The 115,343-nt window shown below is 45.5% G+C and carries 106 protein-coding genes and 1 tRNA gene (2 of these 107 cut by a window edge); 29 read left to right on the top strand and 78 right to left on the bottom strand.

Features of this window, described 5'->3' with window-relative positions; genetic code table 11:
• The 31 genes from LSG34_RS09290 to LSG34_RS09140 all read right to left on the bottom strand — a co-directional run.
• Nucleotides 1-174 carry the 5' end (the start) of an NAD-dependent epimerase/dehydratase family protein gene (locus tag LSG34_RS09290; protein WP_233008747.1) on the bottom strand. It extends 717 nt beyond the left edge of the window, so the window shows 174 of its 891 coding nt (coding positions 1-174); the start codon lies at nt 172-174; its stop codon lies beyond the left edge, outside the window.
• On the bottom strand, nt 171-1,394 hold the full coding sequence (locus LSG34_RS09285; protein ID WP_233008746.1) for a class I SAM-dependent methyltransferase: 1,224 nt from the start codon (nt 1,392-1,394) through the stop codon (nt 171-173). The genes LSG34_RS09290 and LSG34_RS09285 overlap by 4 nt, the downstream gene beginning before the upstream one ends.
• Nucleotides 1,391-1,954, bottom strand: coding sequence for a dTDP-4-dehydrorhamnose 3,5-epimerase family protein (locus tag LSG34_RS09280; protein ID WP_233008743.1), 564 nt, complete (start codon nt 1,952-1,954; stop codon nt 1,391-1,393). Before LSG34_RS09280 ends, LSG34_RS09285 begins: the two co-directional genes overlap by 4 nt.
• A complete protein-coding gene (gene rfbG, locus LSG34_RS09275; RefSeq protein WP_233008741.1) occupies nt 1,933-3,015 on the bottom strand; it encodes a CDP-glucose 4,6-dehydratase in 1,083 nt (360 codons plus the stop codon). The genes LSG34_RS09280 and rfbG overlap by 22 nt, the downstream gene beginning before the upstream one ends.
• Entirely contained in the window at nt 3,012-3,785 is a 774-nt protein-coding gene (gene rfbF, locus LSG34_RS09270) for a glucose-1-phosphate cytidylyltransferase (RefSeq protein ID WP_233008740.1), read from the bottom strand. Before rfbF ends, rfbG begins: the two co-directional genes overlap by 4 nt.
• A gap of 111 nt (nt 3,786-3,896) precedes the next feature.
• Nucleotides 3,897-5,750 (bottom strand): hypothetical protein, encoded by a 1,854-nt coding sequence (locus tag LSG34_RS09265; RefSeq protein WP_233008738.1) that lies wholly within the window; start codon nt 5,748-5,750, stop codon nt 3,897-3,899.
• Nucleotides 5,734-7,053 (bottom strand): glycosyltransferase family 2 protein, encoded by a 1,320-nt coding sequence (locus LSG34_RS09260; protein WP_233008736.1) that lies wholly within the window; start codon nt 7,051-7,053, stop codon nt 5,734-5,736. The genes LSG34_RS09265 and LSG34_RS09260 overlap by 17 nt, the downstream gene beginning before the upstream one ends.
• Before the next feature lie 68 nt (nt 7,054-7,121).
• Nucleotides 7,122-9,935 (bottom strand): motility associated factor glycosyltransferase family protein, encoded by a 2,814-nt coding sequence (locus tag LSG34_RS09255; RefSeq protein ID WP_233008734.1) that lies wholly within the window; start codon nt 9,933-9,935, stop codon nt 7,122-7,124.
• 17 nt (nt 9,936-9,952) lie between these two features.
• Nucleotides 9,953-10,252, bottom strand: coding sequence for a hypothetical protein (locus tag LSG34_RS09250; protein ID WP_233008733.1), 300 nt, complete (start codon nt 10,250-10,252; stop codon nt 9,953-9,955).
• A complete protein-coding gene (gene fliS, locus LSG34_RS09245) occupies nt 10,252-10,692 on the bottom strand; it encodes a flagellar export chaperone FliS (RefSeq protein WP_233008731.1) in 441 nt (146 codons plus the stop codon). The genes LSG34_RS09250 and fliS overlap by 1 nt, the downstream gene beginning before the upstream one ends.
• A gap of 12 nt (nt 10,693-10,704) precedes the next feature.
• On the bottom strand, nt 10,705-12,165 hold the full coding sequence (fliD, locus tag LSG34_RS09240; RefSeq protein ID WP_233008722.1) for a flagellar filament capping protein FliD: 1,461 nt from the start codon (nt 12,163-12,165) through the stop codon (nt 10,705-10,707).
• Nucleotides 12,166-12,179: 14 nt separating this feature from the next.
• Nucleotides 12,180-12,584: a flagellar protein FlaG gene (locus LSG34_RS09235; RefSeq protein ID WP_233008720.1), complete on the bottom strand. Its 405-nt coding sequence runs from the start codon at nt 12,582-12,584 to the stop codon at nt 12,180-12,182.
• Between the two features lie 86 nt (nt 12,585-12,670).
• A complete protein-coding gene (locus LSG34_RS09230; protein ID WP_233008719.1) occupies nt 12,671-13,498 on the bottom strand; it encodes a flagellin N-terminal helical domain-containing protein in 828 nt (275 codons plus the stop codon).
• 329 nt (nt 13,499-13,827) lie between these two features.
• Nucleotides 13,828-14,655 carry a flagellin N-terminal helical domain-containing protein gene (locus LSG34_RS09225; RefSeq protein ID WP_233008717.1) on the bottom strand — a complete coding sequence of 276 codons (828 nt, stop codon included), beginning with the start codon at nt 14,653-14,655 and terminating at the stop codon, nt 13,828-13,830.
• Nucleotides 14,656-14,893: 238 nt separating this feature from the next.
• Nucleotides 14,894-15,724 (bottom strand): flagellin N-terminal helical domain-containing protein, encoded by an 831-nt coding sequence (locus tag LSG34_RS09220; RefSeq protein WP_233008715.1) that lies wholly within the window; start codon nt 15,722-15,724, stop codon nt 14,894-14,896.
• A gap of 249 nt (nt 15,725-15,973) precedes the next feature.
• Entirely contained in the window at nt 15,974-16,804 is an 831-nt protein-coding gene (locus tag LSG34_RS09215) for a flagellin N-terminal helical domain-containing protein (protein WP_233008713.1), read from the bottom strand.
• 317 nt (nt 16,805-17,121) lie between these two features.
• Nucleotides 17,122-18,669, bottom strand: a complete 1,548-nt coding sequence (locus LSG34_RS09210; RefSeq protein WP_233008712.1) for a glycosyltransferase family protein — start codon at nt 18,667-18,669, stop codon at nt 17,122-17,124.
• Between the two features lie 30 nt (nt 18,670-18,699).
• Nucleotides 18,700-19,929, bottom strand: a complete 1,230-nt coding sequence (gene flgL / locus LSG34_RS09205; RefSeq protein WP_233008710.1) for a flagellar hook-associated protein FlgL — start codon at nt 19,927-19,929, stop codon at nt 18,700-18,702.
• The gene (flgK, locus tag LSG34_RS09200) at nt 19,929-21,956 is read right to left on the bottom strand and encodes a flagellar hook-associated protein FlgK (RefSeq protein ID WP_233008700.1); all 2,028 of its coding nucleotides are present in this window, start codon (nt 21,954-21,956) and stop codon (nt 19,929-19,931) included. The genes flgL and flgK overlap by 1 nt, the downstream gene beginning before the upstream one ends.
• Nucleotides 21,957-22,025: 69 nt before the next feature.
• Nucleotides 22,026-23,033, bottom strand: coding sequence for a flagellar assembly peptidoglycan hydrolase FlgJ (flgJ, locus tag LSG34_RS09195; RefSeq protein ID WP_233008699.1), 1,008 nt, complete (start codon nt 23,031-23,033; stop codon nt 22,026-22,028).
• On the bottom strand, nt 23,034-24,131 hold the full coding sequence (locus tag LSG34_RS09190; protein ID WP_233008697.1) for a flagellar basal body P-ring protein FlgI: 1,098 nt from the start codon (nt 24,129-24,131) through the stop codon (nt 23,034-23,036).
• Between the two features lie 13 nt (nt 24,132-24,144).
• Nucleotides 24,145-24,825 carry a flagellar basal body L-ring protein FlgH gene (flgH, locus tag LSG34_RS09185; protein ID WP_233008695.1) on the bottom strand — a complete coding sequence of 227 codons (681 nt, stop codon included), beginning with the start codon at nt 24,823-24,825 and terminating at the stop codon, nt 24,145-24,147.
• Between the two features lie 10 nt (nt 24,826-24,835).
• Nucleotides 24,836-25,624, bottom strand: coding sequence for a flagellar basal-body rod protein FlgG (flgG, locus tag LSG34_RS09180; protein ID WP_233008693.1), 789 nt, complete (start codon nt 25,622-25,624; stop codon nt 24,836-24,838).
• Between the two features lie 22 nt (nt 25,625-25,646).
• Entirely contained in the window at nt 25,647-26,390 is a 744-nt protein-coding gene (locus tag LSG34_RS09175; protein WP_233008691.1) for a flagellar basal body rod protein FlgF, read from the bottom strand.
• A gap of 160 nt (nt 26,391-26,550) precedes the next feature.
• A complete protein-coding gene (locus tag LSG34_RS09170) occupies nt 26,551-26,955 on the bottom strand; it encodes a hypothetical protein (protein WP_233008689.1) in 405 nt (134 codons plus the stop codon).
• An 86-nt stretch (nt 26,956-27,041) separates the two neighbouring features.
• Entirely contained in the window at nt 27,042-28,343 is a 1,302-nt protein-coding gene (gene flgE / locus LSG34_RS09165) for a flagellar hook protein FlgE (protein WP_233008687.1), read from the bottom strand.
• Nucleotides 28,344-28,363: 20 nt separating this feature from the next.
• Nucleotides 28,364-29,107, bottom strand: a complete 744-nt coding sequence (locus LSG34_RS09160; RefSeq protein WP_233008685.1) for a flagellar hook assembly protein FlgD — start codon at nt 29,105-29,107, stop codon at nt 28,364-28,366.
• Between the two features lie 10 nt (nt 29,108-29,117).
• A complete protein-coding gene (gene flgC, locus LSG34_RS09155) occupies nt 29,118-29,534 on the bottom strand; it encodes a flagellar basal body rod protein FlgC (protein WP_233008683.1) in 417 nt (138 codons plus the stop codon).
• A 49-nt stretch (nt 29,535-29,583) separates the two neighbouring features.
• Nucleotides 29,584-29,985, bottom strand: coding sequence for a flagellar basal body rod protein FlgB (gene flgB / locus LSG34_RS09150; protein ID WP_233008674.1), 402 nt, complete (start codon nt 29,983-29,985; stop codon nt 29,584-29,586).
• Between the two features lie 62 nt (nt 29,986-30,047).
• Nucleotides 30,048-30,887, bottom strand: coding sequence for a CheR family methyltransferase (locus tag LSG34_RS09145; RefSeq protein ID WP_233008672.1), 840 nt, complete (start codon nt 30,885-30,887; stop codon nt 30,048-30,050).
• Nucleotides 30,888-30,894: 7 nt separating this feature from the next.
• A complete protein-coding gene (locus LSG34_RS09140; protein WP_233008670.1) occupies nt 30,895-31,824 on the bottom strand; it encodes a chemotaxis protein CheV in 930 nt (309 codons plus the stop codon).
• A gap of 152 nt (nt 31,825-31,976) precedes the next feature.
• On the opposite strand from LSG34_RS09140, the gene flgA reads away from it, so the two are divergent.
• The 3 genes from flgA (at nt 31,977) to flgN (ending at nt 33,521) form a co-directional block, all read left to right on the top strand.
• Nucleotides 31,977-32,672, top strand: a complete 696-nt coding sequence (flgA, locus tag LSG34_RS09135; RefSeq protein ID WP_233008668.1) for a flagellar basal body P-ring formation chaperone FlgA — start codon at nt 31,977-31,979, stop codon at nt 32,670-32,672.
• A 76-nt stretch (nt 32,673-32,748) separates the two neighbouring features.
• On the top strand, nt 32,749-33,090 hold the full coding sequence (gene flgM, locus LSG34_RS09130) for a flagellar biosynthesis anti-sigma factor FlgM (protein WP_233008666.1): 342 nt from the start codon (nt 32,749-32,751) through the stop codon (nt 33,088-33,090).
• Nucleotides 33,087-33,521, top strand: coding sequence for a flagellar export chaperone FlgN (gene flgN / locus LSG34_RS09125; protein ID WP_233008664.1), 435 nt, complete (start codon nt 33,087-33,089; stop codon nt 33,519-33,521). Before flgM ends, flgN begins: the two co-directional genes overlap by 4 nt.
• Before the next feature lie 70 nt (nt 33,522-33,591).
• Here the strand turns inward: flgN and LSG34_RS09120 are convergent, their stop codons facing one another.
• Nucleotides 33,592-34,047, bottom strand: a complete 456-nt coding sequence (locus tag LSG34_RS09120; RefSeq protein ID WP_233008662.1) for an LPP20 family lipoprotein — start codon at nt 34,045-34,047, stop codon at nt 33,592-33,594.
• A gap of 155 nt (nt 34,048-34,202) precedes the next feature.
• On the opposite strand from LSG34_RS09120, the gene LSG34_RS09115 reads away from it, so the two are divergent.
• On the top strand, nt 34,203-35,366 hold the full coding sequence (locus LSG34_RS09115; RefSeq protein ID WP_233008660.1) for a flagellar assembly protein T N-terminal domain-containing protein: 1,164 nt from the start codon (nt 34,203-34,205) through the stop codon (nt 35,364-35,366).
• A 107-nt stretch (nt 35,367-35,473) separates the two neighbouring features.
• Nucleotides 35,474-35,548: transfer RNA gene (locus tag LSG34_RS09110), tRNA-Arg, on the top strand.
• Between the two features lie 45 nt (nt 35,549-35,593).
• Here the strand turns inward: LSG34_RS09110 and LSG34_RS09105 are convergent.
• The 7 genes from LSG34_RS09105 to rppH all read right to left on the bottom strand — a co-directional run bounded on the left by LSG34_RS09105 (nt 35,594) and on the right by rppH (nt 42,576).
• Nucleotides 35,594-36,511, bottom strand: a complete 918-nt coding sequence (locus LSG34_RS09105; RefSeq protein WP_233008658.1) for a FlgO family outer membrane protein — start codon at nt 36,509-36,511, stop codon at nt 35,594-35,596.
• 22 nt (nt 36,512-36,533) lie between these two features.
• The gene (locus LSG34_RS09100) at nt 36,534-37,280 is read right to left on the bottom strand and encodes a FlgO family outer membrane protein (RefSeq protein WP_233008656.1); all 747 of its coding nucleotides are present in this window, start codon (nt 37,278-37,280) and stop codon (nt 36,534-36,536) included.
• A gap of 3 nt (nt 37,281-37,283) precedes the next feature.
• The gene (locus tag LSG34_RS09095; protein ID WP_233008655.1) at nt 37,284-37,880 is read right to left on the bottom strand and encodes a FlgO family outer membrane protein; all 597 of its coding nucleotides are present in this window, start codon (nt 37,878-37,880) and stop codon (nt 37,284-37,286) included.
• Nucleotides 37,881-38,033: 153 nt separating this feature from the next.
• Nucleotides 38,034-38,867, bottom strand: a complete 834-nt coding sequence (locus LSG34_RS09090) for a thymidylate synthase (RefSeq protein ID WP_233008653.1) — start codon at nt 38,865-38,867, stop codon at nt 38,034-38,036.
• Nucleotides 38,864-39,691 (bottom strand): prolipoprotein diacylglyceryl transferase, encoded by an 828-nt coding sequence (lgt, locus tag LSG34_RS09085; RefSeq protein ID WP_233008651.1) that lies wholly within the window; start codon nt 39,689-39,691, stop codon nt 38,864-38,866. The genes LSG34_RS09090 and lgt overlap by 4 nt, the downstream gene beginning before the upstream one ends.
• 96 nt (nt 39,692-39,787) lie before the next feature.
• Entirely contained in the window at nt 39,788-42,055 is a 2,268-nt protein-coding gene (gene ptsP / locus LSG34_RS09080) for a phosphoenolpyruvate--protein phosphotransferase (RefSeq protein WP_233008649.1), read from the bottom strand.
• A gap of 2 nt (nt 42,056-42,057) precedes the next feature.
• On the bottom strand, nt 42,058-42,576 hold the full coding sequence (rppH, locus tag LSG34_RS09075) for an RNA pyrophosphohydrolase (RefSeq protein ID WP_008898589.1): 519 nt from the start codon (nt 42,574-42,576) through the stop codon (nt 42,058-42,060).
• Between the two features lie 381 nt (nt 42,577-42,957).
• Between rppH and mutH the strand changes: the two genes are divergently transcribed.
• Nucleotides 42,958-43,629 carry a DNA mismatch repair endonuclease MutH gene (gene mutH, locus LSG34_RS09070; RefSeq protein ID WP_233008647.1) on the top strand — a complete coding sequence of 224 codons (672 nt, stop codon included), beginning with the start codon at nt 42,958-42,960 and terminating at the stop codon, nt 43,627-43,629.
• Nucleotides 43,630-43,759: 130 nt separating this feature from the next.
• Here mutH and LSG34_RS09065 read toward each other — a convergent pair whose 3' ends face one another.
• The 11 genes from LSG34_RS09065 to LSG34_RS09015 all read right to left on the bottom strand — a co-directional run bounded on the left by LSG34_RS09065 (nt 43,760) and on the right by LSG34_RS09015 (nt 53,361).
• The gene (locus LSG34_RS09065; protein WP_233008645.1) at nt 43,760-44,602 is read right to left on the bottom strand and encodes a substrate-binding periplasmic protein; all 843 of its coding nucleotides are present in this window, start codon (nt 44,600-44,602) and stop codon (nt 43,760-43,762) included.
• A gap of 152 nt (nt 44,603-44,754) precedes the next feature.
• Nucleotides 44,755-46,131, bottom strand: coding sequence for an ATP-dependent RNA helicase DbpA (gene dbpA / locus LSG34_RS09060; RefSeq protein WP_233008644.1), 1,377 nt, complete (start codon nt 46,129-46,131; stop codon nt 44,755-44,757).
• 227 nt (nt 46,132-46,358) lie between these two features.
• A complete protein-coding gene (locus LSG34_RS09055; protein ID WP_233008642.1) occupies nt 46,359-47,162 on the bottom strand; it encodes an acyl-CoA thioesterase in 804 nt (267 codons plus the stop codon).
• A 65-nt stretch (nt 47,163-47,227) separates the two neighbouring features.
• Nucleotides 47,228-48,310: a fatty acid desaturase family protein gene (locus LSG34_RS09050; protein ID WP_233008640.1), complete on the bottom strand. Its 1,083-nt coding sequence runs from the start codon at nt 48,308-48,310 to the stop codon at nt 47,228-47,230.
• 4 nt (nt 48,311-48,314) lie between these two features.
• Nucleotides 48,315-49,433, bottom strand: coding sequence for a flavin reductase family protein (locus LSG34_RS09045; RefSeq protein WP_233008638.1), 1,119 nt, complete (start codon nt 49,431-49,433; stop codon nt 48,315-48,317).
• Between the two features lie 264 nt (nt 49,434-49,697).
• Nucleotides 49,698-50,084 (bottom strand): VOC family protein, encoded by a 387-nt coding sequence (locus LSG34_RS09040; protein WP_233008636.1) that lies wholly within the window; start codon nt 50,082-50,084, stop codon nt 49,698-49,700.
• Between the two features lie 14 nt (nt 50,085-50,098).
• Nucleotides 50,099-50,686 (bottom strand): hypothetical protein, encoded by a 588-nt coding sequence (locus tag LSG34_RS09035; protein WP_233008634.1) that lies wholly within the window; start codon nt 50,684-50,686, stop codon nt 50,099-50,101.
• Nucleotides 50,687-50,833: 147 nt separating this feature from the next.
• Nucleotides 50,834-51,289 carry a GNAT family N-acetyltransferase gene (locus LSG34_RS09030; RefSeq protein ID WP_233008632.1) on the bottom strand — a complete coding sequence of 152 codons (456 nt, stop codon included), beginning with the start codon at nt 51,287-51,289 and terminating at the stop codon, nt 50,834-50,836.
• A 113-nt stretch (nt 51,290-51,402) separates the two neighbouring features.
• Nucleotides 51,403-52,128 (bottom strand): type 2 periplasmic-binding domain-containing protein, encoded by a 726-nt coding sequence (locus LSG34_RS09025; protein WP_233008630.1) that lies wholly within the window; start codon nt 52,126-52,128, stop codon nt 51,403-51,405.
• Between the two features lie 55 nt (nt 52,129-52,183).
• Nucleotides 52,184-52,681, bottom strand: a complete 498-nt coding sequence (tpx, locus tag LSG34_RS09020; RefSeq protein ID WP_233008628.1) for a thiol peroxidase — start codon at nt 52,679-52,681, stop codon at nt 52,184-52,186.
• Between the two features lie 41 nt (nt 52,682-52,722).
• Nucleotides 52,723-53,361 (bottom strand): methylamine utilization protein, encoded by a 639-nt coding sequence (locus tag LSG34_RS09015; RefSeq protein WP_233008626.1) that lies wholly within the window; start codon nt 53,359-53,361, stop codon nt 52,723-52,725.
• A 187-nt stretch (nt 53,362-53,548) separates the two neighbouring features.
• On the opposite strand from LSG34_RS09015, the gene LSG34_RS09010 reads away from it, so the two are divergent.
• Nucleotides 53,549-54,796: a porin family protein gene (locus LSG34_RS09010; RefSeq protein WP_233008624.1), complete on the top strand. Its 1,248-nt coding sequence runs from the start codon at nt 53,549-53,551 to the stop codon at nt 54,794-54,796.
• A 24-nt stretch (nt 54,797-54,820) separates the two neighbouring features.
• On the opposite strand, the gene LSG34_RS09005 is transcribed toward LSG34_RS09010, so the two are convergent.
• Both LSG34_RS09005 and LSG34_RS09000 read right to left on the bottom strand, forming a co-directional pair.
• Nucleotides 54,821-55,444, bottom strand: coding sequence for a LysE family translocator (locus LSG34_RS09005; protein ID WP_233008623.1), 624 nt, complete (start codon nt 55,442-55,444; stop codon nt 54,821-54,823).
• Nucleotides 55,445-55,517: 73 nt separating this feature from the next.
• On the bottom strand, nt 55,518-56,351 hold the full coding sequence (locus LSG34_RS09000; protein WP_233008620.1) for a DNA ligase: 834 nt from the start codon (nt 56,349-56,351) through the stop codon (nt 55,518-55,520).
• Between the two features lie 257 nt (nt 56,352-56,608).
• Between LSG34_RS09000 and LSG34_RS08995 the strand changes: the two genes are divergently transcribed.
• A complete protein-coding gene (locus LSG34_RS08995; RefSeq protein WP_233008618.1) occupies nt 56,609-57,880 on the top strand; it encodes a DUF3422 family protein in 1,272 nt (423 codons plus the stop codon).
• Nucleotides 57,881-57,952: 72 nt separating this feature from the next.
• Nucleotides 57,953-58,987, top strand: a complete 1,035-nt coding sequence (gene torT / locus LSG34_RS08990) for a TMAO reductase system periplasmic protein TorT (RefSeq protein WP_233008617.1) — start codon at nt 57,953-57,955, stop codon at nt 58,985-58,987.
• A gap of 11 nt (nt 58,988-58,998) precedes the next feature.
• On the opposite strand, the gene upp is transcribed toward torT, so the two are convergent.
• On the bottom strand, nt 58,999-59,652 hold the full coding sequence (gene upp / locus LSG34_RS08985; RefSeq protein ID WP_233008615.1) for a uracil phosphoribosyltransferase: 654 nt from the start codon (nt 59,650-59,652) through the stop codon (nt 58,999-59,001).
• Between the two features lie 140 nt (nt 59,653-59,792).
• Here upp and LSG34_RS08980 point away from each other — a divergent pair, with 140 nt between their 5' ends.
• The 4 genes from LSG34_RS08980 (at nt 59,793) to LSG34_RS08965 (ending at nt 65,345) form a co-directional block, all read left to right on the top strand.
• Nucleotides 59,793-60,644 carry a M90 family metallopeptidase gene (locus LSG34_RS08980; RefSeq protein ID WP_233008613.1) on the top strand — a complete coding sequence of 284 codons (852 nt, stop codon included), beginning with the start codon at nt 59,793-59,795 and terminating at the stop codon, nt 60,642-60,644.
• Between the two features lie 74 nt (nt 60,645-60,718).
• Nucleotides 60,719-61,201, top strand: a complete 483-nt coding sequence (locus LSG34_RS08975; protein ID WP_233008611.1) for an FKBP-type peptidyl-prolyl cis-trans isomerase — start codon at nt 60,719-60,721, stop codon at nt 61,199-61,201.
• A 122-nt stretch (nt 61,202-61,323) separates the two neighbouring features.
• The gene (locus tag LSG34_RS08970) at nt 61,324-62,166 is read left to right on the top strand and encodes a TIGR02285 family protein (protein ID WP_233008609.1); all 843 of its coding nucleotides are present in this window, start codon (nt 61,324-61,326) and stop codon (nt 62,164-62,166) included.
• 116 nt (nt 62,167-62,282) lie between these two features.
• Nucleotides 62,283-65,345 (top strand): transglycosylase domain-containing protein, encoded by a 3,063-nt coding sequence (locus tag LSG34_RS08965; protein WP_233008607.1) that lies wholly within the window; start codon nt 62,283-62,285, stop codon nt 65,343-65,345.
• 58 nt (nt 65,346-65,403) lie between these two features.
• On the opposite strand, the gene LSG34_RS08960 is transcribed toward LSG34_RS08965, so the two are convergent.
• The 5 genes from LSG34_RS08960 to LSG34_RS08940 form a co-directional block, all read right to left on the bottom strand.
• A complete protein-coding gene (locus LSG34_RS08960; protein WP_233008598.1) occupies nt 65,404-67,818 on the bottom strand; it encodes a bifunctional diguanylate cyclase/phosphodiesterase in 2,415 nt (804 codons plus the stop codon).
• A 5-nt stretch (nt 67,819-67,823) separates the two neighbouring features.
• The gene (locus tag LSG34_RS08955; RefSeq protein WP_233008596.1) at nt 67,824-69,038 is read right to left on the bottom strand and encodes a hypothetical protein; all 1,215 of its coding nucleotides are present in this window, start codon (nt 69,036-69,038) and stop codon (nt 67,824-67,826) included.
• Nucleotides 68,998-69,411, bottom strand: coding sequence for a substrate-binding domain-containing protein (locus LSG34_RS08950; protein ID WP_233008594.1), 414 nt, complete (start codon nt 69,409-69,411; stop codon nt 68,998-69,000). The genes LSG34_RS08955 and LSG34_RS08950 overlap by 41 nt, the downstream gene beginning before the upstream one ends.
• 229 nt (nt 69,412-69,640) lie before the next feature.
• Nucleotides 69,641-71,443, bottom strand: coding sequence for a choice-of-anchor I family protein (locus LSG34_RS08945; RefSeq protein ID WP_233008592.1), 1,803 nt, complete (start codon nt 71,441-71,443; stop codon nt 69,641-69,643).
• Nucleotides 71,444-71,571: 128 nt separating this feature from the next.
• Nucleotides 71,572-72,210: an NAD(P)-dependent oxidoreductase gene (locus LSG34_RS08940; protein ID WP_233008583.1), complete on the bottom strand. Its 639-nt coding sequence runs from the start codon at nt 72,208-72,210 to the stop codon at nt 71,572-71,574.
• Nucleotides 72,211-72,318: 108 nt separating this feature from the next.
• On the opposite strand from LSG34_RS08940, the gene LSG34_RS08935 reads away from it, so the two are divergent.
• Complete coding sequence (locus tag LSG34_RS08935) at nt 72,319-73,224, top strand: LysR family transcriptional regulator (protein ID WP_233008581.1); 906 nt, start codon at nt 72,319-72,321, stop codon at nt 73,222-73,224.
• A gap of 155 nt (nt 73,225-73,379) precedes the next feature.
• Here LSG34_RS08935 and LSG34_RS08930 read toward each other — a convergent pair whose 3' ends face one another.
• Together LSG34_RS08930 and LSG34_RS08925 are read right to left on the bottom strand one after the other, a co-directional pair.
• The gene (locus tag LSG34_RS08930) at nt 73,380-74,144 is read right to left on the bottom strand and encodes a substrate-binding periplasmic protein (RefSeq protein ID WP_233008579.1); all 765 of its coding nucleotides are present in this window, start codon (nt 74,142-74,144) and stop codon (nt 73,380-73,382) included.
• A 173-nt stretch (nt 74,145-74,317) separates the two neighbouring features.
• On the bottom strand, nt 74,318-75,073 hold the full coding sequence (locus tag LSG34_RS08925) for a type 1 glutamine amidotransferase domain-containing protein (RefSeq protein ID WP_233008577.1): 756 nt from the start codon (nt 75,071-75,073) through the stop codon (nt 74,318-74,320).
• 108 nt (nt 75,074-75,181) lie between these two features.
• On the opposite strand from LSG34_RS08925, the gene LSG34_RS08920 reads away from it, so the two are divergent.
• On the top strand, nt 75,182-76,090 hold the full coding sequence (locus LSG34_RS08920; RefSeq protein WP_233008575.1) for a LysR family transcriptional regulator: 909 nt from the start codon (nt 75,182-75,184) through the stop codon (nt 76,088-76,090).
• 37 nt (nt 76,091-76,127) lie between these two features.
• Here LSG34_RS08920 and LSG34_RS08915 read toward each other — a convergent pair whose 3' ends face one another.
• Nucleotides 76,128-78,347, bottom strand: a complete 2,220-nt coding sequence (locus LSG34_RS08915; RefSeq protein WP_233008573.1) for a TonB-dependent receptor family protein — start codon at nt 78,345-78,347, stop codon at nt 76,128-76,130.
• A gap of 260 nt (nt 78,348-78,607) precedes the next feature.
• On the opposite strand from LSG34_RS08915, the gene LSG34_RS08910 reads away from it, so the two are divergent.
• Nucleotides 78,608-79,129 (top strand): lipocalin family protein, encoded by a 522-nt coding sequence (locus LSG34_RS08910; protein WP_233008572.1) that lies wholly within the window; start codon nt 78,608-78,610, stop codon nt 79,127-79,129.
• A gap of 68 nt (nt 79,130-79,197) precedes the next feature.
• Here the strand turns inward: LSG34_RS08910 and LSG34_RS08905 are convergent, their stop codons facing one another.
• The 6 genes from LSG34_RS08905 to LSG34_RS08880 all read right to left on the bottom strand — a co-directional run bounded on the left by LSG34_RS08905 (nt 79,198) and on the right by LSG34_RS08880 (nt 86,151).
• On the bottom strand, nt 79,198-80,361 hold the full coding sequence (locus tag LSG34_RS08905) for an OmpA family protein (RefSeq protein WP_233008570.1): 1,164 nt from the start codon (nt 80,359-80,361) through the stop codon (nt 79,198-79,200).
• A gap of 31 nt (nt 80,362-80,392) precedes the next feature.
• A complete protein-coding gene (locus LSG34_RS08900) occupies nt 80,393-83,413 on the bottom strand; it encodes an Ig-like domain-containing protein (protein WP_233008568.1) in 3,021 nt (1,006 codons plus the stop codon).
• Between the two features lie 337 nt (nt 83,414-83,750).
• Nucleotides 83,751-84,947, bottom strand: a complete 1,197-nt coding sequence (locus LSG34_RS08895) for an OmpA family protein (protein WP_233008567.1) — start codon at nt 84,945-84,947, stop codon at nt 83,751-83,753.
• A gap of 162 nt (nt 84,948-85,109) precedes the next feature.
• Complete coding sequence (locus LSG34_RS08890; protein ID WP_233008565.1) at nt 85,110-85,565, bottom strand: GNAT family N-acetyltransferase; 456 nt, start codon at nt 85,563-85,565, stop codon at nt 85,110-85,112.
• Nucleotides 85,566-85,665: 100 nt separating this feature from the next.
• Nucleotides 85,666-85,917, bottom strand: a complete 252-nt coding sequence (locus LSG34_RS08885; RefSeq protein ID WP_233008563.1) for a GlsB/YeaQ/YmgE family stress response membrane protein — start codon at nt 85,915-85,917, stop codon at nt 85,666-85,668.
• Between the two features lie 18 nt (nt 85,918-85,935).
• The gene (locus tag LSG34_RS08880) at nt 85,936-86,151 is read right to left on the bottom strand and encodes a DUF3185 family protein (protein ID WP_233008561.1); all 216 of its coding nucleotides are present in this window, start codon (nt 86,149-86,151) and stop codon (nt 85,936-85,938) included.
• A 248-nt stretch (nt 86,152-86,399) separates the two neighbouring features.
• Here LSG34_RS08880 and LSG34_RS08875 point away from each other — a divergent pair, with 248 nt between their 5' ends.
• The 6 genes from LSG34_RS08875 (at nt 86,400) to LSG34_RS08850 (ending at nt 95,322) form a co-directional block, all read left to right on the top strand.
• Nucleotides 86,400-87,443, top strand: coding sequence for an alpha/beta hydrolase family protein (locus tag LSG34_RS08875; RefSeq protein ID WP_233008553.1), 1,044 nt, complete (start codon nt 86,400-86,402; stop codon nt 87,441-87,443).
• A 52-nt stretch (nt 87,444-87,495) separates the two neighbouring features.
• Nucleotides 87,496-88,383, top strand: a complete 888-nt coding sequence (locus tag LSG34_RS08870; protein ID WP_233008551.1) for an acetoacetate decarboxylase family protein — start codon at nt 87,496-87,498, stop codon at nt 88,381-88,383.
• Nucleotides 88,384-89,949 carry a patatin-like phospholipase family protein gene (locus tag LSG34_RS08865; RefSeq protein WP_233008549.1) on the top strand — a complete coding sequence of 522 codons (1,566 nt, stop codon included), beginning with the start codon at nt 88,384-88,386 and terminating at the stop codon, nt 89,947-89,949.
• A gap of 65 nt (nt 89,950-90,014) precedes the next feature.
• The gene (locus LSG34_RS08860) at nt 90,015-91,739 is read left to right on the top strand and encodes a GMC family oxidoreductase N-terminal domain-containing protein (protein WP_233008539.1); all 1,725 of its coding nucleotides are present in this window, start codon (nt 90,015-90,017) and stop codon (nt 91,737-91,739) included.
• A 123-nt stretch (nt 91,740-91,862) separates the two neighbouring features.
• Nucleotides 91,863-93,362 (top strand): metallophosphoesterase, encoded by a 1,500-nt coding sequence (locus LSG34_RS08855; protein WP_233008537.1) that lies wholly within the window; start codon nt 91,863-91,865, stop codon nt 93,360-93,362.
• Between the two features lies 1 nt (nt 93,363).
• Nucleotides 93,364-95,322 carry a CHAT domain-containing protein gene (locus tag LSG34_RS08850; protein ID WP_233008535.1) on the top strand — a complete coding sequence of 653 codons (1,959 nt, stop codon included), beginning with the start codon at nt 93,364-93,366 and terminating at the stop codon, nt 95,320-95,322.
• Nucleotides 95,323-95,370: 48 nt separating this feature from the next.
• On the opposite strand, the gene LSG34_RS08845 is transcribed toward LSG34_RS08850, so the two are convergent.
• Nucleotides 95,371-96,837, bottom strand: a complete 1,467-nt coding sequence (locus LSG34_RS08845; RefSeq protein WP_233008533.1) for a carbon starvation CstA family protein — start codon at nt 96,835-96,837, stop codon at nt 95,371-95,373.
• A 103-nt stretch (nt 96,838-96,940) separates the two neighbouring features.
• Nucleotides 96,941-97,489 (bottom strand): hypothetical protein, encoded by a 549-nt coding sequence (locus tag LSG34_RS08840; protein WP_233008531.1) that lies wholly within the window; start codon nt 97,487-97,489, stop codon nt 96,941-96,943.
• 218 nt (nt 97,490-97,707) lie between these two features.
• Here LSG34_RS08840 and LSG34_RS08835 point away from each other — a divergent pair, with 218 nt between their 5' ends.
• Nucleotides 97,708-99,087, top strand: coding sequence for an amidohydrolase family protein (locus tag LSG34_RS08835; protein ID WP_233008529.1), 1,380 nt, complete (start codon nt 97,708-97,710; stop codon nt 99,085-99,087).
• An 89-nt stretch (nt 99,088-99,176) separates the two neighbouring features.
• On the opposite strand, the gene nudK is transcribed toward LSG34_RS08835, so the two are convergent.
• The 3 genes from nudK to LSG34_RS08820 are packed head-to-tail and all read right to left on the bottom strand — an operon-like array spanning nt 99,177 to nt 101,066.
• Nucleotides 99,177-99,773, bottom strand: coding sequence for a GDP-mannose pyrophosphatase NudK (nudK, locus tag LSG34_RS08830; protein WP_233008528.1), 597 nt, complete (start codon nt 99,771-99,773; stop codon nt 99,177-99,179).
• A 17-nt stretch (nt 99,774-99,790) separates the two neighbouring features.
• Nucleotides 99,791-100,156, bottom strand: coding sequence for a cupin domain-containing protein (locus tag LSG34_RS08825; RefSeq protein ID WP_233008520.1), 366 nt, complete (start codon nt 100,154-100,156; stop codon nt 99,791-99,793).
• Nucleotides 100,157-100,175: 19 nt separating this feature from the next.
• Entirely contained in the window at nt 100,176-101,066 is an 891-nt protein-coding gene (locus tag LSG34_RS08820; protein WP_233008511.1) for a dienelactone hydrolase family protein, read from the bottom strand.
• A gap of 552 nt (nt 101,067-101,618) precedes the next feature.
• Here LSG34_RS08820 and LSG34_RS08815 point away from each other — a divergent pair.
• Both LSG34_RS08815 and LSG34_RS08810 read left to right on the top strand, forming a co-directional pair.
• On the top strand, nt 101,619-104,399 hold the full coding sequence (locus LSG34_RS08815; protein WP_233008509.1) for a TonB-dependent receptor: 2,781 nt from the start codon (nt 101,619-101,621) through the stop codon (nt 104,397-104,399).
• 97 nt (nt 104,400-104,496) lie between these two features.
• Nucleotides 104,497-106,515: a metallophosphoesterase family protein gene (locus LSG34_RS08810; protein WP_233008507.1), complete on the top strand. Its 2,019-nt coding sequence runs from the start codon at nt 104,497-104,499 to the stop codon at nt 106,513-106,515.
• 25 nt (nt 106,516-106,540) lie between these two features.
• On the opposite strand, the gene LSG34_RS08805 is transcribed toward LSG34_RS08810, so the two are convergent.
• The 3 genes from LSG34_RS08805 to LSG34_RS08795 form a co-directional block, all read right to left on the bottom strand.
• Nucleotides 106,541-106,981, bottom strand: coding sequence for a DUF1090 domain-containing protein (locus LSG34_RS08805; RefSeq protein ID WP_233008499.1), 441 nt, complete (start codon nt 106,979-106,981; stop codon nt 106,541-106,543).
• A gap of 186 nt (nt 106,982-107,167) precedes the next feature.
• Nucleotides 107,168-108,124 (bottom strand): NPP1 family protein, encoded by a 957-nt coding sequence (locus LSG34_RS08800; protein WP_233008497.1) that lies wholly within the window; start codon nt 108,122-108,124, stop codon nt 107,168-107,170.
• A gap of 232 nt (nt 108,125-108,356) precedes the next feature.
• A complete protein-coding gene (locus LSG34_RS08795; protein WP_233008495.1) occupies nt 108,357-108,695 on the bottom strand; it encodes a YggL 50S ribosome-binding family protein in 339 nt (112 codons plus the stop codon).
• 187 nt (nt 108,696-108,882) lie between these two features.
• Between LSG34_RS08795 and LSG34_RS08790 the strand changes: the two genes are divergently transcribed.
• Nucleotides 108,883-109,665, top strand: coding sequence for a class I SAM-dependent DNA methyltransferase (locus tag LSG34_RS08790; protein WP_269822847.1), 783 nt, complete (start codon nt 108,883-108,885; stop codon nt 109,663-109,665).
• Between the two features lie 8 nt (nt 109,666-109,673).
• On the opposite strand, the gene LSG34_RS08785 is transcribed toward LSG34_RS08790, so the two are convergent.
• The gene (locus LSG34_RS08785; RefSeq protein WP_269822846.1) at nt 109,674-110,045 is read right to left on the bottom strand and encodes a DUF1304 domain-containing protein; all 372 of its coding nucleotides are present in this window, start codon (nt 110,043-110,045) and stop codon (nt 109,674-109,676) included.
• 260 nt (nt 110,046-110,305) lie between these two features.
• On the opposite strand from LSG34_RS08785, the gene LSG34_RS08780 reads away from it, so the two are divergent.
• Both LSG34_RS08780 and LSG34_RS08775 read left to right on the top strand, forming a co-directional pair.
• Nucleotides 110,306-110,665 (top strand): hypothetical protein, encoded by a 360-nt coding sequence (locus tag LSG34_RS08780; protein WP_233008493.1) that lies wholly within the window; start codon nt 110,306-110,308, stop codon nt 110,663-110,665.
• A gap of 12 nt (nt 110,666-110,677) precedes the next feature.
• Nucleotides 110,678-112,465 carry a lipoprotein N-acyltransferase Lnb domain-containing protein gene (locus tag LSG34_RS08775; protein ID WP_233008484.1) on the top strand — a complete coding sequence of 596 codons (1,788 nt, stop codon included), beginning with the start codon at nt 110,678-110,680 and terminating at the stop codon, nt 112,463-112,465.
• Here LSG34_RS08775 and LSG34_RS08770 read toward each other — a convergent pair.
• Entirely contained in the window at nt 112,462-113,145 is a 684-nt protein-coding gene (locus tag LSG34_RS08770) for a substrate-binding periplasmic protein (protein ID WP_233008482.1), read from the bottom strand. The genes LSG34_RS08775 and LSG34_RS08770 overlap by 4 nt on opposite strands.
• A 336-nt stretch (nt 113,146-113,481) precedes the next feature.
• Here LSG34_RS08770 and LSG34_RS08765 point away from each other — a divergent pair, with 336 nt between their 5' ends.
• Nucleotides 113,482-113,775 carry a hypothetical protein gene (locus tag LSG34_RS08765; RefSeq protein ID WP_233008480.1) on the top strand — a complete coding sequence of 98 codons (294 nt, stop codon included), beginning with the start codon at nt 113,482-113,484 and terminating at the stop codon, nt 113,773-113,775.
• A 78-nt stretch (nt 113,776-113,853) separates the two neighbouring features.
• Here the strand turns inward: LSG34_RS08765 and LSG34_RS08760 are convergent, their stop codons facing one another.
• Nucleotides 113,854-115,343: the 3' portion of a TonB-dependent receptor gene (locus LSG34_RS08760; protein ID WP_233008478.1), read on the bottom strand. 709 nt of this gene lie beyond the right edge of the window; the window shows 1,490 of its 2,199 coding nt (coding positions 710-2,199); the start codon falls outside the window, past its right edge; the stop codon is at nt 113,854-113,856.

Below are 115,343 nucleotides of genomic sequence, written 5' to 3'. Positions count from 1 at the left end.
GACCTTTTCTTTCAAATCAACATCATTTAACAAGTCACAAGGAATAAAGCTAACATCAGGTGAAGGTTCAGGCGAATGACGTCCAAGTACAACAACTGGAATTCGATGGCGGCTTAACAGGCTCAAAAAAGCTTTTCCGATAAATCCTGTAGCTCCCGTCAGCAGCACTTTCATAAATACTTTAACCTGGGAATAGCGACAATCAACTCACAAGAATCAGCCAGTTGTGGCTTTAACTGAGCCCTGATTTCTGTTGATAAATTCCAAGGCAGCACCAACACCAAATCAGGCTTATAATCAGGTAACTCTTCCGGATGCTTGATAGGAATATGACTGCCTGGTAAAAACTTGCCTTGTTTTGAGCGGGCTGCATCAAATACGACAGGCAGCAGCTCAACACCAATACCTGCATAATTTAATAAAGTATTACCTTTTGCAGCTGCACCATAAGCAACAACCTTACGCCCGGCTTGATGCTGTTGTTGTAAAAAGAACTTTAAAGCATCAGCGATTTGATTTACTTCCTGCTGGAACTTTCGATACACATCAGCATCAGCCAAACCGAACTCAATTTCTTGTTGCAGCATAGCCTCTACACTACTTTCTACTACTTTTTCCGCCTCAGCCAAACAAGCCCAAACTCTCAAACTACCGCCATGTGTCGGCAACTGTTCTACTTTGTAAACCTTTAGCCCTGAGTGCAGTAAAATCTTTTGAACTGACAACAAGGATAAATAGGAATAATGCTCGTGGTAGATAGTGTCAAACTGATGCTCGTTCAGCAAATTCAGTAAATGTGGAAATTCAAAAGAACAAACTCCATGATCTGCCAACATGATGGCGATACCAGTTACAAAATCATTGATATCAGGCACATGCGCCAACACATTATTAGCGACAACTAAATCTGCTTTGGGATACTGATTAACCAAGTCAGCTGCAAAGGTCTGGCCGAAAAATTCAGAGATGATAGTAAGTCCCAAAGAGCGAGCTGCCTCTGCAGTAGCTTTAGTAGGTTCAATACCAAGATTAGGAATACCTGCCTGCTGAAAATTCCGTAGTAAATAACCATCGTTAGCGGCCAACTCCACCACAAAACTTGCCGAATTTAACCGCAGGTCACTAATGGCTTTTTGTACGTAAGCTGCTGCATGCTGGAGCCAACTGGTAGATGTCGATGAAAAATAAGCATAATCTTCGGTAAAAAGTTCATCTGCACGGGTAAAGTCTTCAGTTTGAACTAACCAACAATGCTGACAAACCTTAACTTTAAGTGGATACTTTTGTTCCTTTGAAAAATCACTTGTGCTGGATAAGTAGGCATTGGAGGGAGGCATACAACCTAAATCCACCAGAGACAAATCTAAACTGTGATGGCAATGCCGACACTTCATACATGGATCCCATTAAAGTCTGGAGCCAATAAAACAAAACTGGCATCCCGTTCAGATATTGTTGATATCGGCAACGGCAAATGGATCTTGAGACATGGGTCGTCAATCCGGCAACCGCCTTCAAAACCGGGTTGATAATCAGAGGTATGCAGATAAAGCAACTGACTATTATCATCCAGAGCCTGAAAGCCATGAGCACAACCTGGCGGTATGAGCAGCATAAGATCGTCAGACTCCCTTAATCGGATACTCAGATGCTGCAAAAAGCTCGCAGATCCAGCGCGTAAATCCACAATAAAATCCATTACCTCACCACGGATGCAGCGCACCAGTTTATGTTCTGCTGCGGGCGGGTACTGAAAATGTAAACCACGTACCACCCCAGCTTTAGTATTCAGCGAATGATTAATTTGCCTTATAGTCAACCCCTGCAGCACCTGTTCAAGCTCATGCTGACAAAACCATCGTGCAAAGGAACCACGTTCATCTTGCCCACGCAAAGAACGAACTTCACACACTCCTGTAATAGAAGTTTTGTTTAATTGTAATTGAGTGCCCATGCCAGACCTTGTTGTTTTGCGTCCAGACTATACAAAGCCAACTGCTGTATGCTAATCACTTGTTGCCGCTGATAATATTTCTGGTACCACAATGCTGTTTGCTCTGCAGTTTTCTGAAAATCCCACACTGGCGTCCAGCCCAACAGAGTATTGGCTTTGCTACTGTCTAAAGTAAGTACTTGTGCTTCTTTTACTGATGCTGCCAGATCCTGTTTCCAGGTTAATTCGGGCCAGAATTTTTTCATTTCTGAAAGTACAGTAGCAACATCCTGAGTCGCCTCTGGTGAAGGTCCAAAGTTCCACGTTGTAGCAAAGGATTCCTTACCTTGCAAAAGTTCTGCAGCAAGACATAAATAACCAGATAATGAATCTAAAACATGTTGCCAGGGCCTGATAGCAAAAGGGTGCCTTACTAATAAAGGGGAACCTTGCTGACAGGCTCGGATTACGTCAGGGATCAATCGATCTTGAGCCCAGTCACCTCCCCCTATAACATTACCAGCTCTTGCACTGGCCAGCAAAATGCCCTGTTGTTGTAAAAAACTGCGCTGATAACTCTGAACTACGAGCTCACAAGCAGCTTTGGAAGCGCTATAAGGATCGTGCCCGCCTAGAGGATCTGTTTCAACATAGCCTTGACGCTGTCCGACGTTTTCGTAAACTTTATCCGTTGTGACCACAACCACTGCCCGAACCGAAGAAGAATGACGACAAGCCTCTAATAAATTTACAGTCCCCATCACATTGGTTTGCCATGTATCTACTGGCTGGTGATAAGACAAACGAACTAAAGGCTGAGCGGCGAGGTGAAACACCAGCTCTGGAGAGAAATCAGCGACTTTTTGTTGTAACAGATCTTTACTCGATATATCTAGCATAGCCCCATTACAATCAGGAGAGCTAAGCTGAAAATGAGAAGGATGGGTATTAGCAGGTAAGGATATACCGTAAACAGTAGCACCTAATTGTCTTAACCACAGTGCCAACCAACTGCCTTTAAACCCAGTATGCCCAGTCAGAAGTATTTTTTTACCTGCAAAGGTTTGTCCAAACAATTTCATGACCACAGTTTCCAGGGAGCTTCATTGTTTTTCCATAAAATTTCAAGCTGATTTTTGTCACGTAAGGTGTCCATTGCTTGCCAGAAACCATCATGCTGATACGCATTTAATTGTCCATCCTCGGCAAGTTGCATTAAAGGCTTTGCTTCAAACGCATCCTCATCAGAATGTAAGTAATCAAAAACCTGAGGTTCCAGCACAAAAAATCCGCCGTTAATCCATGCTCCATCCCCTGCGGGCTTCTCTTGAAAACGTTGTACTGCATTCCCTTGGATATCTAAAGCACCGTAGCGACCTGGTGGTTGAATAGCTGTTACCGTGGCTATTTTTCCAGCTTGTTTATGAGCCGCGAGCGTCTTTCTTATATCAATATCAGAAACGCCATCACCATAGGTAAAACAGAACGTGTCATTACCGACATAGTCCTTCACGCGACGTAAGCGCCCTCCTGTCATGCTATTTTCTCCTGTGTCAACCAATGTGACTCGCCAGGGCTCAACATGCTTCTCATGAACCTCCATCGTATTAGAAGCCATGTCAAAAGTAACATCAGACATATGCAGAAAATAATTCGCAAAATATTCTTTGATGATATATCCCTTGTACCCGAGGCAAATCACAAAATCGTTGATCCCATGAGCAGAATAAATCTTCATGATGTGCCATAAAATTGGCTTACCACCAATCTCAATCATAGGTTTAGGCCGCAAATGTGATTCTTCGCTGATCCGAGTGCCTAGTCCACCAGCCAATATTACCGCTTTAGTCATCAAGCCTCCGCTGCCATAGTCCTACGCTAAAAGTGTAGTCTAACGTCATCAATTTATTGAATTAAATAAAAATAACATACCGTTCTATATGTGTTCTTGCAGATAAAAACTCTAATGCAACACGTAAATTGAATTTTCTACGCCGAGCTGCCGCCTGAGGTAGTAGTCGATCTCTTCGGCATAAGCTCTTGAGCAAATGAGAATTGGCACACTGTATGTTACCAATTTTTCAGGTGGTTCAATTTCATATTCAAAAATTTTGCTGCCATGAGTTTTTGAACTGGAGTCAACAATACAAAGTACGCAAAATCGTTCCATAAAAGATAGATTTGTGAGCAATGTCTTGGTTAATTCGCCGGCACCATAAATCAGCACAGGTCCGTCATTTAATTGTTTTGACAAATCTCTTTGAGCGATGAAAAGTGGAACAGTCATAGGCCTGCCTGATGTGTGATCAACTCCAATCAACTGCAGCAAATAGTGTAAAATTGAATCGTCGGAGGGATATTCAGCAATCCTATTGACTAAATAGGAACGACAATCTGTCGGCAGACTAAAAAACCACCTCTCCAGTTTTTTCACAAAGCTCTTATCCAAAGCTTTTGTGCTCGCATTCGATAGCAAATGGAATGCTTGTTCCCAATACATCTCACTCAGCTGTCTATTAGAATAAATTGGAGTTCGCCCTAATGATTCTAATGCAGCCAGTAAGAACTCAGGGCGATGTGGAAATATTTTCAATGCACGTAATGCAGTTTTATGAAAAGGCAGCACACCAGCCATGTGATATTGAATAACCGCGGCAGTATCGACATGAGATTGATTATATAATTCAAAGTACTGCCACTGTGGGTGTCTTTTATTGTCCAGAATATAATGTAACTGAGACACCAAGTATTCCACGGAACAGCCTGAGTTAAATATTTTGTTATTCACAGTTACTGGTGTTTTTTCTGCTAATAAAGATGACAACGCAGGTATTAGTTGCTCGATGGACTGTATCTTTATCTTTGCTGTGTCAGATTGAGAACAAGGATCAAAAACTAGCATAGGTCTCTTGCTCGCTTGTACAAACAAATGTTCTGAATAATCTCTGTGGCATAACATTACAGCCCCCTCCGCATAATCAGATATGTAAGAAGGGGAACAGCTATATCTGAAATTGGGAAAACAACCAAACTGCCTGACCAATTGTTGAATAAGTGGGTGTTCCAGATCTTCGGGAAATGGTCTAAAAATAACGCTTCGCTGTGGAAAACTCTTTAACAATAACTCTAAAACAGGAGCTATGTAACTCACTACTGACGGGTTTTCAATTTTTAGATTAGACAGGTGGTAAATAATAGCATCCGGCTCCGGGTGTTCCTGACAGACCTGAAAAAAGCGGTCATATTTGGGCATACCAAAAGGAATAGCGCAACAGAAAGGCATAGAATGGCAGCTTAGATCAGAGGTAACTAAACCAATAAAAGCATCATCAAAGACTGGAGCATATGAGACTGGACATAGAATGTAATCGAACTCCATTAAACCACCGTAATGCACTAATGTCTTTTTTAAAGAAATATCAGTACCATGAGGACTTCCTATTTTTATAACATCCTTTGGATAAGTCTCATCATTCGCAAAATTTGTCTCCTGCAAAAAAACTATATGCAACCAAGACAAACTGACAAAGTCTTCAGTAGAGAGATAAAGAAGTGGGAGATTGAGATCCTTCAGCAGTTGTTGCTGCCTTAAAGAAAACACATCGCTGGTATTAATCAGTCCGATGCAGGCGAGATGAGAATACCCGGAAAACTGTTCAAGCTGATCTGTCATTTGGCTCAATACTGCGCTAGGAAGCAAACGAAAACCAAGCTTTGTTTTACCTTCATTAAGCAACAACCATTCAGACAAACATACAGCTGTATCACTAATATCTGTGCCGGTAGTGACTGACAATTGTTCAGGAGTTACCATCATATCCCTGAGCCATTTTTTCAGCTGAGCCTTCTAGCAGCCTTATACTGGCTAGATTGTAGTGATAAAAGTACTGAACGGCTTCTGGAATTCCCTCTCCTCTTTGCAATACGTTTTTTCTCGGAGGTGCGGTTTTATCTAACCAGTGATAACGGGCCAAGGTCCTTGGAGTCATATCCGCAGGCATGCTTTGGAGTTTATCTAATCCTGAATGATAGATTTCATAGGGGCAAGGTTCTGCATTTTTTAGCATTTCAAGATTTCTATCGATCATTAATTGCTCACGTGCAGAAAATCCATACTTGTGCGCCATCAATATTTTTTCTAATTGGCTCTTATCAAAATGGCCGAAGTCTTTAACCTCATAAAAATCTGCCAGCATCCAGCTCAAGAGATTAACTTTATCAATTTCAGTTGTCACTAAATGACCATATCTGGCTTTGATTTTTATTCTGTCATAGTCATAAGCAATAAAACTATTATGTCCAACCCAACATCCTTCGAACAAAGTGTGCCTGGAAAATATGTCTGCATCCTCACCATAACTTGCGAAATAATTCTCCATCTGGGCCAAAGAAATCTTTGTGGCATCTCCGTTAGATATATTATCAGCAAAAACGACCATCATCAGGCTCTGGCCAACATCAATAGCACTTGAAGACTCGTTCAGAATAGCAGCCATAGAACTAAAATCAGGAATATAGGGAGAAAATACCCTACCAAAATGTGAACGTACTCTATCTAAAACTTCGTTACGCACACAGCCTGAATATATTTTCCCATAACTATTTTTATGTCTAAGTGGCCGATAAAAAGACGGGGTAGCAAAACTAAAACGTCGCTTTAACTCCAACATCGGGTCATAAAAGCTCGATGCTACAGGTTTCATCAAAGGATGATAATGGCCATTATCAAAATCATCTCCTACAACTTCATAACGCTCAAACTGCCAGGTCAGTAAATCAGGTTCATTCTTAGCAATGACCTTTGCTAAGACCGACAATGCGTCAGGTCGAAACATAAACTTTTCACTAACAATAGTGATGTATGTCCCTGTAGCAAAAGATAAGGCAAATTCCCAATGATCCGACATATTCATGTCGTGAGGTGGGCGAACATATCTGAATCGTCGGTCAACGGCATAAGCTGAAAATTCATTCTCACACAGTTCGGTGCTACCATTGTCCGATAGAATAACTTCAAAGTTCTCAAAGTCTTGTTGCGCGATACAAGCAAGACAATGTTGCACCAATAAGGCTCTGTTTCGGGTTGGAAGAACCAACGAGAACAATGGTTTTTTATCCATAAATTATCCGTAACCTGCTGTTTTGATTTTACTCATAATCAAAAAATACGACTTTGCGCACTGTATGCTTAAGAAAACAAATAACTTACGCTAATTCCATCGCATTTAGTCGGATTATCCAAATACTCTTGCTCACCAAGTTTCAAATATTCACGCCAGATCAGCATAACCTGATTAAAAGTAGTAATGAATTCATCACCATCGTCTCTGATATTGGCAGCAATTTTTGTCAAAATCCCTGAGATATAATTGGAGCTACCATGAAATAGACAGAACGTAATGTTTTTATCGTCTACAGCAGTTTTTCTCATCAATAACCATTGATTTTTTATCAGCTCTTTTGCCTGTTCTGCAGTTTCAACGTCATCTTTAATCAGGGCCTGCCATTCTTCCATTGTGTCCTTAAATTTATCTACGGAGAACTGTTGATAAATTTTATCTGCATACTCACACAATGCTGGGTAATACACTTGATTAATAAAGTTCTGTAACGTCAACTCTTTATCCTGATCGAATGTAGCTAACAGAATATTTTCAGGTTTTAACGATACAGTTCCTTTAATTTTCACGCCGTCACTGCAATTATATACTTCAAGCTTACGCCCTGCTTTTTGTATCGCCTGCTCTAACAATTTTCTTGACACATCAAATTCAGCTTTGGTGTATACAAGGGTTCGGAAATTACCGGGTGCTGGCACTCCGCCTCCATGTTTCCATTGATAGTTATATACCTCTGAACCATCAGGCTTGAAATATGCAGAGTGAGCTGAGTGGTGTTTGGTAATATCAATAAAGCCTAAATCGACGCCAAACAAATATATCTGTGTAGCTCCAAGCTTTATAATGTAATTCATCACTAAATTGGTTACGGTGGGATAAGCATAAGCTAAAGATGCAATCTGAAATCCTTGTTTTTTGAGCCCGTTATGAAATACATAAGTAGATGCTTCACCATCCTTAAAACATAGCAAGGTCTGTTTAAACAATGATGCTGTATCAGGATGTATTCCATTCACACTTAATAGACGAATGTTTTTCAGATACTCTTTATCTTCAATTTGAGTTATCCAATCGTAAGTAGCTCTGTTTTGCTCTATCTCAGCATGAAAATCAGGCTGAATACCATTTTTATACAAAGAGAGCAACGCTGTACCACAACTAACGACTATCACCTGTTCTCTATATTCTTTAATGTAGTCAAAGCAGCCATCAAGACTAGGACCATTACCTACAACAAATACAGGCATACTCTGAGCGTTATGATGCTTTTGTTCCCCTAAATTTTGTCGCAAAAATAATTGCCCTTGTTTCACACTCTCATAAGTATGAGCAATACCATATCTGGCATGGTCATAGTATTCGCCTAATGCAAGAACTACTTTTAATTCGGCACGCAAGTCAGCAATAGCCTTTTGCATTCCGACATTAAAATAAGTACTCAGCATATAAGTATCAGCGATAGAATAGGCTCCCACCTGATAAAACTGAGCCATAAGATCATAAAAATAATGGCTACCATCGCCGCCTAAATTGAGATAAATTCGCCCTTCTTTTTCATCTGCGGCATGAAAAATACCTGCCCAGTCTGTAACCCACAGACTCGCATAGAAAAAATCTAAATTGGGTTCACAAACAAATAAGTTTTTGATGTTATGCCGCAGAGATAATAATTCGAGATGTTTTCCTAATCCGATACCAAAAATAATTAATGACTGAACATCAGACGGAAGTTTGCTATTGTCGTGTAGTGTTTTACTAATGAGGGGTTGGAGCCTCTCAACCATTTTAAAATGAAGAAATTCTTTAAGTTTACGTCCTGTACGCTGATTAAGCACCACATCATCCTTAAACGGATGATTGACAAAATACTCCACCAACTCTGCCGACTCAGCTTCAAGATCCTGATGAAACAACGCATTACGTTTCTGATGATACAGATTAGGATTGCCTTGCGGGTCTGACACCAGCTGCCAGGCCCGGGTTTTATGCTCCTGCATGGCTTTATGCACTTTAGGATAAAACTTCTGCAACGCTTCCATATTAGCGTTATACAAAGCATGTGCCTGCTCTGTTTTATAGTCCTGGGGTTTATAATGGCCTAATAAATTACCGGCACGCTCTGATACATAATCCGCATAATCTTTGTATTCGGTAAATTGATGACCAGTGTTAGTTAATGCATCTTTATCACCTGAATGTTGCAGCAGGTAACGGATGACATCATCCATCATTGGATGAAATTGATGACGATAAACAAAGATTTTGTCGAGTGTTTGATCAAACTCCAGTAACTCAGCTAATTCAGCAGGTACAGCAGTGGCATCTGAGCCTATTTGCAAAAAGATATGAGTGCCCATGCTGGTGGCGGTGTCCAGCAGTTGTTGCCAGTTATTGGCCTGGGCCGAACACAGCAAGATGTCTACGTTAGGTTCATACACCACCAGATAGCGGATATGGCTGTTCATCACCAATTCGTTCAGGTGATAACCTAATCCCAAACCAAATACCAGCAATACGTCTACCTTCGCAGGCAATGCCTGATGACGCCAGGTTAAATCGTCTTTTTGGCCTTGTAAATTGAAGTAGGCAGCATGCGAATAGTAGTCCTGCACTTCAGCCATGACTTCCAGTTTTGCCGTACTTTGGTAAAACACCCTGCCTGTTGCAAAATCGACGATATTCAGCTCTGCATCTTTAGTACAAAACAACGAATACTGCTGGACTTCATGGTCATTAATGATGCCGACTAAACTGGGGATATGTTGCCGAAAGGCGTCAATATTCTGGCGTATGTTACGACCGATAGTGACCGAGACTTGTTTTTCCAGAGCTTCTTGCTGGTCGTTATTATCGAGGATTTGGTAGTTAATATATTTCAGCATAAAGGCCTGGCACCTGCTTAATTGTTGTCTCCGTAGCTTTGATGCGCCTTTTTACCTTTGCGTAATTGCAACATCCTGGCAGCTACAGTACTTCTCTCAGAAGTGACTTGTTCAGTGATAAGACTAACCCACTGCAAGTTATCTGCCAATATACTTTGTAAATCAGGTGTTTGTTGAGGGTTCTCACAGAGTTGACGTAAGAGTTGATCGAACTCCTGCCAATAGGTGGAAAAGTTTTCAGTAGAGTATTCTTCTTGCGCCAGCAATTCTGTTAGTTGCTGGCGCTTGTCCTTTAGTTGGCTAACAACATGGGTCATTAAGCAGATGCCAATGCTGACTGGCTTTGACGCTCTGCCAGCATCTGGAAGCCTTTTTGCCGTTCTTCCATCGGAATTGCATCCCAGCCGGATTTAATTTTGATCATAATTTCAATCACATCCTCTACTTTCGCAGGACTGCTTTCACGACTGGCCTGCATCAAATGATTGACCATAAAATCATATAAAGACCACAAATTCTGCGACACCTCACCACCAACATCCATATCAAGGGAATGTTGTAAGGCGGAAATAATGCTCATAGCTTTTGAAACAGTACGGGATTTTTCGGCAAAATCTTTACGTTCCATGGCACCTTTGGCTTTTGCCATATTTTCCAGTGATCCCTGCATCAGTAGCTGAATAATTCGATGCGGGTCCGCTACTGCTAAATCATCTTTGATACCTACAGATTTGTAGGCCTTAATACCGTAACTCATGGCAAGCTCCTGTTAACTACCGAATCTAGGCAAATTTGCCAATTGTTGCACCAGATAGCTGGAGGTACTTTGTAATTGGCCTAAAGTAGAATCCAAAGCCCCATACCTCTGACGTAACGTTTCTTCGTAGCTCACTATATATCGTTCAAAAGCTTCACGATCTTTAGTATTTTTTTTAAGTTGGTCTTTCAGTGATGTTTCTTTGTTCACTAATAAACCATCGCGGTCTGTAAATTGGGAAATTACCTTATCCAGTGACTTGGTAATACCTCCAGAGGCACCAAATAAATCCGCAATTTTATCGTAGTTATTTTCCAGCGCATCATCAAAACGTTCGCGCCCAGAGTCTGCGCCGTATAAGCGGGTGCTGGAGATTTCCATTTTACCCTGGTCATTAAAAGTAATACCTAAGGCATATAAGTTATTCAGTTCGGCGCCACCAGATGAAAACGCACTACCCAAAGTTTTAGTCACCTGGCTCATAATGCTTCGAACCATAGGGTCACTACTTAAAGCTCCACCTTCGGCTACCACAGTTTTGCCATCATCACCTATAGTACGGTTTTTGGTTAAAGTATTTACTTCAGTCAACAAGCTATTGTAGGCATCCATAAAAGCTTTGATTTTCTCTTCAGCTGCCTTTTTATCTGTCTCAATAGTGAGGGTAGCATTATTACCATCAGGAGTGACGGCTGAAACCGTCAGTTCAGTATCCTGTATAGCGTTGGTAAAGGTATTGTTTTCACTTTTAACACTGATGCCATCCACTTCAATTTCAGCGTCACCAGCAGCAATATCAACTCCAATGCCGCCACTGCCATCAATTGTAGAGCCATTAGCCCTGGTTGAAAGAGAGTCTAAAGCGGCATTATCATTGGTAATACGTAGGTCATTGTTCATGCCCGTAATCGAAGAGGTCAATACCAGCTTGGTGCCTGTCGTTGAACCAGCGTTGATAATATTCGCGCTGACGCCAAAGTTGCCTTCCGCATTGTTCACAGCTTTACGAAACTGATCCAACGTCATACCAGCGGTCACGTTTACATCAAAACTTTTTCCATCAGCCTCGAAAGTCAATTTACCAGCTGTAGCACTGACTACATCACTGGCACTGCCATAAGCAAGGTCTGCACTTTCAAGACGACTGCCTGTCGCCAGAGATTTCACTTTAACATCAAAATTACCAGGTGCAGCAGTACTGCTGGATTTAGCTTCCAGGTAGGTTTTAGTATCTGTAGGTTGTTTAATACTGGTAGTACGGGCCCTGAGTTTATCGTCACCCAAAGCCGTAAGAGTATCTTTAAATTTAGTTAAGGCTGATTTTAATTTGCCAAAACCAGAAAGAGATGAATCCAGCTCTTTTTTAGTGCTGTCCAAACGGCTGACTTTAGTGTTCCGCTCCACTGTAACTAACTGTGTAACCAGACTTTCAAGATCAAGCCCTGATGCTGCACCTAACGACCGGATCGCCATGATTCACCCTCTCTTTATATCGTTTTATCAAACATCAAACCTGTCGCTGAACCCAGATCTTCCTGTAATCTTTTGATTGCTTTAGCCATAGTCAGTACTTCTTCAGACGGTATCTGCCGAATTACTTCTTTGGTTTCAAAATCAATCACTTTTACTATAGGTTTACCCGACTCTTCATCGACTGAAAAATTTAAAGTACGTCCCTGAGAATTAACAAACTGGTTGATATTCTCAACAGCTTCACCTAATTCGTCCGTAGTCACAGCTTGTTCTGCTTGCACAGTCTCAGCCTTTTCTTTGGATTCTGGTGCAGCGGTCTCTGAAATACCTTGCATTTTGTTCAGCTCAACTGCGACATTAGCAGCAGCTTTGGGGGCTGTTGGCTGATAACCAAAATTACCCGTAATTACTGAACTCATATACGCCTACCTCTGTATCGGCAAAACTGGCGAAGACTTTAATAACAGGTCTTCGCCGCTCTTACTCTTTACCTAAAAGGTCACTATTAACCTAATAAGGATAGTGCAGTTTGAGGTCTGGTGTTAGCCTGTGACAGGATAGTAGTACTGGCCTGTTGCAATATCTGTGCCCTGGTCAATTCAGCGGTTTCTTTCGCAAAATCTGTATCACGGATCTGGCTGCGGGCAGCTGATACGTTTTCAACGATATTGCTTAAATTACGGATTGTAGATTGGAAGCGGTTTTGTAACGCACCCAAATCTGCACGAGCTGAGTCGATCGTTTTGATTGCACTGTCGATACTTGCTAAAGCAGCTGATGCACCACCAACACTCGATACAGACAGAGTAGACAAGCCTAAACCTGAAGTACCGTAACCACCACCTGTACGTGACAGGTTGATGCTGATAGTTTGTCCAGCGTTAGCACCCACCAGGAATTTAGCTGAGAAGTTACCTTTCAGTAAGTCGATGTTACCAAACTGGGTGTTCTGAGCAATACGGCTGATTTCAGTTTTTAAGGCTGAAACTTCTTTCTGCAATGCAATACGGTCAGCTGAACCATTGATACCGTTTTGAGATTGTACCGCTAATACACGGATACGTTGTAATGAAGTTGTAATTTCATCCATTGCACCTTCAGCAACCTGAGCCACTGAAATACCGTCGTTTGCGTTACTGATAGCTTGGTTCAAACCATTGATTTGGCTGGTTAAACGGTTGCTGATTTGCAAACCTGCCGCATCATCAGCCGCGCTGTTGATACGAAAACCAGAAGATAAGCGTTTGAATGACGTATCTAATGCACTGCCTGATGTTAATAACTGACGTTGTGCGTTTAACGCGGATACGTTGGTGTTTACTGCTAAAGCCATAAGTCACTCCTTAAAGCTGCGACGGGTCTGCAAACCCTGGCACAACCTTTATTGTTAAGCGGAACCCCGCAATTCTCGCCAAACTGCAATTTGGCTTAACTAGCTATCGGCAAGCAACTTCAGGACTTTAGTAAAAAAAGGCAATTTTTTTCCATCAAGCGGCAAATTTTTTCTCTTTTATTTATTTTTCAACAAGTTACACGTGAAAATATTTTTAAAATAATTACAAATTTATTGGTTTATTCGCCTGAAGCATATCAACAACGAAAAAAAACGGCCCCTCGTGGGGGCCGTTTTTTTTGACTATCTCATTACTACCGGGTTTTAAATTAACCTAACAGTGACAAGGCAGCCTGTGGACGCTGATTCGCCTGAGACAGGATAGTAGTACTGGCCTGTTGCAGGATCTGCGAACGAGTCAACTCTGCGGTTTCTTTAGCAAAATCAGTATCTCTGATCCGGCTGCGCGCTGCTGAAACGTTTTCCACTATGTTACTCAGGTTACGAATTGTTGATTGGAACCGGTTTTGTAAAGCACCCAGATCCGCTCTTGTGCTATCGATAGTTTTGATTGCACTATCGATACTGGCTAATGCTGCTGACGCACCACCAACACTGGATATCGACAAAGTACTGATACCCAGACCTGAAGCACCGAAACCGCCACCAGTACGTGATAAGTTCACGCTGATATTTTGTCCGGCATTGGCTCCAACCAGGAACTTGGCGGAGAACTTACCATCCAGCAGCTTAATGCCACCGAACTGAGTTGTTGTTGCAATACGGCTGATTTCCGTTTTCAGCGCTGATACTTCTTTTTGTAATGCAACACGGTCTGCCGAACTGTTGATACCATTTTGCGACTGTACTGCCAGTACCCGGATACGCTGTAGAGAGTTGGTAATCTCATCCATCGCACCTTCAGCCGTCTGTGACAGTGAAATACCGTCATTGGCGTTACTGATTGCCTGGTTCAGACCATTGATCTGACTCGACAAACGGTTACTGATCTGTAAACCCGCCGCATCATCAGCTGCGCTGTTGATACGAAAACCTGATGATAAACGTTTAAATGACGTATCCAATGAATTGCCAGATGTAATTAACTGACGTTGTGCATTGATCGCTGATACGTTTGTATTGACATATAATGACATAGTGTCATCCTCCGGTTAGTAAATAAGTAGCCATAAAGCCTTTCCTTTTTTCCTTTGGCAGGAGCTCCTCGCTTATAGGTGCGTCAGAGCAGTGCCATAAAGTTGGTCGTACGGTTCAGACGCCCAATGCCTTCCTGAACCAGTGCTGTTCGTTTTGTACCCGCCGTGTTTGATGCTTTGTCGCTTCAACCAGCTTGGGTAGACTCAGTCGCTGAACTTAGAAGTTCTGTCTAATCTGTTAACCCTGTAACAGTGACAACGCTGACTGTGGTCTTTGATTCGCCTGCGATAAGATGGTGGTACTAGCCTGTTGCAGTATCTGCGCTCTGGTCAGTTCAGCCGTTTCTTTCGCGAAATCTGTATCTTTAATCCGACTGCGTGCAGCAGATATGTTTTCCACAATGTTCGACAAGTTGCGTATCGTGGACTGGAAGCGGTTTTGAATCGCACCCAGGTCGGCTCGCTTAGAGTCGATTACGTTGATCGCACTGTCGATTTGTGCAAGAGCTCTGGATGCGCCGGCTAAGCTACTGATACTTAAGCCTGCTATACCTAATCCAGATGCACCATATCCACCACCAGTCCTGGAGATATTCACACTGATGGTCTGGCCTGCATTGGCCCCCACCAGGAAAGTCGATGAATATTTCCCATCAAGCAATTTCACACCACCAAACTGGGTGGTTGTAGCGATACGACTGATTTCAGTCTTTAACGCCGATACTTCTTTTTGCAGCGCCACGCGATCCGCCGAACTGTTGATACCGTTCTGCGATTGCACTGACAAAACCCTGATGCGCTGCAACGCATTGGTAATCTCATCCATGGCCCCTTCTGCCACCTGGGATAAAGAAATGCCGTCATTGGCGTTTCTGATCGCCTGATCCAGGCCCTGTATCTGGGCGGTCAGGCGGTTGCTGATCTGCAAACCAGCCGCGTCATCTGCTGCGCTATTGATGCGAAAGCCAGACGAAAGACGCTGAAATGATGTATCAAGGGTTTTACCCGAGTTTATAAGTTGCCTCTGCGCGTTCAGCGCCGAAACATTGGTATTTACAAATAACGCCATAACCTTTCTCCTGAGCGTTTATTGAATGAAAAGTGGATACGTCATTTTATATTTAATCTAATCCACTCAAATACTGTATCGGCTAACAATATTGTTTCTTTAGTTATTTAATAAACTATTTAAAAATAAACATTCCACTATTAGATACAAATAAAAAAGGCCATACGGTAAAGCCGTATGGCCAAAGAGCATAAAGCTCAGGAGTCGTACTAAAGATCGATTCAATATATAGTAGTTATTGTTGAATAATTAACCTTGTAATAAAGACAGTGCTGCCTGCGGTCTTTGATTCGCCTGGGACAGAATGGTAGTACTGGCCTGTTGCAAAATCTGCGCACGAGTTAAGTCAGCTGTCTCTTTTGCGAAGTCTGTATCTTTGATACGGCTTCGTGCTGACGAAATATTTTCGACAATGTTCGATAAGTTACGGATTGTTGACTGGAAGCGGTTTTGAATCGCACCTAAGTCTGCCCGCTTGGAGTCAATCACATTAATAGCACTGTCTATGCTTGCCAATGCCCGGGAAGCGCCAGCTAAACTGCTGATACTTAAGCCTGCAATACCCAAACCTGAGGAACCAAAACCACCACCAGCTCGCGATATATTGACGCTGATCGTCTGGCCCGCATTTGCACCAACCAGGAAGGTTGATGAATACTTACCATCCAGTAACTTCACGCCACCGAACTGAGTTGTTGCTGCAATCCGGCTGATTTCCGCCTTTAATGCTGATACTTCTTTTTGTAGTGCAATACGGTCACTGGAACTGTTGATACCATTTTGTGATTGCACTGCAAGTACACGAATTCGTTGTAAGGCGTTGGTGATTTCATCCATCGCGCCTTCAGCAACCTGAGACAATGAAATGCCGTCGTTCGCATTTCTTATTGCTTGATCCAAACCATTAATCTGGCTTGTTAAACGGTTACTGATTTGTAAGCCTGCAGCATCATCTGCAGCACTATTGATACGGAAACCTGAAGATAAACGTTGAAACGCTGTATCTAATGATTTGCCTGAATTGATTAGTTGCCTTTGGGCATTTAACGCCGAAACGTTAGTATTAACAAATAAAGCCATGGTATATCTCCTGAGTTTTTTTATGTTTGCAGAGTAATTATTTTGTTGTTCCCTGCTTAATTACTGTATCGACGTCAGGAGGTTTTTCTTGAGGAATTTATTTAATTTTATTGAATAAATTTAGAGGGTTACATTATTTTATTGTGGGTATTTTTGCAGCTAACTATAGTATCGGCAGTCAACTTCAGAACTTTAGTTCAAATGTTGGTTTTATGGTCAAATAGACAAAAAATGCGAGGAATATCGGAGTTTAAGTGAAAGTGTGATTGAAGTTTCAAGGTCGGAACTTCACCTGCTGGCTTGCTCAGACCTTGAGTTTAATGCTGGAGTTGATAGATGTAACTGTCGTAATCGAGCAGCAATTGCTGAACTATGGCAGAGGAGTCTGTGGCTTTAGCTGCAGCGTCCAGACAAGTCTGGGTGTAGAAAGCGGCAAATTCTTCATCCGTCAGGTAGCGCTGAATAAACTCCAGCCGCTCTTTATCAGACGAAAACACAAAATCGTCACCTATATACTGATACACATCGCCATAAGCTTCGGTCAGTACCGGTATTCCAAGACTTAACGCTTCAATAGCAGATGTGCCACCACCCTGGCGTTTTGGATTAAGCATAAAGTGGCAATTGGCGATAAGATCTATGGCATTACTGACCCTGCCACTGAAATAACTGCAGGACTGTAACTCAGCAGGAAATCCCTCCACTGCATCAGGCCCAATAATCACAAAAGCAGATTGCGGCAGCTGCTTTTTAATCATTAGCAAAGTTTCAATAAAGTCTGAACGCATTTCTTGTTCAAGCCGGTAACCGACAATAGCAAACTTAAGTACTTTGTCTGTCACCTTGCTATTTTTTACAGAGTCAAACTTACGCAACCGGAAAGGCAACCTACTGGTTAATACCGGATGAGTGATAGCTAGAGATTCGACTCGTTTTTGATCTTTTTCAGTCAAGTCACGATGTAATACTGGCACAGCATACAAAGGAGTCACTAATGAGGTGACACAAGGCACATTCAACACAGGCCGGCTTTGTGCGATAAATTCCAGTACAGGATTTAAACCACCTACGCCAATAATAAAACGGGGGTTGATTTGGTTAATCAGGTTGACTAAATCGGTCAGATGTTCGGTGTCATCTATTGGAGTCAGCTGCATAAAATCAAATAACTGATCCCAACATTTCACAACAGACCCGCCTGCATGGGATTGGTGTTGACCTGTATCTAAATCAAATAGCATCTCGCCCTGAAAATACTCATTGCGAACTGTGCCAAAAAACACTGGTGCAGGCATCGGATACACATAATGGCCAGATTTGGCTACGCTGGTACAACAAATCACCACAGGATGTTTTCCCATAGCTTTTAACGCACTGGCGTAATTTAAAATAGTCAGGGTAGGCCCGTGCTGAGCTGTCACAAACTGGTTGGTCAGTAATAGCACTATCTCTTCATTGCCATTACCTATTAAAGGGCTTACATAACAATACTCTGCACTTTGCTGACAAAATTTCTCAATCATCAACCGATACAAAATCGCGTTATCAAACGCCAGAGACTGCCCCACAAAATTGGCTCGCATCATTTGGCTGTATAGCAGATTCTGTTGTAAAAAAGGCAAAGTGCTGAAGAGGCTAGTCAACTTTTGGGTATCGACACTTTGATCACCCAGCAGCAATAATTGCAATTTGCGCCATAAGATTAAAGGTACGGAGTCAGGCGCAAAGGCTCGCAGAAGACTGAGCTTAGAATCAGGTTCCAGAGGTAAAAAGTTAACTGTGTCCCAGTGATGAAACTCATTCACTGGCCAGTCATTTGATTGTGAATAGAGTTGGTCAAAACGAGCGAGTTCTTCCATAAACATAAAGGGCTTCCTGCCGGAGACATTTAATTATTAATTGATATAGTCAAATAAACTTAAGCCAGTGACCCGGTTAAAAGTAGCTTGCACTGCTTGTAATGCGGTTTCCTGTTTCACCAGCTCAGTAATACCTGTGCTGTAATCCAGTTCCACCACATCAGCTTTATGAGATTTAGTAGCGATCAGAACATCTTCGTTACTGCCAAAAATGCTTTCAATCACATTCAAACGTCCACCTATAGAAGACATAGCTGAGTCGACTTTTGCCGAAGCATTATCAATTTCAACCGTCGCGTCCAGGATTCGCTCATTAAGCGCATCGCCACTATCGCCCGCTTCAATGCCGTTAATCAAATCAGTTAAAGAATTCAGAATATTGGTTTTTTCTGGGGGCTGCAGACTAAAGTCCACAGTGCCGCCTGGTGCCGCACCTGTTACATCAATAGCCAGACCATTGTAATTAATAGACTCCCCCGGTGTATAAGTACCAGTGACCGCAGGAACCTGAGGGGCGCCATTGCGCTGAATTTCATAGTTAGATGGCGCAGAAAAAACCACAGAAAAGTCATTATTCCCAGCCGTCAGCCCGTCATAATTTTGTTTGTAGAAATTATCAAAAACACTTTGATTCGCCACTGTCACTTTCGCTGCAGTCACAGGAGCGCCAAGGGTAGGATCTGTTGTCTGGAACCTTTTGTCGACACTGTCAAAAATACTACGGCCGCTGTCATTGGCTGCTATCGAGATAGACAAAGACAACTGAATAGATTTTTGACCTTCATCACCATTAAATTCATATTTACCAGTGGCGCTGTTCAGGCTATAAGGCTGCGTTTGATCCTGAAAACCAGAAAACAAATAACCGCCCAGTTCGTCGCGGCGATTCATTAAATCAAACAGTTCATCACGAATATTGCCTAACTGCTCGCCAATAGCTTTACGATCATTTTCGTCGTAAGTACCGTTACCAAGAGATAAGGTCAGTACGCGGGCTCTGTCCATCGCATTACGTATGCTGTCATGCACAGTTTCCTGTAACTCCAGACTGTTACGAGCCGCAGTGTTGTTGCTCTGATACTGGTTCGTTTGCTGAATATTAGATTCAAGGCCTATAGCCCGGGCCGCACCTGAAGGATCATCAGCTGCAGTTAAAATTTTAGTCTGATTATTCAGCATTAAACTGGCGGTCTGTAGCTTGTCCTGAGTACTTAAAATTGAATCCAGACTCTGGCTGTACTTCATATTAAAAGTGGTACGCATCATTACCTCGCAGCCTGCAACAGGGTGTCGAAAATTGTTTGTGACGTTGACAGAATTTTAGCCGCTGCCGCATAAGTTTGTTGAAACCTGACCAAATCAGCCGCTTCTTCGTCCAGACTGACACCGGATAATGACTCATGCCATGCCGAAGTTTGTTCTAACAAAGATTTAGACGATGCCGCGGCTACACGGGCCCGACTGGTTTGAGTGCCCACAGTCCCTACTAACTCCGAGTACGCCTGATTAAAAGTCTGGTATTTATCTGCATTGACTGTGGTCGCAGCATTAATACGGACCATATCAGCATTCTGTAAATTCCCCAGCATCAGACCGTTTCTGTTATCTTCGAAACCACCGGTGTTGTAACTGATACTGAATGTATCGCCCACTTTCGGCACACCTTTAACAGAAAAATCAAAGCCCGCATTGGCAAAGTTGGTGGAACCGCCTAATAAGTTTTGATAATCAGTACCAGCGAAGGTGATGGTTTCACTGACAACAGGAGCGCCGGAGTCTTCAATCAGAAACTCATTATTACCTAAATAAGTGATAGAAATTGGGCCATCTGTAAAGTTGGCCGGCTGTGACAGTCTGTTACCTGCCTGCCCTACACTGCTTATCGTCAGTTTATCTATTTCTGCATTGCCAATATTAGTCAGCGTTTTTTCACCTTTGAGCGGTGATGCCAGAGCTATAGCTTCAGGACGACTGGTTGCAAGGCTGATATTCTGAGCAGCAATACTTAAAGGTTTTAAATCAAACTTATCTCCGGCGGCAAAAGCTGGCGCGCCATTGGTTAAGGTTATATTTAAGCCAAAAAAATCGTTGGTATCATCTGAGGTGACAGTCACAGGAAAGGTAACACCAGCACGGCTGATAGCAGTGCCTGGGATCACATTCCCTGAAGCGTCTAAAGCTTCAACAGTAAAGGCATCGGCAGCGGTAAAGGTAATGCGTACATCGTTAGCCGGAATATTTTTGCCTTGTCCGGGCACTACAGAGGCAGTAATTGCCCCACTGCCGGTGTTGCTGCTAAAAGGCAAAGCGTTAAAACCTGGTAACCTAAACAGATCGCCACCTAAGTTACCATCAGCATCCATACCTAAACGGTTTTGAGTGTTCATGGCATCAGTAAAAGCTAAAGCCAATTGCCCTAACTCTCTTTGTGCCGGGTCCAGCACTTTCGTACGGAACTCAAGCGAAGCACCTATTTTCCCGCCCAAATCAGTTTCTGAGATGTTAATCACAACATTCTGATTGGTACCAGCCTTAAGCTGCAATGTTTTACGGTTTGGATCCGGCTCGCCCGCCACGCTGAACAAATTAAACTTGCCGTTTTCAAGTACCAAAGACTGGCCACTGCCCAGAAAAACTTGTTTATCACCGTTTTCTGCATCCAATACATTGATATCTACCAGGGCTGACAATTCTTTAATGGCCTGATCTCTTTTGTCGAGCAAGTCCAGCGGAGGTGGCTTAGCCGGATTATTACCGTAAGCAAGAATCTCCTGGTTTAACCGTGCTATCACTCCGATTTGCTCATTAGCATCTGCTGCATCCGTTTCCAGTTGCTGACTTAAATACTTATTCTGCGCTGTCATCTGAGTAGATAATGTATTGAATTTATTCAATAAAGTTTGAGCTCCGCCCATAACCAACTGGCGTGAGGCAGCATTTGTCGGGTCGTTAATAGCAGTTTGCAACTGACTGAAAAAAGAAGACATACCTGTGGAGATACTGTTCGACTGATCAGACATTAAGGTATCAACACGGCTCGCTTCAGATAAATACTGGTTGGCATAACTGACAGAGGAAACATCACGCCATAACTGCTTCTGAGCAAACTCGTTCACTAAACGTTCTGTAGTGCCCCGACCTACACCAAGCCCTAAGATATTGGATTCGAACTCTGTACGCTGTCTGGTATAGCCCGGAGTATTCAGGTTGGCAATATTATTACTTGTGGTCGAAAGCAAAGCAGTACTTGCCAGTATGGCTGAGGTTCCAATCCGAAGTAAATTATCCGACATCTAAATCTCCAGTGATGCTTAGCGCATCTTAGCTTCGTTAGTCGGCAGCGCCGGCTAAATCTTTAATCTTTATTCTTTATTGCTAAGCAGGTTTCGTGCCTGTTTGAAGGTCTCGCTGTTAAATACCGATAAAATCTTCTGAGCGTAGTTTGGATCTGTGGCATAACCTGCAGCCTGAAGCTGTTGAAAATAAGCTTTAGGGTTGTCAGCCATAGCCACAGCCTGCTGATAACGAGGGTTAGATTTAATAAAGTCGACATAGTCACCCAAACTTTGCTCGGGCGACTCATAAGCACGGAATTTAGCTTTTTCTTTTTGCGCTACACCCTGGCGATATTCCAGCGTATCAACCACTGCCACATCCCCTTGCCAGCTGTTATGCGCTTTAATACCAAAAAAGTTAAAGCTGTTATTGCCTTCAGCCGTTTTAAAAGTACGTTGCCCCCAGCCTGTTTCTAGCGCAGCCTGAGCTAATAAGGCTAAAGGCTCTAACCCCAGTTTTTGCGCAGCTTGTTTAGCTGCAGGCATTAGTTTTTGAATAAACTCGCCGGGGCTCTCAAAAGTCCAGTCTTCGTTCTCCGGATCCGGTTCAGAAGCCAAAGTTTCAGTAATCACCTGTGGTGCAGTTGTCACTATAGGCTGTGCAACTTCAGCTGATTTTTTAACTGGAGCTACAGCAGGAACCAAGGAGTCTGCACTGGCTTTTTTATCTGGCACAGGTGCAGCTTCTGTGGGCACTTTCAGCATAGAAGCCGGTGTGGTTTTACCTTTGGTGGGCCGCAATTGTTGCACCAGCAAATCAGCTAAACCTAAACTGCCTTTCTCTGACAATTCAGTCGATAGCTGTTTGTCGTACATATCCTGATAAAACTTGGTCGCATTACTGTTGAGAACACCGTCATCTTCGAATACTTCATTGGCTTTGCGCATGCTGCTAAGTAACATGCCCATAAAAATAGATTCGAATTGTTTAGCCGCCTGTTTCAGCGCCGCATCATCATCACCACCTGAGCTATGCTTTAGCTGCGCCAGACCGGTTAAATCATGATAATTGACTTTGTTCTCAACTTTACTCATTTAGATCACCACAAGCTCACCATGAATGGCGCCGGCTTCTTTTAAGGCTTCTAAAATGGCCATCAAATCACCTGGCGCTGCGCCAACTGCATTGATGGTGCTGACTAAATCATCCAGCGTTGTGCCCGGGTCAAATTTAAACATACGTGATTGATCAGGCCGCACATCGATAATACTGTTTTGCTCTACCGCCGTCTCACCACCAGCTAAAACATTGGGCTGCACTACGGTTGGGTTTTCTGCGATAGTCACGGTCAAACCACCATGAGTCACAGCAGCCGGGAACAGCCGGACATCCTTACCTATCACTATGGTACCGGTTCTGGAGTTAATAATAATTTTAGCCGATTGACTGGCTGGCTCCAGCGTTAAATTTTCCAACGTAGATAAATAAGACACACGCTGATCCATATCCCGCGGCGCTCTGACCTGAACAGAAGACGCATCCAGTGACTGTGCTGTGCCGGGACCGATAAAGTTATTGATCGTCTCAGCCAATGTTTTGGCGGTGGTGAAATCTGAACTGTTTAAATTAAAGGTAATAAAATCGCCGTCAGCAAAAGGCGATGGAACTTCACGTTCAACCGTAGCTCCATTAGGAATACGGCCTACAGTAGGCGTATTCACCAGAATTTTTGAGCCGTCAGCTCCTTCCGCGCCTAAACCACTAACAATCAGCGAACCTTGAGCTACCGCATAGACGTTGCCATCCAGACCTTTGAGGAAGGTTTGCAATAAAGTGCCACCACGTAATCCTTTAGCACTGCCCATAGACGAAACTGTAATATCAATAGTCTGACCAGGTTTACTGAACGCAGGTAACTCAGCATGCACTGCCACAGCAGCCACGTTTTTAATCTGTGATTTCATACCAGGCGGCATATTAATGCCGAAGTTGCTCAGCATGGTTCTGAAGCTCTGTTCAGTAAATGGGCTTTGTTCGCCTGTACCAGGCAACCCCACCACCAAACCGTAGCCAACCAATTGGTTACTCCGAACCCCTTGCACACTGGTTAAATCTTTAATACGGGCAGCTGCAGCCGGGAAACACAAAGCTGTGGACAGCGCGACTACAAAAAGGCTTTGGATAAGTTTCATCATTTCACCTGCATTAAAACGGCCACAACACGCCATTAAAGAATCGGGTTAACCAGCCTGGCCCCTGACCGCCATGAGTAGCACCAGTGCCACTGTATTCAATACGGGCATTAGCAATTTTGGTCGACTCCACTGTATTTCTCGAATCAATATCCTCGGCTCGGATCACCCCTGTTAAACGGATAAACTCTTTACCCGTATTCAGCGTTAACCATTTCTCGCCGCGGATCACCAGATTACCGTTCGACATCACGCGCAATACGTTGACAGAAATATCACCTGTTAAACTGTTGCTTTGATCTGCTTTAGAATCACCTTTAAAGTCTGAAGTTGAGTTGGCACCAAATTGCAGCGTATTGCCAAGTACACTGACGTCACGGCCACCTAAACCCACCATAGGATCAAAACTGGCTGAGCTGTCTTTACCAAATTCAGTTTTAGCTTTTTTGGTTGCCTGTGTATTTTCCTTCAGCACCACAGTAATAATGTCACCTGGACGGCGCGCTTTGTTATCAGAGTACAAACCATTAGACAAACCCTGCGCAAACAATGAGCCGTTATTAGATAGCGGAACTGCTTCTGGCTCAGGCGGCAAAGGCGCAAAGTTTGGATCATCCGGCATAGGCTCATTGAAGCCACCGGCGCAGCCCACACAAAGTTGCAGTGTCAGTACCAGCAGAATTAACTTGTTCATCCACTTACTCCTACAGCTGCTGAATAGCAGTACCCAGCATCTGATCAACAGTTGAGATGACTTTGGAATTCATTTCATACACACGCTGGCTTTCAATCAGACTGACCAGCTCTTCCGTCACATTGACGTTTGAAGTTTCCAAAGCGCCCTGAACTAAAATGCCACGCCCTTCAAGACCCGGAATACCTTGCACCGGATCACCGCTAGCCGCGGTTGCAGTAAATAAGTTCTGGCCAACAGGTTCTAAACCTGCCGGATTCACAAAGTTAGTTACTGTTAACTGTCCTACAACGGCCTGGTCTACCTGACCCGGTAACTTCACTGATACCTCACCGTCCTGAGAAATGGTTATGCTTTGCGCATCTTCAGGAATTACAATATTAGGCTGGACCTGATAGCCAGCACCTGAAGTCACCATATTGCCGTCGCTATCGGTGGTAAATTGACCGTTACGACTATATGAGGTAGAGCCATCCGGCATCAGCACTTCAAAAAAACCATGGCCCTGGATCATCACATCCAGACTGCCTTCTGTGGTGATCATATTGCCTTGGGTAAAGCTTTTCTGAGTCGCGACCACTTTGGTACCAGCACCTAACATCAAGCCATTCGGCAGCTCTGAGTTCTGTGAGGAACGACCGCCTGGCTGGTTGATGTTTTGATACAACAAATCTTCAAATATCGCGCGGCTTTTCTTAAAACCAATAGTGCTGGCGTTGGCCAGGTTATTTGAAATCACCGAAATATCACGCTGCTTCGCGTCCAAACCGGTTTTACTGATCCATAAAGCTGGATGCATGCTAACCTCCCAGGCTTAAGCCTTAGACTACTCTCATAATTTGGTTGTGTTGCCGATCAATATCTTCGGCGGTTTTCATCATTTTGACTTGTACTTCAAACTGACGTTGTAAACTGATCATCTGGGTCATTTCACCCACGGCATTGACATTACTACCTTCTACTGCACCGCTTAGCACTCTGACCGTTGCATCTAATTCTGCAACTTCGCCATCTTTGCGCCGGAACAAACCGTCAGTGCCTTTTTCAATATCCTGAAATTCAGGCTTGACCAGCTTCAGTCGGGCTACTTCCTGCATGACGTTGGCTGGCGCGCCCTGTGGCCTGATACTGATAGTACCGTCGTTGCCAATTTCCATTTTTGCTATAGGTAAAGGCAGCTGTATCGGACCATTTTCACCTATCACATCTAAACCTGATGCCGTTTGCAGAACTCCTGTCGGGCTGAGCTGCAAATTGCCCGCTCTGGTGTAAGCTTCGTTCCCTTCGGCGTCTTGTACTGACAACCAGCCTTTTCCTTGAACAGCGACGTCCAGTTCACGCTCAGTAATAATAAAAGAGCCATCGTCAAAATTTTGACCTGGTCGTTCTGTCAGTGAAAACACCCGGCTGGGTAAACCTTCACCAAAAGCCTGCATAGAACGAGCTTGCTCTAAATCAGCTTTAAAGCCCGTTGTAGTGCTGTTTGCAAGGTTATTCGCTTTGATACTGATGCCATTCATATTCTCTTTGGCACCGCTCATCGCGATATAAAGTAAATGGTCCATAGTCAGGCCTCCACTTGAGATAAGTTAAGTAAAGCAAGACTGATGCCAAGAAGGGAGCGCAGAGGGTTCAGAGGGTGAGAATCAAAATTATATATCTGTATTTACTGGAAAAATTAAGGCGGAGGCTATTTATAATCTGCGGCTGGTGGCGTGGCGTTAACTAGCGGGTTAATGATACAAACTTAAATCTATTGATCACGGAAAACCTGGTCGTCTCTTCGGTGAAATTATTATTACTCACTTCAATCTGTGCCTTAAACTTAATTGCGCCAGACAATGACTGCTGAAAACTATGGTTCTGACGTTCAGCACAATTATAGCTGCCCAGTAATACATCGGATGGAGCATATAACCGCAATACACAGTCAACCGACAAGGCTTTGACCGGATTAAACCCAACCATCACCAACTGCTCCAGATGTTCCGGCTTCTGTATATGTAAAGTACGAGTTTCAGACGTGCCGGCTTTAAGCACAAAGTCGGTCGTGACCAGCACTTCCTGCTCGGACGCCACACAAGAGAATGTGGTAAGTATATAAAATGCCAGAACAGTTCTGAACTTCACCATCACCTCCGTATTCGTAGACAGGAAAAAATAACAGAAACAAAAAAAGCCCAAAGCAAAACGCTCTGGGCTTTTTAAAATGCTTATTATCGGATCTGCAATACAGTATTTTGTAACGTACTGTTCACTTCAAGCGCTCTTGAGTTTGCCTGGAAGTTACGCTGAGCTGCAATTAAATCGACCAGCTCGTTGGTCAGGTTGACGTTCGAACTTTCCAATGCTGAAGAGTTAATAGCACCAAAAGTACCGGAGTTTGCTTCACCAGCTAATGCTTCACCAGACATTAAACTTTGACGCCATGAAGTGTTACCGGCCTGAGTTAAACCTTGTGGGTTCGCAAACTTCACCATAGCCACCTGAGCTAAATAGGTTTGATCGCCGTTGGAGTATGACGCCATCACCTTGCCTGCCGCATCAATATCTACGCTGGTTAAACGGCCTACAGTGGTGCCGTCACCGTCTAAACTGCCTAACTCGAACTTCGAGGAGTACTGGGTTGGATTTTTAGTTCCTGCCGGATCAGTAAAATTGATTGAAACGTCCGTAGTAAACTGCGCGCCGTTCGCTAATAAGCCATCTAATGTCGCTTTAGGCATCACCAGTGAAGGCATAGGCGTTGTTGTTGGATTGCCGTTTAAGTCGAAATCCAGTACAGGGGTCGCCGCAGGTAAAGTAAAAGGTGTGCCGGTATTGTCATCGAGTACTGCATAAACTTCCCAGTCATTATCTGTCACAGGATCAGTACGGCGGAAATACATAGATAAAATATGCGGCTCACCCAAACTGTCATATACAGTGGTCGAGGTCTGGTTGTTATAAGTGGCCGCATTGGTCGCGTCAAAGGCAGGCAGCGGCACAGCTTTTGGTTGTTGACGTGAATCCAGGTTCATGGTCAGAAATACGTTTTGCGTTGCACGTGGTGCACCCGCCGTATTTGGGATCTGGATAGGAGAAGTAGTACTTAAACTGACAGAGGTAGTTTCACCTGTGGCTGGATTCACCGGAAAACCTTGCAAAAAGCCACCGTTGTTATCAGAAATAAAGTTGTTTTTGTCCAGCTTAAAGGCACCGGCTCTGGTGTACGAATAATCACGGTTACCAATTTCCGGCGCTATCGCAAAAAAGCCGTCACCGGTAATAGCCAAATCCAGTGAGTTATTGGTGAATTTCAAAGAGCCCTGAGAAAACTGCTGGGCCACTTTAGAAGTAGTTACACCGTCACCCACTTTAGTTTTGTTCGAGCTAAATACCGACGCTGCATACACATCAGCAAATTCAGCGCGGGATTCTTTAAAGCCGGTAGTATTGACGTTTGCGATGTTATTCGCAGTGGTATCAATATCCTTTTGAGCCGCAGCCAGGCCGCTTAACGCTATATTAAAACTCATAGTTCACCTCAAATCTTTGATTAGGTTGCAATTTCTTCAATATCAGATAATTTTTTCTGGCCTTGGCCATACACATTTAATAACAGACCCTGAGTGGTACCATTGCCTAAGGTAATACTGGTCACTGGGGCGTAAACAGAAGTGGCTATGGCTTCGTTTTTACCTGCGATACTGGCTTCAACTGAAATGGTGTAAACACCTGCCTTTGCGAGCTCCATAACAGGCTTACCATCTTTATCTACTTTAGGGGTACCATCCTCATTCAGAGCCTGAGTATCAGTAGTACCGTCCCAAGGTAGCTGTAAACGCCCTGCATCAGCTTTATCTATGGTGACCGAACGCACGACCACACCATCAGCATTTTTAATCTGGACTTTGACATTAGTCGCGTCTTCAGGAAAATTAGCACTGGCAACCACAGCATTTTCGCCGTCAAAAACCATATCGTCTGATTTCACCAACACATACTGCCCAACTAAAGAAGACGCCTGCAGCGCCTGGCTGGAATTCATAGTGGTGGCAAAATCTTTAAAGTTGGTGTTCAGCGACGCAATACCATCGGCCATAGTAAATTGCGTCATCTGCGCAATCATCTCATTGTTTTCAACAGGCTTTGTTGGATCCTGATAGGCCAACTGCTGCGTTAACAGCGCAAAAAAGTCGGATTGGGTTAAAGCACCATTACCATCAGACTCGGGAGTCGTGGGTTTATCGCCCCAATACAATCCATCTAAAGCACTGCCTGTATTATCTACCTTACTCATGCCCTACCCCTTACCGTTGGCCCATCATCAGCGTACGGCTGACCATTTGCTTGGCAGCGTCAGCTACCTGCACATTGGTCTCATAAGAACGCGAGGCTGAAATCATATTGGCCATTTCTTCCATAATATTGACGTTAGGTTTGTAGATATAACCTTTGTCATCAGATAACGGATGATGTGGCGCATATTCCACATTCAAAGGTGCGTCTGATTCAACAATACCCAATACCTGAACCTTAGCGCCTTCCTGACCTTGCTGCGCTTGTTCTAGTGCGGTTGCAAAAACAGGATGACGAGCTCTGTAGGTTTGATCGATGCTGCTGCTGATGCTGTTCGCATTCGCCATATTACTGGCGGTGGTGTTTAACCGCACTTGCTGTGCAGACATTCCACTACCAGCGATATCAAAAACGTTATAAAGGCTCATGACTGGAATCCTCCGATAACGGCACTATCAAAAACGTCATAAAGGTTCATTATTGAGACCCTCCGGTAATGGCTTTTTTCAGGCCGCTAATTCGACTGTTCAGGAAATTTAAAGTCGTCTGATACTCCATGCTATTGCGGGTGAACGCGTTTCGCTCTTCGTGGATATCAACAGTGTTGCCATCCCCGGTATCAGGCTGATTAGGAATACGGTACTGAGAGTCAGCATGGCGGGCTGTGGAGATTTCAAAATGCTTAGGATCAGTACGGCCAAGTGAGCCTGACTGACGTGACTGAGCACCAGCTAATGCGGTTTGAAAATCCATATCCTTTGCCTTGTAGCCCGGAGTATCGGCATTTGCGATATTTTCGGCCAAGACTTGAGAACGTTTGTCGCGGATCAGTAGTGCATCAGGGTGAAGCCCAAATGCTTTATCGAAGCTGATTGCCATTATTGCCATCCTGTCTTTCAGAGATGGCAAATACTAAGCAAAACTCAGGCCAGAATTTTTGATCAGACTTTTTTGCGGTACACTATGCCTGGATTACAACGCACCATATCAAAGTCGTTGTTCAGGCTGGAGAGGGACTCAGAAGCACCAAGAAACAAGTAACCACGCGGGTTCAGAGCCTGAGAGAACTGTTTAATTATTTTCATTTTCACTTCAGGGGAGAAGTAAATCAGCACGTTACGGCAAAAAATAATGTCAAACTTACCCAGTAAGGTATAGCTATCCAATAAGTTTAAATGACGGAACGAAACGTTTTTTCGAACGGCATCTTTTAGCCGCATCATGCCGTTTCCAGAATCGTCAAAAAATTTACTCCGCCGCTCTGGTGACAATCCCCGGGACAAGGCCAGACCATCATACTCAGCGCGTTGGCAGTGTTCGAGCATAGCGTTGGATATGTCTGTGCCTAAAATATGTAACCCCATAGGAAAGGCTGAAGGTCGGCCTTGCTGGTACTCCAGCCCCGTCATCGCAATAGAATAAGGTTCCTGACCAGACGAACTGGCCGCCGACCAAATCTTGACGGTTTTATGATCTTTCTCAAATTCGGGCAGAATTTGCTTTTTCAACAACTCGTAAGGGTAATTGTCACGAAACCATAAAGTCTCGTTGGTGGTCATAGCATCAATGACAGCGGAACGTAGTTGCCGTTCAAAAGGACTTAAGGTTTTATTTAATAATTCTGACAGCGACGACAAACCAAAGCGCTGCATCAAAGGCGCAAGGCGGCTTTTGACCAGATATTGTTTATTGTCACCCAGCACAATACCGCACTGTTGTTCGAGAAAATCCCGAAACAGACGATACTCACTTTCCTGCAGCTCTTTGTTTGCCACTAACATAAAACCTCTAATCAGTATGCAACCATTTCCGCACGGATTCGGCTAATTCATCCGGGTTAAATTTCGCAATGAAATCATCTGCGCCTACTTTCTGCACCATCTGCTGGTTAAAGACACCGCTTAGCGAGGTATGTAAGATCACATGCAATGGCTTGAGTCTTGGATCCAGCCGAATTTCAGCGGTCAGGGTGTATCCATCCATTTCCGGCATTTCAATATCAGAAATCAGCAAGCCGACTTTATCAGTGACTGAATTTTGACAAGCCGCTGCAGTCTCCTGCAAGTAGGTTAATGCCTCACGGCCGTTGTTGACCAGATGCATCTGTACACCTAAGCCTTCCAGCGCTCTTTTGACCTGATTCCGCGCAACAGCTGAGTCGTCTGCAATCAGAATGAGTCTGTCACCTAAATCTTCACTAATAGTAGAAGTGGCTACATTGCTGCTGATAGTTGTAGGTGACGGTGAAATTTCTTCCAGAATTTTTTCAACATCAATAATCTCAACCAATTCTTTATCTATTTCAGTAATAGCCGTCAGGTAACTCTGTTTACCACCAGTGCCTTTTGGCGGTGGCATAATAGAGGCCCAATTGATATTAATAATACGCTCGACCGACTGCACTAAAAAACCCTGCACAGAGCGGTTGTACTCAGCGATGATAATAAAGCAGTCTTTAGTGTTCTCTATAGCTTTACCGCCTGTTGCCAGACTTAAATCAATTACGGATATAGTCTGACCGCGAATATGGGCTATGCCTCTGACATATTTATTACGTTTGGGAATGGCAGTTAAAGGTGGGCATTGCAGTACTTCACGTACTTTAAATACGTTAATACCAAAACGTTGACGACCCTGTAAGCGGAATAATAAAAGCTCCAGTCTGTTCTGCCCCACCAGTTGAGTGCGCTGATTGACTGAATCCAGAATACCCGCCATAGAAGACTCCCTTGCCTGAAAGAATTAGTGATCCTAAAAAATCGGGAACGATTCTTGCTTAGTTCACTCTAGGATGAAAAATGACTGAAAATTGACATACTTAAGTATGTTATAACCCTTTGCCGATAAAGCATAGCTGAAACCATATGAAAATGTACGATAAATTTTTGAAACGCCCTCTGCTCTGTGCTTTTACAGTCAGTGTTTTTTTTGCGGCATTTTCGCTACAGGCGGCAAGTTTTAGCCCTGCACAATTAACAGCGGCAACAACAGAGTGGTTAGAGCAGCAAAAAGAAGTACCGGACGGTGCTCAAAGTCAGATTTCTACGCTGGACTCACGTTTGGCTCATAAAGAATGCAACGAACCTTTGCAGTTTAGTTTTGCAGGCCCGGTGTACAATCAGGCGACTGTACAAATTCGCTGTCAAAGCCCACAACCCTGGCAGCTTTATGTATCAGCACGTTTTACGCAGCAAACAGACGCGACTCTTAGTGTGCGAAATATAGCTTTAGGTTCTTTAATCACTGCCGATATGTTAACGCTGGGGCAAGCCGATTTGCGCTTAGCTCGTGGCTCTTTAGTGAAAAACCCGGCATCAGTGATCGGAGCCAGAGTAAAAAGGAGCCTGTCTGCAGGACAAGTTGTGACATTGCAGGATCTTTGTCTTGTATGTAAAGGCGATATAGTTACAATTAGTGGTTTGAATAGTGGCCTTGAAGTAAGAACTGTCGGTATAGCACAAATGGATGGCATTCTGGGTGACCAGATCCGGGTGACGAACAGACAGTCCAACAGAACCGTAGTTGCAGAAGTCGTTGCGGTGAAAAAAGTTGCAATAAAATTTTAAATAATGTCTAAAGTTTTATCAGTCGCTGCCGTTATACAAAGTAAGGGATCCGAAACCGGATGAAGAGGGTAGAAAAATGGCGATTAATGTAAATACAGGCCTGCCAGTCACTCAACAAGTGAAAGCTGACAAAGCCGAACAACAAAACGTTCAAAAACAGCAAGTTGCTCAGCAACAGGCGGTTCAGCAGCAAAGCACAACAGGCACAGCTGCACAAAAACAGGATTCAGTCTCGCTGACTTCTCAGGCACAGCAATTCAGCAAAGCCCAGGAAAAAGCGAAAGCAAGCTCAGGTATTGATCAAGAGAAAGTTGATAAGATCAAACAAGAGATTTCTGAAGGCAAATATAAAGTGAATGTAGAACAACTGGCACGTCGTATCGTTCAGTTTGAAGGCGAGTTTTTTAGTAAAAAATGAGTAGCGCCCACTCTTCTATCCTCACCCTGTTAAACGAGCAAGAGCAGCACTTGGATGTGCTGCTCTTGTTGCTTCATAAGGAACTGGACGCCATCCGGACCCGTGATGTTGAAGCATTAAAAAGCAACACCGATGAAAAAATCCAAATCCTTGATTTAGTCCAGACGACAGACGAGCAATTAACTGCCTCGCCAGAACTCGACGCTGTCAAACAGCAAGACTGGTTTAAAGACCACTTGCAACGCCTCGAAGAAAAACTGGCACAGTGTAAATTCCAAAATCAGGTGAACAGCCAAAGCGTAGAGCAAAGCCAATTGGTGATCGAACGTTTTAAAACTGAGTTGTTGCAAAGCCGTGGCCGCGCCGGTTTAACCTATACCAATAAAGGCAAAGCAGCTCAAGTCGATAAAGGCCCCGGCATTAAAGCCTGATCTGTTTATCCAGCACATAAAAAAACCGTCATCTGACGGTTTTTTTATGTGGGTAGCAAACCGCAAGTGCTCAGTAGTACTTCACATTTTTTATCCGACGGGCTGGCTGGCTATTTAAATACAAATCATACACCTGCTTAAAATCCAGCTCGAGCTCAGTGGCATACACATCACCCACAGGATAAGTTTTCACCACGCGTGCACCACGAATAATGCCGCTCACCGATGAACTTAGCTGGTCGTTGCCGACCATCATTTGCTGCATATTGGCTTTGGCGTCAATTCTTTGGCCATAAACTTGCTCTGCAAGTTCTCTATAAGCTTCCAGTTTAGAGGCTTTCATCGCCATCAGCATACGCTCCTGCTCACTGGCGCCTGGCTGTTGGCTCAGAGGAGCATAGCCCACAGCTTTTAACACCGGAAAACGTTGAGGTTCCACCGTTTCCCATTCCACATGGCGGTCAGATACCAGACTACAGCCTGGTAATAACGTCAGCAATAACGCGCTGATTGTTAGTTTGTTCATGATGGCGTGCCTCTGCCCTTTTTTGCATACTTTCATTACAGCAAATAATGCACAATCCGTGCCTTTTCTAAAAAAACTGTTATTTTAAGCGCCTAATCTTAATTCAGGCATAGCTTTTGCTTCTACCCTGTTAGTTCTTCTATTGAGGGTTTGTCATGCGTCTATCTGCGCTCAGCGTATCACTGCTGGCTTTGCCACTGCTTTCTGGCCATGCCCATGCCGATTGGTATGAAGCTACAGGCCAGGCCGTATTGCGTGCCGGCGATACCCATGCAGCCAGAACTGCAGCAACTGAAGATGCTGTGCGTAAAGCGCTGCTGTATTCAGGAGCGTCCATTCGCACTGTACAACAGGTGACCGACGGTTTATTGACTCAGGAATCGATGTTTTTACAGACTCAGGGCGAAGTACATAATGTGCAAATCGTCTCTGAAACTGAAGAAAACGGTTATATCAACGTCACGATCAGAGCTGATATTTACCCAGATCAAAACCAATGCGCCAACCTGCAATTAAAAAAGGAGCTGCTGATCAGCCCTTTTGTCATTGAAAACCGGGAACAGGCTATTACAGGACAGCTGTATGAGCTGGATGAAGCCAGCACCAGTTTGTTTATTCAAAAACTAGAGGAATCCTCTGGTTCCAGCTTGATCAAGCTGCTGCCCCAAGCTATACGGCAAAAAGAGTTGAGTTATGCCGACCGTGGCGCCTTGCAACGTAACTATGGCGGCCGCTATTTGCTTAAAGCCAGCCTGGACGATGTTTCGCTGGGTGAGCGCGTGGGGACCAACTGGTCATTTTGGTCTGATCAGGACAGAGAACGTTTTTACCAGCTGCAGTTAGAGCTGTCTGATATTCAGGAGCAGAAAGTACTGTTTAGCCAAAAATACCAGACATCCGCGGTTTGGGGTTTTAACAGTACTACAGTGATCAGCCCCAAAACTCAGCGCTTCTGGCAAACTGATTATGGTAAGTCTATTGAGCGGGTATTAAATGCTGCAGCTCAGGACGTGGAAGAAGCGCTGCGCTGCGAAACTATACTGGCCGACATCACTCTGGTACAACAGCATAAAGTGCTGCTGAACCTGGGCAGTAAACAAGGCTTAAAAATCGGTGATGAGCTGACTATTTTATTTCGTCGCCAGCACAAAGACAGCTTTGGTCAGTTACAAGACCAACTGACTGTTAGCGAACTGAAAATAAAGATCACAGAGCTCAATCATAAAAATGCCTGGGCTGAAAGTATCAATATGGATCTACTGGCTAATGTACAAGTGGGTGATGCAGCAACCTTGATTAATGATAAAGAACAACGTTAACGAATTACCCGCTAAAACCGTAGCTTATTGTTCAATAAAGAACCTGTTGATTCAACTGGAGTTCACAGGATTCGCCAGCTGTGCTAGCTTAGTGTCTTCTGTTAATCCGCTCCATAGTTAAATGGATATAACGGCCCCCTCCTAAGGGGCAGTTACAGGTTCGATTCCTGTTGGGGCGGCCATTTTTTCACTTCGATCCTATCTTGTTTTATTCAGGTGTCTAAAGCTTAAAGCTGTTGTAATACCAAGGCTGGTATTAAGGTGCTGGCTGAACTAATCACAACATTATCTCTTGTAGAGACGACTCTGCTGGTAATTTGCAGGCCACGACGTGTGGGGGTCATAGTGCCTGTCAGCACGTAGTCTATGCCCTGTGGATTCCTGAGCTTTGACGTACTGCGGGATAAAGACAAATCACCTGTTGGGCCCACAGTAATATTTTTTGTCAGTTTATATTCGATCACTGCAGCGCCATAACCTGGCAATACAGTACTCAACTCTTCGGCAAGTTGATTACCTATAGCGCTGGTTTGTTCTAGCTGAGAATCAAAGAGGACAAAGCTTGCCACCCCAACCTTCACACCCTGAAGTTGTTGATTGCCAGCCAGTTTAAATGCCAGTTGAGCCACATAGTCACTCAGCGATTTTCGGCTTTGATGGAACATAGGCGCCGAATTATACGCCTGAGGATCGGCACCTGCAGCAGCTAATTCGGATGGCAAAGTTCTGCGGCTAAATTGTTTTACCGCTAAACCCGGGATCGGCTGACCGTTGTTCACTGCAGCACTGTCTAATTGCGAGTTCTGTGCAATACCCATGGCTGGCTCAGCTTCCTGAAAAGGCTGCGTTAAACCAAACCATTCGCTATCCCTGTTTTGTGTTGTCGCACTTTGAGTTTGAGAACTCCCAGACGTGTTGGAATCACAGCGGCACAATTCAGTGGACGAGCTGACCACAACAGAGGATTCAGTGTAACTATCTCCGGAAGTCTGATTGTTATCCGTTGCAGCAGGCTGGCTGGCAACCATTTCTGCATCTTTAGCAGCTTCAGTAGTCGAAGTCGCGCAACCCGATAACCACAACACAACGGCTGTTAGCAAAGCTTTGGCCGAGACTGAGGTCATAGTTGAATTCAGTGAGTTCATAAAGAGTTCCAGTTTCAGCTTGTTAAGGAGTTCCTGCTGCTTTTAACTGCAACAAAGGTGCGCTATGTGTCGCTTTTAAGGCCTGAACCACATTTTGTGGAATAAAGGTCTGAGCTGTAGCCAACACTTTTTTATCGTTCACATTCACCATACGTGCATTCACTAATACCCCGCCCTGATGACGAACTAAGGTTCCACCCAGCACGACACTGATGGGGTATTGTTGGGTCAGTTCAAGGAAATCGCGACTAAAAGTAAAGTCACCTGTAGGGGTTACACGAATATAATCTGTAGTTTTAAAATCAGTCACCGCTATACCAAACTGAGTGGCTTCGTGCATAAAAGCTTCAGAGAGTTGATTACCTAATAAGTCACCTTGCTGATAATCCCCATCCAGGTAAACAAAACTGGTCACGCCAAGGCTAAAGGTTGTACTTAACACTTCAAGATTGGCAGCTAAATCATGCATCATGCTTTGAACATAGTGATTCACCGTAATAGCAGGTTCAGGCTTGTAGCTTGCCGGATTCATTCCGACCATGCGGGCGTTTTGAGTCGTTGCGCTGTCGTATTCATTGACATACAAGTGATCTGGATGAGCCGCTGGATCATCCTTCTTGTAGGTCACCCGGCCTTGCTGCAGTTCCACCTTATTCGCTGGCACTACCGGCTTACCCTGCGAGTCTGTATCAATCAAAGGTGCACAACCTGATACAGAAGCCAGGGTTGTCATGCCGCATAAAAGAATAAGGTGGCTATATCTAGTCATCAATTAAGACTCCGAATTGCGATACAACTTATTATGGCGCAATTGCAACTGCTCGTTGGGCCATAACACAGCTACTGGAATAACACTGGATGCGGCAGCAAGTACTTGCTGGCTTTTCAGGTCAATTAATTTGGCATTCACTGTGATATGCACTTCCCCTTCGGTCAGGGTTCCTGTAATCACATAACGCGCCTGTTGATTTTGCGCCAGCAGGCTAAGATCGCGGCCTAAGGAATTCTCAAAACCAGAGTGCACCAACACAGCATCATTTAAGCGTATTTCACTAACCTGATAGCCCAGCTGAGTGGCCACCGTCTGCATACTTTCCTGCAGCTGCAAGGAGGCGTTGTAGCTGGACTTACGACTAGTATCTGGCGCCATCAGCTGTACATCAGCAAAAGTGGTGACAGCTATAGCACCGGACTCCAGAGGTTGTAATTTATGAAAAAGCTGGTCTGCCAGACGCTCGGTGTAAAACAACAAAGGAGGATGTTGTTCTGCTTTTGAGACCTTTACAGGATCGGCAATATCTTGCCCTTGTGGCAAAGAACTGCAGCTGCACAACAGCAATACTGTAATGACTAACCCGAATATCCGCACTGTAGCCCCCGGCCTAGCCGTCGCTTATTTATCTATGCATGATATACAGCAAAATTGATGCCAGATAATTTTGACGGTTTTTTGCTACGAATAAAATGAGGTTAGATCACAGGCTTAACAGTTAACCCTGTGATCTGATCCTATTTTCAGGTTTTAGATGGCTATTGGGGCTTTGATGGCTGGGTGTGCTAAATAATTGACCAGCTCAAAATCTTCGATAGTAAAACCAAAAATATCTTTGATAGCAGGGTTCAGCTTCATTTGTGGCAATGGATGTGGTGTGCGACTTAACTGCTCGTTTACCTGAGCCATATGATTGCTGTACAAATGCGCATCACCAAAAGTATGCACAAAATCACCTGGTGTTAAATCACAGACCTGCGCGACCATCATGGTCAGCAAAGCATAACTTGCGATATTAAAAGGCACACCAAGGAAAATGTCAGCACTGCGCTGATACAGTTGGCAGGATAATTTGCCATCATGCACATAAAACTGAAACAAGGTATGGCAAGGCGGCAAGGCCTGTTTGCCCATAGCCGCATTATCTTTTGGGCTGAACCTGGTATCTGGTAGTACCGCAGGATTCCAGCCGCTGACGATTAAACGACGTGAGTCTGGATTAGTTTTAATGTCATGTATGAGCTGGCTGATTTGATCGATCACCCGGCCATCCGGTGTTTGCCAGCTACGCCATTGCGCACCATAGACAGGGCCCAAATCGCCCTGCTCTGTCGCCCATTCATCCCATATACTGACTTTGTTATCCTTCAGATACTGAATATTGGTGTCGCCTTTGAGGAACCACAACAGCTCATGAATAATGGAGCGCAGGTGACACTTTTTGGTCGTCACCAACGGAAAACCCTGACTTAAGTCAAAACGCATCTGATAACCAAACACGCTGATGGTGCCTGTGCCGGTGCGATCAGATTTTTTATGGCCATGTTCCAGCACATGGCGCATTAAGTCTAAATACTGCTTCATGCCTTGCTCTCTTTCTTCACTGTATTTTCGCGACCATTCTTTTCACGAGCGTAACCCCAAATAATCAGCCCTAAACCAGCAACAATCATTGGAATACAGAGCCACTGTCCCATCGACATGCCCAGAGACAATAAACCTAAATGCGCATCAGGTTCACGGAAGAATTCGATAATAAAACGCGCTGTACCATAGCCCAGCAGGAATAAACCTGCGACGTTACCGGCAGGCGGATTTCTGCGTTTGTACAACTGCAGCAAAATAAACAGGATGATGCCTTCACCCAACAGTTCATACAGCTGAGACGGATGGCGAGGCAACATACCGGCGTTAGGGAATAACACAGCCCATGGCACGTCTGTAGTACGGCCCCACAATTCGCCGTTGATAAAGTTACCTAAACGACCAAAAGCTAAGCCCAAAGGCAGCAGCGGCACGACAAAATCACCCAATTCCAGATAACGTTTTTTATTGCGCCAGGCAAACCAGGCCATAGCGGCCATCACACCTAACACGCCGCCGTGGAAGGACATGCCGCCTTCCCAGGTGCGGAATAAATACAATGGGTCGGCAATAAAGTTACTGAAACTGTAAAACAATACATAACCAACGCGACCACCGACAATGACGCCTAAAAAGCCGAAAAACAGCAAGTCACTGACCTGATCGCGGGTCCAGCCCGAGCCAGGTTTATCGGCTTGCCGGTTTGCCAGCCAGTTCGCCAGTAAAAAAGCGATCACATACATCAAGCCATACCAACGCACGGCTACAGGCCCGATGCTGAATATCACCGGGTCAATTTGAGGGAATAAAAAATAAGAGTCCACTATGAAAAGTCCTGTTCTAATCAATAAATCAGTAGGGCACCGGCTCGGATGCACACATCTTGATAAGGTCAAACATTGTAACAGCCCTTGGTCCTGTTAAGCACGTAATTGGTTCAACAGCTGCTTTTGATCGAGGAAACGTTGTACGTGCAGACGAACTTGTTTTGGCGACTGACAAGCCAGAATTTCCGGCAGCAGCAATTGCAGTTCAGACATATTCACTCTTCGCAGTAACCATTTAATTTTTGCCAGGTTACTGCTGTTCATACTGAATTTGTCATAGCCCATGGCTGCTAAAATCAGCACACCAGCAGGTTCACCTGCCAACTCCCCACAGATACTCATAGGCAACTGTAAGCCCTGAGCCTGTAATGACATTTGGTGCAAAGCACGCAGTACCGCAGGATGCATCGCATCATACAAACCCGCGACTCGTGGATTGTTGCGATCAACAGCCAATAAATACTGAGTTAAATCGTTGGTGCCGACAGAGCAGAAATCAATCTTGCGCGCCAGTTCAGGCAACTGATACATAATGGATGGAACTTCAATCATCACACCCACTTTGGCTTTTGGCAGCTGCACTTCAGTGCCTGCTAATTCATCCGTCAGCTCAAAAGTTGCTTGTTTGATTAAACGCAGCGATTCATCCACTTCGGCTAAGTCCGAAATCATCGGCAGCAAAATATGTAAATTGCCCTGGCCTATATTGGCTTTGAGCATGGCGCGAATTTGAACCAGGAAAATTTCCGGGTGATCCAAAGTTAACCGAATACCACGCCAGCCTAAAAAGGGGTTTTCTTCAATAATGCTGAAATAAGGCAGCGCTTTATCACCGCCAACATCTAAAGTGCGCATCACCACGGCTTTAGTCGGGTGCGACGCCAGCACTTTTTTATAGAGTTCGATTTGCTCCGCTTCCGTTGGGAAACGGTTTCTCATAATAAAAGGGAATTCAGTGCGGTATAAACCAATACCGTCTGTATAAGACGGCTGGGCACTTTCCAACTCAATTGCAAGACCAGCATTGATCATCAAGCTAAAAGGCGCACCACAAGCGCTCTGTGCGTTTAAATGCATCTCAGACTGATAACGTGCGCTAAGCTGTGCATCTTCACTGATCAACGCCTGGTATTCAGCCACTATGGCTTCAGCTGGCCCCACTAAAATCTGGCCACGGTAACCATCCACTATCAAACGCTGACTTTGCCAGTGAAACAGTGGCAACTCGTCGAGGCCCATCACCGCAGGAATACCCAAAGCCCTGGCCATAATAGCGGCGTGTGAGTTGACAGAGCCTTTGAGCGAAACAATAGCCACCAGTTGAGCGCGTGGAATTTCGGCCAGCATAGTGGCGGTGACGTTATCGGCCACCAACACTACTTTTTCCGGCAACTTATGATGGCGCTGCTCTGTGTCGAGCAAATGATTCAGTACCCTTTGGCCTAAGTCACGAATATCAGTACCGCGTTCGCGCAGATAGGGGTCGTCCATATCATCAAACTGGCGGGCAAACTTTTCCACCACACGTTTCAGTGCGCTTTTAGCACACCAGCCGTCCTGAATTTGTTTTTCAATTTCATTGCCAAGGCTGGCTGCGTCTAACAACTGATGGTAGACATCAAAAATAGCCAAAGCGTCCGGCGGCAAATGCCCGGCCATACGTTCAGCTAATCGATTAAATTCGGCTTTGGTAATTTTGACGGCTTTGTAAAAACGCGATAGCTCTTTTTCCGGATCATCGACTTTTTTCAGCGAAATCGCATCAAAGTCACTGGACGGTTCCAGCACAAAACCTTCACCAATAGCTATACCAGGCGCACCGGGTAAACCCAGCAACTGACCTGTACTTTTTTGTTGTTTTGAATTCTGACTGGCCGCCTGTCGCATTTCTGCATTGACTAACACAGACGCCAGCTGCACGCCTAGCGTGACTAAAAATGATTCCTCGTCCTCACTGAATACCCGTGATTCGCCCTGCTGTATGGTTAATACACCCAGCACTTTGCGATGATGAATAATGGGGCAGCCTAAAAAGGCAGAAAACCTGTCTTCACTGACTTCAGGGGTGACTTTAAAACGAGGGTGTAAATGAGCTTGCGCTAAGTTGATCGGCTCTTCACGCTGACCTACCCAGCCAATCAAGCCTTCGGAAAAACCAATAGAGATCTGGCCTACCGCTTCAGGATTTAAGCCATCTGTAGCCATCAGCATAAAATGCTGCTGATCATAGTCGGCCAAATAAACAGAGCAACACTCTGTTTTCAGAGCATTTTTTACATTCGAGACTAAGCCAGCCAATGCGTTATTCAGTACCGGCTCTTGCGCCACATCCTGCACTATGCGCCTTAACTGGCTCAGCATTCCTAACCCCTTCTGATTAACTTCTCATTTTTTCCATCTCTACGAAGATACGGCAAAGCAATAGGGGCAAACTCTTTCATCACCTTGCGGTACACTTCCCGCTTAAAGGCGACGACCTGACGCACCGGATACCAATAACTGACCCAACGCCAGTCATCAAACTCCGGATGCGAAGTTTTTAACAGATTTACGTCTTCATCCTTACAGGTCAGGCGCAACAAAAACCATTTTTGCTTTTGCCCTATACACACCGGATTACTGTCTCGTCGAATTAAACGCTTAGGTAACTTGTACCTTAGCCAGTGTTTGGTTACAGCAATAATTTCTACATCTTCAGGCTGTAAACCAACTTCTTCATTTAACTCGCGGTACATGGCCTGCTCAGGGGTTTCCCCATCATCAATGCCGCCCTGTGGGTACTGCCAGGAATGTTGACCGTATCTCCTTGCCCAAAACACCTGTCCCTGGTGGTTGTATATTACAATGCCGACGTTGGCTCTGAAGCCTTCAGCGTCGATCACAAAAACCTCTAGCTTATTTACAGCTGTTGTTTCATCGATTCTTTCATAAAGTCACGACTTCGGCAAATTGTATTTTCTACAGAGTTATCCACAATTTAGCTGATTAATTAGCGCTCACTGTGAACTTCTACACAGGCTCTGTACATAAAGCTGTGCATAAGGGTGTTTTTGTTCTTGAATAACTTTGAAATGCTGGAATAACACCCAATTAAAAACAGAAAAATAACTATAAGAAACATTAAGTTAGATTGAAAAGACTGCTATTTAAGCAGTGTTACAACTGTGCATAACTTGCTTTGTTTGCTTTTTGAGCAGCAAAATAAATCAAAAAATGTTAATGTTTTTAAAGACCTGAATCACTGCTGTATTTATAACGCTTTTATGAGCCTGCCACCAAAAAACATCGAAGAATTAGTGGAACGTTGTGCCCTGATTGCAGGCCTGACTTTAGGTCAATTGGCAGAGCAATGTCAGTTGCAACTGCCTGCGAATCTGCAACGCGACAAAGGCACTGTGGGTCAATTGCTTGAACTGGTGCTAGGCGCCAGCAGTGGCAGCAAAGCTGAACCTGATTTTCCACATTTGGGTGTAGAACTGAAAACCTTACCTGTGGATAGATTTGGTAAACCTCTGGAAAGCACTTATGTTTGTGTGGCGCCCTTAACTGATGTTGCGGGTTTACGCTGGCACGAGTCCTGGGTTTGTCGCAAGCTCAGCAAGGTTTTGTTTGTGCCTATACTGGCCGAACGCGCAATTCCGTTGGCTGAACGTCAAATTGGCAGCGCTTTTTTATGGAGCCCGGATGCAGAGCAGCACGCCTTATTACAACAGGACTGGGAAGAGTTGATGGAGCTGATTGTATTAGGTGGCATCGATCAGATTAAAGGCGCCCACGGCAAAGTACTGCAGTTAAGGCCTAAAGCGGCCAATAGCAAAGCCTTAACTTCCGCTATTGGCGCTGATGGCCAACCTATTCAAACCCTGCCCAGAGGCTTTTATTTAAAGGCCAGCTTTACAGCTTCGTTGCTGGCCCATCAGTTTGGAACCAACTAATACCATTCTCTAAGTAATTGGAGTTGCAGCTAGGCGACAAGTGCACGAGCCCCCAGGAGCATAGTTGTCCTATGTGACTGGGGCGAGCAGCGCGGTCAACAACGCTGCCGCTTCAAGTACGACGAGTAAGTTAACTCTGGTACTTGCTGAGCAGTTGTTGATAATCGCCACTGTCTTTTAACTGCTGCAGCGCCTGATTAAAGGAGCTGACCTGCTCCGGCTGCACAGTTGATTTACTGAACATCACATAAATAGGTGTTTCTTCCAGCTTGATGCTGTGAGGTTGTACCTGCTGCTCTAATCCTTTGCGCCGGATAATAGCGGCGCCGACAAAACTATCTTCCAGTACAGCGTCGACCTGATCGTCCAGCAACACAGCGATATTTTGTTCACTCATCGTTGATTCAACAAACTGGGGTCGCATTTGATCGTCACTGTACAAGGCGGTTATTTGTTCACCATAATAATAATCACTGATAAGCCCAACCTTGTGTTTAGCGGCGACCATTTGTGCCACAGAGTCAAAGTTGTATTTATCGACATCATCCTTACGAACAAACAGTTGGAACTGCTCCGCGCGGTAAGGCTCTGAAAATAGGGCAAATTCTTCACGGGCTGGTGTTTTGGATGCTCCCAACAGCACATCCAATTGCCCTTGCCTGAACTGACCTAACAAATCTTGCCAGGTACCATGTTGCAGCACCAGCGTACAGTTCATACGACCAGCAACGGCTTGCACTATTTCAATATCCAGTCCACTGGCTTGTTGTTCCAATCCAACGTATTGGTAGGGTTCCCAGGATTCAAAACCCAGTTTTAGCTGGCAGGGTGCAGCTTTGGGTTCAGCTGGAGTTTCTGCCACTTTAGTGACAGCATCAGGAGTAATAACGGCAGAATTTTGAGTTTCAGCAGGTGTACAGCCAAACAACAGCAGACAAACTACAGCGCTGCATAGAAGGTGTTGAACGTTCATAAGCGGCCTCTTTATTTTTTAGTGTCTATCCGCTTTGATCTTAGTGCATCCGGGCAATTTTTCCTCTTACATCAGATACTTTTTGTAACTATAAGTAAAAAAAAACCACCCGTAGGTGGCTCAGATTTATTCATACAAAAGGCTGGCTAGTGTCAGACAAAACGACAGCGGAATTGACGGCCTTTGATTTTACCTTCGCTTAAACGCTTTAATGCGGCACTCGCCACGTCGTTGCGTACCGCTACAAAACTAACCATAGCCAGCACATTGATTTTACCTAGTTGGTCAAAGGACAAACCCAGTTCACCTGTTAAGGCGCCGACTATGTCACCTGGTCGTACTTTATCTTTTTTACCACCATCGATCATCACAGTACGCATAGGTGCGCGCGCTGGTACACCGTCTTTAGCAGGATAAGCAGTTAACTCTGCCCACTGTGCTGTTAAACCCAGTTGATCTTCCAGTGCGGCCAAACGGCCCATTTGTGAAGGAGTCACCAGCGTTAAAGCCAGACCTTCAGCACCTGCACGGCCAGTACGCCCTACCCTGTGTACATGCACTTCAGGGTCGTTGGATAAATCGTAGTTAATGACCAAAGGCAAAGCACTGATATCCAGACCACGGGCAGCAACATCTGTGGCGACCATAATCAGGCAACTTTGGTTGGTAAACTGCATCAGTACACGTTCACGGTCACGCTGCTCTAAGTCACCATGCAACGACATCACGCTGTAACCGGCGTCCGCCAACTCATCACAAATATCCTGAGTGTCTTTGCGCATATTGGAGAAAATCAGCGTGGGCTTGGCGCCATGCCAGGACAATATCTGCTTTAAAGCAGCAATTTTGTCGTTGGCTTCTACTTCAATAAATTTCTGCTCTATTTCAGTTTGTTCAGCATCTTCAACAAAAACCTGCACAGCATCGGCTTTTAAGTGACGTTTTAAATCGTTCACTTTGTCCGGGTACGTGGCTGAAAACAACAAGGTTTGGCGATCCGCAGGCAGAGCTTTCAGAATAACGCCAATATCATCAGCGAAGCCCATGTCCAGCATACGGTCAGCTTCATCCAGCACCAGGGTTTCGACATCAGACAAGTTCAGCAGGTTACGGTCGATCATCTCGAGGATCCGACCCGGTGTGCCGACAATAATATGAGCGCCATGTTCTAAAGAGCCAATTTGTGGACCAACAGAGACACCACCTACCAGCGTCAATACTTTGATATTGTGCTGACTGCGGGCTAAACGACGGATTTCCTGTGCTACCTGCTCAGCCAGTTCGCGGGTAGGACAAAGCACCAGCGACTGGATACGGAAACGTTTGACCGCCAGTTTATGCAATAAGGTCAGGGCAAAAGCCACTGTCTTGCCACTGCCGGTGCGGGCTTTGGCCAGAATGTCTTTGCCTTCCAACAGCGCAGGCAAAGCCTGTTGCTGAATAGGGGTCATCTGACTGTAGCCAAGACTCTCAAGGCTTTGTAATAAATGTTCTGCTAAAGGCAGACTGGTAAAAGTGGCGTTGCTCAAAAAATGGGTACTCTCTATTGACACAGAAACTGGCACGGGAAAAAGGGCGCGCACTATAACAGAAGCATGAATCCCGAGCGAGTATAAATTTTAAGCAACTTACCCTTCATACTTGAAGCCGCAGCTTTGTTGACTGCGCTACTCGCCCCAGTCACATAGGACAACTATGCTCCTGGAGACTCCCACACTTGTCGTCGCGCTGCAACGTCAATTACTTTGGGTAAGCATTAGGCGAATACCGTTACCGTCTGGCGGCTAATGGCTGCTAACTGACCATCGGGTTGCCATAACTTGGCTTCGATATGGTGATAGCCATCTGCTGCATGTTCAATGCTGGCCAGATAAGACCACCAGTCCGTCGTCAGAGCTTTAGTTTCAGCGCCCTGATGCGGCTGGATAAACTCTATAGTCCAGGTTAATGAACTGGCGGGAGCTGGTTGATTCAGCAAGGTTAAACTGACCGGCGGCCAGGCATCGACCAAGGCCAATAACTCCAGCGCACCTACAGCTGTGCTTTCGCCTTCAGCAAAACGGATAAGACCACCTAGCTCTGAGCCTGTGCCCCCTGAAAATGGCATAACACCGCGCGTGATATGGTAATCAAAATGCCGGGTAAATTCCGGTGCAGGCCCTTGTTTTGGCAATACCATCACCTGAGTACCAGAGTCTGGCGCTGCTTCCGCTTTAATCTGATAAGCCGATGGACGTTCAGCACCAAAGCTCGCCAGTAGTACTAATGCCACCTGATCCTGCTGCGTGATCTCGACCATAGCTTGAATGACTGACTTGCCCTGACGCAAAATACGCCGCGATACAGTGGCAGGTCCTGCATTTAACGGAGCAACAAAAGACACGGACACTGAGCGCAGCGGAATACTTGCCGGTAGTTCTGTCACCAAATGTGCCAGAGCTAAAGCCGATGCCATACCACCAAACACCGCCCTGCCCTGGCCCCACTGCTCTGGCACTTCAATCTGTAACTCATCCGCCTGTCCGGCTTTAAACTGCTGCATTACATCGGCAAATAACATAGTTCTGTCCTTTTGTTACTCTGGTGGCACAGCCACCTTTTATGCTCTGGTAGCGCCGCCACCTTTTATACTGCGGTGGCGCGGCCACCAGGAAAAGAATATCTGATAATCCGGGCCACTACAGTGGCGTACTGGCGTAAAAAGCTGCCGCTGTTATAAGCAATGCCATATTTTTTCGCAATAGCCTCTACTTGGGGTGCGACCGTCAGATAATGCATAGCGGGCATATCCGGAAATAAATGATGTTCAATCTGGCAACTTAAATGGCCGGTTAAAATATGAAACCAACGAGGCCCGGTAAAGTTGGACGAACCCAGAATTTGCCGATAGTACCAGTGCCCACGGCTTTCGCCTTCGCATTGCTGTTGGGTAAAGGTATGAACATCCGCAGTGAAATGACCACAGAAAATCACAGTGGAGGTCCATAAATTACGGATAATATTCGCCACTAAATTACCGGCTAACACCCATAACCACATAGGTCCTGCAATCAAAGGGAAAAACACATAATCTTTAAACAGCTGACGTGTTCCTTTACCAAAAAAGGCTTTTTTCAAATCGCTGTGACTGACACTGTTGATCCGATCCGGTTTCTTTTTACCAAAAAATACCCGCTCACCCGCCAGCTCGTGGTAAGACACGCCCCATTGAAACAAAGTGCTTAACACCAGATAAGTGGCAAACTGCCATAAGTTACGCAGCCTCCAGCGGAAGTCGTTACTCAGGCGCAATAAGCCATAACCAAAATCGCGGTCTTTGCCGATGATGTTGGTGTAGGTGTGATGCTCAAAGTTATGGGTACGTTTCCAGGAACCAGCGTCACAGGCGATATCCCACTCAAAACGTTGAGAATGCAATACAGGGTCATTCATCCAGTCGTATTGCCCATGCAAAACGTTATGCCCAATTTCCATATTGTCGAGAATTTTTGCCAGTGCCAAAAGCGCAACACCTAACACCCATAACCAGGGCGTAATAAACCCCAGCACCATCAATACACGACCAGAAATGGCGCTCAAGCGCTGCGTCAGTAACATACGGCGAATATAACGCGCTTCTTTATCCCCCAACTGACTTATCACACCGGCTTTGACCTGATCCAGCTCAGCAGCCAGTTCCGACAATTGTTGTTCTGTAAGTTTCATCATGATCCTATAACTCTATCTGCAGGTTGCTATGCGCAGCGCTGATACACAACTGAATTTGTTCAGGGCCGTCACCTGAGATGTGTCCTGTGCGTAAATTCAGCACCTGACCTGATTTTTTCTGACACACACACTGGTAACAGACGCCTATCCGGCAACCAAAACGTGGGGTCAAGCCCTGTTGCTCAGCCGCCTGTAATAAAGGCACTCCAGCTGCGGCCTCTACCACAGTCACTTTTCCCTGCTGCAGCATCAAGGCCTGCTTGACAGGTCCTTCAGATGCAGCAGCGGCCAATCCGAACAGTTCGGCATAAATAGCAGTCGATGGCACGCCTTGTTGGATCAAATCGTCCTTGTACTGACGGCTCATAGCCGCTGGGCCGCAAAAGAAGTACTGCGCTTTGCTCAGCGAAAAGCTGGTTTTAGCCTTTAATTGCTGCACTAAGTTCAACCGGCCTGCGGTTGCAGTTTCAATCAGTTGCAGCTCAAATAAAGGCTGTTTTGCCGCCAGTAGTTTTAGCTCAGTCAAAAAGGCGGCTTGCGCTGTATTTTTGACGCAATAAAACAACACCACAGGCGAAGTCCAGCAGCGCACACTGCTTAATATGGACCAAAGTGGAGTAATGCCAGAACCTGCAGCCACCATCACTATGCTCTGTTCAAGCGCAGTATCAGCTTTAGGTTCCAGCACAAAATCTCCCATCGCATCACTGATACTTAAATGAGTCAGTTCAGAAATGCTTGCCGCTAAACCTTTAGTAAACTCGCCTTGAGGTTGAATACGGCAACTGATGCGGATTTGTTTTTGCTGCGCAAATACAGCAGAGGACGAGCTGATACTAAAACTACGGCTGATATAACGGCCTTTATGCAGCATAGTGACCAGAATATGCTGACCTGCGGTAAAACCTGCCCAGGACGAAGCCGGCTCTAACCAGACACTTAACATCTGATCGGTTTCCCAGCAAAAATCAACAATGCGGGCACTGTGATAATCCGGATGCAGCGCAGGTTTATTCCAGTTCAACAAAGGATGCAGGTAATAACCCAGCTTAGGCTGATTGGCCAGCATTAAACTAAATTGGCGATAGAGGCTCTGGCCCCATAAAGAGATGGTTTTGTTCACACTGGTCCTTCCACTTAACTTCAGCGCACAGTTGTACACTAAAAATAAATATAACTCCACTTCACGAAAGTAAAAACTAGGCACTTAAAAACCAACCATTTGAATTTAAACAAATTAATTAAATAACAAATTTAAGTTAAAAAACAAAAATGAGTGAACAACTGTTAACTTTTCTAAATAAAAGGCAGTGTATTGCGGGGAAATAAAATACAGCCCTTTGTCTTTGGACAAAGGGCTGTGATAGAAATATTACGAGAACTTAGGTTAAGGCCAGAGCTTTACATCAGGGTTTTGACCAAAATCGGCACGTTGTGGCATCACCACACAAAATCGATGACCACTAGGCGCTTGCATCACAGTCCAGCGTGGCATTTGTTTGATAACAAAAGCGCCCAATTTGCTTAACCGCTCTACTTCAGCCTGGATATTATCCGTTTCAATATCCAGGTGAATATGGCTTGGATGCTCCACTTTTTGCAGCAATAGTCTGGGCTCAGACGATGGGTTATTCAAATAAGCATAACGCTCAGCCCAATCAGGATCGGAAGGTAGCAACTGATAACCCAGCGCCTGACTCCAGAATTCACTGGCCTGCTGAATATCGTCCACTTTACTATCCAGAACAAAAGCGGCTAAGCGACTTTTATGCATACTCTGCTTCCTCTTTATTGCGGCCAGTTACTGCCTGCGTCACAGTTTTCTACCCAAAGCACATTATTACGTGAATCGTTATTAATATAGACCTGATTCACAGCAGACTTCGGATACACCAGACCTTCGCCACAATCGGCGCTTTGACCAGGCCCTACCACAATTTTACTACCCACTTTTAAAGTACAACTGCTCATTTGGTTTAATACGCTCCAGCCTGGACAAATGGCGTTGGCTTCTCTGTACTGATCCGTCGGGCCTTTGGGTAACATAAATGACCACCAGCGGCCATACAACGTATAGCTTTTGGCCTGATCCCAGACTCTATACACCGTCACTGGCGCTGTAGCCACAAAGACTTGTCCCATACAAAGCTGGCCTTTGTCAGGCTGGCCTAAAGCAGATTGCAAAAGCTCAGGATCTGAAGTTGCCTCCAGACCAGCAGCTGGCGCTTGGATAGTCCCGACACAGTCAGTTGCCTCTGCTGGCATTGTAGTAGGGGGTGATTTAGTCAGTGGTGAGTTTGACGAAGGTAAAGTGCTACAACCTGCCAGCAGTGAGGCGGCCAGCAGCATCCCTAATTGAGCAGAATAAAAACGCATAAACCAGACTCCTTGTTTCCGTTTAGTATCAGTAGGAAGCCTGATCAACATGTACATCAATCAGGCACAAGAAGCAGCTTAGCTTAAAAAATACGCGGATGACCAGCGTCGATACAACTATTTTGGGGACGGGTAAAAAGCCATGGGTTAGAGGCGTTTTTCCATAAACACACTTAAAGGGTCAAGCAAATATGAGCCAAAAGGTGTCCTGTACTGATACCCCAGCTTTTCATATAAACCCAAAGCTTCAGGTTGAGAAATACCGGTTTCAAGCCGTGCCAACGGGATCTGCTGCTCTATAAGATGAGCTTCCAGCGCCTGCATCAGCTGTTTTGACAGGCCGCGGCCTCTATAGGTGTCCAGCACATAGACCCGCTTAATTTCGCCATAACTGCCATCATCATGCATTAGTTTAACAGCGCCACAACCTGCTAATTCGCCATCCAGATAAGCCCCCAAAAACAGCACATTAGGCAAAGCCAAAGCAGATGGGCTTTCCATATGGTTACTTTCAGCCGGGTATAAAGACGCCATATAAGCATCGGATAAAGCCAGTAAATGAGCTGCCGGAGCAGATAAAGGGTCTAGAGCTTCGATGTACATAGAAAAATTCTGCGAAGAATAAAAAGAAGCCGCTATTCAAGCAAAAACAGCGGTAAAAAAGCAATGTTTTTAAAGTTCAGGCGAGTAACGGGCGGAAAGGTTAGCAAATCTGCTTAACCACAGCCTTTTAGATAACTGCAGCTATGAACTTTGGCATGCTGCTGCAAAACCTCAATAATGCGTTGATGATCAGCTGAAGCTGCGGATACCACAAAATAGGCATCTATCTCTGCCAGCTTCTTTTGTTTTAAATCGACGACGACATCAGTTGGCTGCTTAGCGGCATAAGCCACAAAAGGCCCCTGATAACTGATCAAATGCTGAGTACGTTGGTGCAAAAATAACTGCACAGCGCTGATACTGTCAGGCATATCCACTAATTGATAACCTTGCTGCAGCAATTGCTGACGCTGACCTAAATAATCAAAAGAACGGATAGCGGCCACTGTTTTATCTTGTGGTGCAGTAGAGCTAAGTGAATGACTGTACAGCATCAGCTGCATCGGCATATAAGCGGGTTCGATAAACCTATGTTTTTTACTGATCGCAGCTGTGGTTTTTACATTGATACTAAAATCCACTTCACCTTGATCTAATAGCAAATACATCCGGGCTGGTGTGGTACAAACCGCTTTTAACTTAAAACCTGCCTGGGCAAACACCCGCTGAGCCAACAGATATCCTTCACCACTGCAACTTTTGCCATCAGCACTGACCACAAAATCAGGCGGAAAATTATGAATACCCATGCGCAGGATTTTATCTGGCGAGGCGGTGCTGTCAGCCAAGACCGGAGGCAGCATAAACAAAGCAAAAACTAAAAGTAGTCTGTATTGCATAACAGGACTCTTTTGAATCGAGGTCAGAGCTCGCGACTCTGACCTCTACACTTTTTTAAGCTAAGACAGCCAAAGCGCCTTCGTACGAAGGTTCATCAGCAGTTTCGGCCACTTGTTCTGTGTATAACACTGTACCGTCAGTACCAACAACAACAACAGCGCGGGACAATAAACCAGTCAGAGGACCAGTAGAAAATGCCACACCATAGTCTTTACCAAATGAACTGCGGAAACTTGAACCGTTTTTCACTTGCTCTAACCCTTCAGCACCACAAAAACGCGCCTGAGCAAAAGGTAAGTCTGCAGAAACACACAACACCGTTGTGTTGCTTAAGCTTGATAAAGCTTTGTTAAAAGTACGGACCGAAGTGGCGCAGGTTGGTGTATCTACACTTGGGAAAATATTCAGTACCAGACGTTGACCAGCAAAATCTGCCAGCTTTACATCAGCTAAACCAGCGCCCGTCAGGGTGAAATCAGGGGCTTTGCTGCCCACTGCCGGCAGTTCGCCTATAGTCTGAAATGGATTACCTTTTAATGTTACTGTGGCCATGAGTCGGCTCCTTTAAGTTAAAAATCGGTTAGGTTAAAAAATCAGGGAGTATAGGAAGCACCAAAACCTTTTTTCGGTTTCTTTGGTTTTTCCTGAGCGGTAATAGCCAGCTGATAACTCATCATCTGGCTGTCTTTAACTTGTACTTGCTGAGTCACCCAGTCGGCATTTTGCCATGGGTGCCAGAGTTTGAGCTGATAAGTGCCATCAGGAATATCGTTAAAAGTCACCAGGCCTTTGTTATCCGTTACCTGTAAAAACGGACTGTCACCTACGTAAATATAGGCCTGCATATAGTCGTGAATATTACATCCCAAAGCGATAATACCGGCCTGATCAAAGACCACTGGTGCTTCAGGTTTATTGGCATACAACTTTAGCTCAAACACTTTGGCAGGTGAAAAGGAATACACGTGATGCCGGGTTTTATCCATATTCGGAAAATCAACAGCAGTGCCGGTTTGGTAAGCCGAAACAAAAGGAATAAAAGTCAGGTCTTGTTGTTTCACTTCTGCTTTTTTTTGTGAAAAGGTTTTATTTGCCGGGTCAAGCAGCTCGACTGCAGCATCTTCCAGGGGTTGGCCTTGCTGATCAGTCACTGTAATTTGCACTGCAGCTACTGCCCCAGCGCTAAAGCAGAATAATAGACAACCAGATAAAACAGCAGCTAAAAAGGTCATTCCATTATCTCCGTGGTCTGGGGTAGCAAAAGTCTGGTTAAACTAAAGCAGTTTAGGCCGCTTGTCATTATCTGCCAGAGAAAGCTGCGAAACTTTGTTCTATCCGCTGTTTTTGTTAGTCGCGGCTTTTTATCGGCCACAGCTAACTGCTACTATCACAGCAGAATAAAAAAATAAGGAACACAGGATGTCCAGTGCCCGCCCGGCTCTTTTTTGTATCAGTTTGATATCCACTTTGCCTTTCAGCGCAACAGCCCAAGCTTTTGAGCAGCTTAGCCTGCATGGTCGCGGCGAATTTTACCTGAATAAACAAAATGATACAGCTCATTATTTAGCACCGTGGTGGCAAAAAGGCACAGGCCAGTTGGGCCATCATACCGAGGCAGGCGCAGGACCACAGTATCTGGTAGCTCAGCTGGAAACCGATTCTGATTTTTCAGCCATAGTGCATGCCCAGTGGCACAGAGCTCCTGAAGCTGGTATCGGGGTTACAGAAGCCTGGCTGAACTGGAGTCCTCTGCCCCATGAAGGATACAGAGTACGTGGCAGAGCCGGTATATTTTATCCGGCCATGTCACTGGAAACTACCGATCTGGCCTGGACTTCGCCTTATACCAGTTCATTCTCCGCCATTAACAGCTGGATAGCCGAAGAAATCAAAACCAGAGCTGTTGAATTATCCGTTAGTCGTCCCGGCCGTTTTTTTAAATCAGATCATAGTTTTCAGTGGGTAGGCGCGTTATTTCAGGGCAATGATCCAGCAGGCTCCATTTTAACCTGGCGCGGTTTTGCTTTGCATAACCTGCAAACCGGTATTGGGGAGCGGGTTGATTTTGCCAATTACCCCAGCATAGCCACAGGTGGTGTAGTTGAAAAACAACCGGCCTGGGTGGAACCTAATCGCGAGCTGGATCATAAAACCGGCTACTACACAGGACTGCACTGGCAGCATAAAGATCAAACCGAAGTCCGGCTCTATTGGTATGACAACAGAGGCGAACCCACTACGTTCAAAGAGGGCCAATATGCCTGGGATACCCGTTTTGTCAGTCTGGCTTTACAACATCAACTGACGGAACAATGGCGGCTACTGGCGCAGTATCTGAATGGCGATACAGCCATGGGACAAAATACAGTAGTAGCAGATTATCGCAGCAGTTACCTGATGCTGAACTATCAGCTGGAACAACACAGCTTAAGTGCCCGTTACGACCGTTTTGAAGTGATAGATAAAGACCAGACTCCAACAGATGATAACAACGGCAAAGGTCACAGCTGGACATTGAACTGGACTTATCAACTGACAGACCATTTTAATATTGCGTTGGAGCACAGCAGTTTAACCAGTGTTCAACCAAACAGGACCCAGTGGGATGGTTGGCTGGCGGAGGCTAAACAACGTTCCAGCAGCCTGATTTTTGGTTATCGTTGGTAAGCCTCTTTCTAAGCTGGTTAAGCGCTAACCAAGCAGCATCCAAAGCGCCACACCAAACATTAAACTGGCAGCGATACGGTTAAGCCATTGCACTTTGTTTTGTTTCTGAAAAAAGGCGCCCAAAGCTTTGCCGCCACTGGCGTACAGCAGCATAGACAGAAATTCCAACAAAATAATAATACAAACCAACACCAGCAACTGCGGCCAAAATGCCAGTTGGCTGTCGATAAAAGGCGGTAACAAGGCCATATGAAAAGCCCAGCCCTTGGGGTTAGACACAGCAGTGACAAAACCCTGACTAAATAAAGTGCGTCTTGGCATCAATTCGCGGCTGACACCAGCTTGAGGAATAGCTAACTTGCCTTTGGCCCACCACATTTGCCAGCCGATGTAAGCCAAAAATAAAGCACCAGCGATTTTAAACCACTGAAACACAGCAGGAAATTGCAGCATCATAACGGCAACACCACACACAGCCAAAATGGCCACCAAAGCCACGCCTAACATCTCGCCCCACATCATCCATAAAGTGCGGCGCACGCCCTGTGTCATTCCCAAAGTCATAGCAAGGGTCATACACATACCTGGCGTCACAGAGACAAATAAAAAAGTTGGAATAAAAGCGCCCATCAAGGCCAGATTTACCATAGCTACCTCATCAGCTGAAGGTCGCTATTTTGTCTGGTTGTTCAGGCGGCTACAAGAGCCGCAGACTGGCTTTTTATGGCTCTGGTCGCTCCCGCACAAAAACTGCAAAACGAGGCGTGCCTTTATGGGTTAATCCCTGATATTGAAAAGTGACTAAACGCCCTATTTCTGGTGGATTTTGGCGCTCTTCTACAGTAAAACCCGAACCTAATTTAAAGCGGCGACCATCTGGTAACTCCACCAATAATGCGCCCAGCATGCCGGTAAACTGGCCTTTGCCCGGTAAATGCGCCACCACTCTGGCTTCTGCGTCCTCTGTGAGTTTCAGTTTTTGTAGATGACTGACCCGTCCGCTTTGATAATGAGCTTTGGCATGATGCAACATCAGCCCTTCCCCACCTTGTGCCACCACTTGCTGCAACAGCTCATCAAGCTGAGCTTTTGTCTGCAGCTGCTGTTGCGGCAATAGTTGTACAAAAGCTGTAACTGGCAATTGGTGCGTTAAAAACTGCAGTCGTTCAGTAAAAGTGCCGGGTTGTTGTGGTGCATCAAACACCATTAGCCGAATACCCTGCCAGAGTTCAAGTCCAGAGCTATGCTGTAAAGCCTGCATCACCTGCTGAAACTGACCTCTGCCCGCCCATAATTCAGCATCAAGCGCAAAAGCGGGCAATTGCTTCAGTAACTCGTCCGGCAGCTTAATCCATTGCCCACTGCGGCTACGCAACTGCTTACCATCCCAAAAGATACGTACCCCATCAAGTTTTTCACTGATCCAAAAGTCAGAAACTACCTCCTGCTGCTGATAAGACTGAGCCAGCTGTAACGCAGGTAAGGTTTCAAGACCAAAAGCCGGTACAGTGGCCAGCATGGTCGTACAACACAGCGACAAATACAAAGTCCGCATTGGTTTGCCCTCCTTGTTGTGTTCCTGTTTTAAGTGTAGCCCGCCTTATTTGAAAATAAAGTGTTAACAAAACTGCACTTCTTTAGTGCTTTGTTGTACAGAAAAAGCACATCAAGGTATTGATTAACAAAGAAAACTCTTAGAGATAAGATTGAATTTATCAATAAAATCAAACAATTGACATCAGACTGTCATGCCTGGGTACGGATACTGCTTCTGTTCTGTCGCTTGTTTGTTTTTTAGTTTTGGAGTCTGTTATGGTTCAACTTTATTTACGCCAACACCCGCAGCGCGATTTGCTGGAACAAGAACTACAGCAACGCTTTTTTCCGGCTCTGGACTCTCCTTGCCAGCTCTGTCAGTTTGTACTGACCTTATCCAGCACTTCACGCGCTGCTGAATATCAGGCCATGCAACAGTTGGCACAGCAACATGGCAAAAACCTTGAACCACATGAACAAGACTGCAATCTAGAGTTGGGCAACTGCTGGTTGCGCTGGGAGCGGCACAATGAGTTTTCCACTTATACCTTTATCCGCACTGGCACAGCCCCAAGTCTGTTTTGTGATCCACAGGATTTAGTACCAGACAATGAATGGTTTAGCAGCTTGCCAGGACAGTTGTTTCGGGTGGTGCAGCTGAGCATAGTTCAGCCGGCTCAACTGGCCACACAAGACCCAACAGAGCTTTTTGTCAGCGAACATTTAATCAGCAGTATGGTATTTAACGGCAAAGCCAGAATTTGGACTGATTTTCGCAAACATAATGAAGGCGCAGGCCGCATGCTGGTTTTGGATAACGGCCTGAGTCGCAGTGCTTTAGGCGCTTTAGTGCAGCAGCTGTTTGATTTGGGCAATTATCGCAAACTGGCCCTTTTAGCCTGGCCTTACTGCAAGCAGGCGCTGCATCAGTTGCCACAACAAGAGCAGCAACTGGCGGTGATCACCTCGCGTATTGAGCAAAAACAAGGTAATGACGAGCAACTGCTGGATGAGCTGATACAACTGGCTGCCCAGACAGAACACCAAATCTCAGAGAACAGCAGCAGATTGCAGGCCAGCCACGCTTATTATCAACTGACACTGGACAGGTTAAAAAGTCTGGATGAACAGCCTGTTGAAGGACTGATGTCATTACAGCATTTTACTGAACGGCGCTTAACACCAGCCTGGCGTACAGCCCAGTCGATTTTAAGGCGTCAGCAACAACTGGCCGAACGTTTGGGGCGTTCTACGGAATTGTTACGTACGCAAATCAACTTAAAGCTGGCATGGCAAAATCAGACTCTGTTATCGTCTATGGATAAAAGAGCTCACTTGCAGCTTAAATTACAAAGTGCGGTCGAACGTTTGTCGGTCGTCGCCATCAGCTACTACTCGCTGCAACTCCTCACCAAAGCTCAGCAAGCCATAGTGCACTGGATCCCGCAGTGGCCAGCCAAAACCATAGAGTCCATCAGTATTCCGCTGGTAGTGGCTATGGTGCTTTGGTATTTCTGGCATTTGCGAAAAAAATTGGCTCAGCACTAGTAAAGCGAAAAGACTATTCGCTAAGCTCTGAAATCTCCTCTAGTTTTAAACAGATACAAAAAAGGGGATTTCATGTTCAGAGCGTTTTTGATGATAGGTTTTAGCTTTAGCTGCTCGTTATGGGCAGAGCAAAACTGGTTTCCGGTTGACGTTCAGGCAGATGGTAAGAAGCTGCAGTACCAGCCACTACAAAAAGTCACTAAAGCATGGCGGCTCTGTGCTTTGTTGCCCCATGGTAAAGATCATTACTGGTGGGGCGTGTCCTGGGGTTTAGCAGAGGAAGCCAAACGTCAGGGCGTGCAATTAGGAATTTATGAAGCCGGAGGTTATGAAAACTTACCGCGCCAACGCCAGCAGCTAAAGGATTGTGTAACGAACAACGCCGACGCACTGATTATTGCCGCGATCTCCAGCGAAGGCTTAAATGACTTAATTTTGCAGCTCAAAAACTCCGGCATTCCGGTGATTGATCTGATTAATGGCATCAAAAGCCCGGCTATTACGGCCCGTTCTTCAGTGTCTTTTGCGGATATGGCGGCCAAAAGCATCCAGTATTTGTTAAAACACAATCAGCAGCAGAATGCCACTCTGGCCTGGTTTCCCGGCCCTGCTGTAGCTGCATGGGTGCAGGATGCAGAACGGGGTTTAAAGCAAGAATTAGAAGGGAGTCCGGTCCAGCTTGTGCATGCTGGTTATGGTGCCACAGACAATTTCTCGCAGGCCACTTTAGTGCGGCAGCTGTTTAGCCATCAACAGCCTGACTATGTGCTGGCCAATGCTGTCGCTGCTGGTGTTGCCCAGAATTTTATCTCAGCCGAAAACCTGACAAAAACTGAAGTGATGGCGTATTACGCCAATCCAGAGGTAGTGCGGCTGATCCAAAGTGCTCAGTTGCTGGCGGCGGCAACAGATTCGCCTGTGATCCAGGCCCGCATCAGTATTGATTTGGCGCTGCGGATCCTGGAACAACAACCTTACGCCAAACAAGTCAGCCCGCAAATACGGATTTTGGATGGACAAAGTATTGAACATTTACCTTTGCAGCAGATCATTGCACCCAAACAACAATGGATGATCCGCCAACCATTAGCGGCTAAAACGCCCTGAGCTCCAAAACCTCAGAGCTTAGGGCCAAAACACAGATCCCCTGCATCACCAAGGCCTGGCACTATATAAGCTTGTTCGTTCAGATGCTGATCCAAAGCACCTAACCACAAATAACTGTTTTGCGGTAAATGCTGGCGTAACGCCTCCACACCTTCAGGTGCTGCGATAGCTGCGGCCACATGCACTGAACGAGGTGTTGCCTGACTTGCAATCAGTTGCCAGACCTTCAGCAGAGATCCGCCTGTCGCCAGCATTGGGTCTATCAAAATCAGATCCCGGCCAGTTAAATCAGGTAAGGCCGCGTAATTCATTTTGATCTCAAGCTGCTCTGCGGACTCCCCTTCCACACGGTAAGCGCCGATAAAACCACTGTCTGCATCATCAAAAGCATTGGCGAACCCCTGATAAAACGCCAGACCAGCCCTTAACACCGTGACTAAAACCGGAGGCTGTGCAAGCACTGCAATTTCTGTTGTTCCCAGTACTGTTTGCACTTCAACCTTCTGTACAGGCAGAGTTTTTGCTAATTCAGCTGCCAGCAGAAAACCTAACCGCTCTAAGTTAAATTTAAAACGCAGCCGATCTTTTTGGATGAGAGGATCACGCAGTTGCAATAAAATGGGGTGCACTAACCCAGGGGTTAAATTCAGTTGAAACAGATTCATCAGCAGGCTCGATCGCTTATCAATACTCAAAGGGTATAGTTTTTTTCTGTCAAGACGCAACCTGTTCAGCCACTCTGACCTTGAATTTATTGATAGCGGCGCCATAACAGCTTCATCAGAGATCAAGTGGAGCACTGACAGTGCCTTTATTGTTATTAACTTTACTGACGCTAGTCGTGTTAGCTGCGATATTTTTGCCCCCGGTATGGCGGCAGTATCGCCGAAAGAAAATTCAGCAGCAGGCCTTTCCTGCGGCCTGGCGTCAGATTTTAAAACATCGCATGCCTTACTTTCGCGCTTTACCTGCTGACTTGCAGCTGCAACTAAAAAAGCTCATTCAGGTCTTTGTGGCAGAAAAACAATTTGTTGGCTGTGCTGACTTAGTAGTGACAGACGAGATGAAAGTCACCATTGCAGCGCAGGCTTGCTTGCTGCTACTAAATAAACCCGCTCATTACTATCCGAAGTTAAAACAAATTCTGATTTATCCGGCCGCTTTTGTGGTGCCCACTGCACAATCAGATACAGCAGGAGTCGTCAGCGAAATGGCGCAGGTGCGTTTGGGGGAGTCCTGGCAAACCGGCCAGATTATTTTGTCATGGGTCGATACCTTAAAATCAGCAGCGATTTGTAACGATGGTCATAATCTGGTGATCCATGAGTTTGCTCATCAGTTGGATCAGTTGAAAGGTCAGGCGACTGGAGCACCTTTGCTCAGCAGCACTCAGGCATATCAAGAATGGTCTTTAGTGTTATCCCATGAATTTGAACAACTACAAAAACAGTTGGCGCAGGGTTTACCCACTTTGTTTGACTCATACGCCGCCACTAATCCGGCAGAGTTTTTTGCGGTCATTTCAGAGGTGTTTTTTGAACAACCTGATTTATTCGCTGCCCAGCATGGCGCTTTGTACCAGCAGTTACGATCCTTTTACGCGCTGGACCCGTTAAGCTGGGCTCAAACCCATCCAGCTTTAGTGCATCAATCATAGAAAAAAGTCGACCCAACTGCTGGGTTACGTAATAATAGCGGCCATTTTTTTAGCAAGCAGCGGATAAACAGACAATGCAAATCACTAAAGATACTGTGGTTCAGTTCCACTACACCTTATCAGATGAGACAGGCGTATTAGAAAACTCCAGAAGCCAGGACCCGGTTTTATACCTGCAAGGTCATGGTAACCTGATTGAAGGTTTAGAGAAATCAATGGAAGGTCATCAGGCTGGTGATAAATTTAACGTCACTTTGGCCCCGGCCGATGCTTACGGTGAGCGCACTGAAGATTCTATTCAAAGCGTTCAGGTGAAACACCTGATGGGCGCAAAAAAATGGAAACCAGGCATGGTGGCCGTAGTGAATACAGAGCAAGGCCAACGTCAGGTGACTGTTGTTAAAGTCGGTATGTTTAAAGCTGAAGTGGATACCAACCATCCACTGGCTGGCAAAACTTTAAGTTTTGAGATTGACGTGATTGACGTGCGTGCGGCTTCTGCCGAAGAAATTGAACACGGCCATGCACATGGCGTAGGTGGTCATCACCACCATTAATCAGCTAATCTGATGATGAATTCAGTTCAGCCAGTTTGACGCTGAACTGAATTAAACCTTGTCCTCGTGCAATGCATTGGTTAGATTAACAATATGTTAAAGAAAACTGAGGCATGGTACAGATGCGACTCGTTTTGGCTCTGGTGGCCTTGCTGCTTAGCAGCAATGGTATAGCAAATTCAGCCAAACCTCTGTTGAACTGGGCAACCAATACTGCCCCTCCTTTTCATATTGTTGGTGGTCCCTTTAACCAGCAAGGTATTTGTGATGAATTGCTGAAAAGCATCAAAAAACAACTCCCCAGGTTAACCCACCAGATTTTAGTGATGCCACAACCCCGCATTCATCAGGCATTGAATAATAAGGAACAGTTGTGTTTTCCTTGTATGATCCACAGAGCCCAGCCGACTAAAACTGCAGTCTTCAGCACTCCTACTCATTGGTACAGACCCCAGGGCGTTATTACCCGTAAAGCGCTGGCTAATCACTTTTCTGAGCAATTCGGCAGTCCGTTAGTGCTGGCCAATTTATTACAGAATCAAACCTTTAAACTGGGACTGGCTGCAGGTCGCAGATACGGTGAGCTGGAGTCCGTATTGGAACCTTACCGTAAAAATGGTCTAGTTCGGTCAGGTGATGATGGCCCTATAGCTTTATTAAAAATGATCCAGAGTGGCCGCATTGATTTCACTCTGGACTATGACATTATTCTGACTTACCTGAACAAAACCGCTCCAGAACAGGCCAAAGGCCTGGTTTATGTGCCGATGGCAGAACTGCAACAGCCTATTGCAGGTGCTGTTGGCTGCAGTAATAGCGACTGGGGACGGCAACAGATAAAGCTTATTAATGCCGTACTTCCCGCAATTCAGGCCGACCCTGCCTTTGTGCAAAGCCTTGAATTGTGGTTTGATGCGCAGGTTTTAACGGCACCGACAGAGTTAAAACCAGAGCGAAAGCAGTAAATGGAGACAAATCAGTATGTTTGATCGACAAACTTCAACAAAATTCAGCTGCAAAGCAGGCTTATACCAGTTAAAATCGATCGAAATGGCAGATGCCTGAACTCATGGATAAGAACTTGTCATCCCCACCAGATTTTAATCAAATACAATTTGATAACTACCGTGACGAAAGACCGTCAGAGCAGCCTGCACCTGTGGTTAAGCCACGCCGTCGCAGCCTGATCCCATCGTTATTTATTTTGTTACTGCTCTCTGGCGCCGCATTGGTCGCGTACGAGCTGCATACGGCTCATTATCAGGCGACAGAAATCAGTGCCTATGCCAAAAAACTGACCTACCAGTTGCAACCTGGTGCGACAGATCAGGTGTCCTATCCTATAGCCGGGCCTTTTGATCAACGTTTGGGCTATTCGAAGTTATCCAAATTTATCCCACGTCTGACCCAAAGTAATTTTGTCATCGAACAGCAAGCAGCCTTCTCTTCCGAATTGCTGTTTTATACCCAATTAGGATTTTTTCCGCCTTACCGTGAAAAAGCTCAGGGTGGATTATTGATTGGTGATTGCCGCAACGAAGAGTTGTTTTCGTTCTCTCATCCGCAAAGGGTTTATAACCACCCCGCTGACGTGCCTGCTGTAGTGCGCAATAGCTTATTATTTATAGAAAACCGTAAGCTGTTAACCTCACCTGCCCGCTCAAATCCGGCAGTAGACTGGCCACGTTTTATGATGGCAGCAGTGTCTCAGGTGACAAAAGTATTAAATTTAGAAGGCCAATCTGCAGGTGGCAGTACCCTTGCCACTCAAATTGAAAAATACCGCCATTCGCCTCAAGGCTTAACCCAAAGCTTTACCGACAAGTTTTTGCAAATGGTGTCAGGTTCTGTGCGTGCTTACCGCTACGGTGCAGATACCTCTTTGACCCGTCATGAAATTGTGCTGGATTACTTAAATTCAGTGCCACTTTCGTCCGCTCCGGGTTTTGGTGAAGTGCATGGTGTGGGGGATGCATTATGGGCCTGGTTTGGCACTGATTTTGGCCGTTTTAATCAGGTGTTAAATGCAGAACCTACAGAGCAAAATAGAAGCTTAAGAGGTTTAGCCTTACGTCAGGTGCTGGCTTTGATGATAGCCCAGCGTCGCCCTTCTTATTATTTACTGCAAGGTCATGATGATTTAGAAGATCTGACCAATAGCCATTTACGTGTATTGGCCAATGCCAATGTGATAGATAAAGAATTAGCTGATTCGGCTATGTCGCAACGTTTATTGTTTAAAGGCGGCAAAGCCCCAGGGATCAAACAGGATGCGCAAACCCTAAAAGGGATCAACGTCGCACGTGGTCGCTTAGGTACTTTGCTGAACCAACAGCTGTATGATTTAGACAGGCTGGATTTAACAGCCAAAGTGTCTTTACACCATGAACTGCAACAAAAAGTCAGCCACTACCTCAATAGTCTGGCCTCCCCTGTTGTCGCTGAAAAAGTCGGTTTATTGGGTGAGAAACTGTTAAGTGCCACCAATACAGACAAAGTGACTTACAGCTTTACCTTATTTGAAAAAACGCCTGGTGGTAACAGAGTGCGGGTGCAAACCGACAATACTGACCAGCCTTTTGACTTAAATGAAGGCAGCAAGCTTGAACTGGGTTCCACAGCTAAGTTAAGGGTACTGACCACCTATCTGGAAATTGTGGCTGAGTTGCACGACTCATTTATTGATGAGCTGCCGGAAAACCTGCTGAACCTTGATATAGCGCCAAACGATCATTTAACCCGTTGGGCTGCGACTTACATGGCCCACACAGCAGATCGTGATTTATCGAAAATGCTCGATGCGGCCTTGCAACGCACCTATTCAGCTTCTCCTGCTGAGCGCTTCTTTACTGGCGGTGGTTTGCAGGTGTTTAATAACTTCCAGAAAAAAGAAGACAGTAGAGTTCCGACTGTGTTGGAGTCGTTAAAAGAATCTATTAACCTGCCTTTTGTCCGCATTATGCGCGATATAGTGTCTTACAGCAGCAGCTACCAAACCGCTGGCAGTACCTCGCTATTGCTGAAAAATGATAAAGACCCACGCCGCGAAGATTATTTACGTCGTTTTGCCGACAAAGAAGGCAGCTCTTTCCTGCAACGTTTCTGGCGTAAATACCAGAAGAAAACAGAGGAAGACCGCTTAAGTACGTTTTTTGAAGGCTTAAAACAAACACCGGATCGTCTGGCGGCGGTGCACCGTTATTTGTTACCAGACTCTGACTTTGCCAAATTCAGTGCCTTTTTGCAGCAGCGCCTGCCAGAAGAAAACCTGACGGTCAAAGATATAGATGAGCTGTACAACAAATACGGTCCGGGTAAATTTAGTCTGATGGATCAAGGCTATATAGCCAGAGTCCACCCGCTGGAATTATGGCTGCTGAGCTTTATGCAGCAAAATCCACAAGCCACTTTCAAAGAAGCTGTGGATGCATCAGCTGAACAGCGTCAGCAAGTGTACCATTGGCTATTTAAAACCTCGAACCGTAGCGCCCGTGATACCCGGATCCGCATTATGCTGGAAGTGGAAGCCTTCCTGGATATTCACCAGCGCTGGAAAAAACTCGGCTATGCTTTTGACCATTTAGTGCCTTCACTAGGTACTGCTTTGGGTAGTTCAGGCGACAGACCAGCTTCGTTGGCTGAGCTGATTGGTATTATCCAAAATGACGGCATGTTATTGCCTACAGTCAGGGTCGATCAGCTGCACTTTGCGGCGAATACCCCTTATGAAGTGAAGTTAAAGTATCAGCCATATGAAGCCAAACGGGTGATGAAACCTGAAGTAGCCAGAGCTTTACGTTTTGCCTTATCGCAGGTGGCAGATGGTGGCACAGCCCGCCGATTGCAGGGTTCGTTTACCAAAGCGGATGGCTCGCCTTTATTGATAGGTGGCAAAACAGGCACTGGTGATAACAAGATGGCAACTCAGGTCATTCGTGGCCGTACCGTGCAAGCTACCACCATTAACCGCACCGCGACCTTTGTGTTTTATCTGGGAGAGAATCACTTCGGCACCCTGACGGCCTTTGTACCAGGTAAAGGGGCTGAAGATTTTAGTTTTACCTCAGCCTTGCCACTGCAAGTACTTAAAGGTATGGCGCCTATTCTGAACCCTTATATCCAACAAGGTCAGCTCTGCCGTTAAATGTAAAAATGGGGTCAGATCACATTGTTAACAGTTAACAATGTGATCTGACCCCATTTTAATGACCTCGCCAAATGCCTTTCGGGAAATGTTCTTCTAAAAAGCCAGCGAGTTCAGGCTGAGGCACAGGTCTGGCAATCAAATAGCCCTGCGCTATATCGCAGCCTTGCTGACGCAGCAACTCAAGCTGTTCCCTAGTCTCCACCCCTTCAGCCACCACCTGCAATTGCAGTTTTTGCACCATGGCAATAGTGGAGGCGATGATCTGGAAATCGGCCGCATTGTCCAGCATGCCGGATAAAAAGCTTTTATCAATTTTAATGCAGTCCATCGGCATCTTTTTCAGATAACTCAAGGACGAATAACCAGTGCCAAAATCATCAATCGCAAAATGAATGCCCATGGCTTTGATTTGCGACATGATGGTCAGCATGGTTTCAATACTTTGCACCAGGGTGCGTTCTGTCAGTTCCAATTCAAAATAAGAGCCCTGCAGCTCGTATTTATCCAGCAAACGTTTTAAGGTTGGGATAAGTTCAGGGTCAACAAACTGTTCAGCCGACAAGTTAATTGCGATGCGGAAATGATGCCAGCCACTGTGCAATAAGTTCAGACACTGCTGCATGCATTGTTCAATGATCCAGTAACCTAAAGGTACAATTTGCCTGGATTGCTCCAGCACAGGAATAAATTCATCAGGCGGCACCATACCCCGCACCGGATGACGCCAGCGGATCAAGGCTTCAAAGCCATACAAAGCACCTGTCGCTATCGTCATTTGCGGCTGGAAACTGAGACTGAACTGGTTTAGCACCAAAGCCTCTTTTAAGTCTTGTTCCAGTAAAACCCTTTGTTGTACCCGCTGATACATGTCGAGGTTATAGGCCTGAGCGCCATTGCCGCCATTGAGTTTCACCTCATGCATAGCCAAATCAGCCTGACGAATCAAATCATCAGACAACAGGGTATCAACAGAACTCATGGTTAAACCTATACTGGCCGTCATGACAAAGTTTTGTTGATCAATAGTCAAAGGTTGCTGGATACGTTGCAATATCTGACTGGCCAATCGAAAGGGGGTTTCCACATCCGTCAGTTGCGGTAATACAAAAACAAATTCATCACCACCAAAGCGGCATAACAAATCATTGGTTCTGCAACAGTCTTTTAAGCGCAGCGCGACCAGCTTCAATAACTTATCGCCATGAGCATGGCCTAAGCTGTCGTTAATGCGTTTAAAGTCATCTAAGTCGACAAAAAGCACGGCCAGAAGCTTTTTTTCTGCACTTTGACTGCTGAGCATACGTTCTAACTGATACTGCAACATATTCCGGTTCGGCAAGGTCGTCAGCAAATCGTACATTGCCACTTTTTCAAGCTCATGGGTGTGCTGCTCTACTTTATGGTTCAATTGCTCCAGCTCAACACTCAGCTCCTCAGCGGCCTGGCGTAACAAGTCCACTTCATCCGGCCATATACTGGCCTGAAAATGACTTTGCTGGCGAAAACCAGCGTATTGTTTTTGCGACAGCAGGGGCAAAGCTTTGCTCAGGGTTTTTAACCTCAGGCTGATCCGTCTCATGATCAGATACACCAGCAGCACCATACAACCAAACAAAATGACCGAGGTAATAAGCAACTGGCGACGATAGCCGTTATTGGTAGTGACAAAGTCGCTGATATTATCGACCACAGTCAGATACACGCCTTTGCTTTGCATCTCAAAGGCGGAGATCAAGTACTGCTGGCCATTGTATTGCAGCTCCAGTCCCTTGCTCAGGGCTAAATCCGCTTCCAGATCAGAGACCTTTTGCAACAAGGCGTTGAGTAACTCCGGATTTGAGCTGGATATCAATTCGCGGTGAATTTGCCCAGCTGCGGTTCTGCTGGCACGAATTAAAGCCACATCAGAGTTCAGGCTTTGATGCAGAGCCGATAATATATCAACTAGCGTGGTCGTTACCGTCATCACTGCGACTTCACCTGAGCTATTTAGCACAGGCAAACTCAACTGTTTGACACAAGACTGTACGCACAAATTTGCAGTCAGCGGGCTTTGTTGTTGCAGTACTTTTTGTACTAAAGCAGGTGAAAAATAAGGAGTTTGCTGACCACTGCTGAACAGCAATTGCATATCGCTGTTGTGCAACCAGATTTGCTCGATATTCAGATGCAACTGCATATTGGCGCTTTGTTCGGCCAAACGCTGCACAAAAGAGGAAAAGTCAGGCTGCTGACTGAGCTGAACTAAATCAGAGAAACTTTCCAGCCAGACCCGCAATTGCTGTTCAATAATGCTGTTTTGTTGCAGGTATTGCTGACGCGCTGATTCACGTTTCACCTGCTGCTGCCGGTCAAACTCCTCGCTCATCCGCATCAAACCCAGACTGGTTTGCAACACCGTCATACAAAGTAAAGCGCTGATGGTCGCCAGTAATATTTTCCAGGGCAAACTAAAGACAAAGGGCCGCATAAAAATTAAAACCAATACATCAGTTGCATAGCCCACATTTGCCAGTATTCAGATTTATTATGCTGCAGATCAGGCATCACAGGATAGGCCAGACGAGCAGTGCCTTTCACCCAATGATGTTCCATAGTTAAGCGCAGATTATCTTTAAAATCATAGGTTAACCCGAAAGTAAGATCGTCCTGATAACCAAAATAAGCTGGCACTAAACCGCCAGTGCTTTGGGAGAACTTGCGACCACTGCGATCGTCTTTGTCCAAATCAAACAAATCCACACTAAGCAAAGCCCAGGTTCGGGGCAACAGATTGTAACGCCCCTGCAGATACCAGCCCTGACTAAAACTGTTGCGCTTAAATCCTGGGGCATAGAAGTCACTGATATCCAGACGTTCCTGCACCCATTCACTGCTCAGCTCCCAATACTCCGCAGCATAGCGACCATTGAGCATCACCCGCTGTACAGTCATGGCTCCATCACTGTAATAATCCAGTTCAGCTTTTTCGTAGGTAAAATCAGAGTCAAGCAATGAGACACCCAGCTGCCAGGCTGATTGGTCCGGACGCCAGAACAGACTGGCCTGATGCACATAGTCTTGCTCGGCATCGCCTTGGGCCAAGGTACTCAACAGGATCTGACTTTGCTCTTTACTTAAATTGGTCGAGCCCCAGCTCCAGTTCAGTTCAATTTCACCTATGCCGGTATTACGGGTCACTTTAAACGCCAGACCATCACTGCCAACGGCAATGTCGCGAAACGAATCAAAGTAGACAGATTGTGGCAATACTATGGCATTGCGGGTAAAAGGCACATCGCGGGTAGCTGAATAGAGCCAGTGTTGATTTTTAAACCGGCCGATAAACATATCCAGTTGCCAGTCAAAATCATTGTGTAAGGTCCAGTCTAAAAACAGATAATCCAGTCGGGTGCCTTTGACATAACGGCGACCACCATCCAGATACACCACCTGACCTGCCAGACGAAGATTATCCGATAAAGCCCAGGACATATTGACGCCCAGATCGGTGAGCTCAGCAGAAATACTGTCATCCAGATTGACGAAATTAGTCTCAGGCGCCTGAATAAGGCCCTGTGAAATAAAACCATGCCATTGTACTTTATCTGTCTTCAGCCCTTCTGCCTGCAACTGCAATGAACAGCCGAGCAGCAGTAAAAGGCATAGCTTACTGCGTAACACGAATGACTTTAAGCTTGGATAGTTCATCTGGATTCTCAATATAACCTATAGCACCTTTGGTAGTGGCTACCATCTCACGCATTTGCTGCTCTGAAGTCAGCACCACTGGTGCTGAACCTAAACCTGAATAAGTAATTTTTTGCCAGATCCTGTCCAGCTGATAAGGAAACATTTGTAATTTTTCTTTGGTAAAACTCTGATGCACCGGATTTTTGGCAGACAACACAAAAACTCTGACCGCAGTGCCGTCAGGCCAGTTTTGTTGCCGCATCGAATAGATACCGCGCAGCTGAGTGACTGTCAGTTGGTCCATAGGAACGGCGGGATGAGTTACTACTTCTGTGGCCGGAGCAGAACAAGCCCACAACACAAAGCAAGCAACGACGAACTTGGTATTCACGTTTTTGTGGTTCCTCAAAAGGTCATACCCTGGAATTTTCAGTTCTTTTGGGTACGGGCAGTAAATATCGGCAAAGGAGTTTTTTGAAAAGTACCGATATGACGCCAGGATAGTCCGCGCTCAGTATAGTAGCAGTGATTGAAATTGTATTGTCATGGAGAAAAAAAGTAGTGTTTTCAGTGGAATGAGAACACAGAGGGAGCATAATTCCCTCTGTGTGGTACGAAAATCAATAACGTGGGCTAACTTCAAACACTGTTAAGCTGCCACTGACTTCATTCGCCATCAATAACAACGCCTGACCTGTGGCACTCTCTGCTGCTGGTACAAACACCAGACTTTCAGGGCCTAAATCGCCAGCTTGTTGATAATCGCCGCTGACTTCAGCAGGTACCGCATCGTCATCGATTTCATACACAGCGTCAAAGTTACGGTTATGGAAGTAATCGACAAACTTTGTATCGTAAGGATTGCTGATATCGTAGACAAAAATACCGCTTAAACGCTCAGTGCCGATAAAGGCATAAGTTTTGTCGCCTACCTGACCAATAGTCACAGCTTCAGGCTCAGGACCTTTGTCATCAGAGCGGCTGTCACCTTCGACCACAGTGTGGTTGGTATTAAATAACTCGCCGTGGACACCAGAGCTAATGCGTTCAAAGTCTGAACCGCTGTCAAACACCAGATTACCGTTTTGATCCCAAATACTGAAAGAGCGGGCACCATAAGCATACAAGGCCTCATAGTCACCATCCGCATTCTGACCCAGTGCTGTCGTCACGTTCAAACGGCCCAAACCATCGTTATCATAGAAGCTGGCTTGCTTTGCTATTAAATCAGCAGAACGTGGTAAATCTTTTGCACGGGCTTCTTCAGCATACGCATCCCAATCGCGCGCATCCCCTTCGTTCGCGCTGACAATAAAAGTAGCGCCTTTCCAGTTATAACTGGCCAGAGTATCCGGCTGATACATCCCAAAAACACCAGGGTAAGTGCTGAGTTTGACGCCATCTCTGTTGCTGACATCCACAGCATTTTTCGTTTGGCTATAATCTTTAAAACCGAGAGCCACTACTTTGGTAATTGCTTTGTCGGCTAAATCTACCACTGCTAAGGCATTGTTTTCCTGTAACGACACAAAAGCAGTTTTGTTGTCGCTGCTGACGGTAATGTATTCAGGCTCTAAATCCTGCGCTACCGTGGTCCCCAAAGGTGCTGCAAACTTCACACCCTGCGCAGCCAAATCGGCTTGATCAGCATTAAAAGCGCTGAAGGTTAATAAGGTTGCCTGATCTGCAGCTACACCAGCGGTGATAGCAATAATGCCAACTGAACCTTCAGGGTCCACACTGTAATCTGATTCTGGTTCGGCTTCGTTCGCCACTAACAACAAGCTGCCATCCGGAGTAAAAGTCACCATATCAGGCAAAGCACCCACTTTCACTGCTTTAACAAATGCTGGTGTTGCTGCACTGATGTCATAAAAAAGCACAGCACCAGTTGACGATTTCACAGCATTTTCAGCGGCTACAGCTAACAAATTACCTGAGATAGCAATGGAATTGGCAAAACCTAAAGTCAGGGTTTCATCTGCTCCCCCTGCGTCTTTCACTGTGACAGTCGCAGGCATAGCCAGTGGTGTACTGGTTAAGGTATTCGCAGTAATAGCATCTGTCAGTTCAGTACTTTGAATACCGGAAGCATCCAGAATTTCAACCCGGTTGGCCGCGCCATTGACGACAAAAATACGTTTGGATGCGCCGTGGTACTGAGTAATTTCCGCGGCGCCACCACCGTAAGTACCAGTAACAAAACGGGCTACAGCTTTTGTACTGATACCTGTTTGCGCATTCTGGCCCGGAGTTCCTGGTATTCCTGGCGTGCCAGGCGTGCCTGGAGTACCTGGCTGGCCTACTGCACCATCAGAGCCTGAAGGCCCTGTCGCACCATCATCGCCCTCCAAAACACAACCAGATAAACCCAGAGCTATGGCAGATGCCACTAAAGTAAGACGTAACGCAGAGAATTTCATTTTCGGTAAAGTCCTGTTTTATATAAAAAATCAGGCCCTACCCTAAAGTTGACTTATGACGTTTCAGTGACGATTGTATGAAAACTTAATGAACAAGGAGCCAACTGCTGGCTCCCTGATTATGTATTTTAATAGGCAACGCAAAAGCGCTGTTTCGGATGCAGATTTTGCTCCGCTTCATCCAGCATAGCCACAGCATAATCTGCCGTCGAAATGCGGCTTTTGCCATCAACATCTGTCAGCAGTTGATCCAGACCTAAACGAAAGCGCCCTGTCTTTTCTCCAGGAAAAATCTCAGCGGCGGGCGATAAGTAACTCCAGTTTTGCTGATGTTGAGCTTTAAGTAATTGCAACGCCTGATAAGCACCTTGCGCCGTCCCCAGATAAGCGGCAGGGAAATCCGGGCTCGTTAATAACATCTGACCCGGCGCATATTCAAGCGAAGCTGCCCCACCCACCACCAATAAACGTGGCACTTTAGCCTCTGTAGTTGCAGCTAAAATCGACTGAAAGCCCTGAATATAATAAGAAGCTACATCAGACTCTTTATGGCCACTAAAAGCACTAAGCACCAGATCCACGCCCGCCAAAGCCAAAGTCAGACTGGCTGTGTCTAACACATCTACTTTATGAGCAGTTAAACCTTCGGCTAATTCCAGGCGCTCTGGGCGACTGACCAAAGCTTTGACCTGATGACCCCGGCTTAAGGCTTCTGTTGTCAGCGCTGAACCAATAAAACCTGATGCACCAATAATAGCGATATTCATACCATCTTCTCCGTTTGACTGAATGACGCTTATTATCCAGAACAATATTGATTTGAAAAATACACCAATACATAATTCACTGTTATCAATTAAACAACAATGAACCTCATGCAGCTATCCGATATTGATTTAAACACTGTGCCTGTATTTCTGGTATTGGCCCAGGAGCGCAGCTTTACAGCAGCGGCAGAACGACTGGGTTGCACGAAAACCAAAGTCAGTCTGCAAATCAAGGCTCTCGAATTCAGGCTGGGTGTTGCTTTGTTTCGTCGCACCACCCGATTGGTCAGCCTGACTCAAGCGGGCGAGCAGCTGTATCAGCATTGCTTGCCTTTACTGCAACAATTGAGTCAGCAATTGATCGAAGCCCAAAGCTCTGAGCAGAATCTGAGTGGAACTTTAGTGATCAGTGCGCCTGAGGACTACGCCCACCAAGTGCTGGTCCCGGCCTTACTGGCATTTCGTCAGCACCACCCTGCTTTGGCTTTTGAATTAAAAAGCAGTGATCAGATCAAAGATTTAGTCAAAGAAGGCATAGATTTATCCATCAGAGCGGGCTGGCTGAAAGACTCAAGCCAAAAAGCTATTGCTTTGGGTAGCTTTGAACAATGGCTGGTCGCTTCCCCTGCTTATCTGCAACAGCATGGCATGCCTGAACACCCGACAGAGTTGCCGCAGCATAACTTTGTCTGCTTCAGCTTATTGCCATCGGCTTTGCATTGGAGCTTCAGTGCAAAATCTGAGGAGGTGCAGGTGCAAATGCGCAGCCAGATCAAAGCAGGCTCTACCGGTTCCGTCACAGCCTTACTCAAGGCCGGTGCAGGACTTGGGGTTATCACAGACTACAGCGCAAAACGACTGATACAACAAGGGGAATTAAAGCAGGTTTTACCCTTATGGCAATTGCCCAAAGGTGGCATTTATGCCGTCTATCCCCCTGGTCAGTTCCGCCCGGCCAGAGTCCGGCTTTTTGTTGAGTTTCTCAAAGAGTGGCTGGTCAAATCCGGTTTTTGAATGTAAAAAAGGGCCCGCTAAAGGGCCCTAAAATCACCAGGAACAGTGATGCATGCAACAAGTTTAAGCAACTTCAGAATGCAGGCGTCAGTTTGCAAAAGTGTGACAACAAAGCGAAGCTTTAATGAAAGCTGACATGAAAAATAAAATTAAAATCATGGATTTACTATGGCTTGTTGAATTTGATATTTAGCTAACAAAAACTGCCATTCCTGATCTGCAGGCATTTGCCGTATCACCTGCTGTAAAAACTGATACAACTGCGGATCAGTCTTACTCAACATAAAACGACGCTGGATCACATCATGAGGCGTAGTGGCGACATAAAAATGTCGTGCCTGTTCACCCTGGCTAAATTTATAGGACAAGGTTGAAGAGCTGATAATAGTGAAGTCACCACGCCCCAACCTGAGCATATCCAACACATAGTCTTCCTGCAGAGTATCCACCCGCTCTAAGGTTCCGGCGGCTACGGCTTCATCTATACCTTTGTACTTATAGCCTTGCGAGCCAATAAAAGTTTTGCCGGTTAACCTGGCCAGATCCTGATCCCTTACCGGTTTTCTGGCGTCCGACACAAACATATCCTGGTCATGTAAAAAGGGCGCCGTAAACACCATTTTATCGGCCAATGGCTTAAACCAGCCCGGTTGCACACCTACCACTACATCCGTAAAAGGCTCTGCCAATAACGCATCCAGACGCTTTCTCGGCATCAACTCGGTTGTAAACTGGTACTTGTCTGTTTTATGGTTCAGATAAACAGCCAAATCAAAATACAAGCCACGCTGCTCTGCCCAATCAATGACATAAGGAGCTTTTAAATGATAGGTCAGCAGTAACACCTGCTGCTTTGACGCCGCATAACTGGTGGTGAAGACACTTAAACTCAGTAACACAGTACAAAATCGAACCCACATAACCACATATCCAAAAGAACAGTGATTTCAGACTAGATAAGTTTTGGTCGCAGAGCCAGTATCCGGGCACTATCATGCTCAGTTTTATCAAAATCGCATTAATTTAAGGGACAAATTAAACAAAACCGCTACAACTGGGTATAGGCTGTAGCGATTTATCTTTTGGCTGAAGCTTATTTAGTGGTCAGCAATTTCACTAAAGTTTGACCTACAGCTGCTGCAGATTGTGGATTTTGGCCTGTCACCAGGCGTTGGTCCACCACCACTTTAGATTGCCAGTTAGCAGCAGCGCTGTAGCTGGCACCACGTTTGGTGAGTTGATCTTGCAAGGAAAATGGCACGACATGGGTTAATTTCACCTGATCTTCTTCAGTGTTACTAAAACCTGTCACTTGTTTACCTGCAATCAGGTAGCTGCCATCAGCCAGTTTAATATTTAATAAAGCTGCCGGGCCATGACATACAGCCGCTACTATGCCGTTGTTCTGGTATAAATCGGCTGCAAACTGTTGTAACGCCTTGTCTTGCGGAAAATCCCACATGGTGCCGTGACCACCAGCGAACAACACAACTTTGTAGTCTGACGCTTTTAAATCAGCCAATTTCAATGTCTGCTGCAGCTTCGCATTGTGTTTACTATCTGCCACAAACCACTGATTAACGGTGTCAGCTTCAGCCAGACTGCGCTCGTCCACCGGCGCTTTACCACCAGCAATGCTTGCGATATCTACGTCAATACCTGCATCTACCAGTTCTTTATAAGGATGTGTGACTTCACCTAACCAGTAGCCGGTTTTTTCACTGGTCGTACCCATTTGGCTGTGACTGGTGACGACGATCAGTACTTTCTCTGCGGCTATAACGAAGCTGCTGCTTAACGTCAGAGCTGCTGCCAGCCCAAGTTGTATCACTCGTGTTGCTAATTTCATTGGTTTCACCTTTTTACTATGAGTTGTAATGTGGATTTGATGGTGCTTAGTCTGCAGCACAGCTAAACTACAAAGAAGTGAATTGATTCAATAATAGCTATTCAAATTATGAATATTAAAAACAAAGATCTGAATTTATTGCTGCTGTTTAAAGTATTGTATGAAGAGCTGAATGTCAGTTCGGCAGCAAACCGACTGAATCTGAGCCAACCAGCGCTGAGTCATAAACTGAATAAACTGCGTCACGAATTTGCCGATCCGCTTTTTGTCCGCGCGGCCCGTGGGCTAACACCCACTCCTAAAGCTATTAATATTTCTGCGGAAATACTGCAACTGGTATCCTCGCTGGAAGGTTTTTATCAGCATCAGAGCGGGACGGACTTTTTAACTCAGGCCGACAGGCTGGTGATTTACAGCACGGACTATATAGAAAGTGTATTGTTGCCCGACTTATTGGCTTTGCTGGCAGAACAAGCCCCACAAGTGCAGCTTGTGATGCGACACACTCAGGGAACTTTGCCTAAACAGCAAATGGAACGCGGTGACTGTGATCTGGCTATAGCCGGTTTTTATCGTGATTTGCCGGAAAGCTTTTATCAGCAAAAACTCCAGACCGAAGATTTTGTGGTGTTGATGCGTTCCCAACATCCTTTTGCTAAGCAGCAGCTGGATCTGGACAGCTATTGTCAGGCTCGTCATCTAGTCACGACACTGACAGGCGATCTGGATGGTCTGGTTGATCAGGAATTGGCGAAATCAGGCTTAGCGCGTCAGGTTTGTGCCGGGCTTTCTGGTTTTTTATCACCAGCTCATATAGTCGCTAAAAATGATGTGTTGCTGACCTGTTTAGGATCAGTGGCTGAGATAGCGCAACAGGCGAATCCGGAGCTATTGATCAGAGCCTGTCCTGTGCCATTACCTCAAGTGCAAATCAGCCAAGTCTGGCATTCCAGAACTCAGGACGATCCACTAAGACGCTGGTTAAGGCAACAGATCCATCAACTACTGCTCAGATAGTATAAAAGCCGGCATGCCGGCTTTTAATTCAGACCACTCAGAAACTGACTCTGAGCCCGACAGCGCCGGAGCGACCACTATTACCTCGCGCACCATCTGCACCTCTATGGGTGATACGTTGCTGATCAAACAGGTTTTCAACTTTGCCATAAAGCTGAGTGAACTCATTCAAACTATAGGTCAGACTCCAATCGACACTAAATAAGGATTGTGTCGCTAAAAACTCAGCATCCACAGCAGGACGTTCACAGGTAGTAGTTGAACAGCTGCCGTCTACATAACTAAGCGCCAGATAGGATTGCCATAAGCTGTCGTACTCTACACCCAGCTGAACCGAGCCTATATGTTTTGGTGTGTAATCCAGCACATCACCTTTTTGTACACCAGAGGCTGTATCTGAAGCTTTAGTGTATTCACCATCGGTGTAAGTATAAGTCGCCCGTATTGGCATCACATAAGCGCCCTGACGGTACAATTCACTAAAAGCACCAATTTCAACACCATAGACTTCTTTTGAACCCGTTTGCTGAGTACCGTCCACCACGCCGCCAGGACAAGGGTTAGCAACCAGGCAGTTTCGCAGCGCATTGCTGTAATCACTATAAAACGACACTATATCTACACCAGTGCGATCACGACGAAAACGCACACCAGCTTCATAGTTATCACTTTCCTCACCTTTAGTACCCTGACTTGCGCTATTGCCCGGAGGAGCAAAACCCTGATGCATTCCTGCCAGCAAAGTCCACTCATCCGTCAGGCTGTAGTTTAGACCCAAACCAGCTGTCGTTTTGCTTAACTCATTGCTGTTTAATGCCGTTTGTTCCACATTCAGATTGGCTCTGCTGTCTATTTTTTCAGTGCGCACTACAGGTAGAAAAATCCAATTCTGATAACTGATTTCATCCGCCAACCACACTGCTGTCGCTTTGGCATTACCCGGTGTGACAGTACCTGCCGTTTCAGAAACAAAGACCAGTTGACCACTGCGCTGATCATAAATGGCATTTGCACCACCAAGCGAATAGGTTTCATCTTCATGGCGGCGCACACCAGCACGAAGGTTGTGGCTCCATTGCCCGATCACAAAACCCTGATCCAGTTCAATCTGAGCCCCTTTGGAGTCAAAGTTTTGGTAGTTCAGACCATAACGAACGCCATTGGCATGAGTGGTATCGGCTGTACCTTGCAAAATTCCCTGAATAAGTTCGGCACCATTGTCAGGCGTAGTTCCGGCCAGCTGATTATTCACAATCCAGTTGAGCCCACCCGTGGTTGCTATACCTACTCCATTGATTTGATTTAATCTTTTGTAATTGCGGTAGGTCTGATTGCGGTACAAGGTGGTCGTGACAGAGGTATCTGCAGCCAGCTCAATCTGGTGTTGCACACTGAAACTTTCGCGGCCACGGCGCATCTGTTCTAACTCACTTAAGCCATAACGACGATCCGGATCTGCGGAAAAATCAGCATCTGTAACGCCCAGATAAGAGACATTGTTGATTTCATCTGCATTTAAAAACTTCAGATTTACGCTTTGTTTAAAGCGCGCATCTGCAGCACTTTGCCAGCGTAGCTTTGCCAGATATTCAGATTGATCCATGCCGGTATCACGGTCTGAACGGTCAAGCTGATGAAAACCATCATTTTCTTTTTGATAAGTCTCAAGCAAATAGCCCCATTGGCCTTGGCTATCACCATAATTTGCATGTATTTTTTTACCATCAAAGCTGGCAAGCTCTGTATTCAGAAAACCTTTTGCCTCAGTAGGTATAGCAGTAGAGACCAGATTCACTGCACCACTGGCAGTTTGAGGACCATAAAGTAATACTTCAGGGCCCTTTAATACTTCAACCGCACTCATACGGCCCACGTTTGGAAAATAATAAGCCGAGGTATTGGCATAAGGCGCCATGGCTGCTGGAATACCATCTTCCATGATAGAAATACGATCGCTGCGACCCGAAGACGATGCCCTGATCCCTACGCGCGGGAACGTACCCTGACCATCTTCTTCACGCACATAAACACCAGGCACAGAACGTAAAATACTGTGCACATTGGTAAATTCGAATTTTTGCAGCTCTTTTTCGCTGACTACATAAGCAGAGCCCGTGGATTTAGTTGGGTCTTCTTTATGCCCCACTATGGTAATTTTTTCCACAGCTGCTAAGTCATCAGCTGTTTCAGCAAAAACAGGGGCCATTAAAAATGACTGAGCTACTGCCACAGCAAGCAAGGTTGGTCGAACGGTCATACTATCCATCTCCAAATCACAAAAAGGCGGTTTTAGTTTTTATTCGCGGATTGTATACGATAGTAAATAGCAATGGTTCACATTAGTGATCTCTTTTTAATAAAAATCTGAAGTAAAAAATCCCCCCCCTCACACAGGCGCAGCTGGGCACCATGGTACTTTGATTTAGTTTGGTGCGTTAAAGTACAGAATTAACTGCTGTTACTGATACAAACTATGTTCTGATACGTATAAAAAGTGTTTATCTACAAGGAGTTTTTATGCGCTATATCTTTCTAGCACTTGCTGCTTTGCTTACTGCATCCTGCACTCAGGTTCCGACAGGAGTCACTCCTGTTACTCCTTTTGATATCAATAGTTATCTTGGGGAATGGCATGAAATTGCCAGGCTGGATCATAGTTTTGAGCAAGGACTAACTGAAGTCACAGCGCAGTACAGCCTGCGTGAGGATGGTGGACTAAAAGTAATAAATCGGGGTTACAACGCAGCAGAGGAGTTATGGGAAGAAGCCGAAGGCAAAGCCTACTTTGTGGCAGATACCAAGACTGGCCGGTTAAAAGTGTCTTTTTTTGGCCCTTTTTATGGCGGATACAATATTGCTAAACTAGAGCCGGATTACAGTATGGCATTGGTGATTGGTCCCTCTCTGGAATACGCCTGGTTACTCTCCCGCAGCCCAGCCCCCTCAGCTGAGCTATGTCAGCGTTATTTCAACAGTGCAGAAGCTTTAGGCATCAAACCCAGTCAATGGATTAAGATCCGCAGCTGTACAACCAATTAAGCAGTCTTCGCGGTTTAACATAAAAAAAGCAGCCGTTTTAGGCTGCTCTTATAAGAACCTAGTGCTATCTATTCAACAATAATTTCAAACAAACCACGCATGTTGGCTTTGGCTGCGTCCGAGCGCAAAACAGCAGGATTAGCTTCATATTCAGCTGGATTGGTTTGACCAAAACCTACAGTTTTAAATCGCCCCCCATCAACCCCTTCCAGGATCAAAAAGGCCTTGATTGCCTGAGCCCGGCGTTCACTTAACGCCTGATTGTATTCAGCCGTGCCGCTGGCTGAGGTATAACCAGCTATACGTACACGGGCTTGTGGGTTGGCTTTTAGCGTTTGAACATGCTGACGTAAAATCACTTTGGTGTTTTCATTCAGTTCAGCCGTATCAAAATTAAAATGCACATCTTCCAGTACCAATACTTGTGGCTCTTTAGTCGCCATAGGCGCTGGTGCAGCAACAGCTTCTGTTTTTTGAACAGGCGCTGGTGCAGCAACAGCTTCTGTTTTTTGAACAGGCTCTGGTGCAGCAGTTGCAGCGGCGACTGGCTCAGACTGACCAAAACGGTAGACTATACCTAGCGAGTACAGATCAATATCACCGTTGTTACCGATCAAATCGTCCATCCGGTAACGCTCAGCCTCTAAGCGTAAAGTAAAAGCAGGTGACAACTGATACTGCACGCCTAAACCATACTTATGCTTGGTGTAGCTGTCGTCATCGTTATAGCCAGCAGTATTAATCAAAGCATTGCTGCTAAAGCGGGTTTTAGATTTGTTCTGAGTGACGCCAACTCGGGCAAAAGCAGAAAAACGCTCTGTCAGAGGTAAGGTCCCAACCAGATCCAAATTCCAGCCTTGCAGTTCTGTTCTGCCGCTAAAATCAGTTTGTGGCAAGGTATTTGCCATAAACTTAAAGTCTCCCAGATCAAAGTAGCCCCCTTCCAGCGCTATGTAAGGGCTAAATTGGTAACCTGCATAAAGTTTGTAACCTTGATCCCGCTTATCCTCATCAATGGATGTCACGTCAAAACCATTATTCTCAAGACTGCTCTGGATGCGTTCGCCATCGATATTAGCGCTGGATTTACCAATATTTGCGCCCACAAACCAGCCTTCAGTATCGTAACCCGACTGGTCCTGCGCTTGCGCACTGACCGAAACGACCAAAGGCACAGCTGCTGCCAACGCCAGCAACATCTTAGTAGTAGTTAACTCTGTAAAACCTTTCATATGTTTATCCTTTCATCAGTGGAACAAGCCTCTATTGAGGCTTAGTCACCGCGTTGGCATCCAAGGTGACCTGTTCAGTCACAGAGAACAAACGACCTGTTACCGCAGTCCCTGTACCCAAATTGATTTGTGGCCAGGCAAATACGTTTCCGGCAAAGTTGGTATTGCTGCCCATCACTGTGGCACCGCCAGTTCGCCAGTACACGTTGGTTGCCTGAGCACCACCAGTCAGTATGATATTGCCCCCCGGAGCTCCCGTGGTGAAGGTACCTGCAATAACAAAGATGAAAACCGAATCTGGATCGCCTTGCGCATCTAATGTCAGATCGCCTTGCTGGATAATGACATTACCTGCATTACGGTAAACACCCCGAGTCAGTACCAAACCACCGAGTTCGGCTGGTAGTGCCTGAGTCGCAGCTGCTGGATTAGGATCTGCAGCTAAAAAGGTTGCAGCAACACCTAAGTCGGTACGAACCTGATTAATAAAAGCCACCATGGATGCATAAGGCACGGGAACCACATAAGGTGGAGTCACGTCATCCGGTGCATAAGACACACCGTTGGTCAGTTGAGTAAACTGACCCGCTATAGCACCAGGGGTAAAACCAGCATAAGCAGTGCGTGCTAAATCAAGAATCGCCATATCACCATCAGCGATGGACGAACCTGCTGTCGTAGTAATGGCCTGACTGGCGATCATGACAAAACGTTGCAGTTCACCCATAGCTGGCGCCTGAGGATTGTTTGCTAAAGCAGCTGTAACTGTCAGTACAGCACTGTCTTGCACCGCACCTAAAGTGGCTGTGATGTTGACATTTCCCACCGCCAGTGCTGTAGCTAAACCGCTGTTCAACTGACCGCTGGCGTTCATCGCTGCGACAGCAGTATTACCGGAAGTCCAGACCACGGTGTCAGTTATATTCACTAAGCTACCGTCGGTATAAGTACCTGTCGCTGTAAACTGTTCTGTCTCATTGACCACAGCAGAAGCGTTGGCTGGAGTAACGTCAATCGAAACCAGAGTAGCAGCAGTTACAGTTAAGGTAGTACTGCCTTCAACACCAGCAAAAGCAGCGCGAATAAGCGAAGTACCAGCAGACAAGCCTGTTGCTAATCCACTGGAAGGCATTTGACTGGCATTCATGCTGGCTACAGCAATAGTGCCTGATGTCCAACTAGCTAAAGTGGTCAGATCGGCGGTGCTACCATCACTGTAAAGCCCTGTCGCACTGAACTGACGCGTTAAACCGTTCACCAGGTTAGGGTTTTGTGGCGTAACACTGATGCTGCTTAAACTAGCAGCTGTCACAGTCAAGGTAGCCGAACCAGACACTGCGCCCAAGGTTGCAGTAATTTGTACTACACCTGTTGCTTGTCCTGTCGCTAAACCGCTGTTAACAGTGCCATTGGCATTCATCGTTGCCGTTTGAATATTCGACGAAGCCCACACTACAGTGTGGCTAATGTTCTGAGTAGAACCATCTGCATAAATACCTACCGCAGTAAATTGTCTGCTCAGCCCCATCGCAACGGAAGAGATCACAGGAGTTACCGTAATAGAATTTAGCGCAGTCGCAGTCACATTCAGTGTTGCTTCGGCAGATACAGCGCCTAAAGTTGCTCCGATCTGCACTGTACCAGCACTCATCGCCGTCACTAAACCACTGTTGCTGGTCATATTGGCATTAGGCATAGCCACTGCGTTGTTCGAAGAAGTCCAACTTACCAGAGACGTCAGATTTTCCGACGTGCCATTGGAATACACACCCGTAGCCGTAAATTGTCTGGTTAAACCAACCACCAGACTACTATTGACCGGAGTTACAACAATGCTGGTCAGAGTGCTGTTGTTCACATTTAAGCTAGCACTTCCTGATACCGCATTTAAGGTTGCTGTGATTTGCGCTACACCCGCAGCCTGACCTGTGGCTAGACCGCTATTTAATGCGCCATTTGCGTTCATAGTCGCAATAGCGGTGTCACTGGAAGACCAGACTACAGAACGGCTGACATCAAAAGAGCGACCGTCTGAAAAATTTGCAGTAGCCGTAAACTGGCGGGTTAAACCCACTGGTGTTGAAGAGTTCAACGGACTCACCACAATGCTACTTAAAGTCTCATTCACCACAGTTAGTGCAGTTTCAGCAGAAATAGCACCTAACTGAGCGCTGATTTGAGTAGTGCCAGCAGCTTGCGCAGTCACTTCGCCATAATGAGCAGCCGAACTATTATCAATAGTAGCAATCGCAGGTGCACTGGACGCCCAGGTGACTAAAGCACTTATATCCTGTGATGAACCATCCGAATAGACTCCGATAGCAGTATAAAGCTGACTGACACCGACATATAAGATTGAATTCGCTGGGTTTAGTTGTATTGATATTAATGCCGCATTCGTCACAGTAAGACTAGTGCTTGCAGACAAATCTCCCATTGAGGCACTGATTTGCGTACTACCAGGTGCAACAGCTGTTGCTAAACCGCTTGAGGTAGTTTGATCAGCGGCCATCACAGCGATAGAGGTATCACTGGACAACCAGTTTACCGCAGTACTGATATCTTCCGTACTACCGTCAGAATACAGCCCTGTTGCGATAAACTGAGTGGTTAAACCATCAGCCACACTGGGATCCGACGGACTGATGCTAATGCTGGTTAACTCTGCACTGGTGACTGTAAAAATAGTGCTGGCAGCTTTACCTGCCAGAGAAGCACTAATCACAGATGTGCCAGGCTGCAACGCCAAGGCAATACCTTGACTATTAATAGTAGACACAGCCTGAGTAGCTGAATTCCAGACAACCTTATCGCTGAGATCCAAAGAGGTACCATCAGCGTATATACCTAAGGCAACAAACTTTTGACTCAAGCCAGCCGCAATACTGGGGTCAGCTGGAGACAATAAAATTGACTGGAGGCCGTCTATTGGCTCTAGTCCGAGAATGGGATCTTTTTTATCGCCATTACAGGCAGTAATAAATAACAGCACAAGCAAGCTTAACAGCCACCTGTAACAGGTACTAACCTGCATTTTTTGATTTCTAACCATGATGCCTATCCTTTCTTTTAGTTGACGCTGACGCGTGAAACACTCTCAGCTTTGATGCTTTTCTCACGGAAAACCAAACTCGTCTGTGTGCTGTCGCACAGATAGATTTTTATATTTGCAGCACGGACATCATCTGTTAACTAAGCACACCACCACTTGTAAAAAACTATTTAAAATCAGACATTTTTAACGTTAATTCATCATTAAATGAACCTGCGACATACTTTCAACTCCGGCTCATTTGAAACACTCTTGGCAGAAAAAAAGCGCAATACTGAGGCTCAAAATGTAAAAAAGCAGCCGACGAGCGGCTGCTTTTTATTAGAACTGTTTGAGGTTATTCAACAATAATTTCAAACAAACCACGCATATTAGCTTTGGCAGCATCCGAGCGTAAAATTGAAGGATTAGCTTCATATTCAGCTGGATTAGTTTGACCAAAACCTACAGTTTTGAAACGGCTGGACGCAACACCTTCCTGAACTAAAAAGGCCTTGATCGACTGAGCCCGGCGTTCACTTAAAGCCTGATTGTATTCAGCAGAACCGCTGGCTGAGGTATAACCTGCAATACGCACGCGGGCTTGTGGATTGGCTTTCAGTGTCTGAACATGCTCACGCAAAATCACTTTGGTTTGTGGAGTTAATTCGGCAGTGTCAAAGTTAAAATGCACATCTTCCAGTACCAATACTTCTGGCTCCTTCGTCACCATAGGCGCTGGTGCAGCCGCAGCTTCAACACGACGCACAGGTTCAGGGGCTGGAGTTGCTGCATAAGTTGACGGAGTTTCACCGAAACGAAGCACCAGACCTAAAGAATACAAATCCACATCACCACTATGAGCAATTAAGTCATCTAAGCGATAACGTTCTGCTTCCAGTCGTACTGTGAAAATAGGCGAGATGTCATATTGCAGACCCAGGCCGTATTTATGTTTTGTATAGTTACCGTCTTCGTTGTAACCCGTCACATCCACCAAACCATTGCTGCTATAGGTATTTGATGTGTCGTTGCGGGTGACGCCCACGCGGGCAAAAGCAGAGAAATCTTCGGTAAAAGGCATAATACCGACTAAATCAAGATTCCAGCCAAACAGCTTGGTTTTGCCACGAAAACTGGTTCTAGGATCCGTATTTGCTAAAGCGTGAAAGCCACCGAGATTAAAGTAACCACCTTCCACCGCCAGATAAGGACTAAACTGGTAACCAACAAAAGCCTTGTAACCTTCAGTACTGTCAGATTCTTCAACAGAAGTCACATCAAAGCCCTGGCTTTCTAAGTCGTTGCGTATGGTGTCATGCTCTATTCTGGCAACTGATTCACCAACGTTCATGCCAACAGACCAACCATTCTCCTGGAAGTTTGTGTAGTCCACCGCATAGGCTGCTGGTAACATCAATACAGATAAAACGCCTAAAACCAAAGGTTTAAAGCGAAAAGATTTGGTATTTGTTTGTGTTGTAGCTGATAGTTTCAGAGCAGTACATTGCTGTCCGATAACTTGCTCATTCCTTGTAGCCTGATAGTTGTTCATAGTTTTTATTTTCCTGTAATTAATGCTGAGGTGTAAATTACTGTCAGCAATACAGGTTTTCTCATAACGAAGAACAGCCGTCTGTGTGCTAGCGTACCGATAGGGTTATAGCGCGTAAAAATTGCGTTATTCAGTGCGGGGCATACAACAAAAGCACTGTATTTATAACTGCAGTCGCATAAATACAGAGTTCGGATCTTCCTTATACTGAGCAAAAGGCCCACAGGGTTCAAAGCCAAAACTGCGGTATAAAGAACGGGCCGGGGCAAAATACTCCATAGCACCGGTTTCCAGATACAACTGCTGATAACCCCGGCTTTTTGCTTCGGTAATTACATGGTGCAGTAATAGCTTACCTATCCCCTGCCCTCGAAACGCTGTGGCACTTCGCATGGATTTAATTTCAGCTTGTCTGGTGTTTAATTGCTTTAGTGCCACGCAACCTGCCAATTGTTGTTGCTGCCATAAAGTCCAAAAGCTGATGTCACTGGCTTTTAAAGCCGTCAAATCCAGCGCATGTTTGCTTTCCGGCGGTGACACAGCATTCATGTCATTTAAATGCTCTTGCAACAAAGCGGCAATTTCAGGGCCTGTCAGGTTATCAAGTTGGATATGCATAAGGAGCTAAAGATAAGAAGCTGTATTTATTGAGAAATAAATCGAAATAAAAGCGGAAGGACCAGAGAAATGCGGGAGATAAAAAACAACGAGCCTGAAATCAGGCCCGTCTTATTAAACTCGCAATAAACAACAGCACTACAGCACCAGCTGTGGCGGTGATGATAGAACCCAACAAGCCACTTGCGCTAATGCCCAGCATGCCAAATAAAGCCCCACCTATAACAGCACCCACTATACCGACGATGATATTACCTAAAAGACCAAAACCACTGCCTTTCATAATAAGACCGCCGAGCCAGCCTGCTATGGCGCCTATGATAAGAAATACTAATAATCCGGTTAAGCTCATTGCCCTTCCCTCTTGTTGTTAACGTTTTAGAGTCAGGAAAAGGCCGGCCACAAAACTGATGGCACCACCTATATAAAACTGCATCACTTTGTCAGTTTCTGCACCTGTCACTACTTCAGTCAGTTCAGACTGAATGGAGTCTGACAGTTGAAAGCCCCAATACGCCAGGCCTACACCCAGTACCAGCAAGACTAAACCAACCAGTTTTAATAACGAATTTGTTCCATTAGCCATTTTTTATTCCTCTGTATTCCATCAAAAGATCACAAGCAAGGCACTGAAAGAGCGCCTTATCTGACTACAGTATTAGCTCTGCCAGCCTGAACCGCACCTGAAGACTTTTCTGCAAAACAAAATAGCAGCATTGGATCTGTCTAATAAACAAAAGAATTTCATACAAAACATACCCTTATCGGAAACATGTGCTACGCTTTTTATCGACATCAAAAAAGGGACATTCCAAGCACAAAAGGAACATAGCTATGTCGTCGCATACCGCACAACCTTACACCGAACGCACAGTCCCTTTTGTCACAGACGATGGTGTTGAGCTGAATTTAATTCATATTCGTGGCGACAAAACGCCCGACAAAGGCCCAGTCATTCTGGTACATGGCGCTGGAGTTCGGGCCAATATCTACAGGGCTCCGGTAGAAACCAGCATAGTCGATGCACTGATTAGCGAAGGTTACGATGTCTGGTTGGAAAACTGGCGAGGCAGCATCGCCTTTGCACCTAATTTATGGACTTTGGATCAGGCCGCTTTATACGACCACCCCAAAGCAGTGCAAACTATTCTGGCTGAAACAGGTGCCAGCAGCTTAAAAGCTATTATCCATTGTCAGGGCTCCACCAGCTTTATGATGTCGGCCATCGCTGGTTTAGTGCCTGAAGTCACCACTATTGTCACCAACGCCGTGTCATTGCACCCCGTCGTGCCGGACTGGTCCAGATTTAAGCTGCAGTATATGGTGCCGCTGGTACGGCAAATGACCAAATACCTGAATCCACACTGGGGCGTGCATGCGCCTGGATTGGTTGCCAAACTTATTAGCTTAGTGGTCAATCTGACCCACCATGAATGCAACAACGCTGTCTGCAAACAAGTCAGCTTTACCTATGGCAGCGGCTTTCCAGCGCTTTGGCGCCATGAAAACCTCAATGAAGACACCCATGAATGGCTCAAAGAAGAATTTGGTGCCGTGCCTTTGCGGTTTTTCCAGCAAATCACCCGCTGTGTGCAGCGCGGGCATTTAGTGTCTTTTCAGGATTTCCAGGAACTTCCCAAAGATTACACAGCTGAAAAACCACGAACAGATGCTCGTTTTGCTTTTTTTAGCGGCGAAAAAAACCTGTGTTTTTTACCGCAAAGCCAGATCCAAAGTTTTAATTATTTTGATGCGTTAAGGCCAGATTATCACAGTCTTCATTTGTTGCCTGAATACGGCCATCTTGATGTTTTTATGGGGAAAAATGCTGCAGTGGATACCTTTCCGCTGATTATTGCAGAGCTGAATAAAAGCTAAAACGGGCCTATGTTGCGCCCTGCCAAAACAAATAATAATGAGGGAGTGTTTTATGTTTGGTTTACCAAAGCGGATAAAAAATTACACCAACAGATTTTCACTGGTGGATGGTATTCCATTTAAATTGCCGGTATCAGCGGTTAATTCACCAGCCTTAATGGCGGTTTTTCCTATAGATGCAGAAAAAGCCAAAGACTTTTTACCAGCAGGTATTCATCCGCTGCGGTTGTGGAACTCCGCTTTACTGATTGTTACTGTCATTGATTACCGCGAAACCCCTATCGGCAAATATGTGGAATACAGCATAGCTATAGGCTGTACCCACGGCGAAAAACCTGCACCACGACTCTTGCCCGCCATTTTTATGAACTGGTTTAAAACCGGCCAGTATGTGGTGGATTTACCTGTGTCGTCAGAAGTGTCGGTCAAAGGCGGCAAAGGTATTTGGGGTATGCCGAAACATCAGGGCAGCCTGAACTTTTTAATCACGGATGACAAAGTCAGCAGCCAGTATGACCTCGATGGAAAACTGGTGACTTATGTCGAAATAGATAAACCTGCCAGCGCCTGGTTACCTATTAAAACCAAAGCGTCAAACTACTGCTCCTTTCGCGGCATGTTGATGAAATCTGATATTTTCCTCAATGCCAAAGCAGGCATGAATTTATTCAGTAAAGCCAAAGCTCGTTTTGTTATTGGCGATCACCCCCGTTTGCAGGCGTTAAAAGAGTTAAATATTGGCAAGGCCATAGCGACAGTGTTTTTACCCTCCATAGGCGGTGTGCTGGACGATCATATCGAAAGCTGGTTCCTCGATTTTGAGCAGTTGCCTAAGGTAGCGCCTGAAGGTTTTGAATCTGTGATCAATCTGACCTTAAGTGAAGCCTGGTTGCCGCCGCCAACAGCACCTATCCCGCCGGATTCCGGGGACAATTCATAAATGTCGGTTCTGGACCATATCCCACAAGGTGCCGCAGCAGAAGTTGCAGCTGACAAGGCTGGTATAAAAAGAGCGCTGATTTTACCAGGCGGTGGTTTACGTTTGTCTTATGCCGCTGGTGTGATGGATGAACTGTTTAAACGCGGCCTGACGTTTTCACATATGGATGGCACCTCAGGTGGTTCGTTGAATCTGGCGATGCTGCTGTCGGGTTTAACCACCACAGAAATCTGTGAGCGCTGGCGCAGCTTAAAAATGCGTAGCACTTTTTCCTTTATGTCTCTGAGCAATTACCTCTGGCCCCCTTGTTTTGTCGCGGCCAGTTCCAGCAAAGCTTTTCGACGTAAAGTGTATCCGCATTTTGGTATCAATTTTGACAAAATCCGCGCTGCCACCGGGCTTAAAGCCACTTTTAACATGTGCAATTTTGCCACTAAAACCAACCAGGTGACGCAACATACGGAGCTTACGGAAGATCATCTGATTGCCGGTATGTCTCTGCCAGCCACTATGCCGCCGGTAGAAATCAACGGTAGCTTGTGTCTGGATTCTGGTTTTATTCAGGATGCCAATCTGCTGGATATAGTCAAAGCAGGCGCCAATGAACTCTGGCTGGTCTGGGTGATGGGTAATATCCCCACCTATCGCAGTGGTCCGCTGAATGCCTATGTCCAAATGCTGGAAATGAGTGCCAACGGCGCTTTAATTAAAGAGTTACGCATGATAGCTGAGCTGAATCAGCGTATTGAAAATGGCGAACAACCTTATGGCCATCAAAAGCCGATCACCTTACATCTGATTAAACCTGCTCACCCCTTACCACTGGATTCAGCTTTGTACACAGGCGCTATCAGCCATGCTGAACTGATTGAGATGGGCCGAAGCGATGCCACAAATTACTTTCACTTTATGACTCCTGCGGGAGTCCCATTTGAGCCAGAGATCTTAAAAATGACAGCAGAAAAAACCGGTCTTCAATTTAAAGAAACCATGAAAGGTGGTTTTTCACTGGACGCTACAGACCCGACTGATGGTCTGCATAAAGGCCAGCAGGCAGGCACTGTACTTGCGATGCACGCGACAGTGGGTATCACAGAGATGGCGGACTTTATTGTCGACCCAGAGCATACCGGCACCCTGGTTGGCACCATCGACTTTCCACCTTTAGGTATGGGTATTGTGGCGCACAGTGGCGTCTTTAACCTGTTTAAACCAACGGACGATCCAAAGCTCACGCTGATGGTGTACGAACTGGCGTTTGAACATCAGGGTCAGTCTTATTATCTGGCAGGTCGTAAAGAAGTGCGGCAAGGTTCCATTTTTAAACTCTGGCCTGAAACCACCACACTCTATACCCAGCTGCATCAGGGCTCTGACAAATCAGGCCCTGTGATAGGAGCCGGCACCTTAAGCCTGGGTGCTATTGATCTGCTGAAATTGTTGTCCACTGTCACTGTAACCAAAGCCGATGGCTTTACTTCCAAAGTCAAAACCATCAATGCCTTTACCGGCTTTTTTGCCCGTCAGTTATGGGCCACTTATGTCAGCCATAAAGTAAAAAACTAACAGCAACAAATAGCTAAAGACAAAAGGCCGGATGCAGAGCTGGCTTATAAGAATGAGGGAACAACATGAGTATTCAGTACGATTATGAAGCCATAGTGATTGGCAGTGGTTTTGGTGGTTCTATTAACACCTGCCGTCTATCAAAAAAATGGCCAGGACAAGTGTTATTACTCGAACGGGGCAAACGATACCCTATGGGCTCCTTTGCCCGCTCACCCCACGATATGGCGCGCAATTTCTGGAACCTTCCGCAAGAAAAACGCGATATGCCAGACAAACTGCAAGGCGAAGAATGCCATGGTTTGTTTGATATCCGTAATTTTGATCATATGGATGCGGTGATCAGTGCTGGCTTAGGCGGTGGCTCATTAATTTACGCCAACGTGTTTTTACAACCGCCAGATGAAGTGTTCGACAGCAACTGGCCAGCCAACGCGCAAAAAGACGTGCTACAGCCGTATTACGCCATTGCCAAACAAGTGTTGGGTGCACGACCCATTCCACAAAATAACGAGCCACGGCGTAAAATTATCCGCACCGAGTTATTTCAAAACTTCGCCAAAGCCGATGGCCACGACTCGAAGCTGTTGGATATCAATGTGTTTTTTGGCAACGATTTTGATAATCCAACCCCTATAGGTGTGCAGGAGAAAAACCGTTATGGCGCAGTGCAAACCTCCTGTGTTTACTGCGCTGAATGTGATGTGGGCTGCAATACTCACTCAAAAAATACGCTGGATTTAAACTACTTACATGTGGCCGAACACAGGTACCAGGCCCATATTCACACCCAGGTGCTGGCGCAAAAAATAGTCCCTATCGATGCTTCAGGCCAGGACAACCCGGCCATGAATGGTGAATTTGGTTACCGGGTCTACTGGCAGGATTTAAAAGATGCGCATAAAGAATGCAGCGCCCTGACCCGCCGTGTGGTGGTGTCGGCCGGAACTTTGGGCACCAACGAGCTGTTGATGCGCTGTCGCGACCTGCATAAAACCTTACCCAATATCAGCCAGCAATTAGGCCGGCATTTTTCCGGTAACGGCGACTTTTTATCTTTTGTGATTGAGGGCGACAAACCAGCAGACCCAAACTACGGTCCGGTGATCACTCAGGGCACAGATTACAACCTGTTTAAAAACTTCGACCGCAGCAAAGCTTTTATTCTGGAAGATGCCAGCTACCCAAACTTTGCCGCCTGGTACACCGAAGGGGTAAAACCCGGCGCATCTCAACTGCGGGTGCTGTTTCGCACTATACGTCTGGCGTTTGCCCGCTTTGTGCACGGCATTAGTACAGGCCATTTGGGGTATGCCTTAACGTCTTTGCTTAAAAATGACTTGTCCTATACCACCAGCGTCTTGCTGTGTATGGGCCTGGACAAAGGTGACGGGGTGATGTCGCTGAATAAACAAGGTTATTTGCATGTGAAGTGGCCTTATAAAAACAGCATGTCCTTGTACAACGCCATTTTGGCCACAGGGGAGCGTTTTAAAAAATGGTGCGGCGGCAAAGCTTTTATTCCTATGCCGAACTGGCTCTGGCCTATGCGGCGTAACGTCACAGTGCATTCGCTCGGTGGTTGTCGTCTGGCGGATAGCCCGGAGCAAGGTGTCACCAGTGCTGAACTGGCTACCTTTGGTCAGGTCTTTGGTTACACCGGCTTGTATGTGGCAGACGGCTCCTTGTTGCCAACAGCTGTAGGCGCCAACCCTATAGCGACCATCAGCGCTGTATCTGAACGGGTGGCTGAAGGTATTACCGGCATCACGCCCACAGCTGAACTCTAACAGGCCAGACAGATGCCAGGCTACACAAAACCAGTGGCATGGCTGCGTTCTCTGTTTCGCCAACTGTTTAAAGTATAGAGCAGCAGCAATGCTGCTCCCCAAGTGTCGACGAGGTTGACCCCAATGAGCAATTTTCCTGCTTATGATGAAGTGCATGTGATTTCCGATATCCATATGGGCGGCGCTGAACCCAGTTTTCAGGTGCTGCGCGAAACCAAAAGACTGGCTGGTTATATTCAGTGGGTCGGCAAGCAAAACCCTGCAGGTCAGGTGGCTTTGGTACTCAACGGTGATGTGTTTGATACGCTTGCTGAAAAATCCTCTGATTACATTATGGTCGACAGAGCGGTTGAAGTGGTCAGCAGCATTATGGCGAACCCATCCTTCTCCGGTATCTGGGCGGCGCTGGCTGCTTTTGTCGCGCTGGAACGCCGCACTCTGGTGTTTATTATCGGCAATCACGATGTGGAGATTTCCTTTCCTGTGGTGCAGCGCCTGATCCAACAGCGTCTGGCCGGAGACAATCCGCAAAAACGCGCCAGTATTGAGTTTTCCACTATAGGAGCAGGCTTTAGCTGCACTGTAGGCGGCGCTACAGTGTATTGCACCCATGGTAATGAAGTAGACCCCTGGAATTTCAACAGATACGAAGACTTAGCCAAAGTGGGCCGACGCCTTAATGCGGGCCGCACTTTAACTCAGCAGGAATGGATACCTAATGCAGGCACCCGTATGGTGAAAGAGGTGATGAATCAGGTCAAAGAAAAGTACAAATGGATTGACCTGCTCAAACCTGAAACTCAGGCTGCTGTAGGCACTTTAGTGGTGCTGGACCCGTCACAGGCGAAAAAAATCGGCGATTTATTGTCGATAGTAGGACGAAAAACAGTAGACGGCAGAGAAGTCAATCAACGCTTGTCGATGGATGGTTTCCAGACGCATGAAGAACAAAATGCGACGCCACCTCAACTTACACAAGTGCTTGGCAGCAACCTGACACAAGGCATGAGAACCTATGCCAGTGCAGGCAGTCAGGCGGTGGATGCCATGTTACTGCAAGCAGAACAAAACCTTGGTACTCCTAATGCTCAGCTGTTTGAACAGGATGGGCAACTGGGCACTGGCCAGCTGATTTTTGACCGTTTAACTGGCTGGATCCGCAATATACCCAAAGATGAAGCTTTACGCCGCGCGATGAAAGACTGGTTATCCGGCGATAAAACCTTCGATATCAACGACAAAGACGACACCTACAAAGAAGTCACTGCAGCAGTTGGCAATGGCATCGACTTTATTGTCACAGGCCATACCCATCTGGAGCGTGCCATCGACATGGGATCAGGCCGTTATTACTTTAACTGCGGCACCTGGATCCGCTTACTGAGTTTTACGCCGGAGATGCTCAAAGATCAGGCGTCTTTTCAGCCGGTTTATAAAATCCTGATCGACGGCAAAATGGAAAGTATCGACAACGCCAGTTTTGGTGGCCAGCCTTTTGTGATGAACCAAACCAGCGCCGTTTCTATTAAAAAAACCGCTAGTGGTGCCATCGGCAGCCTGACTCATGTGCTGGGTGATGGCATGGGCGAGCCGCAAATTATCAAGCAATTTGAGAGGTCTTAACATGAAAGCGCAAAGCACCGAAATTCGCAGCGTAAAGCTTGAACTGTTAAGAGCAGGCCCTGCTCACAACCAGTTATTGTCGCCTTTAACTAACTATATTGCGCTTTGTGGTTCAGACGGCCCTGTCACCATTAACATCCCTTATGAACACCGCCAATTGCTGATGCGATTAAAGCGGTTGAAGTACCCACTGGATAAAGATCCGGCCACTGACGATCAGCGCCAGGCTGAACTTCGGGATATAGGCGAAAGTCTGGGTCGTATTTTTGCCGAAGTACCAGCATTGATTTCCGAACTGGGCGCGGCTGCAGCAGACAAAAGCAGTCTGGTGCATTTAAGTTTATCGATGTCAGCCTTTGAACTGGGTTTATTACCTTTTGAAGCCGCCATAGCAGCAGATGGTTTCCCAGGCACTGGTGCTCCTTTGTTCTTACAAATGCGCACTCCCGTGTCCATCACCCGCGAAGTGCGTCGTGGTCGTCCTTTGCCGATGAACTGGGCCAGAACACCCAAAATTCTGTTTGCTTTTGCAGCACCAGCGGGCAGTTATGTGCCATCACAATCGCATTTACAAGCACTGCGTGAAGCCATAGAACCCTGGGTGAAATTAAAAGACAGTCCGGAAGAACGCATCAGCGAAGTGAAAAAGCTGCTGACGGTATTACCACAGGCGACACTTGAGCAATTACGCACCTTATGCGCCACACAAGAGTTTACTCATGTTCATATTCTGGCTCATGGTGCACCTTATCAGGAATCCGGTGATGAGCATTATGGCGTGGCGCTTTGCAGCGAGGCAGGCCCTGAGCAAATTGATGTCGTCGATGGTGAACGACTGGCAGTAGCCTTGACTGCAAATGATGCGTTAGGTACCACGCACTGCCGTCCAACTGTAGTTACTTTAGCCACTTGTGATTCAGGCAATATCAACTCGGTATTAACCCCAGGCGGCAGCATAGCGCATGAACTCAATAGCTCCGGCATTCCCTGGGTCATTGCCTCACAGTTCCCACTCTGGATGAAAGCCTCGGCTATAGCAGCCAAAGTGCTCTACAGCGGATTACTCAAAGGTGACGACCCTCGTTGGGTATTACACGAATTACGTCAGCGCTTACGCACTGACGCGCCTGAAACCCACGACTGGGCCAGCATAGTGGCTTACGCTACTATTCCACCCGACTTTGCCTTGCAGGTGCAGCAATTTCATGCGACACAAACCCAGCGCAAAATAGAAGTGAAGTTTGACCGTATTGATGAGTTGGTCAAAACCATCACCCAAGGCATGGCAAGCTCAGATGAACAAACTGACGTGCACCAGGAGCTGACTGCTTTATCCGAAGCAATACGGCAAGAGCTGAAAGAGTGGCGCGATGAGCCGCATGATCATTTAACCAAAGAAGAATGGTCGATGCGCATGGGGTTAAGTGCCGCCAGCGAAAAACGTATTGGCATAGCACTGGATTTAATTGGCGCCGAAAAAGAGGCACAACAAGCCTATAAATGCTGTTTTGAGTTTTATCAGGCCGCCTGGACTATCGATCAGTCCAACCACTGGATGCTGACACAATATTTGTCCATCATTGCCATTCGCAACAGAACAGACGATGCAGCAGGTTTACAAAAGCTGTCGGACAAATACGGCACCACCTGGTGTGCAGCACTTGAAATGACCACATGGAAAAAGAGCCTTAGCACAGGCAAAGACAAAGTTTATGTGCTGGCGACCTTAGCTGAGCTGACGTTGTTACATTCGGTTTATCACACTGACACGGCAAAACCTGATGAGCTGAAAAAGCAGATCAGCGATTACTGCAAAGCCATGCTGGATGAGCCTTTAGCTGATAAATTTCCTATTTTGTCTACTAAAAGGCAATTTGGCCGTTATCTACTGGAATGGAAAAGCCCAATTTGGGCCGAATTGGCACAAGTTGCTGTGGATGCACTCACTGAAGATGAATAAGGATAAACACAGACAGCAGCACTTTAGCCTGCTGTCTGTTTCATTGATTTAAACCGAAGCGGCAGCTGCCTTTCTGTTATGTGCAATCACCAATCCAATCAAACCTATTACGGCCACTAGTACCCCTATAGGTTTGCTGTACTCCACTGGTAAATTCAAACCAATACTGGCAGTTGCTATATAAGCTACTGTCATACTGGTACCTATCACAGCAGGAATACTGGCAATCCAGTGTAAAGTGCCGCGATCGAATAAGTACTTAGTGGCCAGCCACAATACGCTGGTGGATAACAACATATTGGAAAAAGCGAAATAACGCCAAATCAGCGAGAAATCCAGCAGCGTCATAAAGTAAGCAATAGCCAGAATTGGCACTGACAATAACAGTCTGTTGCGCAAGCTTTGTGGAATATTAAAGGCATCCACTATGGTTAAACGTAATGAACGAAAGGCTGTATCACCTGAGGTAATAGGGAAGACTGCCACAGCCACAATAGCCATCACACCACCTAATACGCCTAAATAACCAGTGGCAATATGATTGACCACTAACCCCGGGCCACCTAAATCCAGCATAGCTTTAAGCTCAGGATAACCACCAGGGAAAGCTGCAACACCAGCCAGAGCCCAGACACAAGCCACTATACCTTCGCACACCATAGCGCCGTAATACACAGGCCTGACGTATTTTTCATTAGTTAAACAACGGGCAATAATAGGCGCCTGAGTGGAGTGAAAACCACTGATAGCACCACAGGTAATAGTTAAAAACAGCAGAGGCCAGACAGGTAAACCATCGGCATTTGGCGTTAAAAAATCGTGTTCATGGTGGCCATCAAAATAAGCGAAAATATCTGTCACTTGCGGTAAATGCGGCGCTTCCATTAATAAAGCGCCGGCTATCAAAGTCGTCATCACTATCATTAACACACCAAAAGCCGGGTACAGCTTGGTAATGATTTTATCTATAGGCAACAAAGTAGCCAGGAAGTAATAGAGCAGGATCAACAGCACCCAAAAAGTATTGCCGGCTAAAAAAGTACCTTCAAAGTAAGACAGATTACTTAACAGCCCGGCCGGGCTCATAATAAAAACTACACCGACAAAAAACAGCAGCATGGCGGTAAACACCAGCATAAAACCTTTAAAAACCACGTTGTAATAATGGCCTGCTATTTCGGGTAAACTTTTCCCATCTTCTTTGATGCTCATCACACCAGAAAAATAGTCGTGAACTGCGCCGCCTATAATGTTGCCAATGACGATCCAGACTAAAGCCACAGGGCCATATAAAGCACCTAAAATTGGGCCAAAAATAGGCCCTACCCCGGCCACATTTAAAAATTGAATCAAAAAGGCTTTCATCGGACTGATAGCCACATAATCCACGCCTTCGTTAAAACGTTCTTGTGGCGTGATAGCTTGAGGGTCTATGCCCGCCTGTTTTTCAACAAAAGGGCTGTAGAATTTATAACCCAGAATAAGCAGCGCAATACTGATAAAAAAGATAAGCATAGGAGTAGATCCCTCTGATGATGCTGATAACAGAGCTGGTGCAGTTTTAACCGCACCTTCGCATGAATATCAATACCTTAGCACAGCAACAAGACTTCAGACATCAGCCGATAGTCGAATCCTTTGAACCAGCAAAAAAACCAAACAGGTAACCCAGCAGAGGCCGCAAGGTTTTATGCAAAATAAAAGACATCAATACCACCAAAGTGCCGACCCCGGCCGGAATTAATGCACCAAAGGTGAAACACATCCCCAGCACAAAACCTAATAAAAATTCAGCACGGTACAGTGGAAAAATTAATGCCAGCACAGGCAGACTGAGCATCAGGCCCGATAACATCTGTTGCTGCTGATACACAAATAATACTGAAAGCAAAATGCCAAACAGCAGAGCACCTATAAAACCCGCCACCACAGCAAAGGGATAAGCCGTCACTACCCGCTTATAGATACGTCCTGTTAAAAACCAGCTCAGCAAAGGCAAAACCAAAGCCCCCCACCAGTTTGAAATAGCGGGTAAATCTTCTCTGTGTAATAAATGATGACTCACCACACCACCGTTATAGTGCTCAAAAGCCAGTAAAACCCAGATATAAAGACTGGCAGCAGCCACCAGCAACAGGCGGTGAAGTTTAAATGGTTGATCGTTCATCTTTAGTTTCCGTGTCGACCTGAGTGAATGCTGTCAGTGTGGCTTAATTAAAGATGACAAGGTATATGAAACTGTAAGGAAAAATATTCAGATATCTGAGGTTCTGGCAGAAACTCAACTCTAGTCCACTGCGCTGTAATATCAGTTGAACCGCATTGATATCCCTCTGTTCGCCAGTTACTTTAAATTGACTAAAAATAAAACAATTCAGGGGCGTTATGAAAAAACATGTTATTTCACTGATGGTTAGTCTTGTGCTTTGTGGCACAAGCACCAGTATTTTTGCGGAAAAAATTGCACTGGTTGGTGGCAGGCTGATTGATGGTACGGCTGAAAATCTGATCCGAAATAGCGTTATCCTGGTGGACGAAGGCATCATTCAACAAGTGGGCTCAGTCGATACATTACAGGTGCCCCAAGGATATAAAGTGGTCTCTACCGAAGGCCATGATCTGCTGCCTGGCTTGTGGGAGAGCCATGCCCATATACAACTGACTGGTCATGCCGACTATGTGCATTGGCAAGCTAAGTACAAAGACCGTTTTGCCGATGAAATTATGCCAGCCAGTTTAGTGCAGTTATTGCTGGCAGGAGTGACCAGCGTGCGGGATTTAGGTGCACCACTGGAAGATACTCAAATCATCAAAGCCAAACTGGCTAAAAATGAAATCCCGGGCCCCAGCCTTTACGCTTCAGGTCCTTTTTTACAATGGCAAGTTCGGGATTGGGAAAAAAGTTACCGCTGGGCTGTGAAAGACAAAAGTGACGCCATAAAAAAAGTGAATCAGTTAGCCGACGCCGGTATGGACATAGTGAAACTGATTGATCAGGACGATATGCCACGTGAAGTGGCTGAAGCTATAGTGCAGCAAGCCCATAAACGGGGCATGAAAGTTGTCGCGCATTCGCACAAACCTGATGAAATCCGCCGGGGTATAGAAATTGGTGTTGATAACTTTGAACACACAGGCCTCACCACAGCACCGGGTTATCCAGAAGATGTACTGACCGCCATTAAAGAACGCACTGGCACTGGTATGTTTAAAGGCCTGCTGTTCTGGACGCCTACTGTTGAAGGTTTGTGGAGTTATCAGGATACAGTCAAAAATCCGGAGCATTTAGATAACACCTGCTGGCACAGAGGCTTAAAGCCAGACACTATCGCCGATATTCAACAGTCCATTAAAAAGCCCGGCCATTTGGGTTACACCCAATTAGTGCCGCTGCGCAAACCCACACTAAAACATAAAATTGAGCAGCTAAAAGAAACCGGAGTGGTCATGCTGGTGGGGACAGATGTCGGCATTCCGATGAAGTTTCATTGCCAGACCACCTGGCATGAAATGGCGCTCTGGGTTGACGATTTTGGCTTCGACCCTATAGAAACCATCAGAGCTGCGACCTACTGGCCAGCCGTGATGATGGGAGTGCAGGATAAATACGGTTCTGTGACCCCAGGCAAAGTAGCTGACATTATTGCCGTAAGAGGCGATGTGCTTAAATATATGAACCTGTTACAACATGTTGATTTAGTGATGAAAAACGGCGTGATATACAAACAAAACGGTCAGGTTATTGAAGAAGCGTTAAAACGTTAGCCTATGGCTCTAAAGCTCAGGTTAGTACCAACTGTGCTTTAGAGCTGCCCTCTTTGTGTGACTCACCCAATAGAAGTGTCTACACCGCCTTATCTGCGCTGTCCGCTGGTGATCAGGCCGTTTATCTTTGCGTACTGCAGCAACATAATAGTTTTACCGTCTTTAATTTCACCTGTGCCTATCATCGAATAAGCCCGTTCAAAATCCAGTTCCAGTACTTCAATATTTTCCTGCTCATGCGCCAAACCACCACCTGCTGAAACCTGCATATCTTCGGCATATTCAGCCGCAAAAAAATGGATGATTTCAGTGACTGAACCGGGTGACATATAAGCTTCAAACAGTTTTTGCACTTTATCTACTTTGTAGCCGGTTTCTTCTTCGGCCTCACGCTTAATGCAATCTTCCGGATTATCCTGCTCCAGCAAGCCGGCACAGGTTTCAATGAGTAAACCATCTGTATTGCCATTGATATAAGTGGGCATACGGAACTGGCGCGTCAGGATCACTGTGCCTTTGAGAGTGTTGTACAACAAAATAGTAGCGCCATTGCCCCGATCGTAAGCTTCACGGTGCTGCTGTTGCCACTGACCATGATGGTTCTGATATTCAAAGCTAAATTTATTCAGGGTGTACCAGTTGTCCGACAACAATGTTTTCTGAATATTTCTGATTTTATCACTCATTAAAAAGTCCTTTTACTCTATATCCAAACATCATTCAGGGCGGTCAGTGCGCTTTGGGTATCTCCGGTATTCACTACACCTTTGGGTTCAACCAACAGGATCTGGCATTCAGCTTTTGCACCGGGTTTATGTTTTACGCCTTTAGGCACCACAAACATCTCTCCGGCTTCTAAGGTCACTTTGCCATCTTCAAATTCAATATCCAGCACACCATTCACTACAATAAATACTTCGTCAGTATCCGGGTGATCGTGCCAGACAAAGTCCCCCTCAACTTTCACCAGCTTAAACTGGTAGTCATTCATTTCGGCAATAACACGGGGTGACCAGTGATTGTCGAACTTCGAAAATTTATCTTTAAAATTAATGGCCTGATAATTCATTTCATCTTCAATCCTGATTCTAACTCAGATGCTTTTTAAAAAATTTAATGGTTCTATCCCACGCAAGCGTTGCAGCTTCCTTGTCGTAACGTGGCGTGGTGTCGTTATGAAAACCGTGCTGGGTGTCCGGATAGATATAACTTTGGGCATTTTTGCCTGCAGCTTTTAACGCATCGTCATAGGCTTTAGCGCCAACATTCACCCGCTCATCATCGCTGGCATAATGGATCAAAAGCGGCGCCTGAATAGCTGCTACTTTGTCTAAATTAGCTTGTCGACCATAAAAAGGCACCGCCGCAGCTAAGTCTGGTAACTCTGTGGCTAAAAAGTTTGCCATGCCGCCACCATAACAAAAACCAACAACCCCCACTTTGCCATTGCCTTGGGGCAGTTTTTGTAAAATACGCACGCTTTCAATAAAGTCTTGTTGGGTTTTGTCCTGCTCTAAAGTACTAAACAGAGCGCGGGCTTTGTCTTCATCCCCCGGATACCCACCTAGCGGAAAGAGTGCATCTGGCGCAAAAGCAATAAAACCAGCTAATGCCAGACGGCGTGTTACATCTTCAATATGAGGGTTTAAACCACGGTTTTCGTGCACCACCAGAACCAGAGGTAACTTGCTGTTGATCTGTTTAGGTTTTGCCAAATAAGCTCTTAGTTCTCCATAGCCTTTAGGGCTTGGATAAGTCAGATATTCAGTATCTAATTGTGGATCATCAGGCCGAATCTGCTGGCCCATGGCATAATTGGGAGCCAGTGCCTGCAATAGAGTCACAGCTGTCATGCCTGCCACCGCGAACTTTGCAGCACCTGCTAAGAAATCACGTCTGCTGATATCACCATGCACATAACGGTCAAATAAACGCAGGATTTGTGGATGAAAATCTTTGGCCGTTTTACGATCAGACATAACAACTCCTATGGTATTCAGTCGTTTCTGCTCAGCATAAAGCTATGTTTTCTTGATTAATTTATATACTGCACCCGACAGTACGACAGACACAACGATTAATTTTCTCTGACTTCGATCTAAAACAAAAACAATGCAGCTCAGATAAAGTTGCAAAGTTAATCGCAGAAAAAACGCGCTTTGTCGCCTTTTAAATGCACAAAAACGGCTTGTTATTTCCGCATTGCTGTTTAAAAAATATAAAACAACCTTCAGCCAGACACTTTAAAAAAAATTGAAGAAATAAACGTAACCACATGATTTTAATTAACTTAAACCTAAATAGAAAAAACAAACCAAATGAAAACGGTTACATCCAGTCTCACTCATCATCTGCATTAAATACATCTTTTACTTTCATTTAATTTACATAATCGACATTGGCATGTGTCTGGAACTGAAATAAAAGCATCATAGTTGCTCTGTATTCTCGCCCGTCGTTGAGCGCCACTATTACGCCCGCCCTGTCCGGCTAGTGGTAAAAAAATAATGATAGTAGCTAAGGGTTTGGGAATGAAAAGTCAGAATCAATACCGTCATCATCTTGTATCAAAACGCACAGCTTTAAGTCTGGCCATAGGTCAATTAGTGTTGGGCACTGCCATCAGTTTACCTGCTTATGCACAAGACAAGCAGACTGAGCAAAAAGTTGAAGTCATCGCAGTCAAAGGCACCTACAGCAAAAGTCTGGAGCAAGCCGTTGATATGAAAAAAGAGAACATTGGTTTCTCTGATTCGATAGTGGCTACCGACATCGCCGATTTCCCTGAGCAAAACCTGGCTGAAGCTCTGCAGCGTATGCCTGGCGTCACTATCGAGCGTAACAAAGGTCTTGGCAGCAAAGTCAACGTACGAAGCTTGCCATCTGAATTTACTCATGTGTCTATCAATAACCTGGCAACTGCTTCAGGTAGCGGTGGCCGCGATGTGGAATTTGATATTTTTGCCTCTGAAATCATCCAAAGTGTAACAGTACAAAAATCACCGACAGCTGCCGATGAAGAAGGTGGTATCGCAGGTTCAGTGCAAATTGGTACTGCCAAGCCTTTTGATTACAGCGACGCACAATTTGTTGTTTCTGCTGAAGGCGCTCATAACTCGATCTCAGAAAAAACCGACCCTAAATTCTCTTTCCTCGCCAGCGATACCTGGGGTGACTGGGGTGCTTTAGTGTCTTTTTCTAAAGCAGAACGCAATAACAGAACAGATTCAAACTCTGGTATCAACTTCCGCCCTATGGGTCGTTTCCTTGAAGCTTCAGCACCACGCTCAACTCAGGCAGCAGCAGTACTGGAACGTGATGCCGGCGTGATCGTCAGTGATTTCAAAGATAAAGACGAAACCAGCCGTATTATTTTCCAGGACAAAGTGGGCGACCGTGTCTTCCAAAGCGAGCAGGACAAATGGGGCAGCACGGCTTCGGTACAATACAAGCCAAGCTCAAACTTCAGTCTGACCTTTGATGCCATGTTAGGTGGTTATGACAACACTGAAGATGAATACGATGCAGCAGCTTACTCTGCCTCAAGCCGCAGTACGTTAGAAACTATCCATGCATACGACGATACCACATTGGCTGAATACGGCATGGTGGTGCTGACCGACGTGTCTTACACCGCGACTCAGCATGAATTTTTAAGCAAAGAACGTATTAACGAAACAGACTTCACCCAATACAGCATCACTATGGACTGGGAAGTCAACGGTTGGGATATCAATGCGCTGGCAGGTTTCTCAGGTGCTGAAAAAACAGCTGATTACGCCAACCTGAAGCACGTTGCCTATGCTCCTTCCCGTACCCGCTGGACTGCCAATGGTGGCGAAACTATCAAGAGCGATAACCCAAACAGCATCGATATGTACAACGCTGCTGACAAATACCTGTTTGAAGCTTATGAAACTCAACTGGAAGAAGTTCAGGACGACAAATACGCTGCTCAGCTCGACTTTAAAAAAGAGCTGGAATGGTCCATGTTGCCAGCTCTGAGCAGCGTGCAGTTTGGTGTGCGTTACACTGACAAATCAAAAGAACGTAACTATGGCGAAACCAAAATTCAGGGCCCTTCAGCAGGCGACAGTTCATACGTGAACAAACGTACTTTGCAGGACAGTGAATTAGGTTATGTCACAGATATCGCATCTGGCGGTGCTTACCAGGCGAAAAACCTGAACTGGATGCAGATTTCAAACGACTATGCCCGTCGCACCTTCCGTTACGAAGGTTTCTTCACACCATTTCAGGTGAATCAGTACTACCGTGTTGATGAAGAAGTCACAGCTTTATACGCCATGAGCAACTTTGATTTTGAAATTGGCGACTTACCAAGCAAATTAAACGCTGGTGTAAGAGCAGTAGATACTGACGTTTTATCTTTTGGTTATCACCCAATCCAAAACCAGGATGGCAGCACTGGCTACACTAAAGACCCAGTGTCTGCAGACGGTAGCTACAGCGATGTATTACCAAGCTTTAACCTGACAGTTGAAGTGGCTGAAGACGTGATTTGGCGTACCGCTGCATCAGAAACTTTGATGCGTCCAGCCTTAGGCGACATTGCCTATAAACGTACTGTTAGCTGGAACGAATTCCGCTTCAAAGACGGTAACCCTGGCCTGAAGCCAACCAAGGCTAAGCAATGGGAAACTGGTGTTGAATGGTATATGGAAAACGGCGGTATTCTGGCAGCCTCTTACTTCTGGAAAGATATCGAAGGCGTAGTGCGTGAAGAGCTGACCGGTATAGTAGAAGACGTTGAAAAACGTAATGCGGACGGTTCACTGGACGGTTACTACGATTTCGAAGTCTTCCAGCCAGTCAATGCTGAAGGCTCTTACAAAGTTACAGGTCTGGAACTCATAGCCCAGTTGCCTCTGACTATGATCAGCGAATCACTGGACGGTTTTGGTATCAACGCCAACTACACTATGCTGGACAATACCTTAACTGGCGCTTCGGATCTGGATATTCCAACACCACCAGAAGGTCTGGCCGATAAAACCTATAACTTTACTGCTTACTACGAAAACGACGTTTTTGATGCCCGTGTGTCGTACAACTATAAAGACAAGTACGTTGAGTACATTCACCTGAATATGTACCCGGTTTACCGTGACGCTTACGGCCAGACGGACATAGCCTTAGGCTACAAGTTGACTGATAACGTCAAACTGAGTTTAAAAGGCATCAATATTACAGACGAAGAAACCACGGGTTACACCATGAACCCAGCCTTCCCTGTGATGTATGAGTTCTCAGGCAGAAGAGTAAGTTTAGGTCTGCGTGCAGATTTCTAATCCTGTTCTTGCTGTTGTTTAGATGATAAAAAGCAATAAGGCCACAGCATCCCTGTGGCCTTTTATTTTTCAAGGAATATCAAGGAAAGTGCCACTGATGAAAACAGCCCTCTTTTGCTCTGTATTGGCTCTGTTTTGTTTACCAGTCTCCTCAGCAGAACAAAGTGCTCCGACACAAATTGCCTTTTTACCTGACATCCATTTTCATGATGTCTATGCAGAGTTCAACGATGGCAGCTTTAAAGGCCTTAAAAATACCAGTGGAAACAAAGACCAAAGCAAAGGCAAAGCTGCAACCATCCGCACTATGGCTGCTCAGCTGCAATCCACCCGGCTTTTTAACGAAAACTATTTTGCGTTGCGCGCCGCTTTAGATGATTTGGTGCGTCGAAAGGTCCAGCTGGTGGTACTGCCTGGCGATTTTAGTGACGATGGCCAAAGCGTCCATATACGTGGTTTAAAACAAATCCTGCAGCAGTACAGCAAAGCCCATGGCCTGAAGTTTTTGTTGACCTTAGGCAATCACGATCCGGTACGGCCTTATGCCCATGCCGCAGGTAAACCCGATTATTTAGGACCTGATGGCCGGCATTTAGCTATTTTTAGCCCAGGTTCAGAGCCTTGCAGCAAATCAGCTCAAGACGTTATTTGCACTGAAGAAGTCAAAGAGCTGGGCTACTTTGAGTTAATGACAGAACTTTCAGACTTTGGTTTTTACCCTAAAGCGGAAGATCTCTACTGGGAAACACCTTACAGCAGCTACACCAGCAGCAATTACAGCTACACCGAAGCTCTGGTTCAGTCGGATTTCACCAAACGTCAGTTTGAAATTTGTCAGCAAGGTGCTGGTGGAACCTACAAAAAACAGGGCTATAGCAACTGCCATGTTATCCCGGATGCCAGCTATCTGGTGGAGCCTGTTGAAGGTGTATGGCTATTGGCCATTGACGCCAATGTGTATAAACCCAAAGCTGGTTACAGAGGCAAAGGCAATGAAGCTGCCGCTTTCGAAGGTTCAGGCAACGCAGGTTACAACACCATGTTTGACTACAAGCCACAGGTAATGGCCTGGGTAAAACAAGTGGCGGCGCGCGCGAAAGCTCAGGGCAAAACCCTAATCACCTTCAGCCATTACCCTATGATTGAGTTTTATCAGGGCCAAACCCAACATATTGCTACTTTATTAGGTGAAGAGCGTGGTCAGTTATCGCGCAGCCCTAAAGCACAAATCAGCGAAAGACTGGCCGACCTTGGCGTACAGCTGCATATAGGCGGCCATATGCATTTAAACAACACTGCTGTAGTCAGTTCTGACAGTGGCAATAGTCTGGTGAATATTCAGGCGCCCTCTTTAGCCGCTTATGTACCAGCATATAAATTGCTAACACTGACAGGTCCGGAACAAGTAAAAGTTCAAACTATAGTGCTTCAGGATGTGCCTGGATTTAATCAGTTATTTGAGCATTATCAGCACGAATGGCAGCAGCTAAAACAAGACAAACAAGCTGTGTGGGATGCCAGCATTCTACAGTCGAAAAACTATCGCGAATTTGCCAACGGCCATTTACGTGAACTAACCCGTTTACGCTTTTTGCCCAACGACTGGCCAGACGAACTACGCCAATTATTGCTGTCCTTAAATGGCGAACAAATGCTAGTGCTCTCCCAATTAAACAGCAAAACCACATTGAAGGACTTCTCCCCCCTGGTATTGCAAGGCTTGAGTCAAAGCACTGAGTGGCAACAGGCAAGGCAAAAAGCTAAAAACCAGGCAAAAGCCGCCGGAATAAAGCTGGACGATTTAGCTAAATGGACAGGTTTTGAGTTAGTGCTGGATTTTTACCGCTTACAAAATGCCGGTGAGCTGGCCTTGCCCGATATCCCTGCAACACGTCTGAAAGAGTACGGCTTTTTTACTGCGACACTGCAACAACCAGATACAGCACCGCAAATACAGGATTGGACAAAATGGACTCTGCCGCAATACAGCAGATATAAGTTTGCCGCTTTATTTCACATTATTGATGGTTTTTTACAAGGCCAGCCGAATGGGGATTTTATGCTGAATATGCAAACAGGCGAGTTAAGCTCGCTGAAAAATAGTCAGGCGCAGTAGCGCCTGATTTCAGCTATTACCGCGTTCACTGAGGCAGTTGCTCCAACTGGCTTAGCTGATCATTAAGTCTTTTGATCTCGCTGGTTGTTTCTTCCAGTTTTTTCTTATACTTCATGACCTTATCTTTTTTACCCTGCTGCTCTGCTTGCTGCAAATCAGCCTGATAACGCACTAAATCCTGATTAGCTTCGGCCAGCTTTGCAGTCAGACCATCTTTTAATCTGGTGTCGCTGCAACTGGTTCTGGCGTTATCCAACGCCATTTGTAAACCAGCAACCTGATCAGTATTCCCTGTTTGCTTTGCCATATTCAGTTGAATTTCCATCTCACAGAATTTCTGTTCACAACCTTTGAGAGCGCTGCAACTGGCTTGTGTTTGAGCAACTGCAGGAGCAACAGCTACCAGAGCGGCTAACCAAAGAGGTGCAAAAAGTAGACGTGGCAACGGAGTTAATTTAAGTGTCATTTTAATTTCCTTCTTAAAGACGGTTTGTTGCGACAAAATGCCACAGTACCTATTGAAGGTAGCAGTCCTTGCTGAACTCAAACTTAAGCTTTGCCAAACCGCAACTTGCTAAAAACGAGAAAACAAAGCCAGTAATAAAAACAGCGTGCTGCAGTGAAACCGCAACACACTGTGGAGAAAGGAAAATTAATAACGGTCTTTAATCGTCTGATAAATGCCAGGATAGTTCGCCTGTAACTCTTTGGCTTTGGTCGCGGCTATATCGTCCCAGTTAAACCAGGTATTGGCCCACAAGGCATCAGAGCGAGGCACATTGGCATTAGCCTGATCCATAATCAGCTGGTCATTACGGGTTTTAAAACTGGCTGAACCAAAGTTAGATTGCTCCAGAGCCATACGGTATTGTGTATTACGGTCATGGCGCGTTTGTTCATTCGAGTCCCACTGCGCGACGGCGCGGTAATGACTGATGATATTTGGCGCATAAAACTCACCCCAGTTGCCCTGAAACTCCACATTGGCTTTATCTGTTGCATTAGCAAAACGGAAAGCGTGTGTGCCTACGCCATCCTTATGGTACACCACCAGCGGATGACCATTGTGTTGCTGCAACGTATTCATAGCGCGGGTATCAAAGCTACCATGTGCACTGGTTGAGACATGGCTGACAAACTCCTGACCATGACCTTTTGCAGTCCAGACAATCACAGTTTCTACATCATGACGATGGCCACCTAAAAAGGTTAAGTGAACCGCCTGATCTTTCTCAAAATACAGCTCATAAAAATGCGCACAACGTTCCCAGCCATCAGTGCCTACCTGGCACAGTTGTCTGTGAATGGTATTAGAGATATTGCCCCAACCCGCATCACGGCAACCGCCGTAATAGCTGGATGTAGCTGCTAAACCAGGGTTCTGGCGCAAGGATTCATTGCGATGAAAAGGTGTGCCCGGATAACAGCCATCTGAGTCAAAATCAAAAGTAGGATGGAAATTCCGGACCTGAGCTTCGTTATAGGCAGTAATGCCAGTATCCCAGGTTGGAAATTCATCAGCGCTGACTGCGCCGACATTCAAAATACTCAGGAAAACTAAAAAGCCTTTTACTATCGTCAATTTAGTTAAATTTAATCTGTTTATCACGAGTTGGACCTCCGATGAATGATTGTTGTTTTATGCCAATTCCGCCTTACGAAGTAAGATCGAAATCAGAAACAACAGTCTAAGGTCCGAAAAATGACACAATGAGGTCATCATAAAAATTTAATGGTTTTGTCATATAAAACCAAAGGAAAAACAGAGAGCTAAGTTAAAAATGAGCAAAAAAAATCCGGCATATTCGCCGGATCTTTATTTAAAGGTTCAGCGAAAACGATTAGAAGCTAACACCATAGTTGGCATCAACTAACTCACTCACCTGCAATTGGTCAACTGTAGGTAAAGCTTTAAACCAGTCAGAAATCACTTTGATATCGTCTTGAGTGGCTGAGCCATAACGATGAGCAGACCAAATAAAGGCTTCAAACTGAGTTTTATCGCCGCCACCAGCCATCACCAGATCACGGCTTTCAATCAGACTAATAAATTGGTCCAGCAATTTGCTGAAATCCTGATCAGACTCCAGGCCTAAAGAACAGGACAACATAAAACCGTACTCAGTAAATTCGCCCATATAGAGCTTTTTCTGTAAACGACGGCTTTTAGGTTTAGACATGGGATCTCCTTGGCGCAGCAACCGGAAATTCGGCCTGATGCTTAGTTAACACAATACTGTATCGGCATAGGATCTCGTTATCAGGGCCTGATAAGCAAGCTTTTTTTAGCAACCTACCCAAATTTCAGCCGGAATAACATCTTTAGACTGCTTGCTGAGCTTCGCAAAAACGCCGAACTGATATATGATGCGCGGCCGAAAATTTGACCAAATCAACCAGCCTATGCACTCTTCAAATTCACTGTACACAGACCTGTCCGGTTATTATGACCTGATGTGTGCTGATATTGACTATCAGGCGCAAAGCCAGAGCGCGCGCAGGTTGCATCAATTTTTTGGTGGTGATGGCAGAACTCATTTGGATTTAGCTTGTGGTACCGGCCCACATATCCGGCATTTTCTGGACGCGGGTTATCAAAGCAGTGGGCTGGATTTAAATCAGCCTATGCTGGATAAAGCGCTGCAGCGTTGCCCTGAAGCGAGCTTTATGCAGCAGAATATGTGTGATTTCACTCTGACGGAGCCAGTCGATTTAGTGACCTGCTTTTTATACTCCATTCACTACAGCGCCAGTATTCAAAACCTTAAAGCCTGTATTGATAGCGTATTTAAAGCACTAAAACCAGGTGGCGTGTTTTGTTTTAATGCGGTGGATAAAGACAAAATCGACAATAACTCTTATGTACGGCATAGCGCTGTATTTGACGACAGTCATTTTGTATTTGAATCCGGCTGGAACTACAGCGGTACTGGCGAAAAGCAGACACTTAACTTAAGTATCGAAAAAACCACGATCGATTTGAAACAGCTCTGGCAAGACCAACACCCCATGGTTGCTGTCAGTTTTGCAGAGCTGGAGCAGCTACTTTGCAGCTGTTTTGAAGTGCATATTCTCGAACATAACTACGAAAAAATTGCCGCATGGGACAATGAGTCAGGTAACGCACTCTTTGTTTGTATAAAACGCTGAAGCGCTTTTTAACTCAAAGATAAAAACAACAATGCCAGTGCTGCTGGCAGCGCCTGAATATAAAGAATTTTCTTACTGGCTGTCATGGCACCATACACACCAGCGACTAGCACACAAAGCAGGAAAAACACTTTGAAATCCTGCCCTGCATCCCCCTGATAGACCAGGCCCTGATACAAGCCCCACAACAAACCTGCCGCCAAAAAACCATTGTATAAGCCCTGATTAGCCGCCAGCACTTTAGTCTCTGCCGCCTTTTGTGGGGTCAGACCAAAAGCTTTCATGCCTTTAGGCTTGTCCCATAAAAACATTTCCAGCACCAGAAAATACAGATGCAGTAAAGCCACCAGAAGTATCAGAAAATCTGAAATCAAAGCCATGTATTTATCTCCCGATGATAAATCAAGGCATCGTTGCCTTGCTCAAATAGACGACTTAGTATGTGACTATTGATCAGTACGTAGCAAGGTGGATTTCAATTTGAGACAGAATGCCTAATTAAATAGCTGATAAAAGTCAATAGCCGCATTTACTACCATAGACCACATAAAAAAACAACCTATTGATTATTCAAGAGCATATCGTTACATTTATGCCGCGCGTGATTAAGCGTGTATTAATAATAACTAAAGGGATATTAATGAAAACTATCTATGTTTCAGTTGCTGCCTTAGTACTCTCAGGCTGTGCTAGTGTTATGACTTCAGAAGAGCAATCAATCAACATCACTTCATCTAATAATAAACCAATCGAAGTTTCTGTTGATGACAAAAAAGCTACAACTCCTGGAACTGTCGTTGTACTGCGTGATGGAAAAGATAAAGTTGTAACAAGCACAACTCCAGGCTGTCAGAACGCTACACCTATCAAAAAAGATATTGCAACACCTTTCTGGGGTAACATTCTGATTGGTGGTGTATTTGGCTCAACAACTGACGCATCTACCGGCAAAATGTGGAACTACGCCGATACTGTAGAAATAAGCTGTACTGAACAATAAGTCGGTCGCCCAGTGTTGTATTCCAAGCAGAGCTGGTATTTATCAGCTCTTTTTTTGCTTCTCTTATTATCAAGCTCTGGAGTAAGTTTTGCCTCAGAAAAAATAACGTCGGATGTTGTATGGACCATGCTGCTGCATAGCTGGCAGGGAAAACCTCAAATTACGGATCCCCAATTTCTGCTCTCTTTGAATAAATTCTCAGAACAAACTGAGCAGGAACTCACATTAGATTTGTACAAAAAAAAACCACAGCAAGCTTTTTGTCGCTACCCTGCAAGACTTACTTATTTATCCAACAAGCTGGGCTTCAATTTATCAAATGATCGATATGAGAAATGTCCAGAATTAAAAAAGTTTATACAACATGTTCCTTTTCAACAATTGGATTTAGTCTTTGCGTCCGAGGTATTGTCCTCAGCATCAAGCATGATGGGCCACATATTTCTCAAAACAAGTGGCGAGAATTTTCGTAAAGTTCCGGTTTCGCACTCACTGGCCTATTTTACTGAAATTACCACCTTCAATCCGGCAAAATTAATTGTTGAAAGTACAATGACCGGTATGCCCGGTTTTTTTAGTGTCCGTCCTTTTGAAGAAGATTTAAAGCAATACAAAGATAAAGAACAGCGTAACGTTTGGCAATTTGAACTATCGTCCTCGTCTGATAGGCTGCATTTACTGCAGCTGCATGTATGGGAACTATACCAAATCAATTTAACTTATTACTTCCAGTCCTTTAATTGCGCAACTCTGACCCTAGAAATGTTGGCACTTTTAAATCCCGATGTACTGACGGAACGTGGTTTAATCGTCAGCCCAGTGGATGTAGTAAAAGCTGCAAACACCTATAACATGATTACTAAGACCACAGTAGATACCTCAGATCTTTGGCTATATAACGCTTTAAGAGATTCAATACCAAGTAAAGTAAGCAGCGCACTAGATACTTGGCTCTATGACGATAAGCCAGTATTAACTCAACCTACTACATACCATCCTTTGTCAAAATCTTATCTATCAATAGCAATAGATAATCTTGCAGAACAACATAAACGAACAAAAACAGAGATTACACATTTACGTGAATTTCTTGGTGCTGAGCAAGAAACAACGTTAGATCTAAGCAACTACAAGCATCCAGCTAAAACACCACAAGATTCTGCCGCAGGACTAGCTTGGCGTAATAATAAAAACGGAAAGCAGTTGCTTTTTTACCTCTTACCAACAGGTCACTTTTTACACAGCGATAACAGGCAGTATTTATCCGAATCAGAACTTCAAATTGCAAAGACAACTTTGGCCTGGAATACAGACACAAGAACACTAAAATTAGATGAGCTCACACTCTATTCGGTTACATCACTCAACCCTGATACTAGGCTGTTTCCGCTTTGGTCTGGCGAATTTTATCTGGGGTATAAACCTGTTTATACCGAAAATTTAGCGCACGAATCTTTAGGTCAAATCTCAGGAGCCTTGGGGAAAAGTTATGATCTACATAGAGATGTGGTTGGTTTTACTATGTTGGGTACAGGATTAACCAGTTCATTCGACAATAGCCATGCATTTATCTACAGTAAAACAGGGCTCAGCTTTGATCTTGCTTCAGATACCAAACTAATCGCTGAATACATAGTCAACTCAGGAGAAAGCAAAGGGCATTCAGAGTATCAACAGCTTACAGCTAATTTTATCTGGTTCCCGGATTTAGATAATTCACTGAGCCTAAAACTGCTAGGGGTTGAAACCAAATCTTCTAAGCATACCGGCCTGAGCATAGAGTTTATTAGTTATTTTTAGTAATCGTTAAGCTGTTGACCTTTGAGCTGCATCAATTGGCGATACGCTCCAGATTTTTTCAGTTCAGTAATACCTGCATCCAGGGCTTCTGCTCTTTTACTACTTTGGGGATTCTCTTTGCTAAAAGCCAGATAAATTTCGCTACGGTAGTTCAACTTACCGCGTTGAATATTCTTCGCCTTAATCCCCTCATTTTGTAGGTAATAACCTAATACATCATCAAAAAATATCGCCAAATCCAGCTTACCACCATTCAGCAAACCAATCAGCTGGCTGTGGGTGGACACCTGAACCAATTGAAATCTGTGTTTATGCTGCTCGTATAAATCCCCATACTCATAACCCAGTATCACCCCCACTACAGTACCATTAGGGATCTGCGCTGCTGAATCATAGGGCTGGAGTGTGCGGTAATAATAAAAGAATGAATCAGCGGTAAATAACGGAATTTTATGCAGGGTAAATTCCTGCTCTGTGTTTTGCTGCCGGGTCACATTCCAGCAAGCATCAGTAATGCCCTGACTGGTGAAATGCAAAGCGCGGGCGTAAGGCACTACAACTGTAGTGATCTGATAACCCTGAGTGGCAAAAGCCGCTTTGACCAACTGCTCAGAGAGCCCCTGCCCCTGATGATCAGAAAACGGCGGCCAGTTGTCCTCTGCAGCAATGCGGATCAACATAGCAGGGTCTGTAGAGGCGCGATCATCCTGACTTACCGCTAAAACAGGCCATATCAATAGCCAGAGGAATAGATACAATCGCAAATGACAAACTCAGTAAACTGCTGTTGAATTAAAGATAAACCAGATCAAAACAAGTCACCAGTTATGGCTTTGATCTGAAACATAAGTCAGTGAAAATTAGTCAGTGAAAACTAAGTGAAGTAGTCACAGATATTTGCCTGCCAAACTGAGCAGCGTTCACCATGCTACACTGAATCGCTGATCTGGCTTCATCTATCCCCCTCTTGTACACAAGGCTTCATGTACAAAGACGGGCCCCCATCAAGGATACTTATGCAATTTATCAAGCGCGTTGTCATGAAATACAAAAATCTGCTGCTGTTTATTGTCGCGGCTGGCATTTTAGCTGGCTGTGCAACCCAGCCCATTGCAAGCTTAAGCGAAACAGAACCTATGAGTTTTTTGATGGGGTTATTTCATGGTTTTTGTATCGTATTTAGCTTAATTGCCAGCTATTTTACCGACGTGCGTATCTATGCTTTTCCAAACTCAGGTGGCTTTTACGATTTGGGTTTTGTCATAGGGGCAGCCCTGTTTTTAGGTGGCGGTGGCGCCAGCGCCAGATAGCAAAAACTCAGGCAAAAGAGCAAACAAAAAAGCCCATGACGGCATCGTCATGGGCTTTTAACATAGAGCACTTTAGGATCAGAACTCTGCGGTGTAACGTAAACCAAACTCGCTGGCATCGTTACTCAGAATTCTGAGCACATAGTCACCTGTATTTAAACGGGCATTGTCGTAACGCTCATCAAAGACGTTATGACCATAAAAAGCCACTGTCCAGTCTCCGCTGGCCGGAGTATAGGCAATATCCATATTCACCAGCTCACGGCTGTCGATCTGAGTCAAACGACCCGGATCTGAACTTGGCTCACCATACATCTCGTCACGGAATGAATAGTCAATGCGGGTGGTGATGGAGCCACCATTGGCCAAACCAAACTCATAAGAAGGCCCTATCGCAGCGGTCAGCTCTGGAGTTAACGGCGCTACAGGTTTAACTCCGTCTTTTTCATCGACATCGACGTCAATCCAACCCACAGCACTGTGCAGTTTAAAAGCATCAGAGAAGTACACTGTACTTTCCCATTCCACGCCGCGGGATGTCTGGCTGACGACCAGGTTAGTCGTGCTGAATCCGCCTTCTGCTGTGGTGCTGACCTGATAAGGTAAATCATCAAACACAGTGTTAAAGACCGCAATGCTCATACTAAAGGTATCAGTAACCTGACCTTTAATCCCCATTTCGTAGTTCACAGCAGTGATATTATCTGTCGCCACTAAACATTCAGGATTACCAAATAAGCAGTATGGGCGAGCCGGGAATTGGCCTGACTGGTAGCCACTTTGAATAGTGCCGTATAGGTTCATGCCATTTTCCAGACGGTAGCTGGCCGATAAGTCATAACTCATCTGGCTCCACTCATCGCTGGCAGCAAAAGGACCGGTACCCACGTTTGCCACTACATCTTTTTTATCTTTGTTAAAGCGTAAACCACCGGCCAGACGTAAATCGTCCGTCAGTTGATAACCCAGATTGGCAAACACAGCACGGCTGGTAGAGGTTTGATCCAGCTCCAGCGTATTAGCACCGCCATTAAAGCGGGAGTCTTCCCCCTGACGGTTACTGCCTTCTTCTTCAAACCAGTACAAGCCTGAAACAAAGTCCATATCACCATAGACGCCGGATAACTGCCATTCGACAGAAGTTTGATCGGCATCACCACGCTCAGGGTAATGATCCAGCTCATAAATAGTACCGTCATCATCTAAACCAGCTTTATATTCAGAGGTTCTGTTGCTCAGCACAGCTTTGGTGGACAGCTCGTCGTTCAGACTCCAGTCGGCAGTTAAGGACACACCACTGGCTTCATTGCTGACCGTTGTGACTTCTTTAGTGCCTGTAGCGTTGTCATAAATATTTGGTGCCAGATCAGAATTACGCAGAGGGCCTGTTGGGGTTGGCGCGCCAAAACGCATACCAGTGTAATAGGCACCTGTTGGTACTTCATCAATCAGCACAGTGTACGGGCGTAAACCACCTTCACCATCATTGCCGTCCGCTGTCAGCACCAGACTAAAATCGTCATTAGGCGTCATTTTTACAGAGAAGCGACCATAAGCCTCGCGGGTTT

It is taken from the genome of Rheinheimera faecalis, assembly GCF_021290965.1.
GTDB lineage: Bacteria > Pseudomonadota > Gammaproteobacteria > Enterobacterales > Alteromonadaceae > Pararheinheimera > Pararheinheimera faecalis.
Note: the sequence above shows the minus strand (reverse complement) of the source record. Positions and strands in the feature narration are given on the sequence as shown.

Coding starts and splice junctions, on each gene's coding strand:
- LSG34_RS08805 (WP_233008499.1), bottom strand. CDS start 106,981: ATGACACTTAAATTAACTCCGTTGCCACGTCTACTTTTTGCACCTCTT.
- LSG34_RS08875 (WP_233008553.1), top strand. CDS start 86,400: ATGTCGTCGCATACCGCACAACCTTACACCGAACGCACAGTCCCTTTT.
- flgC (WP_233008683.1), bottom strand. CDS start 29,534: ATGAGCCTTTATAACGTTTTTGATATCGCTGGTAGTGGAATGTCTGCA.
- LSG34_RS08790 (WP_269822847.1), top strand. CDS start 108,883: ATGCGCGGCCGAAAATTTGACCAAATCAACCAGCCTATGCACTCTTCA.
- LSG34_RS08845 (WP_233008533.1), bottom strand. CDS start 96,837: ATGCTTATCTTTTTTATCAGTATTGCGCTGCTTATTCTGGGTTATAAA.
- LSG34_RS08890 (WP_233008565.1), bottom strand. CDS start 85,565: ATGCATATCCAACTTGATAACCTGACAGGCCCTGAAATTGCCGCTTTG.
- LSG34_RS08940 (WP_233008583.1), bottom strand. CDS start 72,210: ATGAATATCGCTATTATTGGTGCATCAGGTTTTATTGGTTCAGCGCTG.
- flgL (WP_233008710.1), bottom strand. CDS start 19,929: ATGATGCGTACCACTTTTAATATGAAGTACAGCCAGAGTCTGGATTCA.
- flgN (WP_233008664.1), top strand. CDS start 33,087: ATGAGTAGCGCCCACTCTTCTATCCTCACCCTGTTAAACGAGCAAGAG.
- LSG34_RS09225 (WP_233008717.1), bottom strand. CDS start 14,655: ATGTCATTATATGTCAATACAAACGTATCAGCGATCAATGCACAACGT.
- LSG34_RS08995 (WP_233008618.1), top strand. CDS start 56,609: ATGGTTCAACTTTATTTACGCCAACACCCGCAGCGCGATTTGCTGGAA.
- LSG34_RS09260 (WP_233008736.1), bottom strand. CDS start 7,053: ATGGATAAAAAACCATTGTTCTCGTTGGTTCTTCCAACCCGAAACAGA.
- LSG34_RS09230 (WP_233008719.1), bottom strand. CDS start 13,498: ATGGCTTTAGCAGTAAACACCAACGTATCCGCGTTAAACGCACAACGT.
- LSG34_RS08860 (WP_233008539.1), top strand. CDS start 90,015: ATGAGTATTCAGTACGATTATGAAGCCATAGTGATTGGCAGTGGTTTT.
- flgK (WP_233008700.1), bottom strand. CDS start 21,956: ATGTCGGATAATTTACTTCGGATTGGAACCTCAGCCATACTGGCAAGT.
- LSG34_RS09050 (WP_233008640.1), bottom strand. CDS start 48,310: ATGATGAAACTTACAGAACAACAATTGTCGGAACTGGCTGCTGAGCTG.
- ptsP (WP_233008649.1), bottom strand. CDS start 42,055: ATGCTGAGCCAGTTAAGGCGCATAGTGCAGGATGTGGCGCAAGAGCCG.
- LSG34_RS08930 (WP_233008579.1), bottom strand. CDS start 74,144: ATGTGGGTTCGATTTTGTACTGTGTTACTGAGTTTAAGTGTCTTCACC.
- LSG34_RS09145 (WP_233008672.1), bottom strand. CDS start 30,887: ATGTTAGTGGCAAACAAAGAGCTGCAGGAAAGTGAGTATCGTCTGTTT.
- LSG34_RS08795 (WP_233008495.1), bottom strand. CDS start 108,695: ATGTCTAAACCTAAAAGCCGTCGTTTACAGAAAAAGCTCTATATGGGC.
- rfbF (WP_233008740.1), bottom strand. CDS start 3,785: ATGACTAAAGCGGTAATATTGGCTGGTGGACTAGGCACTCGGATCAGC.
- LSG34_RS09210 (WP_233008712.1), bottom strand. CDS start 18,669: ATGTTTATGGAAGAACTCGCTCGTTTTGACCAACTCTATTCACAATCA.
- LSG34_RS08770 (WP_233008482.1), bottom strand. CDS start 113,145: ATGTTGATCCGCATTGCTGCAGAGGACAACTGGCCGCCGTTTTCTGAT.
- LSG34_RS09255 (WP_233008734.1), bottom strand. CDS start 9,935: ATGCTGAAATATATTAACTACCAAATCCTCGATAATAACGACCAGCAA.
- LSG34_RS08920 (WP_233008575.1), top strand. CDS start 75,182: ATGAATATTAAAAACAAAGATCTGAATTTATTGCTGCTGTTTAAAGTA.
- flgM (WP_233008666.1), top strand. CDS start 32,749: ATGGCGATTAATGTAAATACAGGCCTGCCAGTCACTCAACAAGTGAAA.
- flgH (WP_233008695.1), bottom strand. CDS start 24,825: ATGAACAAGTTAATTCTGCTGGTACTGACACTGCAACTTTGTGTGGGC.
- flgE (WP_233008687.1), bottom strand. CDS start 28,343: ATGAGTTTTAATATAGCGTTAAGCGGCCTGGCTGCGGCTCAAAAGGAT.
- LSG34_RS09105 (WP_233008658.1), bottom strand. CDS start 36,511: ATGAACTCACTGAATTCAACTATGACCTCAGTCTCGGCCAAAGCTTTG.
- LSG34_RS08785 (WP_269822846.1), bottom strand. CDS start 110,045: ATGGCTTTGATTTCAGATTTTCTGATACTTCTGGTGGCTTTACTGCAT.
- flgB (WP_233008674.1), bottom strand. CDS start 29,985: ATGGCAATCAGCTTCGATAAAGCATTTGGGCTTCACCCTGATGCACTA.
- LSG34_RS09100 (WP_233008656.1), bottom strand. CDS start 37,280: ATGACTAGATATAGCCACCTTATTCTTTTATGCGGCATGACAACCCTG.
- LSG34_RS09175 (WP_233008691.1), bottom strand. CDS start 26,390: ATGGACCATTTACTTTATATCGCGATGAGCGGTGCCAAAGAGAATATG.
- LSG34_RS09090 (WP_233008653.1), bottom strand. CDS start 38,867: ATGAAGCAGTATTTAGACTTAATGCGCCATGTGCTGGAACATGGCCAT.
- LSG34_RS08880 (WP_233008561.1), bottom strand. CDS start 86,151: ATGGCTAATGGAACAAATTCGTTATTAAAACTGGTTGGTTTAGTCTTG.
- LSG34_RS08970 (WP_233008609.1), top strand. CDS start 61,324: ATGCGACTCGTTTTGGCTCTGGTGGCCTTGCTGCTTAGCAGCAATGGT.
- fliD (WP_233008722.1), bottom strand. CDS start 12,165: ATGGCGATCCGGTCGTTAGGTGCAGCATCAGGGCTTGATCTTGAAAGT.
- LSG34_RS09265 (WP_233008738.1), bottom strand. CDS start 5,750: ATGATGGTAACTCCTGAACAATTGTCAGTCACTACCGGCACAGATATT.
- LSG34_RS08840 (WP_233008531.1), bottom strand. CDS start 97,489: ATGAACGATCAACCATTTAAACTTCACCGCCTGTTGCTGGTGGCTGCT.
- LSG34_RS09120 (WP_233008662.1), bottom strand. CDS start 34,047: ATGAACAAACTAACAATCAGCGCGTTATTGCTGACGTTATTACCAGGC.
- LSG34_RS09030 (WP_233008632.1), bottom strand. CDS start 51,289: ATGTACATCGAAGCTCTAGACCCTTTATCTGCTCCGGCAGCTCATTTA.
- LSG34_RS09280 (WP_233008743.1), bottom strand. CDS start 1,954: ATGGGCACTCAATTACAATTAAACAAAACTTCTATTACAGGAGTGTGT.
- LSG34_RS09250 (WP_233008733.1), bottom strand. CDS start 10,252: ATGACCCATGTTGTTAGCCAACTAAAGGACAAGCGCCAGCAACTAACA.
- torT (WP_233008617.1), top strand. CDS start 57,953: ATGTTCAGAGCGTTTTTGATGATAGGTTTTAGCTTTAGCTGCTCGTTA.
- LSG34_RS08855 (WP_233008537.1), top strand. CDS start 91,863: ATGAGCAATTTTCCTGCTTATGATGAAGTGCATGTGATTTCCGATATC.
- LSG34_RS08905 (WP_233008570.1), bottom strand. CDS start 80,361: ATGAAAGGTTTTACAGAGTTAACTACTACTAAGATGTTGCTGGCGTTG.
- LSG34_RS08945 (WP_233008592.1), bottom strand. CDS start 71,443: ATGAAATTCTCTGCGTTACGTCTTACTTTAGTGGCATCTGCCATAGCT.
- LSG34_RS08820 (WP_233008511.1), bottom strand. CDS start 101,066: ATGTCTGATCGTAAAACGGCCAAAGATTTTCATCCACAAATCCTGCGT.
- LSG34_RS08925 (WP_233008577.1), bottom strand. CDS start 75,073: ATGAAATTAGCAACACGAGTGATACAACTTGGGCTGGCAGCAGCTCTG.
- LSG34_RS08780 (WP_233008493.1), top strand. CDS start 110,306: ATGAAAACTATCTATGTTTCAGTTGCTGCCTTAGTACTCTCAGGCTGT.
- LSG34_RS08815 (WP_233008509.1), top strand. CDS start 101,619: ATGAAAAGTCAGAATCAATACCGTCATCATCTTGTATCAAAACGCACA.
- LSG34_RS08865 (WP_233008549.1), top strand. CDS start 88,384: ATGTCGGTTCTGGACCATATCCCACAAGGTGCCGCAGCAGAAGTTGCA.
- LSG34_RS08960 (WP_233008598.1), bottom strand. CDS start 67,818: ATGCGGCCCTTTGTCTTTAGTTTGCCCTGGAAAATATTACTGGCGACC.
- LSG34_RS09035 (WP_233008634.1), bottom strand. CDS start 50,686: ATGCGTTTTTATTCTGCTCAATTAGGGATGCTGCTGGCCGCCTCACTG.
- LSG34_RS09040 (WP_233008636.1), bottom strand. CDS start 50,084: ATGCATAAAAGTCGCTTAGCCGCTTTTGTTCTGGATAGTAAAGTGGAC.
- LSG34_RS08955 (WP_233008596.1), bottom strand. CDS start 69,038: ATGAACTATCCAAGCTTAAAGTCATTCGTGTTACGCAGTAAGCTATGC.
- LSG34_RS08935 (WP_233008581.1), top strand. CDS start 72,319: ATGCAGCTATCCGATATTGATTTAAACACTGTGCCTGTATTTCTGGTA.
- LSG34_RS09025 (WP_233008630.1), bottom strand. CDS start 52,128: ATGCAATACAGACTACTTTTAGTTTTTGCTTTGTTTATGCTGCCTCCG.
- LSG34_RS08915 (WP_233008573.1), bottom strand. CDS start 78,347: ATGACCGTTCGACCAACCTTGCTTGCTGTGGCAGTAGCTCAGTCATTT.
- LSG34_RS08870 (WP_233008551.1), top strand. CDS start 87,496: ATGTTTGGTTTACCAAAGCGGATAAAAAATTACACCAACAGATTTTCA.
- LSG34_RS08885 (WP_233008563.1), bottom strand. CDS start 85,917: ATGAGCTTAACCGGATTATTAGTATTTCTTATCATAGGCGCCATAGCA.
- upp (WP_233008615.1), bottom strand. CDS start 59,652: ATGAATCTGTTTCAACTGAATTTAACCCCTGGGTTAGTGCACCCCATT.
- LSG34_RS09235 (WP_233008720.1), bottom strand. CDS start 12,584: ATGAGTTCAGTAATTACGGGTAATTTTGGTTATCAGCCAACAGCCCCC.
- rfbG (WP_233008741.1), bottom strand. CDS start 3,015: ATGAAATTGTTTGGACAAACCTTTGCAGGTAAAAAAATACTTCTGACT.
- LSG34_RS08900 (WP_233008568.1), bottom strand. CDS start 83,413: ATGGTTAGAAATCAAAAAATGCAGGTTAGTACCTGTTACAGGTGGCTG.
- LSG34_RS09160 (WP_233008685.1), bottom strand. CDS start 29,107: ATGAGTAAGGTAGATAATACAGGCAGTGCTTTAGATGGATTGTATTGG.
- LSG34_RS08835 (WP_233008529.1), top strand. CDS start 97,708: ATGAAAAAACATGTTATTTCACTGATGGTTAGTCTTGTGCTTTGTGGC.
- LSG34_RS09215 (WP_233008713.1), bottom strand. CDS start 16,804: ATGGCTTTATTTGTTAATACTAACGTTTCGGCGTTAAATGCCCAAAGG.
- LSG34_RS08810 (WP_233008507.1), top strand. CDS start 104,497: ATGAAAACAGCCCTCTTTTGCTCTGTATTGGCTCTGTTTTGTTTACCA.
- nudK (WP_233008528.1), bottom strand. CDS start 99,773: ATGAGTGATAAAATCAGAAATATTCAGAAAACATTGTTGTCGGACAAC.
- LSG34_RS09285 (WP_233008746.1), bottom strand. CDS start 1,394: ATGAAGTGTCGGCATTGCCATCACAGTTTAGATTTGTCTCTGGTGGAT.
- flgA (WP_233008668.1), top strand. CDS start 31,977: ATGTACGATAAATTTTTGAAACGCCCTCTGCTCTGTGCTTTTACAGTC.
- LSG34_RS08850 (WP_233008535.1), top strand. CDS start 93,364: ATGAAAGCGCAAAGCACCGAAATTCGCAGCGTAAAGCTTGAACTGTTA.
- LSG34_RS09010 (WP_233008624.1), top strand. CDS start 53,549: ATGTCCAGTGCCCGCCCGGCTCTTTTTTGTATCAGTTTGATATCCACT.
- LSG34_RS09055 (WP_233008642.1), bottom strand. CDS start 47,162: ATGTTATTTGCCGATGTAATGCAGCAGTTTAAAGCCGGACAGGCGGAT.
- flgG (WP_233008693.1), bottom strand. CDS start 25,624: ATGCATCCAGCTTTATGGATCAGTAAAACCGGTTTGGACGCGAAGCAG.
- tpx (WP_233008628.1), bottom strand. CDS start 52,681: ATGGCCACAGTAACATTAAAAGGTAATCCATTTCAGACTATAGGCGAA.
- LSG34_RS08910 (WP_233008572.1), top strand. CDS start 78,608: ATGCGCTATATCTTTCTAGCACTTGCTGCTTTGCTTACTGCATCCTGC.
- LSG34_RS09015 (WP_233008626.1), bottom strand. CDS start 53,361: ATGACCTTTTTAGCTGCTGTTTTATCTGGTTGTCTATTATTCTGCTTT.
- LSG34_RS09115 (WP_233008660.1), top strand. CDS start 34,203: ATGCGTCTATCTGCGCTCAGCGTATCACTGCTGGCTTTGCCACTGCTT.
- LSG34_RS08765 (WP_233008480.1), top strand. CDS start 113,482: ATGCAATTTATCAAGCGCGTTGTCATGAAATACAAAAATCTGCTGCTG.
- LSG34_RS08895 (WP_233008567.1), bottom strand. CDS start 84,947: ATGAACAACTATCAGGCTACAAGGAATGAGCAAGTTATCGGACAGCAA.
- LSG34_RS09140 (WP_233008670.1), bottom strand. CDS start 31,824: ATGGCGGGTATTCTGGATTCAGTCAATCAGCGCACTCAACTGGTGGGG.
- LSG34_RS09220 (WP_233008715.1), bottom strand. CDS start 15,724: ATGGCGTTATTTGTAAATACCAATGTTTCGGCGCTGAACGCGCAGAGG.
- LSG34_RS08825 (WP_233008520.1), bottom strand. CDS start 100,156: ATGAATTATCAGGCCATTAATTTTAAAGATAAATTTTCGAAGTTCGAC.
- mutH (WP_233008647.1), top strand. CDS start 42,958: ATGAGCCTGCCACCAAAAAACATCGAAGAATTAGTGGAACGTTGTGCC.
- LSG34_RS09065 (WP_233008645.1), bottom strand. CDS start 44,602: ATGAACGTTCAACACCTTCTATGCAGCGCTGTAGTTTGTCTGCTGTTG.
- flgJ (WP_233008699.1), bottom strand. CDS start 23,033: ATGAGTAAAGTTGAGAACAAAGTCAATTATCATGATTTAACCGGTCTG.
- fliS (WP_233008731.1), bottom strand. CDS start 10,692: ATGAGTTACGGTATTAAGGCCTACAAATCTGTAGGTATCAAAGATGAT.
- LSG34_RS09190 (WP_233008697.1), bottom strand. CDS start 24,131: ATGAAACTTATCCAAAGCCTTTTTGTAGTCGCGCTGTCCACAGCTTTG.
- LSG34_RS09005 (WP_233008623.1), bottom strand. CDS start 55,444: ATGGTAAATCTGGCCTTGATGGGCGCTTTTATTCCAACTTTTTTATTT.
- LSG34_RS09000 (WP_233008620.1), bottom strand. CDS start 56,351: ATGCGGACTTTGTATTTGTCGCTGTGTTGTACGACCATGCTGGCCACT.
- LSG34_RS08975 (WP_233008611.1), top strand. CDS start 60,719: ATGCAAATCACTAAAGATACTGTGGTTCAGTTCCACTACACCTTATCA.